The organism is Collimonas arenae (assembly GCF_000786695.1).
GTDB classification, from domain to species: Bacteria; Pseudomonadota; Gammaproteobacteria; order Burkholderiales; family Burkholderiaceae_D; genus Collimonas; species Collimonas arenae_A.
In genome coordinates this window covers 4,547,675-4,663,017 of record NZ_CP009962.1, presented here as the reverse complement: position 1 = coordinate 4,663,017, position 115,343 = coordinate 4,547,675, and the positions used below count along the sequence as shown (strand labels likewise).

Below are 115,343 nucleotides of genomic sequence, written 5' to 3'. Positions count from 1 at the left end.
CGTCGGCGGCTATGCGCGGTCGATGCCGGCCGACTGGATGCGGCGTCAGGCTGAGCTGGTGCACGAGCGCGCCAAGCAGGCCGACATCATTATCACCACCGCCCTGATACCTGGCCGTAAGGCGCCGGTGCTGATCAGCGAAGATACGGTCAAGGCCATGAAGCCAGGCTCGGTGATCCTGGATATGGCGGTCGACCAGGGCGGTAACTGTCCTTTGTCGGAAAGCGGCAAGACGGTCATCAAGCACGGCGTCCACATTATCGGCGAAGGCAATCTGGCGGCGCTGGTGGCGGCCGACGCCTCGGCGTTGTATGCACGCAACCTGCTGGATTTCCTCAAGCTGATCATCAATGCCGAAGGCGGGCTTGTCATAAATCGTGAAGACGATATAGTGGCGGCCACTTTATTGTGCAGTGCGGGTGAAGTACTGCGCAAATAGGTGAAGCAAGCAGGTTACACGCGCAGGCTGCCCCTACTGGGCCGCTTGCATCAGTACCGTTTTAATTTTTAATTAATAGCTGTAAAAGGCTCCGGCTGCGGCCGGAAGCTTTGTAAATTGGAGAAACAAGATATGCAACGCATCATGCTGCGCGCGAAAATTCATCGCGCAACCGTTACCCAGGCCGACCTCCATTACGAAGGTTCTTGCGGAATCGATGAAGACCTGCTGGAAGCCGCCGACATCCGCGAATTTGAAAAAATCGAGTTGTACAACGTCAACAACGGCCAGCGCTTTTCGACTTACGCCATCCGCGGCAAACGCGGCAGCGGCGAAATCTCGCTGAACGGCGCCGCCGCGCGCTGCGCCCATCTGGGCGATCTGCTGATCATTTGCACCTATGCGCCGCTGTCGGATGAAGAAGCAGCCGGCTATGTGCCGAAAGTGGTGTTTGTCGATGACAACAACCGGATTACCGGTCTCAAGAAAATCTAAGCCGGATTGGATCGGATCCACGCCTAGTTACCCAAACCAGCAGCGCAGTCCTTCTATCAAGGGGAAACCATGGAAGTCACGCACACCATCACTAACCTGATTATTTTCGTACTGGCGATCTACGTCGGCTACCACGTGGTCTGGACCGTTACGCCGGCATTGCATACGCCGTTGATGGCGGTTACCAACGCCATCTCCGCCATCATCATCATTGGCGCCATGCTGGCGGCCGGTCTGACCGAGGGCGTCGTCGGCCAGGTCGCCGGTACGCTGGCGGTGGCGCTGGCGGCAGTCAATGTGTTCGGCGGCTTCCTGGTGACCCAGCGCATGCTGGAAATGTTCAAGAAAAAAGAGCCGAAGGCAAAGCCGGCAGCTAAAGAAGGAGCCCAGCAATGAGCATGAACCTGGTGACCTTGTTATACCTGATCGCCTCGGTCTGTTTCATTCAGGCGCTCAAGGGCTTGTCGCATCCGTCTTCGGCGCGGCGTGGCAACGCATTCGGCATGGCGGGGATGGCGATTGCGGTCGTGACCACAATCGCGCTGATCGTCAAGCTGAAAGAGGAATCGCACGGATCCGGTCTCGGTTTCTGGCTGGTGACTGGTGGCGTGGTAGTCGGCGGTAGCATCGGCGCCATGCTGGCCAAACGTGTCGAGATGACCAAGATGCCGGAACTGGTCGCGGCGATGCACTCGCTGATCGGTCTGGCGGCGGTGTGTATTGCTGTGGCGGCGGTGTCTGAGCCCTGGGCTTTCGGGATTGCCGCCCATGGCGAGGCGCTGCCTATCGGCAACCGTATCGAACTGTTCGTCGGCACCTTCGTCGGCGCGATTACCTTCTCCGGTTCGGTGATCGCTTTCGGCAAGCTGTCGGGAAAATATAAATTCCGTCTGTTCCAGGGTGCGCCGGTGAGTTTCCGTGGACAGCATTTCATCAACCTGCTGCTGGCGGTGGCGATGATCGGTCTGGGCATTATTTTCGTGCTGACCAACACCTGGCTGCCATTCATCCTGATGGCGCTGATCGCTTTCATCCTCGGCGTGCTGATCATCATCCCGATCGGCGGCGCCGATATGCCGGTGGTGGTGTCGATGCTGAACAGCTACTCTGGCTGGGCGGCTGCGGGCATCGGCTTTTCGCTGAATAATTCGATGCTGATCATCGCCGGATCGCTGGTTGGTTCCAGCGGTGCGATCTTGTCTTACATCATGTGCAAAGCCATGAACCGCTCGTTCTTCAACGTCATCCTGGGCGGCTTCGGCGGCGATGCGGCTGCTGCGGTGACCAACGGCGGAGACAAGCAGCGGCCGGTCAAATCCGGCTCTGCCGACGATGCGGCTTTCTTGATGGGTAATGCCGAAACCGTCATCATCGTGCCTGGTTATGGCCTGGCTGTGGCGCGGGCTCAGCATGCGTTGAAGGAACTGACTGAGATGCTGACCCAAAAGGGCGTCATCGTCAAATACGCAATCCACCCGGTGGCGGGACGCATGCCTGGCCACATGAACGTCTTGTTGGCGGAAGCCGAAGTGCCTTACGATCAAGTGTTCGAGATGGAGGATATCAACGGTGAATTCGCCCAGGCCGACGTGGTGCTGGTGCTGGGCGCCAACGATGTCGTCAATCCGGCCGCCAAGGATCCGAAATCATCAATCGCCGGCATGCCTATTCTGGAAGTCTATAAAGCCAAGACCGTGATCGTTAATAAGCGTTCTATGGCCTCTGGCTATGCCGGACTCGACAACGAGTTGTTCTACATGGACAAGACCATGATGGTGTTTGGCGACGCCAAGAAGGTGATTGAAGATATGGTGAAGGCGGTTGATTAAATAGTGACCGCTCTTGTCAAAAAGCCGCGCCAGGTAACTGAACTGACCCCAATTAGTTGGGCACCAACTTTTGGGGTCCAGTTCATAACACCGGCGCGGCTTTTTTATTGAGATGAAGGGTCTTAGAGGCTGTTGCGAACACATCTGGCGTTGCTGCCCTTGCAGGGGGCACCCTGGCTTGCAAGCCAGGGTCGTTCCGCAGGCAGACGACAATGTCGTCTGAAACCCCTGCTACACCCTCCTGGCCGTACTGCTCGTACTGTCTTCGTCGGCGCGCCTAGCCATCTGTGTTCGCAACAGCCTCTTAGTCAGCGTCTGCCAAACATCATTTGCTGCGCCAGCAGACGGCGAGCCGGTTTGACCACGTCCACCAGCCCCAGCGACAGGCCCAGCAGGGTTTGCGACAAGGCGCCGTCCGGCGCGCTGGCGAAAATTCGCGCCATGATGTCGGTCAACTGTATTGTGATGCTGCGGTCGGATTGCCTGGCGGCGGCAAACTGCAGCAATGTCTTTGACGACAGGTCAGCGGCCAACATGCGCGCCAATACGGTCGCATCGCGCAGGCCCAGGTTCAGGCCCTGGCCTGCGACAGGATGCAGGGTTTGTGCGGCATTGCCGATTGCCACGGTTCTGGCCGATGTCGCGGGACGCGCATTGAGTCCGAGCGGAAAACTGTTGCGCGGCGAAGTCTTCATAAACCGTCCAAGCCGGCCGCCGAACGCTTGCATCAGCGCGTTCAAGAATTCGGCGTCGTCCAGCGCCAGCAAGGCGCTGGCAGTATCGGGACGGACGCACCAGACCAGAGCATAGTTGTTGCCATGTCCGTCATCCTGCGGCAGCAGCGCTAATGGCCCCTGGTCGGTGAAACGTTCAAAGGCGCGATGGGCAATTGGCGCGCTGGCCTGGACATGTGCCACGATGCCGACTTGCTGGTAATCGCGTTGCAACGATTTGCCGCCTTGCGCACCGAAAACGCCGCCTTCGGCCTGCACCAGCAATTTGCTGCGCAGGGATCTGCCATCCGATAGCTGCAGTTCGACGCTTTCTTCATGTTCGACGCTGGCGTTAACCTGCAGCGGCCGCAGCAAGCGGACATCAGCTAAAGCCGGCAACGCAGCCAAAGCGGTGATCAGCGTGCCGTAGCGGGTGACGTAACCAAGCGCTGGCAGATGGAATTCGTCGCGTTGAATCAGCGTGCGGCCGAAATGGCCGCGGCGCGAGACGTGGATCTGATGAATTGCCGTCGCTGCAATCGGCCAAGCGGTAATCTCTTGCAGGATCTGGCTGCTGCCATAGGACAGCGCCAGCGAGCGCGGATCCTGGCGCGCCTGTTCAATCGTCTTGGCGTCGATCAGGGCGATGCGCGCCGCCGCAACGCCGCGTTTGATCAGCAACGCTGCCAGGCTCAGGCCAATCGGACCGGCGCCGCAGATGGCGATGTCGACATCGGTGCCATTGTGCAGATGCGTGTTCTGGTTCATACCGGCAGCCCCCAATCACGCAACTGTGCGGCAGTTGCCGCCGGATCAGTGTGATGAATGGCGCGCCAGCCGAGCGCACGCGCGGCGAGCGCATTGCGCTCGACGTCGTCGATAAAGATCAGGTGCGCTGGCTGGGCCTGCGGATAATGCGCACGTATGCGTTCCAGCATGCGTTGATAGATGCGCGGATCCGGTTTGATCAGTTGTTCTTCGCCCGACACCAGGATGTCCTTGAAGCGCTGCAGGACCGGCTTGAATGGGGCATTGCTGCGGGCGTAAGGGAAAGTTTCTGCGGACCAGTTGGTCAAGGCGAACAAGGGCACGCCGCCTGCTTCCAGTGCATCGAAAATCGCCATGCCCGGTGCCAGCGTGCCGCCAAGCATTTCGGTCCAGCGTGCATAGAAGGCCGTGATGAGTGGAGCGTATTCCGGATGGCGAGCGCTAAGGCTGGCGGTTGCGTCAGCCAGCGAGCGGCCGCCGTCCTGCTGAATATTCCATTCGCCGTTGCAGATGTTGGCGAGGAACCACTTACGCTCCGTTTCATCGGCGATCAGCTTGCGAAACAGGTAATCCGGATTCCAGTCGAACAGGACGCCGCCTAGATCGAACACAACGATAGTGGGAGTAGCAATTGTCATAGTCGTCATAGTCCTGATGATAGCAGTGCATGCACGGCATTGCCGTCTGTTCGCAAGCCTGGGCTCACTTGCGCATCAAGGCTTCGATTTCGGCCACCGAGGTCGGTACGTCGCTGGTCAGGTTGAGGTTGCCGTCGGCGGTCACCAGGATATCGTCTTCGATACGGATACCGATGTTCCAGAATTGCTCGGGCACGCCTTCTCCCGGCCGCACATAGATGCCGGGTTCAACCGTAGTGACCATGCCCGGCTGCAGCTTGCGCCATGGTTTTTGCTGGCCTTGCAGCGCGGCTTCGCCCGGTTCACGGTAGGCGCCGACGTCATGCACGTCAAGACCGATCCAGTGACCGGTGCTATGCATGTAGAACTGGCGGTAGTCGCCATTGGCGATGACGTCGTCAAGCGTGCCGACCTTGTCCTTGGCGAGCAGGCCGGTATCCAGCATGCCTTGCGCCAGCACGCGCAAGGCTGCGTTATGGCCGTCGATAAACCGTTGTCCGGGACGGGTTGCCGCGATCGCTGCGTGTTGCGCCGCCAGCACGATTTCGTACAGGTTTTTTTGCGGACCGGAGAAGACGCCGTTGGCGGGGAAAGTACGGGTAATGTCGGAAGCGTAGCTTTCGAATTCGCAGCCGGCATCGATCAATACCAGGTCGCCGTTTTTCAGCTCGGTGTTGCCGGCGCGGTAGTGCAGCACGCAGGCGTTGGAGCCGGTGGCGACGATCGAGGTGTAGGCCGGCGATTCTGCGCCGTGGGTGCGGAATTCATGCAGCAGTTCGGCTTCCAGATGATATTCGCGCAGGCCGGGACGCGCCATGCGCATCGCACGGCTGTGGGCGCCGGCAGCGATCTTGCCGGAGCGTTGCATGATCGCGTGTTCGCCTGCATCTTTGAAGAGGCGCATTTCCGCCAGTAACGGGTCGAGGCCGTGGATGGTTGCCGGCGCGCTGACGCCGATGCGGGCCTGGCCGCCGAGTTTGTCGATCCAGCCTTGCAGTTGCGCATCGCGCTTGGCTTGCTTGCCGAGCGAGTAAAAAATCGACGGCGCGTCGGCCAGCAGTTTCGGCATTTCAGCGTCGATATCGCCGATCGCAAAGGCGGCGTCGAAACCGAGCTGCTCGCGCGCAGCGTCGGGGCCGAAGCGGAAGCCGTCCCAGATTTCCCGTTCCAGGTTCTTTTCGCGGCAAAACAAGATAGCCTTGGGATCTTTGCCGGCAACCAGCACGATGACCGCGTCAGGTTCAGTGAAACCAGACAGGTAATAAAAGCTGCTGTCATGCCGATAGGGGAAGTCGGAATCGGCGTTGCGCATCGCTTCCGGCGCGGTGGAGATGATGGCGACGCCGCCACCCATGGCCTGCATTTGTGCAATCAGTTTGCTGCGGCGTGTACTGTAAGGAGTCATGCTGGCATCTTTCGGTAAAAGATTAGCGCGGTACGAGCGGCGCATTCAATTGATTCAGGCGTTCGATGGTGCCGACGTCGGTCCATTCGCCGCGATAGACGTCGCCGCCGATCTGGCCGCGTGCTGCGTATTCGCGCAGCAGCGTCACCAGCTTTTCCTGCTGGCCGGGGCTGACGGAGTCAAACATTTCGGGGCGATACACGCCGATGCCGGAAAACGTATGGCGTGGCTCGCCTTCATTGCTGAGCGAAAAGCTGTGCAGCGCGAAATCGCCTTGGAGATGGTGGGCCGGGTTTTTTACCAGGAACAGCCAGGCCACATCGCGCTTGTCGAGCGGGTAGGGCTGGCCCCAGAGGTCGTTGTCTTCCAGCGTATTCTTGACCTGTTCGAAGTCGAAGTGCGGGCAGTAGATATCGCCGGCGATCGCCACGAACGGTTGTTCGCCGAGCAGGTGGCGGGCGTTGGCGATGCCGCCTGCCGTCTCCAGCGCCACGGTTTCCGGCGAGTAGCTGATGGTGGCGCCGTACTTGCTGCCGTCACCGAGCGTGTCTTCAATCATTTGTCCGAGGTGGGCATGGTTGATGACGATCTCGGTGATGCCGGCACGCACCAGGTTGACGATGTGCCAGACGATCAGCGGCCGGCCACGGACCTTGAGCAGGGGTTTGGGGGTGGTGTCGGTCAGCGGGCGCATGCGCTCGCCGCGGCCGGCGGCAAAAATCATTGCTTTCATGGAGGCTTTATTCGAATTGCTGTTAGAAGGTATAGCCGACTTGCACTGTTTTGTCTTCCAGCTTGTCCAGCAAGCGCACTAGCGGGATCAATTCACGGTAGCGCAAGGCCGTTTTGCGAACATAGTCCATCACCAGGGGGATGTCTTTCAGATAGGCTTCCTTGCCGTCGCGGTGATGCAGGCGCGCGAACAGGCCGAGGATTTTCAGGTGCCGCTGCAAGCCCATGTATTCGAAATCGCGGTAGAAGGTGTCGATATCCGGCGCCACCGGCAGGCCGGCGCGCTTGGCGCGTTCCCAATAGCGGATCAGCCAGTCAAGCACCTGGGCTTCGCTCCATTGAATATAGACGTCGCGCAGCAATGAAACGATATCGTAGGTAATGGGGCCATACAGCGCGCCCTGGAAATCCAGCACGCCGGGATTGCCGTTTGGCAGCACCATCAAATTGCGCGAATGATAGTCGCGGTGGATGAATACCTGCGGCTGCGCCAGGGTGTTAGCGAGGATGGCGTCGAACACCTTGTCGAGATCGGCGTTTTGCTGGTCGCTGAGGGGCGCGTTCAGATGCTTGCCTAGATACCATTCAGGGAATATTTGCAATTCTCGCAACAAGAAGGCGCGGTCATATTCCGGCAGCACATCCGGTTGGCTCTTGGTTTGCAGTAATACCAAGGCATCTATCGCGTCCATGTATAGCTTGTGCGCATTATCTATGCTGTCATCGCTATTGAGTTGCTGCAGATAGGTGACGGAGCCGAGATCGGACAGCAGCAGGAAGCCGCGTTCGACATCTTGCGCGAGGATATCGGGCACCGACAGGCCGATGCCGGTGAACAGTGCATCAATCTCGATGAAGGGTTTGACATCTTCTTGCGGCGGCGGCGCATCCATCACGATCAGGGTGCGGCCATCGACTGCGTCGATGCGGAAATAACGCCTGAAACTGGCGTCGGCAGAAGCGGGTCGCAGCGTCGCAGGCAAGGTGGGAATGCTCGTGAGTGCAGTTAGCCATTCGACAATTTGAGTCTGGCGCAAATCGGGTAAAACGGGGGCAGACTGTGATAAAGACATTAAGCAATCCAGTAAAACGGCTGTTGGTGGTGAGTTCCCATATAATAAGGGATTAATTTCAAAAAATCGCCTGCTATGGTGTTTGCCAAATTCATTTCATGACCCGGTCCTCCTCAGCGCTTTCCAAGTCTTCCCAGTCATGCTCAGGCCGCAGCCGGCTTGGCCAGGCCACATTCCAATTGCCTGCCTTGCGGCGCATGACTGTATTGGTGGCTTCGGTCATTGCTACGGTATCAATGCCGATGTGGGCTTGGGCTCAGGCTGTCGAGGTGACCACGCCAGTCATCCCGGATGCACAAGCCAATCAGCCGAAACCCAAGCAGCCGCGCGTCAACGACACCGACGCGCCGACTACGGTAGAGGCGGAACAGATGACCGGGCGTCCGGATCGTTTGCTCAATCTGGATAACGACGTGGACATGACGCGTGGCGGAACCAATGTCAAATCCAACAAAGGCGTCTACCACATTGTCGAGAACGAGGCGGAAGCCCATGGCTGCGTACGCATGAATCGCTATGGCGACAGGTACACCGGCGACGATCTGCAGTTGAATATGGATTCCGGGCAAGGATTCCTGACCAATCCGACTTACTGGTTCCAGGCCAATGACGGCCACGGCAAAGCCGATCGTATCAATTTTCTTGATGAAGACCGGTCGGAAATCATCAAGGGCACCTATACCACCTGTCCCGGCACCAAACCAGACTGGTACGTCAAGTCGAGTACGCTGGATATTGACAGTGGCTTGGGAGAAGGGATTGCGCACAATGGCATTGTCTATTTCAAGAGTGTGCCTATACTCGGTTCGCCGATCATGTCTTTTCCGCTGACGGGCGACCGCCAGTCTGGCGTATTGCCTCCGATTATCGGTTCCACCAATAATGGCGGGCTGGAATTCAATCTTCCTTATTACTTCAATATCGCTCCGAATCGCGACTTGACGGTCTATCCCAACATCATCACCCAGCGTGGTCTGCAAATGGGAGCGGATGCGCGTTACGTGGGCGTGGGATATAGCGGTCAGACCAAAGTGGAATATTTGCCAGATGACAAGCTGACCAAGACTAATCGTTATGCCGTGCAGTCGATCCATTCGCAGACGCTGATGCCTGGTTTGACGATGGGCTGGAACGTCAATTTTGCTTCGGATAATAATTATCCCGACGATTTTACGCGTTCGATTACTCAAAGTTCGCTGCGGACTTTGAACCGGGAATTCGATTTGAACTACAGTGGATCTTTCTGGAGTGTAGCGGCGCTGGCGTCACGCTATCAGATATTGCAGGATTTTAATTCTGCTGGGCAACCTACACTTAGCCGTCCGTATGACCGTATGCCGCAAGTCACTCTTACCGCCGGCAAGCAGGATATTTACGGTTTTGACTGGGCAGTCAACGCGCAATATGCGCGTTTCAGAAATACCCAGTATGACTTCCCGTCAGCCAGTAGTTTTCCGGTGGGTAGCACCTCGTTGACCAGCAGCACTTTGTTGCCGTTGGAAGGAGAGCGGATCTACATTAATCCGCAACTGTCTTATCCTATCATTCGACCAGGATATTTCATCACACCGAAGATCCAGTTGGACGCAACGGCCTATAGCATCACGCCGAATAAATTTGGCCTGCCGAATACACCGACTGCCGTACCGGGTGTACTTAATCCTGTGTCTTTGGGCAACGATTTCAGCCGGGTTTTGCCGACGTTCTCGTTGGATACTGGTTTGATTTTCGAGCGTGACGCCAAGTTCTTCGGTAACAAGATGACGCAGACGCTGGAGCCGCGTCTGTTCTATGTGCGTACGCCGTATCATGACCAAAGCCAGTTTCCGTTGTTCGACAGCGGCGCTGCGGACTTCAATTTCGCGCAGATTTTTACTGAAAACCGCTATAGCGGCCATGATCGCATCAGCGATGCCAATCAATTGACTGCTGCCGTGACTTCTCGCTTTATCGAGGAATCTGGTTTGGAGCGCTTGCGTCTGGGTATTGGTCAGCGCATATATTTCACCCAGCCGCGTGTGGCGTTGAACCCGACCGACACCATTACCACCAGTCGTTCGGATCTGTTGCTGATGGCGGGTGGCCAGGTCACGCCGACGCTTGGCGTTGACAACACCATTCAATACAGCCAAAGCAATAATCAATGGGTGCGCGCCGGCTCCACCATCAAATGGCAGCCGGGCCCGAAACAAGTCATCAATTTCTCCTATCAGCTGGATCACACCAACGTCGATCCGCTCGATCTGCAGAATAGATACCTGAAGCAGTTCGACCTGTCCGCCCAATGGCCTTTGACAAAGCGCTGGTATGGCGTCGGCCGCGTCAGTTATTCCTTGCAAGAAAAAACCGTCGGACAAAGCTTGATCGGGCTTGAATATAAGGCGGATTGCTGGGTTTTCCGCCTGGTCGGCCAGCGCACGCCGACTTCCTCGACACGTACTACCACCGGATTATTCATACAACTTGAATTGAATGGTTTGTCAAAAATCGGATCAGATCCGATGAGCGCACTGCGTAGCAGTGTTCCCGGTTATCAGAATGTTAACCAGCCAGATTCTTTCATTAGCCGTTGAACCTGTTATTCTCCGTCATTCTTTTGATTATCCTCACCCATGAACGTTTTTCCAATTATGCGTAAAACCAATCAAACCCAACTTGCGGCAATTGCCATCTTGCTGTTGACTGCAACTGCCGGCAGCGCCTGGGCGCAAGCTGCGTCGAGTCAAATCACGCCGCCTTTGGTTACGCCGGCAGCAGCAACTGCGCCAGCGCCTGCCGTCGCCGCATCTGCCGCAAAAGTCGCGCCGCAAACCGTTGACGCCATTGTCGCGGTGGTCAACACCGATGTGATTACCCAGCAGGAACTGACCAAGCGTCTGAACGATGTGATGCAACGGATGAAGGCACAGAACGTGGAGTTACCTCCTGTTGCGGAACTGCAAAAGCAAATGTTGGAGCGCATGATTCTTGAGCGCGCCGAGGTGCAACTGGCGAAAGAGAATGGCTTGTCGGTGGATGACGTCATGCTGGATCGTGCTATCGGCCGGATTGCCGAGCAAAACAAAATGTCGATGGCGGATTTCCAGAGGCAATTGGCCCAGGACAAGATCCCTTACCCTGCATTCCGTGAAGAAATCCGCCAGGAAATGCTGTTGCAACGACTGCGTGAACGCGAAGTCGACAACAAGATCCAGATTTCGGAATCGGAAGTCGACAATTACATCACAGCAGACAGCAGCAGCAAGCAAAATGCACAGGAACTGGATCTAGCCCAGATTCTGGTACGCGTGCCGGAAAATGCGACGGCCGACCAGATTGCCCAGCGCGCCAAGCGTGCTGAGGAAGCGATGCAGCAAATCCGCTCTGGCGGTAATTTCGCTTCCATCGCTGCCGCTTATTCCGATTCCAACGACGCCTTGACCGGCGGCGACATGGGATGGCGTGCACAAGACCGTCTGCCATCGTTGTATGTTGATGCTGTCGCCAATCTGTCCCCAGGCCAGGTATCGGGAATATTGAAGAGCGCCAACGGTTTTCATATCGTCAAGCTGATCAACAAACGTGCTGCTGCCAATGCGCCGAAAGATACTGCCGCAGCACCTGTGCAGCAGACTCATGTCCGTCATATCCTGATCAAGGTCACGCCAACAGTGACAGCCGCTGACGCCCGTCGCCGTCTGCTCGACTTGAAAGAGCGCCTGGATAACAACGCCGCCAAATTCGAAGACTTGGCCAAGCAGTACTCCAACGATTTGTCGGCTTCCAAAGGCGGCGATCTCGGCTGGGTGTATCCCGGCGATACGGTGCCTGAGTTCGAACGGGCGATGGATGCCTTGAAACCGGGACAGGTTAGCGATCCTATCGAGTCGCCATTCGGCTATCACCTGATCCAGGTGATCGAACGCAAGACCAACGATGTATCGAAAGAGCGTCAGCGTCTGGCCGCCCGGATGGCAATTCGCGAACGCAAAACCGAAGAAGCCACCAACGACTGGCTGCGTCAATTGCGCGACCGTACTTACGTCGAATACCGTAACGACGATCACTGAACCGTTCAACCTGGAAAGTACGCATGCCTGATCCATTAGCGGCCACTCCGGTCGATCTGCAGCGGCGGCCTGTACTGGCCGTTACCTGTGGCGAGCCGGCCGGTATCGGCCCTGAAGTATCGATCAGAGCTGCCTGGCAATTGCGTACGCAAATCAAGAGCGTACTGATTGGCGATGCCGCTTTCCTGGCCATGATTGCGGCCGACATCGATCCGCAAATCCGTCTGGTTGCCTTGTCACAGCAGGCCTTCCTCAATGACGGCTTGCCGGATTTCGCGGTCGATCAGATCGCGGTGATCGATTGCCAGCTTGATGCCCATGTGCAGCCGGGTGTGCTGGATGCACGCAATGGCAGAGCGGTGCTGCGTACGCTGGATATCGCCATCGGCGGCGCGTTGCAGGGGAATTTCGACGGCATGGTCACCGCGCCTTTGCAAAAGAGCACGATCAATGACGCCGGTGTAGCCTTTACCGGGCACACCGAATATCTGGCGGAAAAAAGCGTCACGGCGCAAGTGGTCATGATGCTGGCGACCGACAGAACCACGCCGCCGCTACGCGTGGCACTGGCAACCACCCATCTGGCGTTGAAAGATGTGGCAGCGGCGATCACTTTCGATAGCCTGAGCCGTACCATCGCTATCCTGCATGCTGATCTGAAGAGCAAGTTCGGCCTGGCGCAGCCGCGTATCCTGGTAACCGGACTGAACCCGCATGCGGGCGAGGGCGGCTATCTGGGCCGTGAGGAAATCGATATCATCAGCCCTGTGCTGGAAGCGGCCAAAGCCAACGGTATCGCGGTGAGCGGTCCTTATCCTGCCGATACGCTGTTCCAGCAAAAGTATCTGGATGAAGCCGATTGCATCCTGGCGATGTATCACGACCAGGGTTTGCCAGTATTGAAATACGCCAGCTTCGGACATGGCATCAACATCACCTTGGGTTTGCCGTTTATTCGCACTTCCGTGGACCACGGCACAGCGCTGGATTTGGCAGCCGCCGGCCTGGGCCGCGCCGATCATGGCAGCATGCTGGCGGCAATGAATACCGCGGCGCAGATGGTGCGGGCTGGCCGGTCGAGCTAACCCAATCTGCGGGTTTGCGAAGGCGCAAGGCGCCAAGGCACTTGGCATCCCTGCCTGTACTCAATAGACAAGAGAATTTATGAAACATATTCCCCGCAAACGTTTCGGCCAGAATTTTTTGACGGACGATACCGTGCTGTACAACATCATCGGCGCGATCGATCCGCAAGCCGACGATAATATGGTCGAAATCGGCCCGGGCCTGGCAGCCATGACGCGCTTACTGCTGGAGTCGCTGAAAAACCTGCACGTGGTTGAACTGGACCGCGATCTGGTCGCACGTCTCGAAAAGAATTTCGATCCGGCCCGTTTGCATGTGCATTCCGCCGATGCCTTGAAATTCGATTTCGCCAGCATCCCCCTGATCGGCGATAAAAAACTACGCGTGGTGGGCAATCTTCCCTACAACATCTCCAGTCCGTTGTTGTTCCACCTGGCCGAGATTGCGCCGCTGGTGGAAGACCAGCATTTCATGCTGCAAAAGGAAGTAGTGGAGCGGATGGTGGCGGAACCGGGCAGCAAAGCCTTTGGCCGCCTTTCTGTGATGCTGCAATGGCGCTACCAGATGTCGTTGTTGTTCATCGTGCCGCCAACCGCCTTCGATCCGCCACCGCGGGTCGAATCAGCCATTGTGCGCATGGTTCCGATTGCCCAACCCTTGGCCTGCGACCAGAAGAAACTCGAAGCCGTGGTGCTCAAGGCATTTACCCAACGCCGCAAGGTGATACGCAACTGCTTGGCCGGCATGTTCAGTGAAAATCAACTGATCGACGCCGGCGTCGACCCGCAAGCGCGGCCAGAAGCTATTTCGATGGAGTTATTCGTAGCGCTGGCTAATCGCCTGCCGGACGGCGCCGCTTAAGAGCGCCAGCCAGCGCCTGCAACTCAGAGTTTGATGTCAGGTGCATTGCCAGCTTTGCGTTCAATCAGTTCCACCTTGTAGCCGTCAGGGTCCTGGACAAAAGCGATGACAGTGCTGCCGCCCTTTACCGGACCAGCTTCGCGAGTCACATTCCCGCCCTGAGTCCGGACATCCTCACAGGCTTTATAAGCATCTTCAACGGCGACCGCCAGGTGGCCGAAAGCCGTGCCCTGCTCATAAGTTTCGACGCCGTAGTTGTAGGTCAATTCGAGTTCCGCATGATCGGGATTGCTGCCATAGCCGACGAACGCCAGGGTATATTTATATTCCGGATTATCGTTGGTGCGCAGCAGTTTCATGCCAAGCACCTTGGTGTAGAAATCGATGGAGCGTTGCAGATTGCCGACGCGCAGCATGGTGTGGAGGATTCGCATTTTTTTCTCGATGGTTGGGAAGGGAGCCGGTGTTTGGATGTTGAAGCCAAAAGTACGCTGATAGTTTACATCGGCGTAACAGAGAGTGCAGCGGCTTCAGAAAACCGGCAATGTTTCTTGCGCACTGTCGCGCAAAGTTTTCCGGGCGGTTTCAAAGTCCGGGAAGATGGATTGCACCGTCGCCCAGAAGCGCGGGCTGTGGTTCATCTCGCGCAAGTGCGAGAGTTCATGCGCGATCACATAATCGATTAGCGGCAGGGCGAAATGCATCAGGCGCCAGTTCAGGCGGATCTTGCCTTCCGAGGTGCATGAACCCCATTGGGTGGTCGCCGACGACAGCGCAAACGACTGGTAGGTGACGCCCAGCTTCTTGGCATAGATCGGCAACCGTTCGCCGAACACGCGTTTGGCCTCAAGTTGCAGCCAGCCCAGCACACGGTCTTTCAGTTGTTGTTCGCCGGCGTCGGCGGGCAGGCAGACGATCAACTGGTCGTTGACGTCGTCGAAATGAATTCCAGCTTTTTGCGTAGCGTGAATCCGCAGGGTAATGCTACGCCCCATATAGGGCAGCGTTTCGCCATCGCGCCATGCCATTTGCGGCTGCATGCGGCGGGTGGAACGGTCACGGTATTCGCTTAGCTTGGTAAAGATCCAACGTTTCTTTTCCCGGATGGCAAGCTCGACGTCGCCCAGCGTGACCCATTTGGGCGCCGTGACGCGCAAGCCGTCATCGCTGATCAGGAAGCCGATGGAGCGCCGTTTAGAGCGTAGCAGGGTGTAATCGAGGACATGTTCACCAAAATGCAGGCGCCGCTTGCCAGGAGCCAGCTCAGGGGCTGAACCGACCGGCGGCTTGGGCGACGTTGATCTTGGATTAACAGTCTGCGGAGGAGGAGCGCTGGCGATAGGATCTTCGGAAAATAGATCCAGTTGCAGCGCCTGTTGCTGCTGTGCCTTGCCCTGGGGAGTTGCATGCGGCCCCAGACGTGGCTTAGTTGGTTTTTGATGCAATAGTTTCAATGTTGGCTAGAGAGTATTATTTTTGCCTGGAATAGACATGAGGTGAAATCACCCGCATTTCAGATTCTATCCAATTTTCGACTTTCACCATCAGTTCGCTGCTATCCAGGTTTTCCGGGTAGATCGGCTTGCCGATCGAGACGGTGATCAAGCCCGGTTTCTTGATGAAAGAATTCTTTGGCCAGCACTCGCCGGCATTGTGGGCGATCGGTACGACCAGGGTATTGGTTTCAACCGCCAGGCGTGTGCCGCCGTTCTTGTACTTGCCAGTCTGGCCGACCGGAATCCGCGTACCTTCGGGGAACATGATGATCCACTGTCCGTCTGCCAGCCGCTTGCGGCCTTGCTCCACGACCTGAGCGAAAGCATCGCGGCCCTTGCTGCGGTCGATTGGAATCATGCGCAACAGTGCAATGCCCCAACCGAAAAAAGGGATGTAGGTCAGCGACTTCTTGAAGACGAATACCAGCGGGCGTGGCGTCATTTGCAGCAGGAAAATGGTCTCCCAGGCCGACTGGTGTTTGCTCAGCACTACCGCTGGCGCATCCGGAAAATTCTCCATGCCTTTTACTTCGTAACGAATGCCGCAGATGACCTTGGCCATCCATACCACGATGACATTCCAGCGCGCGGTCAGGTAGTAGCGGCGCGCATACGGAAATGGTGCAAACAGGATGCAGGCGAAAGACCAGATCACAGTCAGGATGGCCATCAGCACGGTGAACAGCAGCGAACGCAAGAACAGGGAAAAACGCAACATGCAAACTCCAGGTATTTTTAACAAGCTTTATTTGTACGAGATGGACAACGCACTCGCCAATCAGACAGCCAACTCGACCGGCTTCTTCAGCAGAAATTCGACCACCGCGGCCAGGTCCGGGAAAATCAATGTGCCAGGTGGCAGGCCACCTTTTTCACGGGTCTTTTCACCTTTTCCGGTCAGCACCAGATACGGCGCGCAACCGGCAATAAAGCCGGCCTGTAAATCGCGCAGCGAGTCGCCTACCGTCGGTACGCCGCCGCGCAGGCTGACTTCGAAGCGTTTGCCGATGTCGTGGAACATGCCGGCTTTCGGTTTGCGGCAATCGCAGTTGTCGTCGGCCGCATGCGGACAAAAGAATATCGCATCGATTTCGGCGCCGACCAGCTGCGCCGCCTCGTGCATCTTCTGATGAATCGCCATCAGCGTTTGCATGTCGAACAAGCCGCGTGCGATGCCCGACTGGTTGGTCGCCACCACCACGCGGTAACCCGCCTGGTTGAGCCGTGCGATGGCTTCCAGCGATCCCTTGATCGGCACCCATTCGTCGGGCGATTTAATGAAAGCGTCCGAGTCGTGGTTAATGACGCCGTCGCGGTCGAGGATGATAAGTTTCATATGCCTGATCGAAGAGTTAAGCTGCCAGTTTGGAAATGTCGGCAACCTGGTTCAGCATCACATGCAGCTTGGCCAGCAGCGCCAGGCGGTTATTGCGCAACTGCTCGTCTTCCGCCATCACCATCACATCGTTGAAGAAGGCGTCGACCTGTTGGCGCAACTGCGCCAGCGCTTTCAATGCAGTGCTGAAATCACCCTTGGCAAATGCCGCGTCGACTTCCGGCTTGAGCGCATCCATCGCCACGAACAATTGCAGTTCAGCCTCGTCGCGCAACAGTTCCTTGTTGACCGTATTGCCGACGCTCTCGGTCTTTTTCAAGATGTTGGTAATGCGTTTGTTGGCCGCTGCCAGCGCTTCTGCTTCCGGCAGGGCGGCAAATGCCTGCACTGCATCCAGTCGTTCGATAATGTTGGCCAGCTGCTCCGGTTGCTGGGCCACCACCGCTTCGATTTCATTCTGGGCATAGCCGCGTTCGCGCAGCAGGCCGCGCAGACGGTCATACAGGAAAGGCAGCACGTCGCTGCCTGGATCCTTGAAATTGGCGTTGCCGGCGAACTGCTGGGCGGCGTTGGCCAGCAATTGCGTCAGCGATATCGGCAAGCGCTTTTCCAGCAGCATACGCAAGATGCCCAGCGCATGGCGGCGCAAGGCGAACGGATCCTTGTCGCCGGTTGGCTGTAAACCGATGCCCCAGATGCCGATCAGGGTTTCCAGTTTGTCGGCCAGTGCAACGGCGGTGCTGGTGTCGGTAGTCGGCAGCGCATCGCCGGCGAAGCGCGGCTGGTAATGTTCTGAAATTGCCAGAGCAACGTGTTCCGCTTCGCCGTCATGGCGCGCGTAGTAGTTGCCCATGATGCCTTGCAGCTCTGGGAATTCGCCGACCATGTCGGTCAGTAGGTCGGCCTTGGCCAGGAACGCGGCGCGCTCGGCAAGTGCGGCATCGCCGCCGAGCAGGGTGGCGATCGCCACCGCCAGCGCCTTGACGCGTTCGGTGCGTTGCAACTGGTTGCCGAGTTTGTTGTGATAGACCACATTGGCCAGCAGCGGCACGCGCTCGGCCAGCTTCTTTTTCTGGTCTTGCTCGAAAAAGAATTTGGCATCGGACAAGCGCGGACGCACTACGCGCTCGTTGCCTTCGATAATGAAGTGCGGGTCATCGGTCTGCAGATTCGACACGATCAGGAAGCGCGAACGCAGCTTGCCGGCGTTGTCGGTCAGGGCAAAATACTTTTGATTGGTTTGCATCGTCAGAATCAGGCATTCCTGCGGCACACTGAGGAATTCATCTTCAAACTTGCAGGCATAGACCACCGGCCATTCAACCAGCGCCGCTACTTCATCGAGCAGCGATTCCGGCATCAGCACCTTGTCTTCGCCAGCCGTGGCCAGCAAGGCTTGGCGAATCTTTTCCTTACGGTGCTCGAAACTGGCGATAACTTTGCCTTGTTCCGCCAATGTGTTGGCGTAGCTGTCAGCATCGGCCAGCGAGATACGGCCCCGCGACAGGAAACGATGGCCTTCGGTCTGGCGGCCGGCGTCCAGGCCCAGCAAAGTCAGCGGCAACACTTGGTCGCCATGCAGTGCGACCAGGCTGTGCGCCGGCCGGACAAAGCGCACCGTGTGACCGGCAGCGTGGCCGTGCTGGCGCTGGTAGCTCATGACCTTGGGAATCGGCAGCTTGGCGACGCTGTCCTCCAGCACCGTTTGCAAACCTTCTTGCAGCGCCACGCCTTTAGCGGTGTAGCTATAGAAGAAACTCTCAGCCTTGCCATCGGGGGCGCGTTCCAGTTCGGCCGGGGTGATTACCACCTTGCCGCATTGCGCTGCAATGGCGGCCAGCTTCTTGACCAGCGGTGCAGAAGGCTTGCCTTCGGCATCCAGCGCCACCGATACCGGCAGCACTTTTTCGCGCATGGTCTTGTCAAGGGAAGTGGCGCGCACATTGCTGATGGCGACAGCCAGACGGCGTGGCGTGGCGAACGCAGTCGCGAGTGCGCCATCTTCCAGGAAGTCGCGTGCTTTCAAGCCGTTGAAGATGCCCATGGCGAAGGCGTCGCCCAGTTTGGCCAATGCTTTCGGCGGCAGTTCTTCGGTAAAAATTTCGATCAACAGGGTGCTGCTCATGCTGTTTCCCCTGCGCGCTGAGCGACAGCCGCCATGTATTCATCTCCAAATTCTTGCAATAACAGATCGGCGTTTTCCTTGGTGATCTCCCACATCGGGAAGCCCAGTTTTGCCCGTGAATCGTAATACGCCTGCGCTACCGCACGCGACAGGTTGCGGATCCGGCCCATATAAGCCGCGCGCTCGGTGACCGAGATAGCGCCGCGTGCGTCCAGCAGATTGAACGTGTGCGCCGCCTTCAACACCATTTCGTAGGCCGGCAACGCGAGAGGCACTTCCAGCAGGCGCTTGGCCTGGGTTTCGTAGTTGCCGAACAGCGGAAACAGGAACTCGGTATCGGCGTACTCAAAATTGTAGGTCGACTGCTCGACCTCGTTTTGATGGAACACATCGCCATAGCTGAGGGTCTTCTTGACGCCGTTTTCAACCCACTCCGTCCATACCAGGTCGTAGACGTTTTCGACGCCCTGCAAATACATGGCCAGCCGTTCGATGCCGTAGGTGATTTCACCCAGCACCGGTTTGCAATCGAGGCCGCCGACTTGCTGGAAATACGTGAATTGAGTGACTTCCATGCCGTTCAGCCAGACTTCCCAGCCCAGGCCCCAGGCACCCAGGGTCGGATTTTCCCAGTCGTCTTCGACAAAACGCACATCGTTGCGTTGCAGATCGAGGCCGAGCGCCGCCAGCGAACCCAGGTACAGCTCAAGAATGTTTTCCGGCGCAGGTTTCAGTACTACCTGGTATTGATAGTAATGTTGCAAGCGATTCGGGTTTTCGCCGTAACGGCCGTCTTTAGGGCGGCGCGACGGTTGCACATAGGCGGCGCGCCAAGGCTCCGGGCCGATGGCGCGCAGGAAGGTCGCCGTATGCGAGGTGCCGGCGCCGACCTCCATGTCATAGGGTTGCAGCAAGGCGCAGCCTTGGGCATCCCAGTAATCTTGTAATTTGAGAATGATTTGTTGAAATGTAAGCATCGTTTTTGTTGCTTTTCCGTACGGCAAGTGCCGATTAATAGTGGAGACCGAAAGAGGCGACCAGGAGCGCGATGTATAAAGCTTCTGACATTAGCGCTAAAAGCAGCGATTTTAGCGGTTTTTACAGCCTTAGTCCCGTTTCTGCTCAGGCTTGCCGCGCTGCGTGCGGCAGCGCCACCAGCTCAAGGCCAGCATCAGCAGCGCAGCCGCCAGCAGTGTACGGTTGCCGAGCAGGATATAAGGCGTCATGCCGCTATAGCCCTGCACCGATACAGCCAGCGTATTACGACTGTATGGCGCCAGCTGAGCGCTGACTACGCCGTGCGGATCGATCACGGCGGTAGCGCCGGTATTGGTCGCGCGTAGCATGGGGCGGCCGCTTTCCAGGCTGCGCATTTGCGAGATCTGCAAATGCTGCGGCAACGCTATCGTATTGCCGAACCAGGCGATGTTCGACATGTTTAGCAACAGCGTCGCAGTTGGCTGTCCGGCTGTATGGGTCGCGGCCAGTTGGGCCGCAATCTCATCGCCGAACAAGTCTTCGTAGCAAATATTCGGCAACACCCATTGATCCTTCACCGCGAACGGCGCTTGTACCGCCGCGCCGCGCTGGAAGTCGCCGAGCGGGATGTGCATCATATCGACGAACCAGCGGAAGCCGAACGGAACGAACTCCCCGAACGGCACCAGATGCTGCTTGTCATAGCGGAATGCCGGAACCGCCTTGTCTTGCGGCGCAAGGCCGATCACGCTGTTGGAGTAGCGATAGGGGCCGTCGATATAAGGAATGCCAAGCGCGATATTGCTACCGGTCTGCCGGGAAAAATCAGACAGCGCAGGCAGGAAATCCGGCGGTAATTCGGTTTGCAAAATCGGCACCGCAGTCTCAGGCGTTGCAATCAGGTCAGCCGGTACGGCGCGGATCATGTCGACATACAGGCGGAGGGAATTGATGATCTGCGCGGTGTTGAATTTTTCTTCCTGCGGCACGTTGCCTTGCAGCAGGCGCACTGAAATCGGCTTGCCATGTGGCGAAGTCCAGTTTATCTGGTGTAAACCAAGGCCGGCGATTAACGCCAATACTGCGGCGATAACAGGTGCCTTACGTTGCGGCAGCAGCGCCAGGCAGCCGGCGATGACGGCCGAGATGCAGCCCAAACCATACACGCCGACCAGCGGCGCATAGCCGCTCAGCGGACCAGAGGTATGGGCGTAGCCGGAAATGAGCCAAGGAAAGCCGGTGAACAGCCAGCCGCGCAGCCATTCCGTCAGTCCCCACAATGCCGGGAAAATCGCCAGTGCAAACAGCAGCGGCGAAGCCGACCAGCGTTGCCGCAGCCAGACGCTGAGGCCGGCGCAGAGTGCCGTATACACGCCCATGGCGAGCGCCAGAACGGCCACCGCCAGTACCGCCAGCCAGCCAGGCAAGCCGCCGAAGTCATGCAACGAAATATAAATCCAGTAAACCCCGTGGGCGACCCAGCCGAAACCGTAGGCCCAGCCGAGCAGGGCGCTGCGTTTGATGTGACCGACGCCGGTTCTGTCTATACGCAGCAGACAGAAAATCAGCAGCGCCAAGGTGAGCAGCTGGATCGGCCATAGTCCGTAAGGCGCGAAGGCGAAGACGTTGATGGCGCCGGCAATGGCGGCCAGCGCGAGCAGGAAAGGAAATTTAATCGAGGTAAGGCTAAAACGCATAGGCTGATGTTGCTGTTGGTTGAGGTAGGTCGGATAAGCCTCCCGACCTACGCTCTCTCTGTCAGGATTCTTCCTTGGCAGATTCTGACAGCTTTTCGACTAGCAGGACATGCACCTGGCGTGCATCGGCGCGCAATACTTCAAAGTGCACGTTGTCGATGGTGAATTCATCGCCTTTGCGCGGCACGCGGCCGAGGTGATTGGCGACCAGGCCGCCGATGGTGTCGACGTCTTCATCCACCAGCGCCGTTTCCAGCGTCTCATTGAATTGTTCGATCTCGGTCAGTGCCTTGATGCGCCAACGGCCGCCGTGATCGCCGTCGCGGATGGCCAGGATATTGTCTTCTTCTTCATCGAAATCGTATTCGTCCTCGATGTCGCCGACGATCTGTTCCAGCACGTCTTCAATCGTGATCAGGCCGGCGACGCCGCCGTACTCATCGACCACGATCGCCATGTGATTGCGGTTGGCGCGGAAGTCGCGCAACAGCACATTGAGGCGCTTGGATTCGGGGATGAACACTGCCGGGCGCAACATGTCGCGGACGTCGAACGAATCCTCAGCGTAATAGCGCAGCAGGTCTTTCGCCAGCAGGATGCCGATCACCTTGTCGCGTTCGCCGTCGACGGCAGGGAAGCGCGAGTGGGCGGTCGACAGGACTTCGGGCATCCAGTCTTCGATGGGCTTGGTGACGTCGATCATGTCCATTTGCGAACGCGGGATCATGATGTCACGGGCGGAGAGGTCGGAAACCTGGAACACGCCTTCGATCATCGACAGCGCATCGGCGTCGATCAGGTTGCGTTCGTGTGCGTCTTGCAGCACGTCGAGCAGTTCGGCGCGGTTTTCAGGTTCGGGAGAAATCAGTGCGGTCAGGCGTTCAAATAATGACCGGTGGGGTTTAGCGTCAAATGATTTGACGCTACTAGGGTGCTCTGGCATATGGCGTTAGCCTTGGTTTCACATTGTTTCGGAAGCAATAGCATACAACAAATATGTGACAGGACGACGAAACGCGTGTGTCACGATGGTCATATTGTGATCCTGTCTGGCGATTTCGCCACATAAAAAATGGATAGTGCCAAAAAAGCACTATCCTTCGGAATTATCAGTATGATAATTATTTTTTCATTTCATCCTTGGCCATGCCGTCCTTGCTCATGTCGTCCTTCGACATCGCATCCTTGGACATGGCGTCTTTCTTGTGCATCATCTTCTTATGCGGCTTGGCCATCGCGTCCTTCGACATGCTGTCCTTGCTCATTGCATCTTTAGACATGGCGTCCTTGGCCATAGGCGCAGCGTCTTTCGACATTGCATCCTTGGCCATAGGCGCAGCATCTTTCGACATTGCATCTTGTGCATAAACGCCGCCAGCACTCATCATCAGGCCGGTAACCAACAGGATTGTCAGGCTTTTTTTCATTTCAGATCTCCAGGTAAAAGTGGCAAAAGCGCCAAAAAAACAGTTAAACAAAAAAGACAATTCGGCTGGTTCTGCAACCGTAGCGAGCGATTCAAGATCGGGGGCGAGAAGCGCAGCCGCCGTACGCAAGTACGGTGAGCATCGCAACCCCCGAGATTGAGTCGCGCAGTAGGTTGCAGAGCCAGCAATTACGATCCGCCGAACCAGTTGTATCCCTGGTCTTCCCAATAACCGCCGGGGTATTTGTTTGTTACTTCCATCGACACGATGTGCTTCGGATTCTTGTAGCCGAGTTTGGTCGGCATCCGCAATTTCATCGGGAAGCCGTATTTCGGCGGCAGGATCTGGCCGTCGTAAGTCAGCGTCAGCTGGGTTTGCGGATGCAGTGCGGTCGCCATATCGATGCTGGTGTGGTAATCGTCGCCGCACTGGAAATCGATATATTTGGCGTTCAGGTCGGCGCCGATCATCTTGAGGAAGTAAGAGAACGGGATGCCGCCCCAGCGGCCGATGGCGCTCCAGCCTTCAACGCAGATATGCCGGGTGATCTGCTCGTTCTGCGGCATCTTGTGCAATTGCTCCAGCGTCCACGGACGCTTGTTGGTCACCAGTCCGAGAATTTCCAGCTGATAATCGCTGCCATCGATATCCGGGACGTCCTCAATACCGTAATACGCGTTGAACGGGAAGGGCCGGGTCATCTCGGCCTGTGTGTAAGTGGGTGCAAGGCGCTTCGGATCGAACAGCCAGCCTTGCACGCCGTCGTTCATGCGCGAGATGCGTTCCAGCATGCGGTTGACGGAAGCTTCATCGGTAATGTTGCAGCCGGTCAGCAGCGACAGGCCGCCAAGGGTCAGCGCCCGTTTAGCAAACAGGCGGCGCGACGGCAAGGCCAGTTCACGCTGCGCATCCTTCAATATGGATTCGGTGTCGAGCAGCGAGGCCGGTCCAAGTTTTTTCTTGATCATCATGTTCTCCTCAACGACCGCGCAGCATGGCCAGCAGCGTGCGTGGAACCAGCGCCACCATGATGATGTGCACCACGATAAAAGCGACTAAAAATGCCATCGCGCAAAAATGGACGATCCTGGCGTTGTCGAAGCCGCCCATCAGTTCGCGCAATATTGGGAACTGCACCGATTTCCAGATCGCCAGCCCGGAAACCACCAGCAGTATCAAGTCCAGGATGACCGAGACGTATGCCAGCTTTTGTACCGCGTTGTAGTGGTCAAGCGCGTCGTGCTGCAGCTTGCCGCGCAGCGCTTTGAGCATGTCCTGCACGACTTCGCGCGGACGCAGGGGCAGGAATTTCTTCCACAATCTGCCGCTGCCGGTGTTCAGCAACAGGTAAATCAAACCATTCAAGGCTAGCAGCCACATCGCCGCGAAGTGCCATTGCAAGGCGCCGCCCAGCCAGCCGCCTAAGGTCCATTCGCTGGGAATGCGGAACGGGAAGATCGGAGATGCGTTATAGATGCGCCATCCGCTCAGGATCATGACGATCACCGCCAGTGCATTAAGCCAATGTGTGATGCGTAGCCAGAGCGGATGTACGACAGGCTTTTTGAGTATGGATGTTGACATTTAGGCTACCTGCAAGGAAAGAGGCGTGGTCAATAGGGGAGGTGTGACAGGGTTCAAGATTGTCTCCGGCAGCGGGGCTATGATCGTTTTCATGTGGCTTAGTCGCAGGCCAAATCGATTCATTACACTAATTCATCATATTCTTATTAATAAAAAAGATAAGAGGTTTAAGTAGATTCTGCGCCAAAAAATATTATCCAAGTGATAAATATTGCGTTTATTACATTCATTAAAATGATGGAAGAAATTTTCCTAAGTGACTGATTTTTAATAATAAAATGGACGGTGACGAAGTGTGCCGCCAATAAAAAACGCCGCGATTGCGGCGTTTTTTTGTGATGTGTGGCAACTATTAGCTGACGGCGTAAGGGTTAGGCCAGCCCAAGGCCTGCAATATTTCAATTTCCAGGTTTTCCATTTCGGCGGCTTCGTCGTCGTCTTCATGGTCATATCCCTGCGCATGCAAGACGCCATGCACCACCAGATGCGCGGCATGTTCCACGACAGTCTTGTTTTGTTCCTTGGCTTCACGCTCCAGGACATCGGTGCAAAGAATGATGTCGGCCTGGGTGACACCGTTGTCTTCTTCCTCTTGATCTTCGGAGTAGGCGAAGGTCAGCACATTGGTGGCGTAATCCTTGCCGCGGTAATCGCGGTTCAGGCTGCGGCCTTCCTCGGCATCGACAAAGCGGATTGTCAGCTCGGCCGGCGCCAGCAGGGCGGCCTGCACCCAGCGCCGCAATTGCGGGCGCGGTACGCTGTCTTTCAGACGCGGGTCGGGATACTGTACAGACAAGGAAAGTTTATTTTTTGACGGCATGGCGGCTGCGAGCTGTTTTGGTAATGCCGGTCTGCACCGGCTTGGCAGGTTTGACGGGCGCTGGCGCAGCGGCTTCGATGACGCCGTGGGTAGACGCCACCGGCGTCGCCTGCGCCGCGCTCTCGTAGGCATCGACTATGCGCGCTACCAAAGGATGGCGCACTACGTCGCTGCTGTTGAAGCGGGTAAAGGCAATGCCGCGCACGTCTTTCAGGATGTTCATGGCGTCGATCAGGCCGCTCTTCTGGCCGCGCTGCAAATCGATCTGGGTAACGTCGCCGGTCACCACGGCCTTGCTGCCGAAGCCGATCCGGGTCAGGAACATCTTCATCTGTTCCGGCGTGGTGTTTTGCGCTTCGTCCAGGATGATGAAAGCGTGGTTCAGGGTGCGGCCACGCATATAAGCGAGCGGAGCGATTTCAATCGCCTGCTTTTCAAACATTTTCTGGGTGCGGTCAAAGCCGAGTAAATCGTAGAGTGCGTCATACAGCGGGCGCAGGTAAGGATCGACCTTTTGGGCCAGATCACCCGGCAGGAAGCCCAGGCGTTCGCCAGCCTCGACCGCCGGCCGCGTCAGCACGATGCGCTTGACGGCATCGCGTTCCAGCGCGTCGACGGCGCAGGCCACCGCCAGATAGGTCTTGCCGGTGCCGGCCGGACCGATACCGAGTGTGACGTCATGTTCCAGGATCGAACGGATGTATTGGCTTTGATGCGGAGTGCGGCCGCGCAGATCGCTGCGGCGAGTCTTCAGGACCGGACTTTCGATATCGGTTTCGGTCAGCTCGGCATCTGCCGGATCGGCATTCGCCTCTTCATCCGTATCCGCGCCAGCCTTGCCGTTGCTCTTGGCGGATTTGATTTTCTTCCCTATACCCAGCTTGGCGCGTTGCTCAACCAGCGCCAACTGGATCTCGTCAACTGAAACCACTTTGTTGGCGACGGCGTAGAACTGGTCGAGGATTTCCACGGCGCGCTCGGCGTTGCTGCCAGCTGCGATGAACTTGTCGCCACGGCGGAAAATCGAGACATCCAGCGCAGCGGAAATCTGACGCAGGTTTTCATCCAGCGGTCCGCACAGGTGCGCCAGCCGCGTATTGTCGAGCGGCTGCGGGATGAAATAATGCGGCTGGGTAGGAGTTTTAGTTTTCAAACCGGGGCGTGTTTATCTTGTCTGGTTGGTCGGTGGACGCAATGTCGTACGCTACGCACGCTATTCTGCCACGACGATTTCGCCGCGCAAGGTATAGACCAGGCTTTCTGTAATCGTGACGTCGGCTAGCTGGCCGATCAGGCGCGCGCCGTTTGGCCCTGCATTGAAATTGACCACCCGGTTATTCTCGGTGCGGCCTTGCAGCTCATCCGGATTTTTCTTGGAAGGGCCTTCGACCAGGATGCGCTGTACAGTGCCGACCATTGCTGCACTGATCTTGCTCATGTTCTGTTCAACAACCGATTGCAAGTGCTGCAAGCGTTTCAGCTTGACCTCATGTGGCGTATCGTCTTGCAGATTGGCCGCAGGCGTGCCAGGACGCGGGCTGAAAATGAAGCTGAAACTGTTGTCGTAGCCGATATCGGTAATCAGCTTCATCAATGCCTCGAAATCGGCATCGGTCTCGCCTGGGAAGCCAATGATGAAATCGCTCGAAATCGTGATGTTCGGGCGCACCTGGCGCAAGCGCCGGATCACCGATTTGTATTCCAGCACGGTATAGCCGCGCTTCATGGCCGACAGGATACGGTCGGAACCGTGTTGCGCCGGCAGGTACAAATGATCTACCAGCTTCGGCACCTTAGCGTAGGTATCGATCAGACGCTGTGTGAATTCCTTCGGATGGCTGGTGACAAAGCGGATCCGTTCGATGCCTGGAATCTCGGCGATGTATTCGATCAACAAGGCAAAGTCGGCAATCTCGCCGTCCGCCATCTCGCCGCGGAAGGCATTGACGTTCTGGCCCAGCAGCGTGATTTCTTTGACGCCTTGCTCGGCCAACCCGGCCACTTCAGTCAGCACATCCTCAAAACGGCGCGAGACTTCTTCGCCGCGGGTGTAAGGCACCACGCAATAACTGCAATATTTGCTGCAACCCTCCATGATCGACACGAACGCGGTCGCGCCGTCGACCTTGGCCGGCGGCATGTGATCGAATTTTTCGATTTCAGGGAAGCTGATGTCAACCTGTGCGTTGCCGGTAGTGCGGCGCTGGCTGATCATCTCCGGCAGCCGGTGCAGGGTCTGCGGGCCGAACACCATATCGACGTACGGTGCGCGCTTGACGATCGCCGCACCCTCTTGCGACGCCACGCAGCCACCGACGCCGATCAGCAGATCGGGATTGAGACGCTTCAGCTCGCGCAGGCGGCCGAGGTCGGAAAACACTTTCTCTTGCGCTTTTTCGCGCACCGAACAGGTATTGAGCAAGATCACGTCGGCATCCTCCGGGCGATCTGTCTTGACCAGTCCGTCGGAAGCGTTCAGCACATCGGCCATCTTGTCCGAGTCGTACTCGTTCATCTGACAGCCGAAGGTCTTGATGAATACTTTCTTTTGCATCGTTTTTTCCATGACTACTTCTAATTACCGTTTCTGGCTATTGCGTTGCGCTTCAATTTTCTGGCTGGCCTCGTCAGGACTCAGGATCCAGACGCGGTCGATATCGCCTTGCATGTCCACGGTGTAGTTCACCCGGTAAGTATCGCTGCCCAGCGAGCTGGGAATCTGCGTCAACTGCTGGGTATTCCAGATCCGTGAACCGGGCGACAACCGCAGGACGTTGCCATTCATCGTGACGTTGGGGTAGTCGGTGATGGTCATGTTGCCACGCAGGGTAGTGGCGGGGAAATCACGCTCGATCGCCATGGCAGAAAACGCCAGCGTCGCCAGCAGGAAAAGAATAAGCAGGCGGATAGGCCGCATTGTTGCCGACATAGCAAACTCCGTTAGATGAAAGCCATGCCGCATCTGCGCATGGCGTTGGACAAGGATGACCGTATACAGCGGCAAAGATCGTTGGGCGGTGAGTATCGCTCACCTGCAACGGCAGTGCAGCACCGCACATCAGGCGTCTATCGGCCCATTTGCGGGAAGCGCGGATTATAGCATTTGGCGGCTGCGCTTATGAGGAGGAGCGCAATTGAAAACAGTCTTTCAGATCGCTGAAAAAATAAAATCACAGATAAATAAAAAATTCTTGTTTATTACAATTTGAAACAAAAAATATTGTTTAATTACAATTTGTAACAGATGAGCGGTAGCGAAGCAACGATAGGCGGAGTCCCAAATGGTTTCTATGTGGCAATGCAAAATTTATAATAGATGCTCGTTAAATCAGCATTTTCCCGGGGGGGATCTAACGTGCAAAGAAGTAAATTTGGCATTTTATTGCATTTTAATCAGTGTTGTAAAAGCACTATTTTTCGTTCAGGCAAGGGTTTTACATTAATAGAGTTATTGGTCACCATTTCTGTCGTGGCAATACTTGCAACAGTGGCATTGCCATCGATGGGCAAGTTCATCAACCAGACGCGTCTGTCCGGCAATGTGAATGAATTCATTGCCGCAACCATGCTGGCGCGCTCCGAAGCGATTCAGCGCGCCGGTGCAGTCACCATTTGCCGTAGCAGCGGTGCCGAAAGCGGATCGAACGCTTGCGATAAGAGTAATAGCAACTGGTCCAGCGGCTGGCTGATCTATGTGGGCACAGCTGCGGACTCTCCGGATTCGGATGCATCTTCCGCACATCGCATTCTGGCGCGCCAGGGCGCATTCAATGCCGGGACCAGCATTACGCCGGCATCAACGGCGACAGCGATTACCTATAACGCGAGCGGCGCACCCTGGCCGGCTCCACCTGGTGATTTTACGTTTACTTTCAAAAACGACTTTTCACACAAGGTCTGCTTTTCGCCAAGCGGACGGATTAGTGCGCTTCCGGCAGGTGCAGACACATGCCCGGCATGACATTTTTTAAGCAATTGAAGGGAGCGGGAAATATGGTCTTTCTCAAGAATAGCTCGCCACTCGCCACACAGCGGCAACGTGGCGTTGGCATGATCGAAGTACTGATCGCCATCACCATATCTGCCTTTGCGCTGCTCGGTCTCGCGGGTTTGCAGATGGCTGCATTGAAATATCAGAAAGTGGCGCATTTCCGCTCACTGGCCAGCCAGCTGGGTGCGGATATGGCGGATCGGATACGCGCCAACGCCTCACCCGTTACCAAGACGGCCGCCAGTGGGGCGAGCAACGCCGTGACTTATTCGTTGAAGAATGACCAGTATTCCGCTGCGCCGCCATCGACCGTACCGGCATGCGCCAGTTCTGCCCAGGCCGATCCACCACCTTGCGCGAATGCACAAGAAATTGCGAACCGGGATATCTACGAGTGGCGTGTCACCCTCAACCGGGCGCTGGCCGGGGGCTGGGGCAACGTATCGGCCTACGACCCGAAGCAGGGCATGACTGTCACGGTGTATTACAGCGAACCCGACAAGTTGTTGGCCAATGCGTCCGACGCCAATTGCGACGCTTCGGTATTTCCTTCAGGCGTCGAACAGAAGGAAATGCGCTGCTTTCAGACCACGGTGATGCCATGATGACTCCACACTCGGCGACAGCCGCCCGCCGCACCGGCATGCACGGGTTTACACTGGTCGAACTGATGGTTTCGCTGGTCATAGGCCTGCTTTTATTATTGTTCCTGAGCAGTCTCTACTTCAACAGCCGTTCCAGCTCGCGTCTGAACGACGACAATGCGCGCATACAGGAAGATGGCCGTTATGCGCTAGCGTTGATTGGCCGTAATCTGATGCAGGCGGGTTTCGGCAACATGCAAAGCGGAACCACCACGGACTTTCCGCCAGCGTCGGATCCCGATCTGAAAGGACTGACCGGATGTAATTACGGCTTCGTCACGCCGGTGGCCGTACGCCCGGTTTGTGCCGCCGCACCGGTTCCGGCGCCTTCCGACATCTCCGGGCCTTCCGCGTTCACCGTCAGTTACACCACCGAACCCTATTACGATGCAACCAACATTAGCGGCGCAGGGACGGATTGCAGCGGGACCCAGGCCGTCAACGCCAGCAGCACGCAGGGCGGTATCGTCATCAACAATTTTTATGTCGACACTAAGACCAGCACCTTGTATTGCAGAGGGAATGCAGGGACCAGGGCCCCACAGCCGGTACTAAGCAACGTCGACAATTTGCTGATTACGTACGACCTCGACACCGGCAACCAGTATGCACCGGTGCAATCGACGACCGACGCGACTGTCGCTGGCACCGCCGACGCCATCAACGGCAACAACAAGGTTGGCTGGGATCGTGTGGTCACGGTGACTGTGTGCCTGGAGATGCATGGCACGAATCGTGTGGTGAGCGGAGCCACCGGGCAAAGCTACTACAAATGCAACGCGACCAAGCCAACCGTCGCAAGCGATCGTTTTCTGCATACCACCATGACGCGCGTATTCACTTTGCGCAATAACGCCACGGCCAGTTTGCTCAACTGACCGAAGCCGATCATTTATCGAACACATTTATGGCAAATACAAAATTTTCACAAACCGGCATCGCACTGCCGATGGTGCTGATCTTCCTGGTGCTGATGATGCTGATTGGGGCCGTCGCCATGCGCAATGTGACGCTGGATGAAAAAATGGCGGCCAATTCACGTAATCAGCAGTTGGCGTTCCAGGCTGCGGAAAGCGGCTTGCGTTATTGCGAAACAGGCGCGCAAAAAAATTCCATCATTCCCAAAGCCGGTGCGGCGGCCCAGCCGCTGGACCGCATGATCACCACACCGGTTGCCGGCGCCAACGTCTGGGACACCTGGCCTGCAACGGCGCCGACCACGGCGACCTTGGGTCTGCCAGCGGCAAGCGGTGCTGCGCAATGCGTTATCGAAGACGTGACCACAACGATCGCGATGGGGGGCACTCAGGTAACGCGAGATGTAAGCGCCAAAGTCTATCGGGTTACCGCTTTCGGGGTCGATACGACCTTCGCAAGCGCTAACGCAAAAGTCATGTTGCAAAGTTATTTGAAATTCTGAGAGTAGGAAAATTCCATGTTAAGAATAAGTGTAGCGCGCGTTTTTTCGTATGGTCGCTTGCTCAAGCTGGCGGCGCATTGCGTTTGCCTGGGCATGGCCGCGGTATCGGGCGTGGCCCTTGCAGAAATAGCACAGTCGCCACTGTTCCTGCCGGTGCCGCCGCCGCCGAACATTATGTATATGCTGGACAATTCGGGAAGTATGGTGTGGGGGACTGTGACGGGTACGGATGCAACGGTGGAATTCAATGCCGGGAAAACCCAGCTCTCTTATTATTCCAGCGCCTGGAACCAGATTTACTACAACCCGGCAACGACTTATACGCCTGGAGTGAAGGCTAACGGCACATCGATGGGTAACGCCAGCACTACGGCAACCATCATCGATCCGTATCTGAATCCGGGTACAAAGTTGACGAACATCGGCGCCAAATGCTATTACAACAAGTCATTCACTCTACCGTTTTATAACACGAATTTTTCTAGCATAAACTGTGGCGCATCAGGGGCAAACTCAGTAGCGCAGTATGCGTTCTACTATAACTGGATAGGGCGCGGGACACCGACTGGCGCTATAGGGGAGGATACCGATAAATATTACACACGGATAGACATTGTCAGCGGAAATGTCTATCCGCGCGTTGCCAGTCGTACCGACTGTGCAGGCGCCACCTGTACCTATGCCGAGGAAATTCAGAATTTCGCCAATTGGTTTTCGTATTACCGGACGCGCATTCTGTTGACGAAAACTTCGCTGGGAACCGTATTTTCCGGTATCAACGACCGCTTCCGGGTGGGCTTTGGGACGATCAACGACAATGCAAGCAATTTCGTTCCGATATCGACTTTCAATGCAGCGCAAAAATCCGCATGGTATGCCAAGCTGTATGCGATCAAGCCTAACGGCGCTACGCCGCTGATCGATGCTTTGAATCAGGTCGGGCAATACTACATGGGCAAGCCAATGAATGGTGCACCATCTTCAACCCCAGACCCTATTCAATTGAAATGCCAGGCAAATTATACGATTCTTGCCACCGACGGATATTGGAATGGCACTGTGCCAAGCTCAATCGGCAATCAGGACAAGCTGGTGCCGGCTTTGCCCGCACCGGTTTCGTATGATCCTGTCTCCGGCGGAGCGTTGAAAGCAGGAGATCCGTTTCCGGCCCCGTTCCATGAGGGAAGCACTGGAATTTCCAATTCACTGGCGGATGCGGCGATGAAGTACTGGATCACCGACATCGGGGTGCGCGGCAGTAATGGCGGCACTGCCGGAAAAATTACGGCGACCTCGACCGATCCGGCAACCTGGCAGCACATGACAACGCACACCATTGGTTTGGGCGCCAATGGAAATTTGATTTATCAAGCGGATTATAAGACGGCAACCAGTGGCCACTATGCAGAAATTAAGCAAGGAAAACGAAGCTGGGGTATACCAAAGGAGAATACTGATACCGCGATCGATGACTTATGGCACGCGGCAGTCAATGGCCACGGCAGCTATTTCAGCGCAAAGAATCCCAAGAATCTGCAAGACGGCCTGAACAGCATCCTGGCCGAAATCGGCAGGGCCTCAGGTTCCGGCGGCAATGCTTCGGTACCTGGTGGGGCGGTGCCGGGAGGCAAAGATGCCGTCGCTTATGTGCCGAGCTTCGACTCCGGCAGCTGGACCGGGCATTTGAAAGCACATCCGGTCGACGCCAAGGGAAAGCTCGATCCTACGCCGAAATGGGATGCCGCAACGCTGTTGCCGGATTACGAAAAACGTAACATCGTGACCTGGAATCCAACGACCAAGAGTGCCAAGAAGTTTGTTTGGGAAAATCTGACCGTCGGCACCGACAGTCAGCAAGCGGCCCTGGTATCGGCTAATGTGCTGGACTATCTCAAAGGCAGTTCGGCGATGGAGAAAGCGCCGGACGGCAGCGGTGCGGGCGTATACCGTTATCGCCAGAACAAACTCGGCGACATCGTCAATTCGACGCCGCTTTATATCAAGAGCAACGATTTCGGTTACACGGCGCTACCGGCAAGCATCCCTGGAGGCAGTACTTATAACGCTTTCCTGACAACCAAGGCGGCGCGCAGCGGCATGCTCTACGTCGGCGCCAACGACGGCATGCTGCATGGATTTGATACCAGCGGAACCGAGAAATTCGCCTTCATACCGAATAGCGTCTACCCTAATCTGAAGACCCTGAGCGATCTTAACTACGGCCATCATTATTTTGTCGATGGTCCGTTGGCGGAAGGCGACGCTTATGTCGGCGGCGCGTGGAAGAATATTCTATTAGGAAGCACCGGCGCCGGTGCGCAGAGCGTGTTTTCAATCGATGTTACCAAGACCGACGGATTGGCGGAAAGCAGTGTCTTGTGGGAGTACAACGCTACTGCAAGCGATGCCGACATGGGTAATGTGCTGGGTGCGCCGGCCGTCGTGTTATTGGCCAACAATAAATGGGCAGCCATTTTCGGCAACGGTTACAACAGCGCCAACGGTCATGCGGTGCTGTATCTGGTCGATATCCAGACCGGCGCCCTGATCAAGAAAATCGACACCGGCGTCGGTAGCGCCACAGCGCAGAACGGCTTGTCCGCACCGGCATTGCTGTTCAATGCGTCGCGCCAGCTGATTGCCGCCTATGCTGGCGATCTGCAAGGCAATCTTTGGAAGTTCGACCTAAGCAATGCCAGCGATGCGCAATGGAATCGCAGCACCTTGTTTACAGCCAAAGATCAGAGCAGCGTGCCGAAGGTGCAGCCGATAGTGCAGGCGCCGGTCATCGCACCACATCCCCTGGGAGGTTTCATGGTGCTGTTCGGCACTGGGAAATACTTTGAAACTGAAGACCTGGCCGATACCAATGTCCAGAGTCTGTATGGCATATGGGACAAGCCTGGTGCAAACGCGGTCACCGGCCGCAGCCAGCTACAGGTGCAAACGCTGACAGATGTATCTTCGAAAACCGGCGAACTGCTCGGCCGTACCTTGTCGACCAATACCGTTGCCTGGAGCAGCAAGCGCGGCTGGTATATCGACTATCCGTCTGCCAGCGGCGAGCGCACCGTCGGCGCTTTGCGGATCATCAAGGACGTTATCGTACTGACGACCTCGCTGACGCCGAATACTGCAGACCCGTGCGCCGGGGGCGGCTCCTCCCAAATCTTGGGGGCGAATTTCCTGAGCGGGGCTTATACCGACAAATTCCATCTGATCGTCGCCGACACGCCACCCAACGTCAATTTGAGTTCGGCCAAGGTGCCCGGTACCGTGGGTACTGCTTTGCCCGTACCCAATCCCGACGTCACCCAACCCGGCTGCATCAATACGATTGGTTCTGACGGCAAGCCGCATTGTCAGGAATACCTGACGACGGGAGTGGCGGTGCGGCGCTGGCGGCAGTTGTCGATCAAGCCAAATTAAACGATTGAAAGGGTATATATGAGGGATCGGAATATGTTCTCCTGGCAGCGCGGTTTTACGCTGATTGAGGTAATGATCACGGTAGCGGTAGTCGCCATCCTGGCGGCGGTTGCAGTACCGAATTACACGCAGTACGTCCAGCGCGGCAACCGCGCCCAGGCAACGGCGACGCTGCTGAAGTACGCTAACTGGATGCAGCAGCAATATACGATTAACAACAGCTACCTGTCAGGCGGCAAGCCGCTCAGTTTGCCGACATGGGGTGATATCGGCTCAAAATATACGTTTTCTGTCAGCGATTCGAACGCCAGTTCATTTACGTTGCAAGCGGTACCGGTGACAAACGATAAATGCGGGACTTTCTTATTGGACAGCACCGGTAAGAGGAGTACCGATAAAGCCAAGGCGCCGGCTGCAACTGCTGCGGATTGCTGGGCGTCACGATAGCTAATCTTCAGCAAGATAAGAGATCAGGGGTTTGCCTAAGAAAATTTGCCGAATGAATAGAGGCGACCTTTTCCCCGGCCTGTCCCTGACATTCCCAAGCATGGCAGCCAAATTCAGCGTACAAGTCCGGCACAGCTTGGAGCTGTGGTTACGTCCTGCTCCAGGCAATATTGTCTGCGCTTTCGAGATGTAATTCGTCAGATATGTGTCACTGCTCGGTGAACCAGGGATCTGCGTTTGTTCCTATGTATTCAAAACAAAATCTGCGACCCTGGTGATGGTCGTAATATGTACCAACTCATTGTCGCGTTTTGATCCTCGGCGATTGTCCAGCATGTTTAAGTGCGAAAATCGCGCTTCTCAGTTGTGCGGATAACGTTAACGTCGCTAGGCAGAACATGAATAGCAAGCCAAACTCGTCGACCGCATAACCGCTCACGTAACCACCTTCATTTGCGATAAATATTTGGCCACACAGCGTGCGGCCTTGAAAAGTATCGTGTCAAAAATCGACTGAGCCAAGTCGGAATTGTAATAACCAAACGTTGTAAAAGTAGCGACCGTTCGTCGCGTACCGCGGGAGCACACGACGCGATACCCGAAAACACGGTTTGTTGCATCTGCCATTCACCTATCCTGCTGCACTCAATATGTGCCGATTGTTGTCAAAGGAGTATGAAGTATCTAAATGCCGGTTGTTAAATTAAAAACAAAACTGGATAAGCGGTACTGAGATTGCGACGGACGGAGGGGGGAAATGGTTACCTTGAGGAAACGGCGAACCTATAATACTGCAACACTTGCATGGCGGAAATTTCGACCGTTAAGATTTGAGATGCTTCGAACAAGATCAACGCAGGAAACAGGGGGAAATATGGGACTCAGCAAACAGTCGAACCGACGTTCGGCCGGTTTTACCTTGATTGAATTATTAGTCACAGTTGCCATTATCGGCATATTGGCAGCGGTTGCTTTGCCCAATTACGCAGATTACGTCACCCGCGGGAAAATTCCCGATGCCACTTCCAATTTATCGACGCTGCGCGTGCAGATGGAGCAGTTTTTTCAGGACAACCACACTTACGCAGGTGCTCCCCCGTGCGCCGCTGTCGATAGCACTACCAGCAAGTATTTCAATTTCAGCTGTGTCAGTAATGCTACGACCTTCTTGCTGACCGCGACTGGCACGAACTCGATGACCGGTTTTACTTATACCGTCGATCAGACTAATGCCAAAGCAACGACAGCTGTGCCTGCAAACTGGACCACCAACGCTACTTGCTGGGTGACCAAAAAGGGGGGAGTGTGCTAACACTACCCACCAAACAGCAAGGTGTCACTTTGATCGAGCTCATGATCGGCATAGTGATTTTCGCCATACTGCTTGCCATTGCCTTGCCCAATTTCAGCGCATTCATTGCGAATAGCAACATTCGCAATGCCGCTGAAGCAATGCAAAATGGACTCGGCCTTGCTCGCGTAGAAGCGCTTCGGCGGAATACTCAGGTCAATTTTTCTTCCGGAGTGGATTCTTCGACGGATTCTTCTTGGGCAGTAGGATGTACCGCGGCTTCTGCCAGTTGTCCTGCCGTCATTATGAAGCGCGTCGCGGCCGAAGGCTCTACCCAGGCACAGGTGGCGACTTCAGAGGTAGTAGCTTCCACCGGCGCAGCGGCCGGTACGACGGTTTTTACGAACACCCTTACATTCAATGGCCTGGGCCGCGTGATTGCAAGCACTCTGGCGACTGCGGATAACGCGGTCTACGACATCAGCAATTCTGGCGGTGGGACTTGCGCGGTCGCCGGCGGCAAGATGCGTTGCCTGCGGGTCATCGTCACGCCCGCCGGACAGATTCGCATGTGCGATCCGGCGCTTACCGTTTCCAAACCCACCGACCCGCAAGCATGCTGACATGACCATGCCTACAAACTCTCAACCTTTGGACAAGCAAGCAGGGATGATGCTGATAGAAGGGCTCATCGCGATTTTTATTTTCTCGATGGGTATCCTCGCCATCGTCGGCCTGCAAAGTGTGAGCGTCAAACAGGTCAGCGACGCTTCATACCGTTCGCAAGCTGCCGTGTTATCAAATACTTTGATCGGAACAATGTGGGTAAGCGACCACACTACGGCGACTATGCAATCCAACTTCAACAGTCCTAATGGAGCAGGCTATATCGCGTGGCTGGCCAACGTGTCCGCAGCCTTGCCGCAGAGCTCTGCAACGGTCAACGTCGATAGCCAAAACATCGTGACGGTCACCGTCAAATGGCTGGCGCCAAGCGAGGTGGCTAATACTACTAAGCACCAGTACGTCACCGTTGCGCAAATCAGGTAAGGAGAGCAAATTGTTGCCGATGCCAAAATTATTCAATCGCCCAACTGCTGGCTTCGGTTTGGTTGAGGTCATGGTCAGCCTAGCGATCGGCATGATCGCAGTCATTATCATGTTGCAGGTGTTCGCTCTCTCGGAGCAGCGCAAGCGCACCACTACTGGCGGTGGCGATGCGCAAAGTACTGCGGCGATTGCTTTAAATCAGTTGCAGAGTGATGTTGGTCAAGCTGGCTACGGAATCAGTGCGGTTGGTTTGTTTAACTGCAATCTGACGTGGAAGCTGCCTTCTGGCACAAGTATAGCTACTGCCATTCCATTGGCTCCAGTGACTGTTAACCCTGCCACGAGCATCATTCCTGCCGGCGATGCAAATACTGACACACTGCTAGTCGTTTATGGCAACACCAATGGTCAGCCTCAAGGTAATCCCATCAATGCGCAGGCCAGCACCGTAGACACGGTGCAGATGCCTAGTGCGTTCGCTGTAGGCGATCGTGTCATAGCGGCACCTGCCGTATGCTCCGCCAATTTGGTTCTTGACAGAATTACGGCGACTGCAGCGACCACCGTTACTGTTGGAACGGGCGCTGCCGGTAGCACGCTTTATAACCTCGGCCCTACGCCAAGTATGCTGGCCTATGCGATACGCGGCGGCAATCTGACGGTATGCGACTACCAGGCCAACGATTGTGGCTTGTCCGCAAATACCAGCGATCCGTCGATATGGGCGCCGATTGCAAATAACGTTGTCAGCATGCGAGCCGTGTATTGGCGCGATACGAGTGCGCCAATGGACGGTATTCCAGATGCCAATGGGCACGATCAGAGTACGCCGACCACTGCTTGCGGCTGGGCCAGGCTTTCCGCTGTGGGGCTGGTACTGGTGGCACGCAGTGCGCAATTTGAAAAAGGAATTGTTACGGCGACCGCATTGAATTCTCCTATCCCTGTCAATGCTCCCACCTGGTCGGAAAACGCTACCGCTTCAATTATCGCTGCCACCGGCACCCTAGGGCCAAATACGGCGGCAGACGAACCCTGGAAACACTATCGCTATAAGGTGTTTGAAACTGTAATACCGATACGCAATGTCGGTTGGATGGGAGTGACGCAAGGATGTTAACCGCAAACCACATACCGTCGCATCCGTTAAAACTCCGCACCAAGCAATCTGGCGTGGTGTTGTTCGTCGCTCTGATTGTATTGATAGCGATGACTTTGGCTGCGCTTGCATTGATGCGGTCAGTCGATAGCGCCAATATCATCGCTGGCAATCTGGCGTTTCAGGAAGCTGCCACCCATTCGGCCGATACAGGAGTCGAGGCCGCGACAGCTTGGCTGCAGACTAACAATACCGGCAGTACGCTCGATGCCGACGATTCTACAAATGGCTACGCTGCCAATGGCAGCGCTGCGACGAATAGTCCCGGGGCCGGCCAGTCATGGGATAACTTTTGGTCTAGTTCTCTGGCGACCACGAGAGCGCGTCAAGCTGTAGCTCTCGATTCGGCCGGGAATAACGTCAGCTATGTCATCGACCGCTTGTGCAACAACGCCGGTTCCAAAACAGGTGGAGCCTCATGCGTCGCGTCCCCCGTAGTTCAGGCCGCCACAGGAAATGCCGAAGAAGCCGGGCAGATTCCGCTTAACGCACCTTCGGTCGTGTATTACCGGATCACTGTACGGGTTAGCGGCCCAAGAAATACAGTCAGCTATGTGCAGGCAGTCGTTTCGATGTAAACGGAACGCCGTTGAACTGATTAAAAAACAACATTGCGTGTGCAGCAACATGTGCTTCAATATTCAGGAGAATGCCTTGACCAACAACCGATCGTTCAGAACATTCAGCAGCTTGCTGATTACTCTGGCATTCAGCGCATCTGCTCACGCGGGGCAGACCGACATTTCAACTGATCCGTTGAACACTTACTCAGCACCTTCAAGCACCGATGTAAAGCCAAACGTATTTATGGTGCTGGATGATTCGGGCAGTATGAACTGGGACTTCATGCCAGACTGGGCATGCTCTCCTACATACTCGACACGCAGCGGGGGAGATTGTTCATCAGCTGGACAAACTGCAAGCTCGGCAGATCAGGAGTATTTATTCAGGAATGCCGGTTATAACGGTATTTATTACAATCCGGCCGTTGTCTACAAGCCACCTGTTGCCGTCGATAGCACTGGTGCTGTCAACTCTACGACTTTTCCCAGCATGACGGGAGCGGATTCCACTACTGGAGCAAATTCCGGTACCAAGCCAAATTGGAAGGCTGTTGGAGACGATGCATATGGCGTCCAGAGCAGTTTGTCGTCAACATCGGACCTTCAGTCTACCCCACAGTATTTTTATACTACTGTAGCCGGAGAATATTGCACTTCGGCGAGCTTGAGAAAATGTATTACAGCTAGTGCCGCTACCACCGTCAGTGGAGTGGCTTACAATTTTCCCGCCGTTTTGCGATGGTGCGACAGCAGTGCATTGACCAATTGTCAAGCGGCTTTTAGTTCAAACTTCTCCTATGCTCGCGCACCGTCGCCGCGAACGACGAGTTTTTCGGTCAGCAGCATCTTGACCGGCGCGACTGTGAGCAGCATCAAGGTAAATGGACTACAAATTTTATCCGGTGCTGTCACTGCCGCATCTACTTCTTCGTCAAATATGGCAGCTGCTATCGCCGCAAGCATCAATGCTTGTAACGGATCGATTTCAGGGATTTGCGGAGTGGCTGGCTATGGAGCGACCGCCTCAGGCAGTGTTGTGACAATCACTGCGGGAATCAACACAGTTGCCACACCGGTGCTGAGCAAAACCGGTACGATTACTCTTTCTTCTCCTGCTGCCTTTAGCACTAGTCCAGTACCTGGATATAGTTTGCTAGCTGTCATTACCGCTGGCACCGTTGCAGTTTTTCCTTTTCCCGGACAGACAGGCAAGGCCGTCACTCGAACAGATTGCGCTGGGACACTTTGTACAGGCAATGAGGAAATGACCAACTACGCGAACTGGTGGACCTATTACAAATCGCGCATGCAGATGATGAAAACCTCTGCGAGCAACGCATTTGCCGCGATAGACAAGGCAACCGATATCGCGAATGGTGTCTCGCGTTTTCGCGTTGGGTATATGAGTATTAACAATAATACCGGTGGTGATTTTGTTAATCTTGCTGAATTCACAGGCGCGCAGAAATATAACTGGTACAACGCGTTTACCAGCGCAATACCTGGCAACTCGACTCCTTTGCGTGCAGCCTTGTCAAAGGCCGGCCGGCTTTATGCCGGCAAGCTTAATGGACAGACACTTAACGGTTCTACTGTCGTTGATCCGCTGCAGTATTCATGCCAGCAAAACTACACCATTCTTTCTACAGACGGCTTCTGGAATGAAAATTCGGGATTCTACAAAATGAATGGCTCGACGTCGGTTGGCAATCAGGATGCAGGTTTACCTCGTCCCTATTACGACGGGGGCAGTGCCCAAATACAAAGCAGTACCAGTAATTTGCAGTCGCAGACGGTTACGCCTCAGCCGCAGACTAGTACCAGCACATTGCAGTCGCAGACGATCAGTCCTCAATGGCAAACCAGCACTAATCAGTTACAGAGTGATACACAGCAATTACAGAAGAGAACTTCAAGTAATTCAGGTTCTAAATGGACATCTTGGGCTAACGCAACGTCATGTATACCGGTAACCAGTGGTAAAAATCAAACGCAATGTCAGACTCTTGATTCTGGTTGGGTTGCTGTTACCAGTTGCACTGCGTCCAGCACTTCGTCAACCACAATCAGTTGTCAATATGCAGGTTGGTCTGCCTATAGCAACAGTAGCCCAAATTCGTGTACGGCTGTAGCACCGTCGACCGGGCCCACTTCTTATTCAGTAGGTACGGCAGTTCAGTGCCAGACTTCGGGTGTAGTCCTCGGGACATGGCAAACTGCATCGTCGTGCACAGCATCAAGTGCTAGTAATTGTAGGTATACCGCTTGGACCGCATATAACAATACAGCTTCGTGTACGCCTACGGCACAGTCTGTCGGGCCTGCTTATACAGTGGGCACCGCATATCAATGTCAGAGCGGCCCAACACCAATACTCGGAACATGGGTAAATGCATCTTCATGTACGGCCTCAAGCACGAGTAACTGTCAGTATACGGCTTGGAGTACACCTGCGAACGCAAGCTCTTGCACCGCCCTGGCGCAATCCACAGCTCCCAACTATACGGTAGGCACCGCAATGCAGTGCTCTACCGTGAACTCAGGTGGAACCTCGAATACTCTGGCTGACGTGGCAGCTTATTACTACAACACCGATTTGCGTAGCTCCGATACAACTCAAGGTACTGGAACTTGCACCGGTCCAACCATCTCGCCGTCAACGACCCCGAATGACTTGTGTGCGGACAACGTGCCGTCAAATGGTCGTGATGTTGCCACCACTCAGCACATGACGACATTTACGCTTGGCTTGGGCTCGCAAGGTCAGATGATTTATGCGCCTACAGACGGCAAGGATTATTGGAATGACACCAGCGGCGATTTTTATGACGTATATAAGGGAACGACTGCAAATACAAGCGCGGGTATCTGTTCTTGGCAGACTAGCGGAGTATGTAACTGGCCCACTCCAGCGTCCAATTCCAATACTAATATCGATGACCTATGGCATGCAGCGGTTAATGGACATGGTACGTATTTCAGTGCAGCTAACCCTTCGGCGCTCGCCAACGGTCTTACATCGGCTCTCGCAACGATCATCAATACGCCACGGCCAGGTACCGCCGCTGCCGCTGCCAGCAGTAATCCCAACGTGAGCGCTGCTGATAATTACGTATTTAGTTCTTCCTACAAGTCTGTCGATTGGTATGGAGAGCTGATTCGTCAGCAACTGAGTACTACAGGTACTTTGGGCGCCCAAAACTGGTCGGCGATGACGCTGCTTGATTGCGCAACCACACCATGGAGGGCATCGACAAGCTACATCATTGGCAATGTATTCCGCCAAGGAACAAACTGCTATACGGTCGTCAACGGTTACTCTTCAGGCACTACGTTCAATGGTGCTGCCACTGGTGTCGACGGGATGAATACCAAGGTGGTTAATGTCGATGGTGCCGCCACTACGCCGGTTGCCGTGACAGCGCCGACCAGCCGAACCATCTATACCAAAGGGACAATTGGTTCAACTACCGGACTCATAACATTTGACTGGGCTACCCTGCAGTCCGCCGGACTGGATTCAAATTTCACTGCGCCTCATATTAGCTATGTTTCAGGAGCAGCGCCAACGGGGTTGACGCAGTTCTGCACCTCTGGTGGCAATTGCCTGAGCAGCGCCGCACAAAGCAATAACACGATTGCGACTGGCGGCGCGTCCGGCGAGGCGCTGGTCAACTTCCTGCGTGGCGACCGCAGCAATGAAGGTACATACTTCCGCACACGGGCACATGTCCTGGGCGACATTGTTTCTTCAGAAGCCAGATATGTACAAACGCCGCTGTTCAGTTACGCTGATACTAATTACGCTGCATTCAAAACCTCAAGCGCGATTACATCGCGCGTTGGAGCTGTCTATGTCGGCGCGAATGACGGCATGGTGCATGCCTTTGACGCTTCGTCCGGCAAAGAATTGTGGGCCTACATACCGAGCATGGTTTTGCCGAACATGTACAACTTGGCAGACAAGAATTACGCCACATTGCATCAATTCTTCGTCGATAACTCGCCGGAAACCGGCGATATCTGCCCGAATGCTCCGGCGTCAACCTGTACCAGCGCACAGTGGAAGAGTATTCTGGTAGGCGGTCTGAACCGCGGAGGAAAAGGCTACTATGCATTGGACGTTACGGATCCGACGACGCCAAAATTGTTGTGGGAGTTTACCAATACCAACTTGGGCTATTCCTATGGCAATCCGAAAATCACCAAACTTAGCGATGGTACGTGGGTGGTATTGCTGAGTTCCGGTTATAACAATGCAGATGGCCTCGGTCACCTCTACGTGTTGAACGCTAATACCGGTGCTACCATCCGGGACATTGTCACGAGCGCCGGTAGTACAGCGACCCCCAGCGGGATGGCGCGGATCAGCGCCCATTCGGTGCAAGCACTGACTGACAATACGTCCATCGCAGCGTACGGCGGCGATACATTGGGTAATCTGTGGCGCTTCGACATCAACGGTAATATCGGCGCCAGCGGCTACGATGCTCAGTTGCTAGTCAGTTTTAAAGATGCGGCAGGCAATCCGCAACCGATTACCGCTGCACCGCTGGAAGCGACAGTCAATGGCAATCCGGTGGTCTACGTAGGAACCGGCCGTTATTTGGGCACCACTGACGTCGCCGATACTAGCATCGAGTCGTTCTATGCTGTCCTCGATAAATCGGACGCGAATACTTATACCAATCCGCGAGTACCAACCAGCACCAGCAAGTTTGTTCAGCAAACCTTGACTGCTAAAACGTGCCCGGCAAACTCGCCGGTCTCGCTTTGCACTCCGGGTCAAGTGGTGCGGACAAGTAGCAACAATCCAGTCGATTGGACAACCAATACCGGGTGGTACATTGATTTTCTGACGGGGGGGGAGCGTGCCAGTACTGATCCATCGCTTGCTCTCGGTACTTTGGTGTTCACGACGATTACGCCACAAGTTTCGACTGTCAGCGCTTGCGGAGCGACCGATCCAAATGTTTCGGGCAGCTTCCTTTACGCGCTGAATTACCTGACCGGCGCTGCAGTAGATGGCGCTTCCGGAGTGAGTGGTTTCAATTTAGGTGCAAGTCTGGTGACGCGACCTGTAATGATCGAGCAGGCCGACGGCACTGTCCGGGTGCTGATTCGTTCGGCGAATGGCACCTCGACGGGCACCGATCTAGGCGGTACGATTATCACGACGCCTCCTATCAAGCCGTCTGCAACCAGCAACACTCGACGGGTTTCATGGCGAGTATTGACGACGCAGTAGGCGCGGTAACAACGCAGTAATGGGATGCAGCGATGCATCCCATCATTTTCATAGAATCAGAAGCTCGTGCGAAATCAGTATTATCTTTTGGCGCTTTTGCTGTCAGTCGCCGGACATGTTGGCCTGATCTTTGTACTCGATAGTGGCAAGCTGGCGACAGCAAGCTATGGATCCCCCCAAAGTGCGGCAACAACAGTAGAAGTGCAGCTAGGGGCATCAGGAAGCATCGAGTTGCCGGTCCGACCGATATTACCTGGTTTGAATGCGCTCGCCTCTCCTGAAAGTGATTCAAAATCCCAGCCGGTCGATGCGGAACCGCCTCATGCGGCAGCATCCGCAGCTGGGGCCAGAATTCCAAGCGGACCGGAAATCACAGGCGATCAGCTAGCGTCGCTTCAATCGCCAATGCCTCAACCGAGCGAGGGTGTAGCATCTCTTCCGCTTGCCAACCCGGCCTTGCCGCATTATTTTCGCGCGGACGAACTGACGGAGAATCCGATCCTTTTGCAAGATATTGATCCAGATACATTCATGGCGTTGCCTGATAACATTCCACCGCACGTAGCTCGGGCGTACATACTAATTAATGAGCAGGGAGAGGTAGATCAGGTCGTGATTGACGAGGAAGACCTTTCAGAGGAAGCCAAACGCTTTGTCAGCGACGCCTTTGCGAAGGTGAAATTCAGTCCCGGAAAACTTAACGGCCTCGCAGTTAAAAGTCAATTAAGCATCGAAATTTCTCTGGAACGAGCCAAAGTAGCGCCTATACCCGTCATTATGCGTTGAAGTTATTGAACGCATGGATCTAGCAATTCCCTCCATTCGAACAAGGATTTAGTATTCGCTGTTCGTGATCGCGTAGTGCTCAGCGTGCGGTAGCGGATGATTTTTTGATTTCCCCACCTGTGTGGCACGGTAAGGACGAGAGTGGTGGATTACACAAGAGTTCCATCATCATTGCCAATGTCATTACTGGCGGTGCTGTCTGGGTTATCCGAGCTATCGCCCGACGATGCATCATCGCCGTAGTAATTGTTGATAGTCGTATTTTCTACCGGAGCCGCCGCAGCCTGCTGGCCAAACAGCCCCGCGCCATGATTGCTGCTGTTCCCCATCAAGTGCTCTATCCCTTGAAACAGAAACGCCCCGCCGGCAACACCCGCAGCAGTGGTGGCGACACTCCCCAGCACATTTCCAATCCCACCACCAAAAAATCCCGATGCCGCAGCCGGCGCCTGCATTGGCGGCTGGTAGGCAGCGGCAGTTTGCATCGATGCTTGCTGATATGGCGCTGCGATGGCTGTCGGCCGCGATGCAGGCGCAGCACTGTTCCCCCAAGCATTTGCCGGATCCAGAAAACCGCGCGCTGGCGCTTGTGCCGACTGCACCTGGCTTTGCAATGTCGCGATTTGCGCTTTTGCTGCGTTGAGCGCCTGGTCCATCAATAACGCACGCTGCACCAGCAAGTAAGCGGCGTCGGGTTGCTGAGCCACAGCGCTGGCAATCAATGCATCGGCTTGCGGATCCTTGGCGATGCCTCTTGCCTGCGTCAGTTGATTCAGGAAATCTTGCAAAACTTGCGTTTCTTGCGGACTCATGCGGGTTGCTCCTTCATAATAGGGACGGTCACAGGAAGCATATGGAGTCGTTTGTCGGCCTGTTCAAGAGCTGTTCAATGGCGCGTTGAGATATCGCCAGACTTCGTGTTCCTTCATCAGCATTGCCGTGAAACCTTATTGCCAGCGTTACAATCACAAAAGTAGTGATAAACACCTTCCCACGCCCCTTTCAGGGGATATGAAAATCAACGCAAAAGAAAAAAGAATAGTGCATGAACATGCTTTCCCTTGATTCATTGGCCGTCTATTGGTCGGCCCCTGTGGTTACCGCAAATATCCTCATATTTTTCAACTTGTCGGGTGCCTTGTTGCTGGGGATGGTGGTCGGCTATGAACGCGCATTCCATGGGCGCGCTGCCGGGATGCGTACTTACGGCTTGGTGTGCATGGCCTCAGCGGCGCTTACAGTGTTTGTTGGTTATCCCGGTCTCTGGTATGGGGGGCATGTCGGATTGTCCATCACTCCTGACCCGACCCGGGTAGTGCAGGGCGTGGTCACCGGCATCGGCTTCCTGGGCGCTGGCGTGATCATGAAAGAGGGCTTGAATATCCGGGGGCTCACGACGGCGGCATCGATCTGGGCGGCATCGGCCATCGGTATCCTGGTCGGCATCGGCTTCTACATTGCGGCGATATCGCTGACGCTGCTGTGCACCCTGTGCATGATCTGGGTGGTCAAGCTGGAGCGCTGGCTGCCGTCGCGGGCAGGCGTTGCCGTCTCGGTCGAATTTGAAAAGGATTTTACGCCGCGCGAGGACGCGCTGCGCAAGGTCGCGTTCGAGCACGGTTATGAGATCGACGGCGATTCGCTGACGATCAGTTCCAGGGAAAAGCATGCGAAATGGCATTTCATCGCAGTAGCGATCGACAGCAAGAAAGGCACGTCGGTCTCCGAGCTGGCGCGCATGATGCATGCCTACGAAGGCGTGCAGAGCTTTGAATTGACCCATTGCCGCAATTGAGCAATGCGCTCCATCTATGCAAAAGATGTGGTCGTGAATAAAAGTTATTAACTTCAAAAACAGCGTACGCATTGCAAGGATTGCAATCGAAGCAGGTAAGCAAATGGTGTTGTTGCCGATGAAAGCAGGATAAGCAGGCAGCACGACCCACCAAAAATTTACAACATCTTTACATCGAGACTGCTACCGTAATGCCATGAACCGCTCATCATTCATGGAGACGTTATGATCAGCCTATCTCTCGGTTTGGGTACTATGCCAAGCGGCCGCGCGGCACAGAAGCAGGACTTTTCAAGACCTGTAACAGAAAATCGGAGCGCGCCCGACAGCAAATCTCTAAAGAAACTGCTGGTAGCCATCAACGGCTCAGAACACGGACTGCACGCGGTCCGGCACGTCATCAGACTGTATCGCCAGCATGACGCAAGCGAAATACACTTGCTCAACGTTCAAGACACCTGCGAATCCCCTAGAGTACACGCCTACTATTCACGCAAGAAGCTGCTTGCATTTGAGGAGGCTGCCGGCGACAAAGCACTGCTGGCGGCCCAGCATTTGCTTGCCGAAGCCGGGGTGAATTACGTGAGCCGGGTAGAAACCGGCCCCATTGCACAGACCATCACCAGCTATGCCGAAGCGCAGGGTTGCGACGCAATTGTGATGGGCACCAGCGGGCATGGTGCGATTACCTCCCTGATCGTTGGCAATGTGTCGATCAAGGTAATCCATTTGACCGACATTCCGGTGACGCTCGTCAAATGAAACAGGTGGACCTGAATTATGTTTTCCTCTCCCTTGGTTGTGAGCAAGCGCTAATGACTGTCTGAATCGGCTTTCTGAATCTTTGTTGGCTTGGATAACGTGACGATCCCAGATCCGGCGTGTAGAAAGTGTTGTCGCAAACCCGGCCCGCCCCCGCAGATTCAGCGTGATCCAGCCAACGCCACAGCATCGGCGCCGGCAGCAATGCGAACCGGAGACGACAGGTCGGTTGCCGCACGCCACACCGCTTCCGCCACGTCCTGCGCCCGGGTGACCTCCGACGATTGCCCCCATGCTTCGAACACACGCCGTGCAAGGTCGGCGTACGCCTCGGGAATGCTGCCTTGCATCCGGGGCTGGGCATTCTCGCCAAAGCGGGTATCTGGCGCCCGTCCCGGCAGCACCAGGCTTACTCTTATGCCGAAGGGTTGGAGTTCCAGCGCAAGCGATTCGGTGAACGCATTGATCGCCGCCTTGCTCGCGGTGTAGACGGCCAGCAGGGGAAGCGGCTTCAACGTCACGCTCGAGGTGACGTTGACGATGACGCCTGCCTTGCGTTGCCTGAACTGCGGCAGCACCGCCTGCGTGACGGCTATCGTACCGAGAGTGTTGGTCTCAAAAACCTCGCGAGCAGTTTCCATCGAGATGCCCTCCAGGGCGTCTAGCAAGCCGATCCCCGCGTTGTTGACCAGTACGTCGATCGGCCCGGTAGCCTCCACAGCCTGACGAATGCTGTGCGGATCGGTGACATCGAGCGCAAGTACGCGCAAATGCTCGGAACGGGGCAGCAAGTCTTCGCGCGGCGTGCGCATGGTGGCGACGACTTTCCAATCGCGATCAAGGAAGTACTTGGCGGTCTCAAGGCCGAAGCCGGACGAGCATCCGGTGATCAGGATGGTTTTCATGGAGAGTCCTCTAGGCTGTTTGCGGTACCAAAACTATAAGTGACCGAAGCCGGACCTGCTACAATTCAAAGTCCAGGTTTCGTTTGCGGGAGTCCGGTAATGGTCAATATGGTCGATCCGCTTGCAGAGGTAGTCACACTGCTCCAGCCGGGCGCACCGTTCTCGAAAATCGTCAGCGGCGCAGGTCGCTGGAACGTTCGCCGCATGGGGTCCGGGCAACCCTTCTACTGCGTGATCCTCGACGGGGCCAGCCGCCTTGCGGTCGACGGACACGAGCCGTTCACTCTCCAGGAGGGCGACTTTGTCCTGATCCCGTCGGCGCATGGTTTCACGATGTCAAGCATCGAGCCGACGACAGCCGAAGACGCCGATCTCCCTGCCGTCTTGTTGCCCAATGGCGAATTGCGACTCGGTATCCAAAGCGGCCCGCCTGACGTTCGCTTACTCGTAGGACACTGCGTCTTCGGTTCGCCGGACGCCGCCTTGCTGATTTCGCTCCTCCCGCAACTGGTGTTCGTGCGCGGCGAGCAGCGGCTAGCCACTCTCGTACAGCTAGTGGGCGATGAATCCCGCGCGTTGCGACCCGCACGCGACGTGATCCTGGCGCGCCTGCTGGAAGTCCTGCTCATCGAAGCCTTGCGCTCCACGGCGGGAACGGCAGCGTCGCCAGGCCTCTTGCGCGGGCTTGCCGACCCCCGCCTCGCGCTCGCCATACGACGGATGCACGAAAGGCCGACCGAACCATGGACGGTGGCGCAGCTGGCAAAGGAGGCTGCACTCTCCCGCTCGGCATTCTTCGAACGATTCAGGCGCGCAGTAGGCGTCCCCCCGATAGAATACCTGCTCACTTGGCGAATGGCTTTGGCGAAGAACCTGTTGCGACGCAGAGAAACAGGTATCGCCGAAGTGGTGGAACGCGTGGGCTACAGTTCCGCAAGCACGTTCAGCGTCGCGTTCACACGCCATGTCGGACTGCCGCCAACGCGGTATGCGCGCGAGCAGATCATGGAACCAGCCGATGAGAGCAGCGCTATTTGAGTCTCGCGGGGAGGGGGCAGAGTTAGGATCTCAGATCTGGCGTTTGGAATGTGTTATCGCAAGACCTAAACCTGCGTTCCATATGGAGGGATCTCCACGATTGAGTTTGTTTAGCGCTAGGAATCTTTCCCCAATTCAGTCAGTAGCGCCAAAACTATCTTGCGCCTACTGGCTGACAATGATCGCCAGCGCTGCAACAGAATTATCTCCTCTGCGTTGTTCGCTTCGTTGGGATGCTCACCTTTCTTGTTTTTTGGAGCATCTCCGTGCCGCAGCCAATGTTTAGGCACTTTAAGCCACGCGGCTAAAACATCAAGTTTGTCTTCGGCAGGGATTACTTCGCCATTCCACCATTTACGTACCGCTCCTGGCGTAATCGAGCCCTCTTTGTAGCGCAACGAAAACTGTCTTGCCAGTTCGCTGGATGTCGTCACCGAAGGCGATGCTTGGGCAAGCGCACCACGTAGTCGCTCGGAAAACCCTCTTTTTTCTGTTGGTGTATGCATAAGGCAATTGTCAAGACTCGCATCCTCAATATGGAGTACCAAACAGTTGTTTTATTTAATACCAATTGGTATTGTTTGGATTGCAAGAATTGCTGTTTGCTGGGGATGCTCCTGCAGCATAAGTGCGTCGGGAGCATATAACTTGAGAAACCTCCATACGCGACTTGAGCTAACAACTACGATCATCTTAGTTCTTTGAAGCAAAAAATGTCGCTTACAAGGGAGTGAAAAGGACTTGATTGGAAACTTGTATGCATCAGGAGTGGGGGAGGCACTTTAAATACCATGCCGCCATGAACCAACTCAACGCCTACTTCTCCCTCAAAAACAAAGTCGCCCTGGTCACCGGCGCCGCGCGCGGTATCGCACTCCACATCGCCTGCGCGCTCTCCACCGCCGGCGCCAGGCTGGCAATCCTGGACGTGCGCGAGCAGGAGGGTCAGGTCGTTGCCTGGCTGCTTGGCAGCGCCCAGGGCCGGGCCAGGTTCTGGTCGCTCGATGTCAGCGACCGCAAAGCAGTGCAACAAGTGATGGCGGCGGTGGAGGGCCATTTCGGCCGTATCGATATCCTGGTCAACAGCGCCGGCATCGATGCCGACAATCCGTCGGCGCAGGGACTCTCGCTGGCGCAGTGGGAGAAGGCCATGTCGGCCAACGTCAACGGCAGCATCCTCTGCACCAAGCACGTCATCGCGGCGATGGAGCGGGCCGGTGGCGGCTCTATCGTCAATGTGCTGTCTTTGTGTGCGCTAGAGGATGAGCGGCATGAAGCGGCCGACCATGCGGCGAAGGCGGCGCTGCGGATGGCCAATATGAATGCGATGCGCTATGCGGCGCGCAATATCCGTGTCAATACGATTCATCCGGGTTTTTCGCGGCCACCAGCGCTGGTGGAGGCTTTGCGCAAGCAAGGGGACCTGACGCAGAGGCTGGTTGATCTGGCGGAGGTGCAGATGCTGACGGGGCGGGGTTCGGCGACGGATGTGGCCGCGGGGATTCTGTATCTGGCGTCCGATGCGAGCCGGTTTGTCAGCGGGACAGAGTTGGTGATTGAGGCCGGGTACCGGTAATGATTCCAGCCGCGATTTGCCACCAAGCCTGGAAGCCGTCGCCGGTGCAGTCCACTCATCTGTCAATCTTGCTAATTACCCTACTCGGTGGATGTGGGAGATAGGGAGGGGCAATACTGCATCGATAAAAACAATGCTATTCTTGCAATTTATTCGTGACTAAAGACACAATTGTTTGCAATGCCATATGCCTGCATGGGTGTAGGATTATTGCTCTACGAAAACTGGTTTTTGTCACGATTTGCCAACAATGCGCAAATGCGGGCTTGCAAATTAATCAGTATTGTTTGTTAAAATCACACCTCATTTCCGCTGGGTAATATTGCATCTCAATAAAGGGTTCCCATGTCTGACGCCGTAAAATCACTGCAAAGCCTGACGCAGGGTCGTCAACACAACAGAATTTTGCTTCTGTCGTTCATTAATAAGGACGGCCCGAAGGCTGAGTTATTGATCAATCGGCTGGATGCCAGCGAAGCGTTAAGCCGGGATTTTTCTTACACGCTTGAGTTGTTAAGCGATGACGCAAACATCCCGCTCAAAACCATGATGGGCAAGCTGCTCTGTGCAGAGCTCGTTCGCGGAGATGGAACCTCCCGCTACTTCACTGGTTACGTCGAGAGCTTCCGGTTTAAGCGTACCGACGGCAGCGTTGCATTTTATGAAGCGCGGCTTGTGCCATGGCTGGCTTACCTCAAGTCAAGGAAGGACAACTATATTTTCCATCAGTTGTCCTTGCAGGATTTAAGCGCCAACGTGTTTGCCGATTACGGTGCGCATGCAGTCTGGGATTGCAATCTGCGCCACACTGATCCGGTGACCACCGAAATATTTCAATTCGCAGAAAGCGATGCCAACCTGTTGCATCGCCGCTGGGAAAATTTGGGCTGGCATTATCACTATGAGCATGATGCCAAGGGACATACCCTGAAATTGTCGGATGATTCGACCTATGCCCAGCCCATAGACGGCAAGCATGATGTTCCGTTTCAGCGCCATGCCGGCGCGATAGAAGAAGACGCCATTGCCGACTGGTCCCCGGTTCGCCAGTTTTCGATATCGACCGTCGCACTCACCAGCTTTGATTTCAAAAATTCTCGCCCGCAAGAAGTGAGCGTCCCCACGATCAATAAACAAGGGGCCGTGCCGGTGGTGGAATCATATAAATACGTGGGTGCATATGGCTTCTCCAACATGCAAGACGGCGATCGTCTAAGCCGTGTGAGGATGGGGGAGCCTGAGGCCGTTGCAAAAACTTTCGATGGCGGCGGTAACTGCCGGTTCTTGCAACCCGGGCGCACGTTCCGTCTGACAGGGCATTTTTCTGAAGACTGGTCCTCACGTAGCGATAAGCGGAGCGAAGAGCAGGATCACGAATTCCTCGTCATCAGCGTCGAACACAGCGCCACCAATAATTACCTGCAAAACGTCGATGCGGCACCGGCCTATACCAACACTGTGGTGTGCATCCGCAAGAAAATCCCCTGGCATCCTGGGCGCGGCTACAACAGCGAAGAAACACGCATCTACGGCTTGCAGACGGCAACAGTCGTTGGCCCTGCCGGCGAGAATCTTCACGTCGATAATTATGGCCGCGTAAAGGTGCAATTTCACTGGGACCGTGTCGGAAAAAACGATCAGGACAGTTCAGCGTGGATAAGAGTGTCCAGCGGTTGGGCAGGGGCTGACCAGGGATTCGTCGCCATTCCGCGCATCGGCCAACTGGTGATCGTGCAATGGCTGGATGGCAATTGCGACCGCCCCATTATTACCGGATCGGTCACCAGCCAAAACAACATGCCGCCCTGGGCCTTGCCGGCCCAAAGCGCGTTGTCCGGCATGCGCAGCCGGGAACTGGTGCCAAAGGGTGGCAACACCCCTGGCGGCCGTTCCGGCCACGTCCTGTTCGATGATAGCAATGGTGCCATACAGACGCAGGTACGCAGCGACGCATTTGATAGCCAGCTTTCGCTAGGCAGCATTACGCGCATTGAAAACAATGCAGGCCGCCAGGATGCTCGCGGAAATGGGTTTGAGCTGAGGTCAGATGGTCATGGCGTAGTGAGATCGAAGGGCATGCTTATAAGCACCGAGGCCAGGCCCAAGGCCGCGTCTCATATCACCGATATGGGCGAGACAGTCTCGCGCTTGACGCAATCTAGAGACCTGCATGAGCAGTTGGCTGGACTGGCGAAAGGACATCAGGCTCAAGGCAACGAAGCCGACCAGACCGACGTCACCAAGGCGATCAAAACGCAAAACGACGAAATCAAAGGCAGCGGCGGCGGTGACGGGAAATTTCCCGAACTGGCGAAGCCCCATCTGGTGGTGGCGAGTCCTAGCGGGATAGAGACCACGACCGCAGCGTCCACTCATATCGCCAGCACTGAACATACTGCATTGACGACAGGTGGCCACGTGTCTATCGCCACCGGAAAATCGTTTTTCGCGGCAGTACAAGACATGTGGTCAGTCTTTGTGCACAAGCTTGGTATTAAGCTGATTGCTGCTAGTGGCAAGGTACAGATTCAGGCGCAAAGCGACGACATGGAACTGCTGGCGCAGAAGGTGGTCGATATCATCAGCACCACGGACTGGATTAATCTTAAAGCCAAAGTCGGCATACGCCTCAACGGTGGCGGCAGTGAGATTGTCATCAGTAAAGACGGCATCAAGGAATATACCCCTGGCGGTCATGAAGTCCACGCAGCAAACCACCAGACCATGGGGCCGCAAGCCAAGCCATTACAATTCGCCGGCCAGTTGCCGGATCATGACATTTGCATCCCTTGCCTGTTGAAAGCAGCAAAGAGAAATGACCCATTCGCCAATCCGTCATGACAGAAACCATTCCTAAAATTTCCTCATTTCTGCTAATCGATAGCGCTATGCTAGGTGGCACAGAAGCTTTTCTGTCGATGATGTCAGACGCGCGTCCCGCGTGGCTGATCCCAATCTACAGAGAAGACGCAGCCACTGTTAGTCCGCTGGTGATCGATATCGAAGCCGCTGAACGAGCTGGACAGCTTGAGTTGATGATGGCATTGGTAAATGCCAGGCAACCGCAGTTGCATGTCTCCATTATAGAAACAGTACTGACGCACCAGCAGTTGGCGCAGCATCTGCGTCACTTTATTTGCGTCAGACTAGATACGGGTAAAGAACCTACATTGCGCTTTGCAGATTGCTGCATCTTGCCGGCGCTGGCGCACGTATTAACACCGGCGCAATGGACAACCTTCGTTGGTCCTGTTGTACGTTGGTGCGTTCATGAGCGAGATGGGACACTGACCACATTGCCACAGGCTGATCAAGAGCAAGCACCCGTAGCTACGCCATTTATTCTGACCGCTCAACAGGTTGAAAGCCTGAAGGAATCGGCAGCAGCAGATCAGTTGATTGGAAACGTGCAGCGTATGCGCTATGGTCAAACCTTATCGGGCAATCCAGTAGAGCAGCACCAATGGGCAAGTGAGGCCAGGCGTATTTGGCATGCTGCGGGTCACTACGATAATGGAGTGTTGTTTTCACTTGCCAGCGCAATTTTTGATACCCGCGGAGGACTGTTAATGCATCCCGAGTTGCCCGATATACTTGCGCAAAAAAATACTGCTTCTATTTGTCGTGATTTACAGCAAGCGGCAATTCGCCTTTGATATTCAACGTAATGAAAGCAGCTAGTGCGATTTCACAACTGGTCAAAATTTTTCCCAATACTCCTACTGACGCTATCATCACTGTCAAGCATGGCTGTGACAACAGACGACAGTGTGCCGTCTGAGAGCTTTTGTAAAAAACTCGTCTATAGGGTTCCGAATGAGGTTTTGATACAAGAAACCAAAAAAATTGCTATCGAAAAAAATCTTGAGTTGTCGGATCAAGACATCCGAAGTTACGCAGAAACATATCGCTTTATAAATTCTGCCAAAGAGGATGGAGCCCAACCTGATTTTGAAAAGGAGTTTCATAAACAGCATCCGGATTTGAGCTGGCAAGCAGCGCTCGTAATATCGGGTGCTCTTTTTGAAAACACGTTAGCGATAGAAGAAAAAGAAGTCTTGGGAAATCCAACTCAGAAACTAGATCAATTAAATGTGGAGTACAAAGCGCTACTTTTGAAAGTAACTCAGGAAATTATCGACGACGCCAATCGTAAGGGCATGGGGGGAGATTTACAATTTCCAGATATTAATAAAAGCGCCAAAAATATGTCGATGCTGGAATACAGCAAGATGGCGTTCGTAATTGGCAAGGCATTTAATCGCACCTTGCCTTATGAGGAAAGAAAAAAATATGCGATCTCAGAACAAGCCATAGAAAGCAGGCGCGCCGAAATTATTAAAGAAATGAAAAATGCGCGGCAATGTTCCAGCATCTCCACCAGTCTCATTGTTGCCTACGGTGAAAGTCTGGAAGCGAATGCTTTTTATCGCCCTATATTGCGTCTTAAAGAAGATGGGCATGTTGAAGAGATACTGTGATTATCAGAAGCTTATCGTTAGGAATAAATTAATGAAGCCATTTCAAAAAAAAGGGCGACTTAGCTGGTTCCATACAGTCGCTATGTCCTTATTAGCATTTATTTTTACCGGATGCGCCAGTTTTCAGGCTGGAGCAGGTGAGGACAATTTCACACCTGTTGGCTTAACTGGCGTTCAGCACATTGGCAGGGATTTCAATATTTCTGATTTTTATGTTAACGGCGCAGGTGGTGGCAATGTTGGGCGAGGCGGCGGCGGCGGCGGCACCGTCTGCTGCGTGGCGTTGCCGAATCAATGGCGGCCTGATCTGACCGTCGAGGTACGTTGGGCCGTGGGTGATTGGAGCAAAGAAAATCTCACAGAGACGGATCACGGAAACTATAAGAGTATTACTTTCGAACGTTACAAAGCTAGAGTTCCGGTCGAAAAATACGACGCGCCTGAGCAAGTGTATGTCCATTTTTTCGCCGGGGGGAAGGTACGCGTAGTTTCTAGTTCCCCCGGTTCTCTTAGCAAACTCCACCCAATTCAACGCAATGACTCGCATGCGGCAGATATCGCGACTGTCGGCACGCCTATTGATGCTCTATTTACACCGGAAGAATTGGATGAAATAGGGCGGAAACGAGAAGCAAATCTTAAAAAATATGGGGATTGGAGATGATAGAAGAACTCACTTTTGCCGTTGCGCCAACTCGCCAAGCCCCAGCCCAAGGGATTACGATGGTTGTCCCTAAGCATCATCTTGATTTTGGAAAATGTGAAGAAAATTTGCATGTCGGCTTATTTTTCGACGGCACAAATAATAACCGTGACGAAGATAAGCCGAAGCTGGGGCATAGCAATATTGTGAGGTTGTCCGACGCTTATCCGCAAGAACCGGCAGATGGTCTTTATCGGATTTATGTCCCGGGTGTAGGCACCCCTTTTATCGAAATTGGAGAAATGGGACATAGCACTTTCGGCAATGGCTTTGGTTTGGGTTGTGAGAGCCGCATAATATTTGGCTTATTGGCAATTTTTAATTCAATACATCAACGGGCTTACGACGATCAGAAACTATTCAATGCCGCACAGGTTAAAGCTCTATGTCGCAACGGCCCAGGTGAACCACTTGAATCAGACCAAAAGCCGTTAGAAGCTCTAGGGATAAAATATGGTTTGTTAATGCCAGATGCAGCTGAAGGTTATCGTCGGCAAGATTTTCTAGAAAAACAGTCAAAACTGTTAGAGAAAAAACTTGCAGCGCATGGCAAACCTGACATCAAAGAATGCTTCGTGGATGTATTCGGTTTTTCACGCGGAGCGGCACAAGCTCGTGTGTTTTGCCAGTGGCTAGATCAACTGCTGTCAGACGGTAAACTGGCGGGCATCACCGTCCGTTTACGCTTTGTCGGTCTGATGGATACGGTGGCTTCAGCGGGGATATTGTCTGGCATATTTGGGGCCATTACGAATAGCACCGATGGACATAAAGGCTGGGCTGTACCAAAGAATTTGCTCATTCCTGCTTCAGTGGAAAATTGTGTGCACATGGTGGCAATGCACGAGCTACGCAAGAATTTCCCTCTCGATGAACTTGGAGTGAACGGTATATTGCCGCCGCATTGCCAGGAGTTTGCGTATCCTGGTGCGCACAGCGATGTCGGCGGCGGCTACCTACCGGAAGAACTAGGTATTTCGGTCGGCAAGACTCCAGCCGAGAGCGACGCGCTCAAACTGGCACAAATCCCCCTTAATCACATGCTGGAATGCGCGCTTGCGGCCGGCGTTCCTCTGAATAAAAAATTAGCAATCTCCGATTCAGGCCATGATCCGTTCATCATAGATCCACGTGTGGAACAAGCCTTCAATAATTTTTTAACAGCCTCCACAATGGTCCCGCGCCAGATGCACAATTGGTTGCAACCTTATCTGACTTGGCGTTGGCAAGTATGTAAAAGCTACGAGCAGCTTCATCAAGTTCAAAAAGCAAATGCAGAAGATCGTAAACTGTTGATCGATGCGAACAAGAAATTAGTGAGGGATGCCGAGTTGATAGCATTCAAAGGCGATGCGAGTCGATCTCGGCGGTTTCTCGATTATGTCAAAGGCACTCCCGGTGCGAGTCTTAAAGAGCACGAATATCGGCAGTCCGAATTAAGTTCGCTAGATCAGGAAGCACCTGCGGTAGTGGACATCGCGCAGAAAGCGCCACCGACGCCTGAGCCGCTGGCAGTCCTTTTCGACGACTATATTCACGATTCCTATGCTGGTTTTACCAAAAGCCTTGTCGAGCCAACAGGATATTGGCGTTACCGCAAAGGATTCCGTGGTAATGGCGAAGTAACGATCGTACGCAACGAGGTAAAAGATCCAAACCGCACTGAACAGGTTGCAAGCAATGATGCTATCGATCAAAACACTGCAAGGGGTTAATGCCGTTCCTACCCCTTGACAGGCCATATATGCTGAGCTCGATGAAAGAAGTTGATGGATGAACGCGCAATTCCGAATCAAAATGGCAAACCAATTCCAGCATGGGATTTACAGCATCGTTTACCAATTGACGTGCCGGTAGGGTCAGATTGCTGGGACGGTGGGACGATTTTCCGTATTAATTCGACTTATATGGATGTAACCGAGCAGCCATATTTGCAACGCCAATGGACAGCTGCGGCTACATTTATAGCACTATTTGTGATAGTAGGACTTTTAAGATTCGTTGGAATAATATTCAAGAACCCTCCTGACAATATTAGTTTTACTTTTCTTCTGGCTTGCACTCCTATTGTCGTTGGTGTCTTAGGTTTTGGCTATTTGGCCTTTAAATCAGGTCGCGACGAATTTTTTGGTTTGAAGCGTCGCCCTATCCGCTTCAATCGAGAGCAGCAAAAAATATACACAGTGCGGCGCAGGCGTTTTTTTTGTCAAGCCAGATGAGGGTGACATCACCTGGGAAGCAAATTGGGATAAAAATTCCATCTTTTGCATCCACAAGGAAAGAACCAATTACGGACTCTATTATCACATTCGGCACTACACGGTCGATGACAATGGCAATGTGGTTCGTGCATTCTCGATTGGCCGTGCCTGGTTCGGTAATTTAACTATCCTGCTGGCGCAATGGAATTATTGGTGCTGGTACATGAACCGCGGTCCGGCAGAATTGCCGAAGCCGATGCTGTTTCATACTGAACATGAAAGTTTGCGTGAGTCATTTTTGTTCGCGATGTATGGTTTTGGTATGACCGGAAGTCCAGCATACCGAATAGTTATGATGCCATTGACCTTGGTATGGGCATGTTTCCGTATCGTGGCGATTGCAACTTGTCGCAGTCTGATTTGGCCAAAATCGGTAGAGCAAGTTAGCGCCATACCGGCAGATGATGCTTACAATCAACCGCGTGGCGATACTCCCGTAGGCTGGGCTGAAACAGCGTTGGCGCAAGAACGGCATGACTATCCCTATAGCTCTAAAAAAGAAATGGATAACTGGCGCGGCGAAAAAGATGGCGAAGCCAATGCTTCGCTGTGGGCAGAAGACGTTTCGCCGAAGACGTAAATGCCGTAGCTTACGTCCCACAGGAAGACAGTCAATATTGTCTATTCTCCGTAGGGCTTTTCCCATGAATAAACGCGTTGTATGCGAAGTGATTTACCTGAACGCAGATTAAAGGAATGTGAAATGAAAGACGAAAACGGACGCGGCGTAATTCGCTTGGGAGACAAAACATCGCATGGCGGCGAGGTGATCACCGCCAGCGATAGTTTTACAGCGATGGGAAAAGCCGTCGCGCTGGAAGGTGACATGACGACCTGTCCTCAATGCAAAGGCAAGTTCGCCATCCACCCGGTAAACAGCACCCGCAAACACCATGGCAAGGCGGTCGCCTATCATGGCGATCCTACCGCCTGTGGTGCGACGCTGATTTCGTCGTTGTAACGGAAAGAATTGTGCTTTGAAACCGAGGGGAACAAAGTATCGAGTTAAAGATGGCGCAAGCCTGGCGCGACATGATTATTGACAAGAATGCGCCGATGCCACTGGCAAGCTATTGTGCGGTACTGTGCTCCCACAACACGTCGGGTAAGAATGAATAAAGTAAGAATTTTGTTGCTCTGCCTGCTCTGCGTTACTGCGCGCGTTTCCTACGCAGGCGAGGCGCTTGTCATGCCGCCAAATTTGCAGTGCAGCGCTACGGCGGCCGGTACTTTCGAAGGCAACATCAACGCCATTGCGCACGAACTGGACACGCGTTTGATTAGTGCGTTTGGCGAGAACTGGGCGGCTAAGGAAGCATCGAAAAACAAGAAGCAGATCGACCAGAAAACGATGTCGGAAATCGCGAAAATCGCCAGTTGTGCGGCGGTGCCGGATAAGGAATTGGGTTGCTCGATATTTTTCGATCCGGAATTCAGCAGCACCCTGGGTGCATTCACGATGCTGCCGGGAAGTGCGCCGTTACGGCAGCAGTTTGATGCCGCTCTCAATACCTTGCCCGAAGGAAAAGAGACGGCAGCGGCTGAATACTGCATGAAAAGTGTAGCGAGGAAGTAAGTCGCCCTGATCTTGAGACAAACCTGCATGCGTTCGAATGTAAGTGATTTCCATGATCCGGACTCGGTTCGACTCGCCAGCAGCAAACTGCGTTTGTAGATGATTTGCTGTGGAGACAGGACCGCTTCGCGCACACGGCCATAGCACCGGCGAACAAGACAAGGAATTAGGCGTCATTTGACAAATCCAAATAGAATCCGTATTCTATTTGGATGGTCAGACTCGCAAAATTTACCGAAGACAGCATTATCGATGCCTCCATCGAAATGGTCGCGCACTGCGGCGTGGCTGCCGTTTCCATCTCGGCCATTGCCGGCAAGGCCGGCGCGCCGACGGGATCGGTATACCACCGCTTTGAATCGCGCGGCGCCATCCTGGCGCGTGCCTGGCTGCGCGTGAAGTCGGATTTCCGCAACGCCGTGGCCTGCCACTGGTCCGAAGGCGATACCTGGGCCGCCGTTGCCGGTTTTCTGCAATGGTGCCGCGACAAACCCTTGTACGCCAAATTTCTGCTGCAATGCGAAGACTATCCCGTATTCAGCGAGCCGCTTTCGGCCGAGCTGAATGCTGCGCTGGAAGCCGAGCAGGAAGCGCTGGATTTGTGCTTCAGGCAGTGCCTGGCCCATATGCCGCAAGGCAGCGCGGACACCGGCGCTGAAGCGGAAGCTGTGTTGCGCTTTACGTTGTTCTCTTCACCGATCGCCATGATCAAACCCTACCTGCTGCAAGACCTGAACATTCCCGCGTGCATTGACGATGTCTTGCGCGCATCGCACGACGCCGTGGTTGCGGCGTATGCGGGCGACCCATCATTACATTGAGATAAAACAGATGCGATATTCGACCCAGAAAGAACACGGAAAACAGATACGCCTGCACGATGCAGAGCATTTTGAACACATGCGGATTGCAGGGCGGATTGCCGCCGACACGTTGGACTACATTGCGCCGCACGTGCAGGCTGGCGTTTCCACGGCCGAGTTGGACCGGCTATGCGAAGAGTTCATGCGCGCCGCAGGCAGCATACCGGCCACCATCGATTACCACGGCTACAAGCATGCCAGCTGCATTTCGGTCAACCATGTGGTCACACACGGCGTTCCTTCCGCTACCAAGATTCTGAAAACAGGCGACATCGTCAATGTCGACGTTACACCGAAGATTGAAGGCAACTGGCACGGCGACACCAGCCGTACTTTCAAAGTGGGCGAGGTGTCCATCCTCGCCGGCCGGCTGGTGGACGTTGCGTATCGCTCCATGATGGCAGGCGTGGCGCTGGTCAAGCCAGGCAACACGCTGGGCGACATAGGCGCCGAAATAGATGGCATCATCCGCGCCGCGGGATTTTCTTCGGTACGGGATTTCTGCGGGCACGGCGTGGGACAGATATTCCATGACACGCCGCAGGTAACGCACCAGGGCACGCGTGGTGCCGGCATCGTGTTGGAGCCAGGGATGTTTTTTACGATAGAGCCGATGGTTAATGCGGGCGGCTATCAGGTCAAGGTGTTGGGTGATAAGTGGACCACCGTCACTAAGGACCATTCGCTGTCCGCGCAGTTTGAACACACGGTGGCGGTCACCGAAAACGGCGTGGAGATATTCACGCTGTCGGCCAGGGAGAGGGAAGAACGGCAAATCGCCTGATGGGATAGTTGCTGCGCGAGCAAGCCGCAGCTACGGCATTTTATCCGCAGGGTTAACCAGTGAATTTAATACGTGGTCCTGCCACTTTCCTGCGATCCTTAAGTACGACTTGGCGTAGCCTTCCTTTTCAAATCCAAGGCCATGCAGTAGTTTTTCACTGCGAAGGTTGCCAGGCAAATGATTCGCCATGATCCGATGCAAGCCGACGCTTTCAAAGACATGCCGAATCGCCATATGCAGAGCTTCTTGCATATATCCCTTCCCCTGTGCGTCGTGCGCCAAAGAATATCCAAGATTGCATGCCATAAATGGCCCTTTGACGATATTGGTGAAATTGCATGCGCCAATCATCCGGTCTGAACCAATCTCACTGACTATGAAATGCAGCGCTGTACCGAGTTCGTGATTGGCATGCGCATTCTTGATCCGTTCCGAACACTGTTGCACATCAAAATAATCATCGTCGCGCAGCGGCTCCCACGGGGCCAGATGCTCTCTGTTTTTGATGTGGTATTCGGCAACTGCATCGACTCTATCTAAAGACAAGAGCTGCAATTCAAGTCTGTCTGTTCTCAGTTTGAAATTCTTCATGCATTGTCTCCAGCAATACACATCTTCCTGCGCCTGACCTACCACATCAAGTCGTCAGGAATCTGGAAGGCTGCATACGGATCATCCTCATCAATCTCGACGCCGGTCTTGTTCACCCGCACTACGAGCGACGGATCTCGCTCAGAGATTTTGTCAGCGATAATCCTGGGGACCAGCTCAGTCGCGCTGCCCAGGCAAACGATCACCAGGCGTCCGGCGATTAAATGCGCCTGGACCGCAGCCGACACATACAGCCGTTCGATTTTATTGTTGTGAGTGAAATTGTAGGCGATGTCGCCGGCGCCGGCGCTCTGGCGATTTTTCTGCACCATCTGGGCAATTTGCGCCATGATCGCCTTTTGGTTGGCGGCTGCATCCCGCTGGGCGTTGAGTTCGCGGGCGCGCTCGGCATTCTTGCGTTGCGCTTCGAGTGCGGCCACGCGCACCTCATCGACGCTTTGCACGCCGGTACGGCGTTCGATCTTTTTTTGCTTGGTTTTTTCCTGGTTGGCCACTTTGACCTTGTTTTTATCGACCAGGCCAGCTTTCAAAAGTTGTTCTTGCAACGAAACCATATGTACTACTCCGTAAATTGGGCCAGCCAGGGCAATGCTGCTGGCTGGTGGAAAGACGCTAGCATAGCAAAAATGTCGATTCCACAGACCCGCAATTGTGGCCTTGCTGCGCCAAACGCGTATTCAGTCAATGGGCGCAGTAAAGCGTTCAGAAACAAAAAACCCGCATCAGCACTGGGCTAGAAGCGGGTTTTTGTACGCCAAAGAACTTCCTTGGACGTGTATCTGGTGGTGATAGGTGGATTTGAACCACCGACCCCAGCATTATGAGTGCTGTGCTCTAACCAACTGAGCTATATCACCAATGAAGCCCTAAATTATGACGCATTTCTTCAAATGCTGTCAAGAAAAACAGGCTTCAGGTGCTGCAAAATGGCAACTGAAGCGTGTTATGGGCGTTTCAGGGCGTTTGTGACCGTCGCCAGTACGGTATCGGCGACATGATCGCCGATGCAGTCGATCACGATCCGGTCTGGTATGGCGCGTAGCCAGGTTAGCTGGCGTTTGGCTAGCTGGCGAGTGGCGGCGATGCCTTTTTCACGTAAATCCTGGTAGCCGTACTGGCCATCCAGATATTCCCAGGTTTGCCGGTAGCCGACGCAGCGCATCGATGGCAGGCCGAGGTGCAGGTCGCCGCGGGCGCGCAGGGTTTCGACTTCCTGTATTAAGCCGCCGCTTTGGGGATCCAGCATCAGGTCGAAGCGCTGGGCGATGCGGCCGTGCAATACGCTGCGGTCGGATGGCTCGAGGGCGATTGGCAATGTGTCGAAGGGCAATTCCGGTGCGGGCTGGTTGGTCAGCAACGAGGACATGGTCTGGCCGCTCAGTTCGATGATTTCCAGGGCGCGCTGGATGCGTTGGCTGTCGTTGGGTTTGAGGCGTGCTGCGGTCACCGGGTCGAGCAGCGCCAGTTTGGCGTGCATGCCGGGTACGCCGATCACGGCGGCTTCGACGTCTAGCCTGGCGCGTAGCGCCGGATCGGCTTGCGGCAGGGCGTCGAGGCCGTCGCGCAGGGCTTTGAAATACAGCATGGTGCCGCCAACCATGAGCACTTGCTTGCCGCGCGCATGGATGTCTGCGAACAGGCGCAGGGTGTCGTCGCGGAATTGCATGGCCGAATAGGACTGTGTCGGCTCCATGATGTCGATCAGGTGGTGCGGCACGGCGTCGAGTTCTGCGCGGCTGGGCTTGGCGGTGCCGATGTCCATGCCGCGGTATACCAGCGCCGAATCGACCGAGATGATTTCGGACGGGATGTGACGGGCGATTTCCAGCGCGGATGCGGTTTTTCCGGACGCGGTGGGGCCCATGATGGCGACTACCAGCGGTTTTTGTCCGGGACTTGCTGAGGGTGATGGCATGCTGCTTTTTTCTGCGATTTTTCGCGTTTTCCCGGCGACTATTGGCCGCGCAGGAAGAGTTTATCCAGGTCGGAGAGCGCCAACTGGCTCCAGGTGGGGCGGCCGTGGTTGCATTGGTCTGCGCGTTCGGTGGCTTCCATCTGGCGTAGCAGGGCGTTCATTTCCGGCGCCGTCAGGATGCGGTTGGCGCGCACTGCGGTGTGGCAGGCCAGCGTGCCGAGCAGTTCATTGCGACGCTCCACCAGTACCCGCGAGCCGCCGAATTCGCGCACGTCGCGCAATACGTCACGCGCCAGTGTTTGCGCATCGGCGTTTTTCAGCAAGGCTGGTACTGAGCGCACCGCTAGCGTGGTGGGGGAAATGGCGGCGATGTCGAAGCCCAGCGCGTGCAGGGTTTCCTGGTTTTCTTCGGCGGTGCCAACTTCCACCGCATCGGCGAAGAACGTCACCGGGATCAACAGCGGCTGTACTTGCATGGCGTCTTCATCCAGTGCGCCTTTGAGTTGTTCGTAAAGGATGCGCTCGTGAGCGGCGTGCATGTCGACCAGCACCAGGCCTTTGGTGTTTTGCGCCAGGATGTAAATACCATGCAGCTGCGCCAGGGCAAAGCCGAGCGGGAAATCATCGCTGGGCAAGGTCTGGCTGGCTGCTTGCGGTATCGCTTGGTAGCTTGACGTACTTCCGTCCATCGAGCGTGGGTTGTCTGTGAACAAGGCGCCATAATTGGCGGTGGTTTGCGCGATGCCGTTTGCGCTCGGGCCGAACGAGGTTTGCTGCTGCGGCACTTGAGGCGGCATTTGAGCGCCAGGTTGCAGGATCGCTTGCAGATGTTCTTGCGAACCGCGAATCCAGGGCATGGCGCTGCTAGGCGACGCCAGTGGCGCCGGCGTGGCGCCGAAAGAGGTCGCGGAAGTTTGCGCCAGCGCACGGCTGACAGCATGAAACACGAACTGGTGCACCGCGCGGCTATCGCGGAAGCGCACTTCGATTTTCGAGGGATGCACATTGACGTCGACCAGCGCGGGATCCAGGTCCAGGCCCAACACATAGGAAGGGTAGCGGTCGCCGTGCAGCACGTCTTGATAAGCGGCGCGCACGGCATGCACCAGCAATTTGTCGCGCACGAAGCGACCGTTGACGTAGAAATATTGCGCATCGGCGCGCGCCTTGGAGGCGGTCGGCAGGCCGACAAAGCCATGCAGGCGCAGTGGGCCTGCGGCTTCGTCCAGCGCCAGGCGGGCGTTGGCGAATTCGTTGCCGAGGATGCCGGCGCTGCGTTTGGCCATTTCCGTGACGATCCAGTGATCGACGGTCTTGCCATTGTGGGTCAGCGAAAATGATACATCCGGCCGAGCCAGCGCAATGCGCCTGACGACTTCTGCGCAATGGCCGAACTCGGTCTGGTCGGACTTGAGGAATTTGCGTCTGGCCGGCGTATTGAAATACAAATCCTGGACGTCGACGGTGGTGCCTTGCGCGCCTGACGATGGGGTCACCGCCAGCGTGCTGCCATCGATTTCCGAGGCGTGTGCGGCATCCGCGGTACGCGAGGTCAAGGTCAGTTGCGACACAGATGCGATCGAGGCCAGGGCTTCGCCGCGAAAACCTAGCGTGGCGACGTTTTCCAGATCGTGCAATGAAGCGATTTTTGAGGTGGCGTGACGCGCTAGCGCCAGCGGCAATTGTTCCGGCGTGATGCCGCGGCCGTTGTCGGTGATGGCGATGCGCTTGACGCCGCCTTGTTCGAGCCGGACTGTGATCTGGCTGGCGCCGGCGTCGAGGGCGTTTTCCAGCAATTCCTTGACTACGGCGGACGGGCGTTCGACCACTTCACCCGCCGCAATTTGCGAAATCAGGTTGTCGGGCAGCTGCTGGATGGAGCGGATAGGGGAGAGCGGTGCATTCATGCAGCGATTATACCGAAGCCGGACTGCCAGCTCCCGGCTGCTGTATAAAGAGACAATGTGATAAAGGGACAAAGCAACAAAGAGACAAAGCGCCTAAGCACATGCTCGCTGTCATCATGGCGTTTGCCGGGACAAACAATTGCCGAATCTGTCATTTTGCCGTCTTCGGTAGTGTATTATTCCGGCGCTACCTGAGGAATAATCGGCCTGGATTCCTCGGTGAGACGGGTGTGAAACGATCAACGCGCCGACAGCATTTTCACCCGGTTTGGTGAACTTTATTCAACAAAAGAAAGTCAGTGTGCATAAGACTTTCCATTATAAATAGCGGTCAACTGAGGAATCTAGGTTTATGGACTTTATGCAATTCGTCGACATCATCCTGCATGTCGATAAATCCCTGGGGTTCCTGATTCGGGAATACGGCACGTTGGTGTACATGGTGCTATTCCTGATCGTGTTTTGCGAAACAGGCCTGGTGGTATTCCCGTTCCTGCCCGGCGATACCTTGCTGTTCATCGGCGGTGCGTTTTGTGCGACCGGCGAGATGAATATCTGGCTGCTGATGGCATTGCTGCTCATTGCGGCGACTACCGGCAACACGCTGAATTACTGGATCGGCAGCCTGATCGGGCATAAGGTCTATACCCACGACTATCGCTGGCTGGACAAGAACGCCTTGCAAAAGACCCATGCGTTCTATGAGCACCACGGCGGCAAGACCATTATCCTGTCGCGTTTCGTGCCGATCGTGCGCACTTTCGCGCCGTTTGTGGCGGGGGTGTCGGAAATGACGTTTTCCAAATTCCAGTTTTTTAATATTATCGGCGCGCTAGCCTGGGTGGTTGGCCTGGTGTCCGCCGGCTATTTCTTTGGCAATATTCCTGTCATCCGTGATCACCTCAACACGATCGTGCTGATAGGGGTTGGCGCGGCAGTCGTGCCGGTGGCGCTGGGCGGTCTGTGGAAGTTCTACAAGAAGATGCGCGGCGCCTGAGTCGATCGGCGTAATTCTAAAGCGGAATAAAAGAAGGGCTGGCTGCATATCTTGCAGCCAGCCCTTCTTGTTTTAATGCTACGTTTTCTTGAGTTTTTGGTTTGCACCTCAGGTGAGGACATTCCTCGCCAGCGGCGGATTGTGGGCAAAGTACTTCTTGATGCCCTTCAGGATCGCATCCGCCATCTGGTCCTGATAGGCATTGTCGGTCAGCTTGGCTTCTTCTTCCGGATTGGAAATGAAGGCTGTCTCGATCAGGATGCTCGGAATATCAGGCGCCTTCAGCACCGCAAAGCCGGCTTGTTCCACTGAACCCTTGTGCAATTTGTTGATGCCGCCGATTTCGCCCAATACCGCGCCGCCCAGTTTCATGCTGTCGCTGATCTGCGCCGTGGTCGATAAATCGAGCAAGACGCTGGCCAGCTGGCGGTCATGGCTCTTGATGTTGATGCCGCCGATCATGTCGGCCGAATTCTCCTTGTTGGCGAGCCAGCGCGCTGCGGTTGAGCTGGCGCCTTTCTCTGACAGGGCAAACACCGACGAGCCGCGTGCAGACGGCGTCACAAACGCATCTGCGTGGATGGAGACGAACAGGTCGGCTTGTACCTTGCGGGCTTTTTGCACACGCACGCCGAGCGGCACGAAGAAATCGGCATCGCGCGTCAGCATGACCCGCATGTTGGGCTGTTGTTCAATGCGCGCCTTGAGGCGTTTGGCGATCGACAGCACCACGTGTTTTTCATGATTGCCGCCGCTGCCGGTCGCGCCCGGATCTTCGCCGCCATGGCCGGGATCCAGCGCGATGGTGATCATGCGGGTCAGGTTCGAGCTGCGTTCAGGCTTGGGATCGTTGCGGGCGATTTGTGATTGATCCGGCTGCGGTTGCGGCTGTGGTTGCAGCGTCGGCGCAGGCTTGGGATCGGGTTTGGTTTGCGCAACCGGTGGCGTAACTTCCCCCGGAGTGGAAGAGGGCCATTCGCCTTTTTCGATCATCATTGCGATTGGGTCGGGCGGGTTGACCGGATACAAGTCAAACACCAAGCGGTGCTGGTAGCCGGCTACCGGCGGCAGGGTGAATACCTGGGGTTTGACTTCTTCCTTGAGGTCAAACACCAGCCGCACCACACCCGGGCGGTTCTGGCCGACGCGGACTTGCTTGATATAGGGATCGTTAGGCTGGATCTTGGCGACCAGCTCTTTCAGGGTTGAGTTGAGTTCGATGCCTTCGATGTCGACGACCATGCGATCCGGGTTTTGCACCACGAAATGGCTGGTTTTCAGATCCGAGTCGTTTTCCAGGGTGACGCGGGTGTAGTCATCCGCCGGCCAGACCCGTACTGCGACAATTTGTGCGGCCCGAGCCACGCTTGGCACCAGCACCGAAATGAGCAGGGTCCCCCCCGCTTTTAGCACAGTGCGGCGGGTCTTCGATTTTAGAGGTTTGGAGCAAATTTCAGTCGAGCGAGACATTGACTACCCTTATCAGATAACGCCTGCAATTCTACATCACGTCCCTTGTCGGAAACACTGGAAACGCTGAGTAATACGTTGATGTCGGGTGGCGGCAACGCTGCGGCGGCTTTTTCCGGCCATTCGACGATACAGATGGTGCTTTGGTTGAAATATTCGCGAAAACCGGCTTCCAGGAATTCATCCGGACTGGCCATCCGATACAGGTCGAAGTGCATTACTTCGACGCTGTGTTTGTCTATCTGGATGGAATAAGGTTCCACCAAGGTGTAAGTCGGGCTTTTTACATGGCCCTGGTAACCGGCGGCATGCAACAAAGCCCGCGTCAGCGCGGTCTTGCCGGCGCCGAGATCACCATGTAAATGGATCGCCATGCCGGGCAGCAAGGCGCGGGCCAAGGCAGCACCCAATGCATTGGTGCCGGCTTCATCATGCAGGTGGGTTGTAAAATGCGACATCTCGTTACATAGTCCTCTATAGTAAATTCGTTCGTGTCTTTTTGAATCGCACCGGCCATGGCAGTCTCACAGCAGCACCTTATGCAGCAAAATTCGCAACAAAACGCGCCGGATCCCGATCTGGCGGCGCTCGCCACCACTATCAAGGCCTGGGGGCGTGAGCTCGGTTTTGCCGATATCCGTATCAGCGACGTCGACCTGACCGAGCAAGAGGCTGGATTCCAGGCGTGGCTGGCGCTCGGCTATCACGGTGAGATGGATTATATGGCAGCGCACGGAATGAAGCGCGCCCGGCCTGCCGAATTGGTGCCGGGGACGATCCGGGCGATTGCAGTACGGATGGATTATCTGCCGCGCGCCTTCCAGGATGCGCCGGGTGAATGGCGTCCGCTTGAGCAAGCGCGGCTCGATCCTGCGGCTGCGGGCATGGCGACGGTGTCGCTATACGCCCGTGGCCGCGACTATCACAAGGTCATCCGTTCGCGGCTGCAGCAACTGGCGGACCGCATCAAGGCCGAAATCGGCGAATTCGGCTATCGGGTGTTTACCGATTCGGCGCCGGTGATGGAGGTGGCGCTGGCGCAGAAAGCCGGCCTCGGCTGGCGCGGCAAGCATACCTTGCTGCTGAATCGCGAAGCCGGCTCATTCTTCTTTCTCGGCGAAATCCTGACCGACTTGCCGTTGCCGGTCGACCAGGCCACCAGTTCCCATTGCGGGCAATGCAGCGCGTGCATCGATGTCTGCCCGACCGAGGCGATAGTCGGGCCTTACAAGCTTGATGCGCGCCGTTGCATCTCTTATCTGACGATCGAACTCAAAGGCAGCATTCCGCTCGAACTGCGGCCCCTTATCGGCAACCGCGTTTACGGCTGCGACGATTGCCAGCTGTTTTGTCCTTGGAACAAATTTGCGCAGCCATCTGCGCTGGGCGATTTCGATGTGCGTAACGGTCTTGACCAGGCCACGCTGGTGGAGTTGTTCAGTTGGACCGAAGAGCAATTCAACAGCCGCATGGAAGGTAGCCCGATCCGCCGCATCGGCCATCAGCGCTGGTTGCGCAATATAGCGGTTGGTCTCGGCAACACTGCCGCTGCGGGCGTTAGCTCGCCGGACATCATCGCCGCGCTACAGTCGCGCAGCGACGATCCGTCAGAGCTGGTGCGAGAGCACGTGGCTTGGGCCTTGCAGCAGCATGGCGTCGGTCCGGCCTAGTGCTGAAGCCGCTTAGTGCTGCAGCATCCACAGCCAGAACGGCAAGGTCAAGGCTGACAACATGGTGCCGACTGAAATCAAGACTGCTACCAAAGGACCGTTGCCACCCATGCGGGCTGCCAGGATATAGGCGCTGGAGGCGGTAGGCAGGGCGCAAAACAGCACGACGATCTGCAACTGCGCTGGCGCCAGGCCTGCCCATTGTCCCAGCAGCCAGGCCATGGCGGGTACCGCCATCAGTTTGATCATCAGGAAATACGCCGATAGTCCCTTGGCTTGATGGATGCCGCTCAGGCGCAAACCCGCGCCAACCAGCAGCAAGCCCAGCGCCAGTGCAGCGTTGCCCAGCCGCGACAGCACAGCGCCGGCGACTTCCGGCATGGGCAAGCCGCATAAACTGTACAGTAAGCCACAGGCGGTGGCGATGAGCAGCGGATTGCGCGCCAGCTCCTTGAACAGGCCGCCGCTCTTGTGCGCCAGCGCATGCACCGCCGCCAGGTTACACAAGGGCACGCCAAAGCCGATCAGCATGGCCATCATGCCGGTGGCCTGCTCGCCGCCCAGCCGCGCCGCCAAAGCCAGCGCCATATAGGAATTGAAGCGGTAGCTGGTTTGCATGCCGGATTCATAATCCATCGGCGCGGCCTTGATCCATGGCTTGCCCAGCCAGGTCAGGATGATGGCGCCGGACAGTGCGCACATGCCTACCGCTAGCATCTTGCCGCTGGTGTCGAAGCTGAGCGGGGTGCGGGCAGTGGAATAAAAAAGCAAAGCGGGGAAGAGCAGGAAATACACCAGCTTTTCCGCCCCGGTCCAGAATGCGCTTTCCCAGTTGCTAATACGGTACAAAACCGTTCCCAGCAATATCAAAGAAAAATCGGGAAGTAACAGGTTGACGATATACATAGCGTGGCGGATATTGGAAGAAAAACGCTCCGGTTCAGGAGCGGGACAGGTGAATGTCCAATGGTTGCGCTGTCATTAATTTCCATGTGGAAATTAACTTGAATAATTTGATAAGGCTTTAGTGTAAACCTATGTTGTTTAGCCAAAATGATTCATATAAATTATTTGTTAAATCCGGGTAACACCTGTTACAGTGCGACCACAATTTGACATTGCAGAATAAAAAACCAGCGGTTGTGTCCGCTTGATCTGGTTTCAGGTTTTTTGTCGTGCGGTAGTTTTATGTGGCACAGGATTCGGATTTTTTAAGCAGCAGAAAAAGCGGCAACGCGCTTGAATTACAGAGTTACAGGTGGTGGTGCATAAGAACGGTATTGATACCGGGGATACTGAGGAGACAGTGCGATCCAAATGAAGCTGTATAAACAGCCGGGATTGCACACGGAGTAATTTGAGGCGCATCGACAGATGCGCCTTTTTTATTTTATGCTAGCGGTATGAATATAATCTCTGATAGTCCGCTTAAGCGCGTAGCCGGCGGTCAGTTGCCTGCCCAGCATTTCACTGCCGTGGTCGCCGCGCCATTCGGTGCGGTCGGCATCCGTACCGACGCCGGCCTGTTGCGCGAACTGGTCTATCTGCCTCCCTCATTCCACGAAAAAGATGCCAGCGACGCCTTGTCTGCACGGGTGGCCGAGCAGGTTTGTCGTTATTTCGCACAACCTGATTTTCGCTTCGACCTGCCGTTAGCGCCTCTTGGCACCGCTTTTCAGCACAGAGTGTGGAAAGCGATTTCTGCCATACCGCGCGGCGAAATTCTCACTTATGGCCAGGTCGCCAAGCTGATCGAATCGGCGCCGCGCGCGGTCGGCCAGGCTTGCGGCGCCAACTGGTTTCCGCTGGTGATTCCCTGCCATCGCGTGACCGCATCCGGCGGCATAGGCGGCTTTTCCCATCACGATGATGCCGACGGCTTTCATCTGCGGGTCAAGCGCTGGCTGCTGCAGCACGAAGGCGTGACCGGCTTGTGAGAAGATCCAAGGCCGAACTCCAGGCCAGACCAGTGCTCAACGCCGAACATCAAACCGCCATCGACGAGTTTTGCGATAGCTTGTGGCTGGAAGACGGCCTGGCCAAGAATTCGCTGGAAGCCTATCGGCGCGACATGACCTTGTTTGCCCTGTGGCTGCAGGAGCAGCCGGACTACAAGCCATTGTTTGCGGTCCAGGCCGGCGATCTGAACGCCTATTTCCTGGCCAAGCACGACAGCAGCAAGGCGACTTCGTCGAATCGCCGCCTGGCGGTGCTGAAGCGATTCTATCTGCTGGCGCTGCGGCAAAATCGCATCAGTACCGATCCCTGCCTGCATCTGCGTTCGGCCAAGCAGGCGCCGCGCTTTCCCAAGGTATTGTCGGAAGCGCAGGTAGAGGCGCTGCTGGCGGCGCCTGACGTCAGTACGCCGCTCGGCCTGCGTGACCGCACCATGCTGGAGCTGATGTACGCCAGCGGTTTGCGCGTATCCGAGCTGGTGCTGTTGAAATCGCTGGAAGTCGGCATGAACGAAGGCGTCTTGCGAATTACCGGCAAGGGCAATAAAACCCGTTTGCTTCCATTTGGCGAAGAAGCGCGCAACTGGATCGTGCGTTATCTGAAAGACGCGCGTGGCCAGATCCTGGATGGGCAGATGGATGACGCCCTGTTTGTGACGGCGCGCGGAGGCGCCATGACGCGGCAGATGTTCTGGACCCTGATCAAGAAATACGCTGCCAAGGCGGTGATCAACGCCCCGTTGTCGCCGCATACCCTGCGCCACGCATTCGCCACCCATCTGTTGAATCACGGCGCGGACTTGCGCGTTGTGCAGCTATTGCTGGGACATGCCGATATATCGACCACGCAGATTTATACGCATGTGGCGCGGGAGCGTCTGAAAGCCTTGCATGCGGCACATCATCCGCGCGGCTAGAATGTACTCAAAAAATTGCTTTTAAGTAATGAAAAATGAGCGATTTGTTAATGTGCCGAGCCATTGAATTCTGCGTCTTTCCAATTATTCTCCTGTATCCTGTACTACATCATTCAAGATGTCTATTAAGGGGGCGCAATTGGCAAAAACGAATTTTCAGTACGAAAAACGGCAAAAGGAATTAGAAAAGAAAAAAAAGAAGGAAGAAAAGCTGAAGCGCAAGCTGGAGAAAGGTTCTTCTTCCGAAACTGAAGCCGAAGCTGAAGAAGGCGCGGACGAAAGTGTAGAGCCTGTGCCGGGCGAACCTGCGGCAGGGGAACCTGCGAGCGACGAACCGAAGCAGCCTTAAGCGAGACGATGGCGGCTTGACCCTCGGGATAGCGGATCAGAACCAAGTCACTGCCGCGATCCGTGATGCCGCTGTATCAGCTTTACGAAAGACCATTTGCAAGCAGACGCCTCTATATAAAAGGCGCTGCATTCAAATCTCCTGTATGACAAAACATATTTCAGAGACTCCGGCCACGCAATTCCTGCGCAAGCACGGTGCGCTCTTTTCCGAACATCCCTACCCCTATGAGGAACACGGCGGCACCACGGTATCGGCGCGTGCGCTGGGGGTGGATGAGCATCATGTGGTGAAGACGCTGGTCATGCAGGATGAGGCGGCCAAGCCGCTGATCATCCTGATGCACGGCGACCGCAAAGTGTCGACCAAGAATCTGGCGCGGCAAACCGGCCATAAATCTGTCGAGCCGTGCAAACCGGAGGTGGCGAACCGTCATTCCGGCTACCTGATCGGCGGGACTTCGCCTTTTGCCACGCGCAAGCAGTTGCCCGTCTATATAGAAGAGAGCATCCTGAGCTTGCCGAAGATATATATTAACGGTGGCCGGCGTGGTTACCTGATCGGGGTGGCGCCGCACATCGTGGTCGATCTGCTGCAGGCAAAAGCAGTCCAATGTGCGCTGGAAGAATAAGCATCAACTTTAAATCGATTAAGACAAAAAGAAAGAGACACGCATGTACACACTGTTATTCGTGATTGCCGCCTACCTGCTGGGTTCGATTTCGTTCGGCATCGTCACCAGCAAGCTGTTCGGATTGGGAGACCCGCGCACTTATGGCTCCAATAATCCTGGCGCCACCAACGTACTGCGCAGCGGTAATAAATCGGCGGCTGCACTGACCTTGCTGGGCGATGGCTTCAAGGGCTGGCTGGCGGTGTGGCTGACGCAAAAATACGGACCGCAATTCGGCCTTGGCGACGGTGCTGTGGCGCTGATCGCAGTAGCCGTTTTTTTGGGACATCTGTGGCCGATATTTTTTCGTTTCGCCGGCGGCAAAGGCGTGGCGACCTTGCTGGGTATTTTGATAGGCATCAATCCATTGCTGGGCCTGGCCACTATCGGCACTTGGCTGATCGTGGCTTACGCTTTCCGTTATTCCTCGCTGGCGGCGTTGATTGCAAGTGTGTTCGCACCTTTCTTCTACACTTTGATGGAAGGGCCTGACATGATCTTGCTGGCGATTGTAGTGATGAGCGCCTTGCTGATATATCGCCATGCCAAAAACATCGGCAACCTGCTGGCTGGCAAAGAAAGCCGTATCGGTTCCAAGAAAAATGGCGGCAAGGCGGCATAGCCGTTGCGGGGAAGGGAATTTCTAACGTTAACTATTAAACACAAGGGGAAAAATGAAAAATCTGATGCTGATGATGGCCGTCGCTGCAGGAATCCTGCTGAGCGCCGTGCCTGCACAAGCCGCCGACAGAGTCGTGATGTTGCCGTTGGCTGCAGCGATGGCAGATAATGATGCGCAAAGCCGCCTGGGCGATAGCGTGCATTTTTATTTCGGCAATCAGCCAACACCGGCAGTGCAGGAAAAACTGGGTAGCAACAAAACCAGCCAGAAGACCAATGCCTTTGGCAAGTCTGACGAAAAAGCCTGTAACTGGGCGTTCCTGTCTGCAATGCTGAGTTTGCAAAAGCATGCACAGAGCCTGGGCGCTAACGCGGTCACCAATATTGTGAGCAACTACAATAATGTCGAGCATGCAAGCGCAACGGAATTCGAATGCCATGCGGGAGCCATTATGGCTGGCGTCGCCTTGAAGGGCGATTTTGTCAAAGTTGCCAAGTAACGCATAAGTACCTGACGGACCTGCTCATCTGGCACAAGACAGTTGCTGCAAACCATGGAATACGGCATTGCATCAGGCGAAAGTCGTTTGTCCAAAAATAAAAAAGCGCTGACCATCTCTGGTCCAGCGCTTTTTTATTTGGATTTATCGCTGTTGTTATATTGAATCAGCTATAAGTCGCAATTTCATGATGTCTATGTGTAACTATTGTTGCGTCGCGCCATAAAAATGGCGATGTATATTTTGCTTTTGAGTCAATGACATTACTTTTGAGATGATGTTTTTTACAGCCATTTGCCTTGCTATGCAGCATATTTTCATAATATGAAACGTCATATCGCTATTTGGAAATGGAAAAAACTCCTGTTAGAATTTGGCGTCCGTCTACAAAGTGACGTAGATGCTTGCGACCCAACCCGCTAATCCGATACACAAAATTGGACAGGCGCACAAATTCAGGAGACTCAGCATGTCAGCCCAGCTCGACCAGGTTTTGGCCCAAGCCGCCAACGATCCAGATGTCATAGAAACCCAAGAGTGGCTTGACGCGCTCGAAGCTGTTATTGAAACCGAAGGCCCTGAACGCGCGCATTATCTGATGGAAAGAATGGTTGACCTGGCGCGTCGTCGCGGCGCCCAGATCCCGTTTTCCAGCAATACCGCTTACGTCAACACTATTCCGGCCCACATGGGCGAGCCTTGTCCTGGCAACCTGGAAATCGAAGAGCGCCTGCGCTCGTGGATGCGCTGGAATGCTATGGCGATGGTGGTCAAGGCCAACCGCCTCGATGGCGACCTCGGTGGCCACCTGTCCAGCTTTGCATCGCTGGCCAACATGCTGGGCATCGGCTTCAACCATTTCTGGCACGCGCCTTCCGAAAACCACGGTGGCGATCTGCTGTACATCCAAGGCCACTCGTCGCCAGGCATCTACGCCCGCGCTTTCCTCGAAGGCCGCCTGACTGAAGACCAACTGCTGCATTTCCGCCGCGAAGTCGACGGCAAAGGCCTGTCGTCTTACCCGCATCCGAAGCTGATGCCTGACTTCTGGCAATTCCCGACTGTGTCGATGGGCCTGGGCCCGCTGATGGCGATCTACCAGGCGCGTTTCCTCAAATACCTGCACGCACGCAGCATCGCCGATACCGCCAACCGCAAGGTCTGGGCTTTCTGCGGCGATGGTGAAATGGATGAGCCGGAATCGATGGGCGCCATCGGCATGGCCGGTCGCGAGCGTCTCGACAACCTGGTCATCGTGGTCAACTGTAACCTGCAGCGCCTGGACGGTCCGGTGCGCGGCAACGGTAAGATCATCCAGGAACTGGAGAGCGATTTCCGCGGTGCCGGCTGGAATGTGGTCAAAGTCATCTGGGGTGCAGGCTGGGACGATCTGCTGGCGCGCGACAAGGAAGGTATCCTGCAACGCGTGATGATGGAAACCGTCGACGGCGAATACCAGAACTACAAGGCCAAGGACGGCGCTTTCGTGCGCAAGCATTTCTTCGGCAAGCATCCGAAATTGCTGGAACTGGTCAGCAAGATGTCCGACGACGACATCTGGCATCTGACCCGCGGCGGCCATGATCCGCACAAGATTTACGCTGCCTTCAAAGTGGCGCAAGAACACAAGGGCCAGCCGACCGTATTGCTGGTCAAGAGTATCAAGGGTTATGGCTTCGGCAAATCGGGCGAAGCGCGCAACACCGCACACAACACCAAGAAGCTGGACGACGAGGCGATCAAGGCCATGCGTGACCGCTTCCAGTTGCCGATCCCGGACGACAAGCTGGCTGAAGTGCCATTCTTCAAGCCATCCGACGACACGCCGGAAATGCAATATCTGCATGCCCGCCGCAAAGAGCTGGGCGGCTACCTGCCGCAACGTCGCCAGAAGGCCGACGAAGAGCTGATCGTGCCGGAACTGTCTGCATTCAAGGGCGCGTTGGAAGCGACCGCCGAAGGCCGTGAAATTTCCACTACCCAGGCTTACGTCCGTATCCTGAATACATTGCTGCGCGACCCGAGCCTGGGCCAGCGCGTGGTGCCGATCATGGTCGACGAATCGCGTACCTTCGGTATGGAAGGTCTGTTCCGCCAGATCGGTATTTTCAGCCAGGTCGGTCAGCTGTATGAGCCAGTCGATAAAGACCAGGTGATGTACTACCGTGAAGACAAGGCCGGCCAGATTCTGCAGGAAGGCATCAATGAAGCCGGCGGCATGAGTTCGTGGATTGCTGCGGCAACGTCGTACTCGACCAACAACCGGGTCATGATTCCGTTCTACACCTATTACTCGATGTTCGGCCTGCAACGTATCGGCGATCTGGCCTGGGCTGCCGGCGACATGCGCGCCCGCGGCTTCCTGCTGGGCGGTACTGCCGGCCGTACGACATTGAATGGCGAAGGCTTGCAGCATGAAGACGGCCACAGCCATGTACTGGCGTCGACCATCCCTAACTGCGTACCTTACGATCCGACCTTCTCGCACGAAGTCGCGGTCATCATGCACGACGGTCTGCGCCGCATGGTCACCAACCAGGAAGACGTGTTCTACTACCTGACGCTGATGAACGAGAACTACAGCCACCCTGGTCTGAAGGAAGGCCAGGAAGAGGGCATCATCAAGGGTCTGTACCTGTTGCAGGAAAGTGGCAAGAAGAACAAGCTGCGCGTGCAACTGATGGGCTCTGGCACCATTCTGCGCGAAGTCATCGAAGGCGCAGCCCTGCTCGCCAACGACTGGGGTGTGGATGCCGATGTCTGGTCGGCGCCATCGTTCACCCTGCTGGCCCGCGACGGCCAGGACGTGGAGCGCTGGAACATGCTGCACCCGACGGACACTCCACGCGTGGCGCACATCACCCAATGCGTGAAGGATACCCAGGGCCCGATCATCGTCTCGACCGATTACATGCGCACGTTTGCCGAACAGACCCGGGCATTCATTCCGGCCGGCCGCACGTTCAAGGTCTTGGGCACCGATGGTTTCGGTCGTTCGGATACCCGCGCCAAGCTGCGTGAATTCTTCGAAGTCGACCGCCATTATGTTGCCGTTGCGGCATTGAAGGCGTTGGCCGACGAAGGCAAGATCGAAGCCTCGGTTGTCGCCGCCGCAATTACCAAGTATGGTATCAATCCGGACAAGCCGAACCCGGTCACGCAATAAGTCGTAGTAACTGGATAGGGAGAGTCGAAAAACCGTAGCGAGCGGTGTAATCTCGGCAGGAGAAGCGCAGCCGTACGGAGGTACGGTGAGCATCGCAGTGCCGAGATAACGCCGCGCAGTAGGTTTTTCGGGCTTCCGTAACAAGCAGTACTTAAATTTCCACGGTTGGGACGCGCTGGCTTGATGTTTCTAGAGGGAAACTCAAGCCAGCGCTTCGCAGCGGGCAGAATGAATGGAGCTAAGCGATGAGTATGGTGGAAGTCAAAGTCCCGGACATCGGCGACGTCAGTGAAGTTGAAGTCATTGAATTGATGGTGAAAGTCGGTGACACGGTAAAAGTCGATCAGTCGCTGATCACTGTCGAATCCGACAAGGCCAGTATGGAAATCCCGTCCAGCCACGCGGGCGTGATCAAAGAATTGAAAATCAAGCTGGGCGACAAGGTCAAGGAAGGCACACTAGTGCTGGTACTGGAAGCCGATGCGGCCGCGGCGGCGCCAGCCAGCGCCCCGGCAGCTGCTGCAGCACCGGCGCCGGCAGCCGCCGCTGCGGCCCCCGCACCTGCGCCCGTCGCAGAAAACAAACCGGCGCCTGCTCCTGCTCCGGTAGCAGCAGCGGCTCCGGCCGCCGCTAGCGGCAGCATCCCGCATGCGTCGCCATCGGTGCGCAAATTCGCGCGTGAACTGGGCGTTGACCTGAGCCGCGTCGCCGGCACCGGCATCAAGGCTCGCATTACGCACGAAGATGTGCAGAACTATGTCAAGAGCGTGATTGCAGGTACTGCCAGCACCAATGGCACTGCGGCAAGCAAGGGTGGCAGCGGCGTCGGTCTTGATCTGCTGGCATGGCCATCGCTGGATTTCAGCAAGCAAGGTCCGACCGAGTTGCTGCCATTGTCGCGCATCAAAAAGCTCAGCGGTCCGAACCTGCACCGCAACTGGGTCATGATCCCGCACGTTACGCAATTCGACGAAGCCGATATCACCGAGCTGGAAGAATTCCGCAAACAAGCCAATGATGCTTTCGCCAAGGCCAAATCGCCGGTCAAGTTGACCATGCTGGCGTTCGTGATCAAGGCCAGCGTTGCGGCGCTGAAGAAATTCCCGGCGTTCAACGCCTCGCTGGACGGCAAGGGTGAAAACCTGATCCTCAAGCAGTACTACAACATCGGCTTTGCCGCCGATACGCCGAATGGCCTGGTCGTGCCGGTGATCAAAGATGCCGACAAAAAGGGCATCAGCCAGATCGCGCAGGAAATGGGCGAATTGTCTGCCCAGGCTCGCGACGGCAAACTGAAGCCGGCCGACATGCAGGGTGCGACCTTCACGATTTCGTCCCTGGGTGGTATCGGTGGTACAGCATTCACGCCGATCATCAACGCACCTGAAGTGGCGATCCTGGGCTTGTCGAAAGCATCGATGAAACCGGTCTGGGACGGCAAACAGTTCGTGCCGCGCCTGATGATGCCGACGTCGCTGTCCTACGACCACCGCGTGGTCGACGGCGCCATGGGGGCGCGTTTCAGCGTCTATCTGGCTGACGTATTGGCCGACATGCGGAAGACATTGTTGTAATACTGGCGTGGTGCTTCGTTTTTGTCAGAACATAAAAGCTCGTCTTTTTGCCCCATACGTCGTTGCGCATCCTCGTGATAGTTCACTATCACTCCGGTACGCGCCTAGTCTGGGACAAAAATCCTTCGCTTTTCTTGTTCTGCCAAAGAACGAATCATCACACTAGCTGGCGGAAAAGCATCGCAGATCGATCTTGTACGTCACTTGCGGTCATTTGGCATACCGATGGAGAGCAACTATGACTACCTGTGTTGTCGTCAAAAAAAATGGACAGATCGCGATAGCATCTGATTCGCTGGTGACATTCGGCGATACCCGTTTGTCGCACGCCTACGAGGTCAACAACAAGATATTCCAGATTGGCGAGTCGTATATTACGCTGGCCGGCACCGCCGCTCATTTTCCGGTGATGCGCAAGCTGCTGACCGGCATGGGTGAGGACTGCAAGCTGACTAATCGCGAAGATGTGTTCGAGACTTTTTCCAAGGTGCACAGCATTCTCAAGGATCAGTATTTCCTGAACACCAAAGAGGACGAGGACGACCCTTACGAGTCATCGCAGATCACCGCGCTGATCGCCAATCCCTACGGTATTTTCGGCGTGTATTCGTATCGCGAAGTATTCAGCTTCGATCGTTTCTGGGGTATCGGCAGCGGTCGCAATTTTGCACTGGGCGCGATGTATGCGGTCTACGACCAGGATCTCAGCGCTCAGCGGATTGCCGAGATAGGCATACATGCCGGTGTCGAATTCGACAAAAGCTCAGCCACGCCGTTGCGCATTCACAGTTTTGAAATGAAATCCCAGGCGGAGCTTTAAGCAACGTCACATCATAAATAATTTCTTCTTCCGGCAGGAAGAGCAAGCATGGAGCAAACGCTATGAGCATGGTTGAAGTCAAGGTCCCGGATATCGGCGACGTCAAAGAAGTGGAAGTCATTGAGCTGATGGTCAAAGTGGGCGATACCGTCAAGGTCGACCAGTCGCTGATCACCGTTGAATCCGACAAAGCCAGCATGGAGATTCCATCGAACCAGGCCGGCGTCATCAAGGAAATCAAGGTCAAGGTCGGCGATAAAGTCAGCGAGGGTTCATTGGTTCTGGTGCTGGAAGCAGCAACGGCAGCCGCAGTAGCTGCAGCGCCTGCTGCTGCGGCCGCTCCGGCACCTGCCGCAGCAGCTGCGGCTTTGGCTGTGCCGGCGCCTGTTGCTGCCGGTGTTGCAAGCACTATCGAAATCAAGGTGCCGGATATCGGCGACGTCAAGGAAGTCGATGTCATCGAGGTGATGGTCAAGGTGGGCGATGTGGTCAAGGTCGAGCAATCGCTGATCACTGTCGAATCCGACAAGGCAAGCATGGAAATTCCATCGAGCCAGGCCGGCGTCATCAAGGAAATCAAAGTCAAGGTCGGCGACAAGGTCGGCGAAGGTTCCGTGGTTGTGCTGCTTGAAACCACCAGTGGCGCAGCGCCTGCTCCAGCTACGGCAGCCGCCGTCGCGCCGGTTGCGGCGCCTGTAGTTGCAGCTCCTGCCGCTTCCAGTTTCGCTGGCAAAGTCGATATTGAATGCGATACCGTGGTGCTGGGCGCAGGTCCTGGCGGCTATACAGCGGCTTTCCGCGCTGCCGACCTCGGCCAGAGCGTGGTCATGATCGAGCGCTATCCCAGCCTCGGCGGGGTTTGCCTGAACGTTGGCTGTATTCCGTCAAAAGCGCTGCTGCATGCCGCCAAGGTTATCACTGAAGCAGAAGAAATGGCGCATTTCGGCGTCAAGATGTCGGCTCCTGAAATCGATATCGATGCACTGCGCGGTTGGAAAGAAAGCGTCATCAAGAAGCTGACGGGCGGCTTGTCGGGCCTGGCCAAGGCACGCAAGGTGCAAGTCGTGACTGGCAAGGGCGCATTCAGCTCGGCCAACACGATTACCGTGGAAACTGCGGATGGTCCGAAGGTCGTCGGCTTCAAGAACGCGATTATCGCCGCTGGTTCTTCGGTTGCCCGGATTCCAGGCTTCCCCTACGACGATCCACGTCTGATCGATTCCACCGGGGCACTCGAACTGCGCCAGATTCCAAAGAAACTGCTGGTCATCGGCGGTGGCATCATTGGCCTTGAAATGGCTTGCGTGTATGACGCTCTCGGTTCCAAGGTTACCGTGGTCGAGTTTGCCGACGGCCTTATCCCGGCGGCTGACCGAGATGTCGTCAAGCCATTGCAAAAACGTATCGAAAAGCGCTACGAAGCGATTTACCTGAAGACCAAGGTCACCAAGCTGGAAGCCTTGAAAGAAGGTCTGCGCGCAACCTTTGAGGGTGCCGACAGCAGCTCGCCGGCAGCACCGGAACCGCAACTGTACGACATGGTGCTGGTGGCCGTCGGCCGCCGTCCTAACGGCAAGGAAATCGCTGCGGAAAAGGCTGGCGTCATCGTCAATGAACGTGGCTTCATCCCTGCCAACAAACAGCAACGCACTAACGTCAGCCACATCTTTGCCATCGGCGATATCTGCGGCGATCCGATGCTGGCGCATAAAGCGACTAACGAAGCCAAGGTTGCCGCTGAAGTCATCGCCGGCCACAAGGTCGAGTTCGACGCCATGACGATTCCTTCGGTGGCTTACACCGATCCCGAAATCGCGTGGATGGGTTTGACCGAAACCGAAGCCAAGGCCAAGGGCATTCCTTTCGAAAAAGCCAATTTCCCGTGGGCGGCCAGCGGCCGAGCGCTGGCAATGGGGCGCGACGACGGCATGACCAAGCTGCTGTGGGACCCAAGCACCAAGCGTATTATCGGTGCGGGAATTGTTGGCGTGAATGCCGGCGAGCTGCTGGCGGAAACCGTGCTGGCGATGGAAATGGGCGCCGACCTGGAAGACCTGGCGCTGACTATTCATGCCCATCCGACCCTGTCGGAAACGCCGATGTTTGCGGCCGAAATGGGTTTGGGGACGATTACCGACCTGTTCATTCCAAAGAAGAAATAAGAGCCGGCGCTGCACTTTCCCGGAAGTGCAGCGTCAACAGGCAAGGCATAAAAACGCCGTTCCGGTATAAGCCGGAACGGCGTTTTTTATTTCAAACTATTTAGGAACTGGATACTAGCGGCAATCAATCGAAGTATCTGCGCACGGCTTCAAATCGCGCTGCATAATAATTGTTGTCGAGACGGTCTATGCGCACCTTGCCGTTGGTCGACGGTGCGTTGATAAAGCGGCCGTCGCCGATATAGATGCCGACATGTGAAAACGCGCGATGCATGGTATTGAAGAACACCAGGTCGCCAGGCCGCAATTCGGCTTTGGTGATGGGGCGGCCCTGGCGCGCGATATCTGCCGCGCTGCCGGTCACCTTGAGGCCCGCCGCCTGCCGGTAGACATAACTGACCATGCCGCTGCAGTCGAGTCCGGCTTCTGGGTTTTTGCCGCCGAAGCGGTAGTTGGTGTCGATCAGGCCCAGCGAGTAGATGACGATATCGTTACCCTTATCGCTGATCGGTGTGTTGTCGGCGGAGCCGGGACGGACCGAGCCGGTGCCGCCGCAAGCTGCCAATAACAATACCAGGCAACAAACAAGGAAATTTTTTATCGTCATCTATAGCCCATTTTTTGAGAGTTTTACTTCTTGATCTGGCCGATTACATCCGACAGCATGGTGATCATCTGATCAATCTCGGCAACTGTTACGTTCAGCGAAGGCATGAAACGCAACAGATTCGGGCGCGGCGAATTCAACAACAGGCCGACCGGATTCAGGTCACGCGCGATATCGACGATTTGCGGGCCAATGTCGCTGCCTAGCTTCAGCGCCCGCAACAAGCCTTCGCCGCGTTCGCCTTCGAGTCCGTGTTTCTCGGTCAGTTTCAACAACTCGCCGCGAAGGTAAGCGCCTTTGTCTTTTACCGATTGCATGAAGCCCGGCGCCAGCAGGGTCTTGATCACCGCCACGCCAACTGCCGTCATCAGCGGATTGCCGTTATAAGTGCCGCCCTGGTCGCCGGCTTCGAAGCAGGCGATTTCTTCACGCGCCAGCAAGGCTGCCAGCGGCACGCCGCCGCCGATGCCTTTACCCAACGTCATGATATCCGGTTCGACTCCCGATAACTGATAGGCAAACAATTCGCCGGTGCGGCCCATGCCGGATTGTACTTCGTCGACGATCAGCAAGATGCCGCGCTTCTTGGTCAGTTCGCGCAAGCCTTGCATGAATTCGCGCGTCGCCGGAATCACGCCACTTTCGCCTTGCACCGGCTCCAGCATCACCGCGACCGTCTTATCGTTGATGAGCTGTTCGACGCTGGCCAGGTCATTCAGTTCCGCTTTCGGGAAACCAGGCACCTGCGGCGCGAAAATGGTATCCCAGCCGGGTTTGCCGCTGGCCGACATGGTTGCCAGCGTGCGGCCGTGGAAGCTGTGGTTGAAAGTGATGATTTCAAAGCGATTCTGGCCGGCCTGGTTCGGGTTCTTCTTGCCCCACTTGCGCGCCAGCTTGATCGCGCCTTCGTTGGCTTCCGCGCCGCTGTTGGTGAAAAACACGCGGTCGAAGCAGGAATTGGCGGTCAACAGGTTGGCCAGTTCGATCGATGGCGCATTGTAGAAAGCCGGCGAAGGGTTCAGGATTTTCTTCGATTGGACAAGCAAGGCGTCCTGAATGCATTGCGGCGAGTGGCCCAGCGCATTGACCGCCCAGCCCTGCAAATAATCCAGGTAGCGCTTGCCGGTATGATCCGTCATCCACATGCCGTCGCCCTCGGTAAACACCAGGGGCGGGCGGTTAGTGATATACATCAGGTCGTTGACGGGGTACTGATTGAATTCCATTGCAAGCTCCTAGAAAAAGGGCAAAAAAAAACCACAGGCATCGCCTGTGGCTTCGTGATCAGGCAGCGGTCACGCGCACGGCTTACCTGGCAAAGGTAATGAGTTATGGCGTCGCAACAAGGTCTTGATCATGTTCATGACGCAAATATTAGGACGTTTTGTGTGGTGCGTCAAAAAATATTTGCGCCGCTGTTGTCGACAGTCCTCAGTGCACGTTCAGTACAGGTTCAGCGTTTAGTGCGCCAGATCCGCTTCCGAAGTAAACGAATCCGCATAAAACTCTTCCGCCGGCAGTTTGCACAAGGCGACAAAGTCGCGCTGCGCCGATTCGACCACGATCGGCGCGCCGCAGGCATACACCTGATAGGCTGACAAGTCGGGCAAATCGTCGATCACGGCCTGGTGCACGAAACCGCTGCGGCCAGTCCATTGATCTTCCGACTGCGCATTCGAGATCACCGGCACGAACTTGAAGTTGGGCAGTGTGGCCGCCCATTCCTCGCACAGCGCCATCATGTACAAGTCTTGCGGACGGCGGCCGCCCCAGTACAAGATGATCGGTCGTTGCGAGCCTGTATGAACACATTGTTCGATCAAGGCTTTGATCGGCGCAAAACCGGTGCCCGAGGCCAGCAGCACCATCGGCTTGTCCGAATCCTCGCGCAGGAAGAAGGTACCCATCGGCCCTTCCAGGCGCAGGATGTCGCGTTCTTTCATCGTGGTGAATACCTGGTCGGTAAATACGCCGCCGGGCATATGGCGAATATGCAGCGTCAGGTGTTCGTCCTTGTAAGGTGCGTTGGCCATGCTGTAACTACGGCGCTTGCCGTCGCGCAGAATGAATTCGATGTACTGGCCGGCCAGATATTGCAGGCGTTCGTTGGCCGGTAGCTGGAGCGACAATATCACCACGTCATCCGCCACCTTGTCGATCTTGGCGATGCGGGTCGGCATTTTGCGCACCGGGAATTCGCCGATGCCGGCGACCTCGCGTGCTTCGATGGTGACGTCGGAATGCGGCGTGGCGCAGCAGAACAGGGAAAATCCCAGTTGTTCTTCCTTCACCGGCAGTGCTTTTTCCTGATGCGGGCCGTGCGTGATCTCACCGTCCAGTAATTTACCCTTGCAAGAACTGCAAGCCCCGTTCTTGCAGCCGTAAGGCAGGCCGACGCCGGCGCGTATTGCGGCGTTGAGAATGGTCTCGCCTTCGTCGCAAGTAAATTGTCGGCCGCTAGGCTGAACGGTTATCTGAAAACTCATACAATCCTGTAATGAAAAATATAAAACAACACCATGGCGATAAGCTTGGAAAGCCGCGCCTTCTAATCCTCGGTTGCGGCGACGTGGGACTGCGTTTGTTAGAACTATTGCAACACCGGTTTCGCGTGTTGGCGGTGACCAGCCAGCCAAGCCGTTGCGCTGAACTGCGTGCTGCCGGGGCGATTCCGCTGGTAGCCGATCTTGATCAACCGGCAACATTGGCGCGCCTTGCGCGTCTGGCGCAGATCGTTGTGCATCTGGCGCCGCCGCATTCGGCGGGAGAAAAGGACCAGCGTACCCGCAATCTGGCCGCCATTTTACCCGAGCGCGCCACTCTTGTTTACATCAGTACCACTGGCGTCTATGGCGATTGCGACGGAGCGTTGATTACCGAAACCCAGACCCTGCAGCCGCACAATGGTCGTGCCAGGCGCCGCGTCGATGCCGAGCAGGTTTTGCGCGGATGGGCGCGACGCCGTTCAGGGCGCCTGGCGATCCTGCGGGTGCCGGGCATTTATGCGGCAAACCGCTTGCCGCTGGAGCGCTTGCGCAAGGGGACGCCGGCCCTGGTTGCCGAGGATGATGTGTATACCAACCACATTCATGCCGACGACCTGGCGCGGGTTATCGCTGCAGCGCTGTTCAAGGCAGCGCCTTTGCGGGTCTACCATGCCAGCGACGATTCTCAACTGAAGATGGCGGAGTACTTCGACCTGGTGGCCAAGGCTTTCGACTTCCCGCCGCCGCCCCGGCTTCCGCGGGCCGAACTGGAAAAAGTAGTGTCGCCGATGCTGCTGTCGTTCATGTCGGAATCGCGCCGTTTGCAAAACCAGCGGATCAAGCAAGAGTTGGGCGTTCGTTTGCATTATCCCGATGTGCAAACGGCATTGCGGGCCATGATCGCGACGGGGGAAAATGTGGAGCAGCGAGAGTGAGAGTTATTTCTATGGAATGATTTCTATATTTGTTTTTCGCATAAGCATAGAAGTTATAAGTTGTTGTAAGGCGGAAAGTTGACCGATAAAGTGAAAAGCAAATAAAAAATCCACTTTATATGCGCTTGCCAACTAAGAAGCGGCGCTGCAATTCGACGCGAAAGCCGCCATTTCCCCATGAAGTTATCTTTCAAGCACGTCAACAAGCAATTTTCCGGCTTGCCGGTCATCGACGATTTCAGCCGTGAAATCGAAGAAGGCGAACTGGTCGCGCTGGTCGGTCCGTCCGGCTGCGGCAAATCGACGCTCTTGCATCTGGCGGCGGGCCTTGGCGTTCCAAGCAGAGGCGCAGTACTGGCCGATGGCAAGGACATCAAGGGTCCGCATCCCGAGCGCATGCTGATGTTTCAAGAGAATGCACTTTATCCGTGGCTGACCCTGGAAGCCAATGTGGCCTTGGCGCTGGAGCTGCAAAAAGTGAGCAAAGCTAGTGCCCGCCAGCAAGCGCGCGACTGGCTTGCCAAAGTCAGTCTGCAGGGTTTTGAAGCCTACTATCCGCATCAGGTTTCCGGCGGCATGCGGCAACGCGCGGCGTTGGCGCGCGCTTTCATCACCAAGCCAAAAGTGCTGCTGCTGGATGAGCCGTTCGGCGCGCTGGATGCCTTGACGCGCATGACTTTGCAGGATTCTTTGCGCCAGCTGATCCGGGAAGAGCGTCCGACGGTGTTGCTGGTGACGCACGATGTCGACGAAGCCTTGTTCCTGGCTGACCGCATTCTGGTATTCAGTCCGCGTCCGGCTAAGGTGCTGCGCGAGTTCCAGTTGAACCGACACGAGAAAACCCACGATCTTTCCGAATTTTCCGCCACCCGGCGGGAAATTCTTTGCCTGCTCGGGATACACGCAGAGCAAGACGCATTCGCCAAAAAACTTGAGGATATTGCAGCATGAAATTCAATATGAGATTTAAGCCGTTCTTGCTGCTTCCTGCACTTTTGCTAGCGCTGGCGGGCCAGGTTTCGGCTGCAGAAAAATTCAAGATCGGTTATCTGCGCGTAATGGACGATGCGCAAGCGATTGCCGCATTCGAGGGCGGCTTTTATAAGAAACATGGCTTGGATGTCGAACTGATCGAATTCAAATCTGGTACTGACCTGATCAAGGCCATCGTCGGCGGCCAGCTCGATAGCGGCGTGCTGGGATTTACCAACGCTGCGGCCTGGGCCTCCAAAGGCGCCGACCTGAAAGTGGTGGCCGGCGCGCAGCATGGCTATCACGCCATCGTGGTGCGCGAAGATAGCGGCATCAAGGATGTCGCCGGACTCAAAGGACATACGCTGGCGTCACAGGCCGAAGGCAGCACCGCCGATACGGTGCTCAAAGGTGTGACGCTCAAGAACGCCGGCCTGAAAGCCGACGATGTGAATATTCTCGGCGTCAGCCCGCAGGTGGCAGTGCAGTCGCTGGTCGGCAAGCGCGTCGATGCCGCCTTCCTGTTTGAGCCGCAAGCCAGCATTGCAAAGCTGGTGGCGCCAGTTAAGCAGATATATGAAGTCGGCGAAGTCTGGCCTTTCCCTTGCATGGTCGTAATCACTTCCGGCGAGACGTTGGCGAAACGGCGCGAAGCTGTCTGGAAATCGCTGGACGCGCAGCGCGAAGCCATTAATCTGCTGCAAAAAGATCCCGCTGCGGCATCGAAACTGATCGCCGGTTATTTCATCGCCGATCCCACCCTGAAAACCCTGAAACACGGCGACCTGCCGCGTGAAACGGTGATCAGCGACGCCATCAAGAGCCAGACGTTCAGCGCCGTGCTGACAGCCAAGGAACTGGCGCGTATGCAGGAGCTGGCGAATATCCTGCAGGAACAGGGGTCTTTGAAAACGCGTGACGGCAAGCCGTTCAACGTCAACGCCATCATCGATCTCGATTGGCAAAAAGACCGCAAGCTCTGATCCGGCCTTGCCTGCAGCTATTTTTCAACAACGACGTATTGTTCTGGTTCATCTATGAGTACTCAAAGCCGGTTGGTCGGTTACCGCAAGAAACTAGCCATGTTGCTGGCCATCCTGTTTATCTTCCTGCTATGGCAGATTGCCGCGTGGTCATTGCCGGATTTCCTGATGCCGGGCGTGCTGCCGGTGCTGGGACGTTTGTGGCAGGAAGCGCTGACGCCGGAGTTCCGTACCGCCCTATGGGGCAGCCTGACCAGGCTGGGCGGCGGTTATGCGGCGGCGATGCTGTTCGGCGTTGGTTTCGGCCTGATCGGCGCAGTGCTGTTTTTCTTCCGCGAAGTATTGAAATCGGCCATCATCATCTTGCAGTCGATTCCCTCGATTGCCTGGGTGCCACTGTTCCTGATACTGATGGGCTTCGGCAACCTGCCGATCATGGTGGTCGTGGCGCTGGCGGCTTTTTTCCCGGCGGCATTGAGCGTCATGAACGCGACCGAAAGCGTGCAGCAAGTGCATGTCTCGGCGGCGCGGGTGATGGGCGCTACGCGCTGGGATATGTTGAAGCGGGTATATCTGCCGGCAGTCATGCCGGAACTGATCACCGGCGCCCAGCTGGCGTTCGGCAATGCCTGGCGTGCGCTGATATCGGCGGAGATGCTGATCGGTTTCGGTAAAGGGCTGGGCCGTACTTTGGCCTACGCCGGTGAAACCGCCGACATGACCGGCGTGATGACCAACATCCTGGCGATCGCGATCCTGGCGGCGTTGATCGACCAGTTCATTCTGGAAAACCTGAAGCATCGGGTATTGCGCTATCAGTACGTCTGATTGATTTCCATGAGTGCGCCTTCGCAATTTTTCCATCATGCAGTTACGCTCCTGCTGCTGGCCTGTACTTTGCAAATTAGCGCTTCGGCCGCGACCGTGCAGAAAATCATGCAGCGTGGAAAACTGGTGGTTGGCGTCAGTTATGTCGTTCCGCAGTACGTCGCAGGGGCCAAGTACCGGACGCCCGAGAGTTTCGATCACACGGTAGCCGAGGATCTGGCCAAGCAATTGGGCGTGCATCTGGTGACGGTGAAAGTGACGGCGCAAAATCGTCTGCAAATGCTGGCGCAAGGAAAGGTTGATTTGCTTTTGCTGGATCTGACCGAAGCCGATGCAGATATCTTGCGCGTCAATGCCAGCCTGCTTCCTACTGCCTATCAAGCCAGCCCCAAGCTGATCATGCGTAACGACACCGATATCAAGCGTCTGGCGCAGCTCAAGGGCCGCAGCATCTGCATGGCGCAAGGCAGTCGCTATATCGGCGCCATGGGGAAAAATTACGCCGCCGTAGAAAAAATATACAAGGCCCCGGCCGACGCTTTACTGGCGCTCAGGACGGGAGGTTGCGACGCCGCCATGCATGACGATGCAGTGCTGAACGGCATGCTCGCTTTACCCGAGTGGAAAAAATTCTCAGCCAGCCTGCCGCTCAGCGCCAGTGCTGCCAGGCTGACTTTCGTCTTGCGGCCGAAAGACGGCGAGCTAGCTAGCTATCTGCAGCGATTGAACCAGGAGTGGAGTCGCGGCAGCTATTGGGCCGACAATCAAAAAACATGGATCAACGATGTCGCGTTTGAAGTCTATCTGGATCAGAACGTGCCCGACTGCCACTGAATATTATTCTCTCCACCGGCCTCTGCGCTCGGACGTTTTGTTTCCCAATCTGACGGATAGCAACTAAAATCCGGGTTAAATCACGCTTTTTTTCCATCGAATCTACGGAGAAGCCGCCGCATAAAAGAATTTAATGTGGCGGTGTCCCTGCTAGGATTCGATCTGCAAGAGCCGTCCCCCGGACTCCCACGCCTAACGATGGGTGCCGTTATTAAAAAAACATTATATTAAAGACAGACGAAAGGAAAAGCCATGTACGCACGGACCAAATTGATGATGGTTATGTTGGCAGCATTCCCAGCGCTCGCAATGGCGCAGGAGACACAAGTTGTAAAGATCGGCTTTAGCAGCCCGCTGACCGGCCCACAGGCATCGGCAGGCCGCGACAACCAAGGCGGTCTGGCCATGGCGATCGACAAGCTGAATAGCCAGGGATTGGTTATCGGCGGCAAGAAAATCAAGTTTGAAGCGATGATGGAAGATGACCAGGCCGATCCGCGCGCTGGCGTCAGCGTTGCGCAAAAGCTGGTTGACCAGGGCGTCAAGGCGGTGGTAGGTCCTTACAACTCGGGCGTGACGATTCCTGCTTCGCGCGTGTATAACGATGCCGGCATCGTCATGGGCACCGTGGCTTCCAATCCGAAGGTTACGTTGCAAGGCTTCCACTCGGTATTCCGGGTAGCGGCCAGCGACAGCCAGCTGGGCGGCAAGATGGCGCTGTATGCAGCCAAGGAACTGAAGGTCAAGACCGTATCGATCATCGACGACCGTACCGCTTACGGCCAGGGCCTGGCGGAAGAATTTTCCAAAGTCGCCAAAGCCAACGGCATCAAAGTGCTCGGCAATGACTTCACCAACGACAAGGCAACCGATTTCACCGCTATCCTGACCTCCATCAAGTCCAAGAAACCGGACGCGATTTTCTACGGCGGCTACTCGCCACAGGGCGGTCCTATGATGCGCCAGATGAAACAGCTGGGCGTGAGCGCCAAGTTCCTGGGCGGCGATGGTATCTGCGCACCGGAAATGGGCCGTCTGGGCGGCGATGCGATTACCGACCAGGTGTATTGCACTCAGGGTGGCGCCATGCTGGACAAACTGGCTTCCGGCAAGACCTTCGCAGCTGATTACCAGAAGCGTTACAGCCGTCCTGCAGAGACTTATGCAGCTTCGTTCTACGACGGCATGATGGTGATCGCCCAGGCGATGAAAGAAGCCAACTCGGTCGATCCTAAGCAATACGTGTCGGCACTCGAAAAGATCCACTACAAGGGCGTCGCCGGCGAGTATGAATTCGACACCAACCACGACCTGAAGCAGTCGCCAGTGACGGTGTACAACTTCAAGGGTGGCGCACCAGTACCGCTGACCAGCTACTAAGCACCATCGAGGCCGGGCTGCGCTACGCGTACCCGGCCTGTTTTTTTGCTGCCTTCGCTCCACCTTGCAGTGGTTCATGCAATTCTTTTCCGTTTTCTCAAGAAAATCCCATGCTGAGTTACACACGCACCATCCACACGGTCGATGCACACACCGGCGGTGAACCGCTGCGCATCGTGATTTCCGGCTTGCCGCCAGTCCCAGGCAAGACCATTCTTGAACGCCGCAGCTGGCTCAAGGCGCAACGCGACGACTTGCGCCAGTTCCTGATGAACGAGCCGCGCGGCCATGCCGACATGTACGGCGCCTACTTGCTGCCGCCGGTCACGCCGGCCGCCGATTTCGGCGTGATCTTCATCCATAACGAAGGTTATAGCGACATGTGCGGCCATGGCATCATCGCGCTGGGCAAGGTGCTGGTCGAGCTGAACCATGTCGAACGCACTGTGCCGCTGACGCGGATAGGGTTTGACACGCCAGCCGGATTTATCGAAGCCCAGGTCGAGTGGGACGGCCAGCGTGCAGGCGCGGTGACGTTTCGCAACGTACCAGCATTTATCTATCGGCGCGATGTTGAAGTCGAGACGCCGAGCTTTGGCAAGGTGACTGGCGATATCGTGTTCGGCGGCGCGTTTTATTACTACATGAACGGCGACCAGGCTGGAGTCCGGATCAAGCCGGAGCAGGTGCGGCAACTGATCCAGCTGGGCGCCGAAACCAAGCAGGCCGTCAAGGACCAGGTAAAGATCCAGCATCCGCTGGAACCGGGGCTGGATAGCCTGTACGGCACCATCATCGACGGCGCCCCGAACAATCCAGCTGCGGACCAGGCCAATGTCTGCATCTTTGCGGACCGCGAAGTGGACCGTTCACCGACTGGCACCGGCACCTCGGGCCGCGCCGCGCAATTATTCTTGCGCCAGAAGCTGGCATTGAACCAGACCTTGGTTAATGAAAGCATTGTAGGCAGCTGTTTCCGGGTGCGCGTCACCGAGACCGCCAAGGTCGGCGAATTCGACGCCGCCATCACTGAGGTGACCGGCAACGCGCATATCATGGGCTTTAATCAATGGGTGCTGGAAGACAGCGACCCTTTCCCGCAAGGTTTCTTCTTGCGCTAATGTGATTTAGAGGCTGTTGCAAACACATCTGGCGTTGTTGCCCCTCCTAGCCGTACTACTCGTACTGTCTTCGTCGGCGCGCCTAGCCAGCTGTGTTTGCAACAGCCTCTTAGGAATGGTTCGCAGACAAATGCAAATTCTCGACGCTCAACAGACCGCCGCCGCGCTACCGTATTCTGCGCTGGTGCCTGCGCTGGTAAAAGTTGCGCAGCAACTGCGCGAAGGCAAGATCAACGCCCCCGAACGCATGGTGGTGGAGATCGACAAGGCTAGCGTGCTGCTATGCATGCCGGCGGTCGCCGCCGATATCGGCATGACCAAGCTGATCACGGTGCACGCCAATAATGCGCAGCATCAGTTACCGGCGATCCAGGGCGAAGTGGTGGTATTCGATGCCGCCAGCGGCCACCGCCTGGCGCTGTTGCACGGACCAACCGTTACCGCGCGCCGCACCGCTGCGGTCAGCTTGCTCGGCATCGAGGCTTTGCTGCCGTTCAAGCCGAAATCGGCCTTGCTGATCGGTACCGGCGTCCAGGCCATCGCGCATGCCGATGGCCTGGTTGATTATTTCGGCGTCAGCGAATTCTGGATCTCCGCCCGTGATTTGCCGAAGACGAAAGCCTTTTGCGATGCATTGCAGTTGCGTCATCCGCACATCACGGTCAAGCCCGTGGCTGCGGATAAATTAGCTACTGAATTACCGCATACCGACTTGGTGATAGCCTTGACCACCTCGCGTACTGCGGTGATACCGGTTAATATCGCGGCCGACACGCTGGCGATCGGCGTCGGCGCGTTCAAGCCCGACATGGTGGAATTTCCGGCCGAGCTTTTGCATAGCCGTACTGTGGTGGTGGACTGCCTGGCAGGCGCCAAACACGAAGCGGGGGACTTGTTGCAAGCGCAGATCGACTGGAGCAAGGTGCGTGAATTGCCCGATGTGCTGGCCCACGGTTTTGTGCAGCAAGCGGCGCTGCCGGTATACAAAACCGTTGGCCAGGCAGCCTGGGACCTGGCCGCCGCGCGGGTGGCGATTGCCTCGCTTGCCAGCTGAAATCCATTATTAAGATTAAGCAAGGAGTGGAATTTGATCCGCGACGCAGTAGCAGCCGATTGCATGAACCTGACCGCTTTGTCGATACAGGTCTGGCTACATACTTACGCCACCGAAGGCGTCAGCGATGACCTTGCACGCGAAGTCCTCACCATCTTCACGCCTGCATATTTTCAAGAGGTAATTGCCGATACTGATTACCGCCTGTTAGTGGAAGTGGATGGCGCCAACCTGCTTGGCTATATCCTGCTGGATCTCGACTCGCCATGCGAGGAACAAAACTACGGCGGCGTCGAAGTCGACACCTTGTACGTGCAGGAACATTTTCATGGCCGCGGCATCGGCCGCGCACTGTTGGACCATGCAATGAAACACGCCGGCAAGCTGCTCTGGCTTAAGGCTTGGGCCGGCAACACTCGTGCGCTCGCCTTTTACAAGGCCTACGGGTTCACCGACATCGGGATGGCCTGGCACGTGATTGACGACCAGAAATACGAGAACCGTATCCTGGCCTATCAGAAGTCATAAAAATCCAGAACTGAGAAGTTCTAGGCGCCCATCCAAGGCAAGCCCGCTTTGCACCAGCCGTTGACGTTCTTGCGGTGGCCGTTATTGTCCTTGTCGCCCTCGAAACCTTCCAGAATATTGAAGCAGTTGACATAGCCATGTTCGGTCGCCAGTTTGGCTGCGTGCTGCGAACGGACGCCGGAACGGCAAAGGAACAATAGGGGCGTGCCTTTTTCCGCGATCTGCGCCAATTGCGCCAGGAAATCCGGGTTCTGCACGCCACCCGGATATTGCGACCATTGCGCCGCCGCGTGCTGCGCTCCGGCAATCGAAACCCGGCCAACCCAGTCGCGCTCGGCATTGGTGCGGACATCGACAAGAATAGTGGCGGCGTCCGCTTCCAGCAGGGCGAATGCCTCGCCGGGGGTAACGGCGCCGGCATACGGAAGCTGATCGTTTTGACCGCGTTGTTTCGCTATGGTGAAGAGTTCGCTGCTGGTCATGCTATTTCTCCTGGAGGAGTTGCTGGTTTATCAAATAATGGTCTTAAATGGTCTTAATTTATTGTCTTGTGCACCAAAATTGCGCAAAACATCATTTTATCCAATCGATTGCACGAAAACGGTGCCATCGAAAGTGCTTGCACCGATGTGGTGACTTATGATTTTCCCAATACCTAGGCTGATCGAAAGGAAAAGCCCAAATTCAGCCTGAATTGAGCCTTTTAAACTAGCTAATTACAATACCGACTATGAACAGTTACACGGACGGATGGTGGCATGGATTCTGCTATCATCCTGCCTGAGTTCTGGTCGTACTGAAAGTTGCTGTTCGGTCTGGGAGGTTCTCGGATTTAAGCAATCGGCTGCATTTTCGCCTCGATTCCCTAAATCCGAGAGTCTCCATCTTCTCACTTCCTGTCCACGATGTTACTGCGATGCTGAATTTTGCGCGCAACAGATCCTGGACTGGTGCGCACAATTCACTAGCAGTATTTTCATATTCCTTAGGAGATTCACATGGCAATGACAGCCGCAGAAGTCTTGAAAATGGCAAAAGACAACGAAGTCAAATTCGTTGATTTTCGCTTCGCTGACACCAAGGGCAAGGAACAGCACGTAACTGTCCCTGTCTCTCATTTCGATATCGACAAATTCGAATCGGGTCATGCATTCGACGGCTCTTCTATTGCTGGCTGGAAGGGTATTGAAGCTTCCGACATGTTGCTGATGCCGGATCCAAGTACTGCAAACATCGACCCGTTCATGGAAGAAACCACATTGTTCATGCAATGTGACGTGATCGAACCATCTGACGGCAAGGGCTATGACCGCGACCCGCGTTCGATCGCCAAGCGCGCAGAAGCCTACCTGAAATCATCCGGCCTGGGCGACACCGCCTATTTCGGTCCAGAACCAGAATTCTTCATTTTCGACGACGTCCGCTGGGGTGCCGACATGTCGGGCTGCTTCGTCAAGATCGGTTCCGAAGAAGCATCGTGGAGCACCGGCGCCAAGCTCGAAGGCGGTAACACCGGCCACCGTCCTACCGTCAAGGGCGGCTATTTCCCAGTTCCGCCAGTCGACAGCTTCCAGGACATGCGTTCGGAAATGTGCCTGATCCTGGAATCGCTGGGCATCCCGGTTGAAGTGCATCACCACGAAGTGGCTGGCGCCGGCCAGAATGAAATCGGCACCAAGTTCTCGACCCTGGTTGAGCGCGCCGACTGGACCCAGAACATGAAATACGTGATCTGGAACGTTGCACACACCTATGGCAAGACAGCGACTTTCATGCCAAAGCCTATCGTTGGCGACAACGGTTCCGGCATGCACGTGCACCAATCGGTTTGGAAAGACGGCAAGAACCTGTTCGCTGGCGACGGCTATGCAGGCCTGTCCGAATTCGCGCTGTTCTACATCGGCGGCATCATCAAGCACGCCAAGGCGCTGAACGCGATCACGAATCCAGGCACCAACTCGTACAAGCGTCTGGTTCCAGGTTACGAAGCACCGGTCAAGCTGGCGTACTCGGCGCGTAACCGTTCGGCTTCGATCCGTATTCCTCACGTGGCGAATCCAAAAGGCCGCCGTATCGAAACCCGCTTCCCAGATCCGCTGGCTAACCCGTACCTGTGCTTTGCAGCATTGCTGATGGCAGGTCTGGATGGCGTGCAAAACAAGATCCATCCGGGCGAAGCAGCATCGAAGGACCTGTACCATTTGCCGCCAGAAGAAGACAAACTGATTCCTACCGTTTGCGCTTCGCTGGAAGAAGCACTGGAAGCGCTGGACAAGGATCGCGAGTTCCTGACCCGTGGTGGCGTCTTCAGCGACAGCATGATCGATGCTTACCTTGACTTGAAGATGCAGGAAGTGCAACGCTTCCGCATGACGACGCACCCGATCGAATTCGATATGTACTATTCGGTGTAAGTTATTGCGCAAGTTTTGACGGCCGTTCTTGCACAGCGCAAGATTGGCCGGCAAGATAAAAAGGACAGGGAATTTTTCCTGTCCTTTTGTTTTTTTGGCACGCTTGTTTTCTCTGTGCGGCTGTCATAAATTATATTGTGCGGGATGGTTTGTCATTGGAAGTTTCTTGACATAAACTAGCGACTCCATTGAATTGCGAAGAAAATCTATGAAGCGTCTCATGTTGCGTTTTTCCCCGGGATTTCTGCTGTTGGCGGCAGTCAGCATGCTTGCCAACGTTGCCCATGCCGAAAGCGAAGTTTTTCTTTGCGTTGACCAGAATGGCGTCAAGGAATACAAGAATACCGGTGACACCAAAGGCTGCAAGCGCGTCAGCCTGCCGCCGTTGACCGTGACTTCGTCGAGCAAGCCGGTGCGCGAAGGCGGTTCTGTCAGCAAACCGGCGGCGTCGACCCCGAGCGATTTCCCGAAAGTCGATAACGGCACGCAAAAAACCCGCGACAACGATCGTCGCCAGATCCTGCAAGATGAATTGAGCAAGGAGCAACAGCGCCTCGCCGACCTCAAGAAAGACTACAACGACGGTACGCCGGAACGGCAAGGCAATGAGAAAAACTACGCCAAGTACCAGGACCGCGTGGCATCGATGAAAGAAGATATCTCGCGCAGCGAGAAAAATATCGACGCGCTCAACCGGGAACTGTCGAATCTGAAGTAATCCTGCAGCATGGTATCAACCTTGCTTAATGCATAAGGCCGCAATCGCGGCCTTTATTTTTGCCTATCCGGTATTGGGAGTCAGTCGGACTTAGGATGATCGGCTGCAAAAATACCTGAGCGCTCCATATTTCACCAGCTTCTTGGTCAATAGCTTGCTATTGACACTTCGAATCCGGCAAAATCTGTCCTCGCTCAGTTATTTTTTCGCTTCGATCTCCTAAGTCCGACTGACTCCCGGATAAGGAAGTACCGGATGCACCAATTTGTTGCAATCCGGCGTTTTACCCACCGACATCGCTTACAAAGCTTGTTATGCTCGGAAAATGCACCATTTCAATCACCAAGATACTTCCCATGACAGCGGCGCATCGTGCCTTGCCGCGTGCAACCTCATCCGTTGCAGGCGGTGCCAGTCGGAATCAGGTCTTTTCATGAGGATGCCCGGATGCCAATAAAACCCACCGAACGAAATGCGCTTGCCAGCCTTGATCTGCTGGCGTCTTCAGTGCTGGTGCTTGATCAGCATGCGCGCCTGGTGTTTGCCAATGCCGCCGCAGAAAACATGCTGGAGAGTTCCTGCCGTTTGCTGAAGCAGCAAACGCTGTCCGACCTGTTCCTCAATCCAGAACAGCTGCTGGCGATTTTCCAGCAGGCGCTGGAGCACCAGTTCGATGACTCCCGCCAGGACCTGATCCTGGAGCGCGTTGGGCGCGAGCCTTTGTGGGTCGATACGATCGTTACGGCGCTCGACAATCCCGAGATGCCAGTGCTGATTGAGTTGCGTGAAAACGTGCAGCAGCTGAAGCTGGAGCGGGAAGAGCGCCTGATCGACCAGAGTCAGGTCAACAAGGAACTGGTGCGCAACCTGGCGCATGAAATCAAGAATCCCCTGGGCGGCATTCGCGGCGCGGCACAGCTGCTGGAGCTTGAGTTGCCGGAGCGTCACGTCAAGGAATTGCGCGAATACACGCAAGTTATCATCAAGGAAGCGGACCGCTTGCAGACGCTGGTGGACCGCTTGCTGGCGCCGCACAGGCTAGCGCAGATCGTCGGCGATGTCGATATCCACGAAGTCTGCGAACGGGTGCGCAGCCTGATTGTCGCCGAGTTCCCCAGCGGTCTTTCGATCAAGCGCGATTACGACTTGTCGATACCGGAATTCCGTGGCGACAAGGAACAACTGATACAGGCGATTCTCAATATCGCCCACAACGCGGCGCAAGCCTTGAGCGAGCGTATCAAGGCCGGCGACGCCGAACTGGTTTTCCAGACCCGGGTAGTACGCCAGGTGACGCTGGCCAAGGTACGCTACCGGCTGGCACTAGACTTGCATATCATCGACAATGGACCCGGCATTCCGGTCGAGATCCAGGAACGCATTTTCTATCCGCTGGTATCGGGACGCGATGGCGGCAGCGGTTTGGGTTTAACGCTGGCGCAAACCTTTGTGCAGCAGCACATGGGTGTCATCGAATGCGAAAGCCGGCCGGGATGTACGGATTTCAGAATTCTTATACCACTGCCTTGAAGCCTGTCTTGTTATCGCATTGATTACGAGAACCAGTTGCTTGTTCGGTAAGTGCTTAGCGTTGCTTGAACCTGGAAACGGCAGCAGACCACTTGCCTGAATCTGGAAAGCCATGTGGACATTGAGAATATGAGAAATCTAGTCGTTCCTCTAAAGAGTAAAAGCGTTACGCACCCGATTGCACTTTTATCGAGGCGCCTGGCCGCGTTGCTTCTCCTTGCAGGGAATACCCTGCAGCGTCGTCGCGCCTTGCCATGCACCCCGATAAAAGCACACTCGGGCGCGTTCTACTACCGTTCCTAGGTTAGAGAAAACATATGAAACCAATCTGGATTGTTGACGACGACGAATCGATACGATGGGTGCTTGAAAAAGCATTGGCTCGCGAGAACCTGACCACAAAAAGTTTTTCCAATGCGCGCGATGCAATCGAGGCGCTGCAAACCAATACCCCCCAAGTACTGGTATCCGATATTCGTATGCCGGGCGCCTCCGGCCTGGAGTTGCTGCAAACAGTCAAGGCCAAGTTTCCCGGCGTGCCGGTGATTATCATCACCGCATTTTCCGATCTTGATTCGGCCGTTGCGGCGTTCCAGGGCGGCGCCTTTGAGTATCTTGCCAAGCCGTTCGACGTCGACAAGGCGGTCGAACTGATCCGCCGCGCACTGGAAGAAAGCCTGCGCGAAGCGAATGTCGAACAAGCGTCCAGCGAGACGCCTGAAATCCTGGGGCAGGCGCCGGCGATGCAAGACGTGTTTCGCGCCATCGGCCGTCTGTCGCAATCGAACGTGACGGTGCTTATTACCGGTGAGTCCGGTACCGGGAAGGAATTAGTGGCGCGGGCGCTGCACAAGCATAGTCCGCGCGCTGCGCAGCCATTTATCGCGCTTAACACCGCTGCGATTCCGAAGGATTTGCTGGAGTCCGAATTGTTCGGCCACGAGCGCGGAGCGTTTACCGGCGCACAGGCCTCACGCCGCGGGCGCTTTGAGCAAGCCGAAGGCGGCACCTTGTTCCTCGACGAAATCGGCGACATGCCTTTCGATTTGCAGACGCGCTTGCTGCGGGTCTTGTCCGACGGCCATTTTTACCGGGTCGGTGGACATCAATCCCTGAAAGCCAATGTCCGGGTAATCGCCGCCACCCACCAGAATCTGGAGACCCGGGTGCGCGAAGGCCTGTTTCGCGAAGATTTGTATCACCGCTTGAACGTGATCCGGCTGCGCTTGCCGAGCTTGCGCGAGCGACGCGAAGACATCCCGATCCTGACACGTTATTTCCTCAGCCAGAGCGCCAAACAGCTGGGAGTGGAAAGCAAGCGCGTATCGGATAACGCCATGCGCTTCATGAGCGGCCTCGAATTGCCCGGTAACGTGCGGCAATTGGAAAACCTGTGCAACTGGATCACCGTGATGGCGCCCGGCCAGACTGTGGAGATCAAGGATTTGCCGCAGGACCTGGTGAGCGGACGCGATCAAAGCACACAGCTGGAAAGCCCGGCGCACCGGCCGGTAGCGTTTGATCCGCATCTTTCCGTAGCGTCTTCCGGCGTCGGCATGGCTGTGCAATATGCAGAGCCTGCCGTTGCTGCCGCACCCGCTGCAGCCAGCGTTGACAGGCAAAGCTGGGTCACGCTGCTGGAAACCGAAGCGGCGAGCATGCTCAGCAACGGCGACGCGGATGTGATGGATGTGCTGGGCCGTCAATTTGAATCGGCCCTGATCAAGATCGCCTTGCGGCATACGCATGGCCGCAAGAACGATGCTGCGGTACGGCTTGGCATCGGCCGCAACACCATTACACGCAAGATCCAGGAATTGGGGATCGATGGCGCCAAAGACGATTGATACGATAGGCGTTGCCAGCGTGCAATGACGTTGTTATTACACGATGCGCAGCGCCTGCTTCAGATCGTGCAGCATAGCCAGAGGATGCCGCCGCGAGGTGTCGAGGATCGACGAGGCGCTGATTTTGCCTTGCTTACGATAATTACGATCGCAGCGAAAAGCCGCTATCGATACGCCCATGTATTCGACCGCTTCATCCGCGGTGAATTCGCTAGCACTGCAAGTGCCCGAGCCGTCCGGTATGGCTGAAGTTGTCGCCATTGACGCATCGATAACAATATTATTCGTCCATTGGCGAATTATGCAGGCCTAGAAGATTTAAAATTTGTCCCGATTGGCAAACGCAAATAGTGCTTGTATGCAAAATGGCAATACAGGCATATGCATGAGCCGAGAGAAGGCCGTGTCGCTTTTTATGCGATGCTGTCTATCCGAATGCTTACTTACTGCCTAAGGGCCGGGACTACATGATCGCTCGTAACTACCTCCATATCGCTTCTGCGTTGACGCTCACCGCCTTGCTGGCCGCCTGCGGCTCCAGCGTTCCATTGGTCGACACCAAGCCGGAACCAACCTTGCCGAACCTGCTGAAACTTGAACCGACGCCTGCAGCGAATTTGCTGACTGGTAATTTTTTCTGCGAGCTGGGCAACAAGGTCAGCCTCGCCAGTGGCACGGACGGCGCTGTCAGCCTAAGCTGGAAGGGCCGCAGCTACCCAATGACGGCGGTCAGCACTACGACCGGTGCTGTGCGCCTGGAAGACAAGGCTAGCGGACTGGTATGGATTCAAATTCCTGCCAAGTCGATGCTGCTCAACTCGAAACTGGGGCAGCAGCTGGCTAACGAATGCAAGTTGCGCTGATGTTTTGCTGATATCTTGATTGGGACGACGTTGGTGATGTTCGCGATGGCATGATGAATGTTGCTTTAATTTTTTCGCTTTGGTTTTGATATTTCGCTTTCATTTTCACCTTCAAGGGAAATAATGTCTGCTCACATCTCCAACGTCCGCCCAAAATACGACAAGGTGCTGGTCGATATCGTCGACTATGTGACCAAATACAAGATCACATCCAAGGTTGCCTACGACACGGCGCGCAACTGCCTGATCGATACCTTGGGTTGTGGTCTGGAAGCGCTGGAATATCCAGCCTGCAAGAAACTGATGGGGCCGATTGTCCCCGGTACTGTCGTACCCAACGGCGCCAAAGTACCAGGCACGCAATTCCAGCTTGATCCGATCCAGGCAGCCTTTAATATCGGCGCCATGATCCGCTGGCTGGATTTCAACGACACCTGGCTGGCGGCGGAATGGGGCCATCCGTCCGACAACCTGGGCGGCATCCTGGCGACCGCCGACTGGCTCGCGCGCAATGCGATCGCCGCTGGCAAGAAGCCGCTGAAGATGAAAGACGTGCTGACCGCCATGATCAAGGCGCACGAAATCCAAGGCTGTATCGCTCTCGAAAACTCTTTCAATAAAGTCGGCCTGGATCATGTGGTGTTGGTCAAGGTTGCGTCGACCGCCGTCGTGGCGGAAATGATGGGCCTGGCGCGTGAAGAAATCCTGAATGCGGTATCGCTGGCATGGGTTGATGGCCAGTCGCTGCGCACTTATCGCCATGCACCGAATACCGGTTCGCGTAAATCCTGGGCTGCGGGCGACGCGACTTCGCGCGCAGTGCGCCTGGCGCTGATCGCCAAGAGCGGTGAAATGGGCTATCCGTCCGTGCTGACCGCCAAGACCTGGGGTTTCTACGATGTATTGTTCAAAGGCCAGCCATTCAAGTTCCAGCGTAAATACGCATCGTATGTGATGGAAAACGTGCTGTTCAAGATTTCCTTCCCTGCCGAATTCCACGCGCAAACCGCGGTGGAAGCCGCCATGACCACGCACGGCCAGTTGGCCAAGGCAGGCAAGTCGGTCGAGGACATCAAGAAGATCACCATCCGCACCCACGAAGCCTGCATCCGTATCATCGACAAAAAAGGGCCGCTGAATAATCCAGCCGACCGCGATCACTGCATCCAGTACATGGTGGCGGTGCCGCTGATTTTCGGCCGCCTGACTGCCGGCGACTATGAAGACAAGGTCGCTGCGGACAAACGTATTGACGTCCTGCGCGACAAGATCGTTTGCATCGAAGACCCGGTTTTCACCAAGGATTACCATGATCCTGAGAAGCGTTCGATTGCCAATGCAATGACAATCGAATTCAAAGACGGCAAGAAGCTCAAGGAAATCGTGGTCGAATACCCGATCGGCCATGCGCGGCGGCGCAAGGATGGCATTCCGCTGCTGGAAGCCAAGTTCAAGATCAACCTGGCGCGCCAGCTGTCGGTCAAACAGCAACAGAAGATCCTGGAAGTCTCGCTGGATCAGAAAAAGCTGGAAGACATGGCAGTCAACGAGTATGTTGACCTCTATGTGATCTAAGAGGTTGTTGCAAACACACCTGGCGTTGTTGCCCTTGCAGGGCGCGCCCGGACTTGCAAGCCCGGGTCGTTCCGCAGGCAGACGACAGTGTCGTCTGAAACCCCTGCTGCACCCTCCTAGCCGTACTGTTCGTACTGTCTTCGTCGGAGCGCCTGGCGATCTGTGTTTGCAACAGCCTCTAAATGACTTGCGTCTCGCTTTGACGGGGCGCTTTGTTATTGGCGTTGATGTAGTCGCGGAAAACATGCCGCAGAAGCATGCATGGTCGGAATGCTCGCCCTGTGCTGGGAGTCTTCCAACCCTACGATTCTTTTCAGGAAACAAGGAGACAGCATGAGTTTCGCCAGCTTTTATCAACGATCGATCGATGAACCGTCCACATTTTGGGCTGAGCAGGCGCGCAGGATCGACTGGCATCACCCGTTTTCGCAAGTGCTCGACGATAGCCGGCCGCCGTTTGCCCGCTGGTTTGTCGATGGCACCACCAATCTCTGCCACAACGCGGTAGACCGCTGGGTAGCGACGCGCGGCGACCAGCCTGCGCTGATCGCGATTTCGACCGAAACCGATACCGAGAAGACCTATACCTTCCGTGAACTGCATGCGGAGGTTAATCGTACTGCCGCCATCATGCAGTCGCTCGGCGTTGGCCGCGGCGACCGCGTGCTGATCTATATGCCGATGATCGCCGAGGCAACCTTCGCCATGCTGGCTTGCGCGCGTATCGGCGCTATTCATTCGGTGGTGTTCGGCGGCTTTGCTTCCAACAGTCTCGCAAGCCGGATCGACGACGCCACGCCCAAGCTGATTGTCTCGGCCGATGCCGGTTCACGCGGTGGAAAAGTGGTGGCTTACAAAGGTTTGCTGGACGATGCGATCAAGCTTGCGCAGCATAAGCCGGCACATGTGCTGATGGTCAACCGCGGTCTGGCGGCGATGGAAACGATGGCTGGCCGCGATGTCGATTACACCGAGCAGCGTCGCTTGCACATCGACGCCAAGGTGCCTGTAGTCTGGCTCGAATCGAATGAGGTGTCGTATATCCTGTACACCTCAGGCACCACTGGCAAGCCCAAGGGCGTGCAGCGCGATGTCGGCGGTTATGCGGTGGCATTGGCCACGTCGATGGATACTATCTTTTGCAGCAAGGGCGGCGGTACTTTCTTCTGTACGTCTGATATCGGCTGGGTAGTCGGCCATTCCTACATCGTCTACGGCCCGCTGATAGCGGGCATGGCTACCATCCTGTATGAAGGGTTGCCGATCCGTCCCGATGGCGGTGTCTGGTGGAGCATCGTCGAGAAATACAAGGTCACGCGGATGTTCTCCGCGCCGACAGCAATCCGCGTACTGAAAAAGCAGCCGCCCGAGCTCATGCAGAAGTACAACCTGTCTTCCTTGCAGGCGTTGTACCTGGCCGGCGAACCGCTGGACGAAACTACTTCCAGATGGATTTCCGAAGCGCTTGGCGTACCCATCATCGATAATTATTGGCAGACTGAATCCGGCTGGCCGATCATGACGATTGCCAAGAATATTGAGAACAAGCCGAGCAAACTGGGTAGCCCGGGCGTGCCAATGTATGGCTATAAGGTGCAGCTCCTGAATGAAGCCACCGGCGAGCTGTGTGGCGCCAATGAAAAGGGCGTGGTAGTGATCGAATGGCCGTTACCGCCCGGTTGCATGCAAACCATCTATGGCGACGATCAGCGCTGCGTCGACACCTATTGGGCCACGCCTATCCCGCAGACAGGCCGGCCGGCATATTCCACTTTCGACTGGGGCATCCGCGATGAAGATGGCTACTATTTCATACTCGGCCGCACTGATGATGTGATCAATGTCGCCGGCCACCGGCTTGGCACGCGTGAAATCGAAGAGAGCATTTCCAGCCATCCGAACGTGTCCGAGGTAGCGGTGGTCGGCGTGGAAGACAAGTTGAAAGGCCAGGTGGCGGTGGCTTTCGTGATTCCTAAAGTTGCAGAAAGCACGGCAGAAGGGCGGGCCGCGCTGGAGGAGGAAATCATGCGCGTCGTCGATAAACAGATCGGCAGCGTCGGCCGGCCTGCGCACGTCTATGTCGTTAATCTGTTGCCGAAAACCCGTTCCGGCAAGCTGTTGCGCCGTTCCATACAGGCGATCTGTGAAGGACGCGATCCGGGCGATCTGACGACGATTGAAGATCCGGCTTCGCTGCAACAGATCAAGGATGCGTTACGCGGCTGAGCCCGCTATATCAAAGTCATGGCGAAGGGAATGGGGGTATGATTGTGTATTCGTTTGTGCAACCTGCTTCCCTGATCCATTTCCGCCATGACCCACATCATTCGCCCGGCCGATATCGCCGATGCAGCAGCCATTTGCCATATCTACAATCCCTACATACTCGACACAGTCATCAGTTTTGAAACCGAGCCGGTGACGCCCGAGCAGATGGGGCAGCGCATCCTTGATATCACGGCGAACCTGCCGTGGCTGGTATGCGTCGACGGAGAACAGATTCTAGGCTATGCCTATGCCACCAAATGGCGCGCGCGCGCCGCCTATCAGCATGCGGTGGAAAGCTCTGTGTATATGTCGCCGCTGGCAGCGGGCAAGGGTTTGGGGACCGCGTTGTATAACGCCTTGATTGCTGAACTGGAAAAATTGCCGGTACATACCGTGATCGGCGGCATCGCCTTGCCGAACGCGGCCAGCGTCGGCTTGCATGAAAAAATGGGTTATGTAAAAGTCGCGCATTTTGCCCAGGTCGGCAAGAAATTTGATCGCTGGATCGACGTCGGTTATTGGCAACGGGTGTTGTGATGACGCAGGTGCCCGCACCGCCGCTACCGATTGTAGATGGCGTTGCGCCTAGCTATCTGTGGCTGCCCGCTGGTAGCTGGCCCAACCTGCTGGTATTCCTGGAGCAGCGTTTTCGTGCGATTGATCGTGCAACCTGGATAGCGCGGATGGCGCGTGGCGAAGTGGTCGATGGCGATGGCGTCCGGCTGACGCCGGACAGTCCGTATCGGCGCGGCATGTGCATTTTTTATTACCGTGAACTGGACGCCGAGACGCCGATCCCATTCGAAGAAATCATTCTTTATCAGGACGAGCGCATACTGGTGGCCGACAAGCCGCACTTTCTGCCGGTGATCCCTACCGGCCGTTTCCTGCACGAGACCTTGCTGGTGCGTCTGAAAAAAAGGACCGGACTGGCGCATCTGACGCCGATCCACCGGCTCGACCGCGAAACCGCCGGCGTGGTGATTTTCTCCCATGACGTCGCCAGCCGCGGCGCTTACCAGTCCTTGTTCCAGCAACGGCTGGTCGATAAGACCTATGAAGCGCTGGCGCCGACCAGGCCGGAACTTGCCTTGCCGCTGGTGCATCGTAGCCGCATGGTGGATGGCGTTCCGTTTTTCCGGATGCAGGAAGTTGCCGGGGAGCCGAACTCGGAGACCCGGATTGAGCTGATAGAACAGCGGGAAACATGTAGCCTGTACCATATGCACCCGCTGACCGGCAAGAAGCACCAACTGCGTGTACATTTGGCGGCATTGGGGATACCGATCATCAACGATACCTTTTATCCGGAAGTGTATCCCTGTAAAGGCGACGACTGGTCGGCGCCGCTGAAACTGCTGGCGAGGGAGATTTCTTTCACCGATCCCCTGGATGGCCGGCGACGGCATTTTGCCAGTCAGCGCGAACTTTGAAATCAAACTACAGTGTTGGAAGCAAATGAAACATATCAGGAGAGCGTCATGAGATCAACCCGAGCGACAGCTGCGGTCGAACGTCTCAATGCCCGTAGCACCGAAGTGCGCTATTCGATGGTGCGAACTGCGGGAGAGTTGTTTTACCTGACGCAGAACGCCGGTTTTGACGCACCGGTCAAACTCAGCGAAGCCCTGGAGCTGGATGATTTCGTCCGCTTTGTCAACGCCTACGGTCCGCAAAAACCCAAGCGCGTCAGCAAGCTCGACGTCGCTTTCGAAAAGCAGCTGAAGAAAAAATACTAGTGCGCCATGGGCGATCATTCATCCGCCGATATCAAGATGCATGCTGTTCTGGTGCACGGCATGGGGCGCACCCCGGCCTCTATGCTGTTGCTGGCCAGACGCCTGCGAAGAGCAGGCATCACCACCCATCTGTTTGCCTATTCGGCGGCGTTCGAGCGCTGGCAGCCTTGTCTTGAGCGCCTGTGCAAATTCATCGCGGTCCGTGTCGGCGATGAGCGTTTCATCATGGTCGGTCATTCGCTGGGCTGCGTGCTGACCCGTGGCGTGCAACCGTTGTTAAGCCACAAGCCAGAGATGGCTTTCCTATTGGCGCCGCCGACCCGCGCATCCAGCTATGCCATCAAATTATCGCGGTGGCGCCTGTTCCGTTTGCTGACTGGCGAAATGGGACAGTTGCTGGGGCGCCAGGAATTCATGGATAGCTTGCCTGCGCCGGAGATTCCGTTGCACATCTATGCCGGCATCAAAGGCCCGCGCGGCAACTGGATGCCGTTTGGAGACGAGCCTAACGACGGCATCCTGTCGGTCGGCGAAGTGCAGCTGGGATCGCTGCCTCTGCACTTGCTGCCGACCATCCACACTATCATCATGAACTCGCGCCAGGTGGCCCGCGATATCGTGGCCACCGTCAAGTCTTCGTAAATTGATTATCGCGCCGGCACGGGAACCGCTGGAATCAAATCGCCGCCCGCATGATGGCCTTTGATCCGCAGCACCAGCACAGAAGCGACGATGCAAGCCGCACCCATCAATATTGACGACAAGGTGTAGCTACCCAGGCTGTTACGCAGCGAACCAGCCAACAGGGTGGCGCTGGCAGCGCCCAGCTGATGGCCTGCGACGATCCAGCCGAACACGATAGGCGCGGCCAGCCGGCCAAATACGTCGTTGGCCAGGCGCACGGTCGGCGGTACGGTGGCGATCCAGTCCAGTCCATAAAACAAGGCGAACACCGGCAGGCCGAAATAACTCAGGCCGAAAGCGTGCGGCAAGAAAATCAGCGCGATTCCACGCAGCCCGTAATACCAGAATAGCAGCACGCGCGGATTGAAGCGGTCCGACAGCCAGCCCGACATCGTGGTGCCGACAAGATCCAGCATACCCATGGTCGCCAGGATGCTGGCGCCGCCAACCGCAGTAATGCCGTAGTCGCCGCACATGGCGATGAAATGCGAGCCGATGTAGCCATTGGTGCTCATGCCGCAGATGAAGAAGCTGAAAAACAGCAGCCAGAAATCGCGGATCTTGACAGCCTTGCCCAAGGCGCCGAACGCAATGGACAGTGGGTTTTTACCCTTGCCGAGCGCTTCCGGGGGCAATTCATCGTGTTGGCCATAGCGCTTCAAGCCGATATCCTGTGGGCGTTCAGGCAAGAAGATCGCCACCAGAGGAATTGCTAGCGCCGCCACGCTGGCGACCAGGATCGCCACCGAACGCCAGCCGAAATGCTCGACCATGTAAGCCATCAGCGGCAGGAATACCATCTGGCCGGTGGCAGAACTGGCTGTCAGCAAGCCCATCGCCAAGCCGCGGCGCGTCTCGAACCAGCGGCTGACGATCGTCGCAGCCAGCGTGTTGGCGGCGACGCCGCTGCCGGCTCCCACCAGGATGCCCCAGGCCAGCACCATGTGCCATGGCAGCGTCATGAAGGTGCTGGCGAAAGTCCCTATCGCGAGCAATACCAGCGCGCCAAGGACGATGGGGCGGATGCCATAGCGCTGCATAGCCGCCGCTGAAAACGGTCCGATCAGCCCATAGAGCGCAATATTGACTGAAATGACGAATGAAATGGTGGTGACGGTCCAGCCGAATTCGTGTTCCAGCGGCAGTATCATCACCGATGGCGTAGCGCGGATACCGGCCGCGGAAAGCAAGACCAGGAAGATAATGCCGACGACTATCCAAACGTAATTGAAACGCAGGCGCGCCATGATGGCTTGTATGGTGTGGTTCATGGGAGAGTGTGCTCGTATTGTTCGAACTTCAGGTTGGCGTTATCGACCAGGGTCTTCAGGGCATAATGGGTTTCTTCGCCCAGTATTGCGTCGATTTCGTTTTGCGCCTTGCGCCAGTTGGGCATGGATTCTTTCCACTTGTGCTGGCCAGCGCTGGTCAGGCTGACGCCGAATGAACGTTTATCGGTCAGCATTTCCAGCGGCATGTCGACAGTCTGGATCCAGCCCAGCGCGATCAAAGGCTTGAGAGTACGGCTCATGGTGCTACGGTCCATGCCCATATTGGCCGCCAGCGGGATAACGCCGATCGGACCGTATTTGCCGATCCTGGCCAACAGGGAGTACTGGCTGATGGTCAGTTCATCGGCCGCCAGATAGTGATCGTAGATATTGGTCATTTTGCGGGTGAGTTGCCGCAGGGTTGAACAACTGCATTGGCTTTGCATGCTTTACCTTAATATGTATATGCATCGATGTATATACATATTATGGGTGGGGACATGACTTGTCAACATACTTGTTGTAATTTGACCGAAGGATATTTGGTGTAAAGTGCAGGCGTGGCAGATCCCAAGGCTATTTAGCAATGGACTGTGTCTTTTAAAATATTGAAGAATTCGAATTTGATGAAAATAGCAACCTGGAACGTTAACTCCCTCAAGGTGCGCCTGCCGCAGGTGCTGCAATGGCTGACCGATAACCCGGTAGACATTTTGGCGCTGCAGGAAACCAAACTGACCGACGATAAATTTCCCGCGGCTGAAATCGAGGCCGCCGGTTACCACGTGGTGTTCAGCGGCCAGAAAACCTATAACGGCGTGGCGATTTTGTCGCGCCATCCGATCACCGATGTGGTCAAGAACAATCCGCTCTATGAAGATCTGCAGCAACGGATCATCGCCGCGACCATCGAAGGGATACGGGTGGTCTGCGCCTATATTCCCAACGGCCAGTCGCTCGATTCGGACAAATACCAGTACAAACTGAAGTGGCTGGATGCTTTGCATGACTGGCTGCAGAGCGAGCGGCAGCAACACGAGAAGCTGGTGCTGCTGGGCGACTACAACATTGCGCCGGAAGACCGCGATGTCCATGATCCGGCGGCGTGGGTAGGGCAGAACCTGGTGTCGCCGGCGGAACGGGCGGCGTTCGTGCGCTTGCAGGGGTTGCAGCTGACCGATGCTTTCCGTATGTTCGAGCAGCCGGAAAAATTGTTCAGCTGGTGGGATTACCGGCAGATGGGTTTCCGCCTGAACCGCGGCATGCGGATCGACCACATCCTGTTGTCGCCGCCGCTGGCAGCACAATGCACCGCCTGCGTAATCGACCGCGTTCCGCGTAAATGGGAGCAGCCGTCGGACCACGCGCCGGTGGTCGCCACACTTGCTTAATTAGCTAAATAATTACGGATACGGAAATAAAAACGGGGTGTTGGCGACAAAGCCAACACCCCGTTTCACATCCAATGACCGATTAAACCGATTACTTGGCTGCAGCAGCGCGATTCATCAGGAAAGTGGTCAGCAACGCCACTGGCCGTCCGGTGGCGCCTTTGGCTGCGCCGCTCTTCCATGCCGTACCAGCGATATCCAGGTGGGCCCAGGTATATTTCTTGGTATAGCGTTCTAGGAAGCAGGCTGCGGTAATGCTGCCGCCGGCCGGGCCGCCGATGTTGGCCATGTCGGCAAAGTTCGACTTCAGCTGTTCCTGGTAGCTATCTTCGATCGGCATGCGCCATGCGGTGTCGCCAGTCGCCTTGCCGGCGCTGAGCAATTCGTTGGCCAACGCATCATGCGCGCTGTCGTGACGGGTGAACAAGCCGGAATTGTGATGGCCGAGCGATGTCACGCAAGCGCCGGTCAGCGTTGCAATATCCACCACGGCTGCTGGCTTGAAGCGTTCCACATAGGTCAGCGCATCGCATAGCACCAGGCGGCCTTCCGCATCGGTGTTCAGGATTTCGATGGTTTGGCCAGACATCGAGGTAACGATATCGCCAGGTTTGGTAGCGGTGCCGGAAGGCATGTTTTCTGTAGCTGGGATCACGCCGATGACGTTCAGCTTCAGCTTCAGTTCGGCGATGGCGCGCATGGTGCCCAGCACCGAGCCGGCACCGCACATGTCGTACTTCATTTCATCCATGCCGGCGCCGCCCTTGAGCGAGATGCCGCCGGTGTCAAAGGTGATGCCCTTGCCAACCAGTACAGTCGGTGCATCCTTGGCTTTGCCGCCGAGGTGCTTGATGATGATGAATTTCGGTGCTTCGCCGCCGCCGCGCGCAACAGACAGGAAGCTGCCCATTTTCAGCGCTTCCAGCTGTTTGCGGTCCAGCACTTCTACCGACAGCTTGTATTCCTTGGCCAGCTTCTTGGCGGTGTTGGCCAGGTAAGTCGGGGTGCAGACGTTGCCAGGCAGGTTACCCAGTTCCTTGGTCAGGTCGATGCCGTTGGCGAGCGCCAGGCCTTGCGTCAGGGCGTCCTTGGCATCGGCAGCTTTGGCGGCAGGGACCAGAAAAGCGATCTTCTTGACGCCGGATGTTGTTTCTTTTTTACTTTTCAGGGTGTCGGAGCGATAGTTGTTATCGCGCAGTACCATGATGGAGGAACGAATGGCCCATGCCAGGTCGCGTTCCGGGGTTTGTTTGGCGATGCCGTCGAATGGCAGGGCCAGCAGAGCGTCATTGCCGCCCAAAGTGGCCAAAACACGAGCTATGCACAGCGCAGCCATCGACATGACCTTGTCGCTCAGTTCGCCGTCAGGGCCGAGGCCGATCAGGAGGACGCGCTCGGCGGCGACGCCGGCGACTTTGCGCAACAACAAGGTGGAACCTGGTTTACCGGAAATATCTCCGGACTTTAGTGCGGCAGTGATTTCACCAGTTTTGTCAAGAGCTAACGCTTGTGGCGACAGTTTCTTGTTTTCATAGATCCCGACTGCGATACAGCCGGCTTTCAGAGAGGCAATTGAGGTTTTTGCGTCGTTGGTTTTTATGCTAAAGTCCATCACTTACTCCTTTTTTGATCCGCAATTATATTCCCCAATGATCTTTCAGCGCGCACTACGTCGCGAATTAATTAGCACCGCCGGTGCCGTATTTACTACGCTCTTCACAATTATCGTCACGGTAATGCTGATCAAGATTCTGGGACAGGCCGCCGGAGGACAGATCGCGTCGCAGGACGTGGTCGCCCTGATCGGCTTCCAGTCCCTCAACTACATGCCGATTCTGCTGATCCTGACGGGTTACATATCGGTGCTGCTGGTGGTCACGCGCAGTTATCAGGACTCCGAAATGGTAGTCTGGTTTGCCTCAGGCCAGAGCCTGGTGCGCTGGATCCGGCCGGTGCTTGAGTTCGGCTTGCCGATCATTATCCTGACCGCCCTACTCAGTTTCGTGGCGACGCCCTGGGCCAACAACCAGAGTGCGCAGTACCGCGAACGCTTTGAAAAGCGCGAAGATATTTCCCGGGTTTCACCCGGCAAGTTCCAGGAATCGGCGGCGGCTAACCGGATTTTTTTCGTTGAAGGTATTTCCGGCGACAGCACCAAGGTCAAGAATGTTTTTGTGAATACCCAGCAGGATGGCAAGAACAGCATCGTGGTGGCGAAGGAAGGCAATGTTGAAATCGACAAGAACGGCGATAAATTTCTAGTGTTGTCGAAGGGGCGGCGCTATGACGTCCTGGCTGCACAGAACGAATTCCGCCAGATGGAATTTGAGCGTTATGGCGTGCTGGTAGCCAGCAGTTCGCAAGCCGAAAATGGCGACCGGTCCGCGCAGGCCTTGCCGACAGTGGATTTGCTGAAGAATCGCAACGGCTTCAATATGGGCGAGCTGCTATGGCGCCTGTCGTTGCCGCTGATGGCGTTGTGCCTGATGCTGCTGGCGATACCGCTCAGTTTCGTCAATCCGCGGGTAGGGCGTTCGGCCAGCTTGCTGATTGCTCTTTTACTGTATGTTTCCTATAGCAATATCACCAGTATTTTCCAGGCTGCGGTGGTTCAGGCGCGTCTGTCTTTTGGTATCGCCTGGTGGCCCATGCATTTGGTCGTATTGATCATTGTCGGCTTGCTGTTCCTATGGCGGCTCAATGTGAATAGTCGCTTCCATCCCTTGGTGATGTGGTCTGCCGTGAAGCATGCGCGTCTGATAAAAACTAAAAAACCGGCGGCGACATGAAGGTACTGCAACGTTATTTTACTTCCGAGATTGTGCGCTCGGTCTTGTTTACCCTGGCGGCGTTCCTGGCGCTGTTTGCATTCTTTGACCTGACCACCGAACTGAAATCGGTCGGCCATGCCGGCTACAAGTTGCAGCATGCGTTCCTGTTCGTGATGCTTGGTTTGCCGAGCTACGCCTATGAGCTGATGCCGATTGCGGCGCTGATTGGCACGATCTACACCTTGTCGCAAATGGCCGCGCGCTCAGAATTCACCATCATGCGAGTCTCCAGCATGTCGACCATGATGACAGCCAAGATCCTGATCAAGATCGGCTTGCTGTTTGTGGTGGCGACAGTATTGATCGGCGAGTTCGTTGCGCCGAAAAGCGCCGAATTTGCCGAGAAAATCAAGCTGCAGGCCAAGGGCTCTTCGATTTCGCAGAGATTCAAGACTGGCTTGTGGAGCAAGGACGTGATCCGTGCCGACGGCGCCAGCGGCGACATCATCGGTTCGCGCTTTATCAATATCAACGAGATCCGTCCGGATGGCCAACTGGTTGGCGTCAAACTCTATGAGTTCGACCGCAACCTGCATATGACCGGGCTGATCCAGGCCAGTCACGCCGATTATCAGGGCAGCCATGTCTGGCGCCTGGACGATGTGGTGCAGACCGATTTCGTCAACGGCAACTCGACGGAAGACATCACCACCGCGATCGCCACCAAGAAATTTCCGAGCAAGGACCTAGTGTCCGAAATCACGCCGGAGATCTTGTCGGTCCTGTTCGCCGACCCGGACCATATGTCGGCCTACAACCTGTGGGCCTATTCCAAGCATCTGGCAGAAAACAACCAGCATAGCGAGCGTTATGACATCGCATTCTGGAAGAAACTGGTCTATCCGCTGTCGGT

At 55.7% G+C, this 115,343-nt stretch carries 109 protein-coding genes and 1 tRNA gene (2 of these 110 running past the window's edge); 71 read left to right on the top strand and 39 right to left on the bottom strand.

The window, feature by feature from the left end; genetic code table 11:
• The 4 genes from LT85_RS20565 to LT85_RS20550 all read left to right on the top strand — a co-directional run.
• Nucleotides 1-439 carry the 3' portion of a Re/Si-specific NAD(P)(+) transhydrogenase subunit alpha gene (locus tag LT85_RS20565; RefSeq protein ID WP_038492684.1) on the top strand. The gene continues 677 nt to the left of window position 1, outside the view, so 439 of the gene's 1,116 nt are visible here — the last part of the coding sequence; its start codon lies beyond the left edge, outside the window; the stop codon is at nt 437-439.
• A 132-nt stretch (nt 440-571) separates the two neighbouring features.
• Nucleotides 572-934 (top strand): aspartate 1-decarboxylase, encoded by a 363-nt coding sequence (panD, locus tag LT85_RS20560; RefSeq protein WP_038492681.1) that lies wholly within the window; start codon nt 572-574, stop codon nt 932-934.
• A 69-nt stretch (nt 935-1,003) separates the two neighbouring features.
• On the top strand, nt 1,004-1,330 hold the full coding sequence (locus LT85_RS20555; RefSeq protein WP_038492679.1) for an NAD(P) transhydrogenase subunit alpha: 327 nt from the start codon (nt 1,004-1,006) through the stop codon (nt 1,328-1,330).
• Entirely contained in the window at nt 1,327-2,763 is a 1,437-nt protein-coding gene (locus LT85_RS20550) for an NAD(P)(+) transhydrogenase (Re/Si-specific) subunit beta (protein ID WP_038492676.1), read from the top strand. The genes LT85_RS20555 and LT85_RS20550 overlap by 4 nt, the downstream gene beginning before the upstream one ends.
• A 308-nt stretch (nt 2,764-3,071) precedes the next feature.
• On the opposite strand, the gene LT85_RS20545 is transcribed toward LT85_RS20550, so the two are convergent.
• From LT85_RS20545 to LT85_RS20525, 5 genes are all read right to left on the bottom strand, one after another.
• Complete coding sequence (locus LT85_RS20545) at nt 3,072-4,244, bottom strand: FAD-dependent monooxygenase (RefSeq protein WP_038492673.1); 1,173 nt, start codon at nt 4,242-4,244, stop codon at nt 3,072-3,074.
• Nucleotides 4,241-4,882 (bottom strand): HAD family hydrolase, encoded by a 642-nt coding sequence (locus tag LT85_RS20540; RefSeq protein ID WP_038497003.1) that lies wholly within the window; start codon nt 4,880-4,882, stop codon nt 4,241-4,243. Before LT85_RS20540 ends, LT85_RS20545 begins: the two co-directional genes overlap by 4 nt.
• 64 nt (nt 4,883-4,946) lie before the next feature.
• On the bottom strand, nt 4,947-6,287 hold the full coding sequence (locus tag LT85_RS20535) for an aminopeptidase P N-terminal domain-containing protein (RefSeq protein ID WP_038497001.1): 1,341 nt from the start codon (nt 6,285-6,287) through the stop codon (nt 4,947-4,949).
• Nucleotides 6,288-6,309: 22 nt separating this feature from the next.
• The gene (murU, locus tag LT85_RS20530) at nt 6,310-7,020 is read right to left on the bottom strand and encodes an N-acetylmuramate alpha-1-phosphate uridylyltransferase MurU (RefSeq protein ID WP_038492671.1); all 711 of its coding nucleotides are present in this window, start codon (nt 7,018-7,020) and stop codon (nt 6,310-6,312) included.
• 22 nt (nt 7,021-7,042) lie between these two features.
• Entirely contained in the window at nt 7,043-8,092 is a 1,050-nt protein-coding gene (locus LT85_RS20525; RefSeq protein WP_038492668.1) for an aminoglycoside phosphotransferase family protein, read from the bottom strand.
• A gap of 98 nt (nt 8,093-8,190) precedes the next feature.
• Between LT85_RS20525 and LT85_RS20520 the strand changes: the two genes are divergently transcribed.
• From LT85_RS20520 to rsmA, 4 genes are all read left to right on the top strand, one after another.
• The gene (locus tag LT85_RS20520; protein WP_038492665.1) at nt 8,191-10,665 is read left to right on the top strand and encodes an LPS-assembly protein LptD; all 2,475 of its coding nucleotides are present in this window, start codon (nt 8,191-8,193) and stop codon (nt 10,663-10,665) included.
• A 57-nt stretch (nt 10,666-10,722) separates the two neighbouring features.
• Nucleotides 10,723-12,141: a peptidylprolyl isomerase gene (locus tag LT85_RS20515; RefSeq protein ID WP_253273587.1), complete on the top strand. Its 1,419-nt coding sequence runs from the start codon at nt 10,723-10,725 to the stop codon at nt 12,139-12,141.
• 23 nt (nt 12,142-12,164) lie between these two features.
• Nucleotides 12,165-13,226, top strand: coding sequence for a 4-hydroxythreonine-4-phosphate dehydrogenase PdxA (gene pdxA / locus LT85_RS20510; RefSeq protein ID WP_052135358.1), 1,062 nt, complete (start codon nt 12,165-12,167; stop codon nt 13,224-13,226).
• 79 nt (nt 13,227-13,305) lie between these two features.
• The gene (gene rsmA, locus LT85_RS20505) at nt 13,306-14,088 is read left to right on the top strand and encodes a 16S rRNA (adenine(1518)-N(6)/adenine(1519)-N(6))-dimethyltransferase RsmA (RefSeq protein ID WP_038492659.1); all 783 of its coding nucleotides are present in this window, start codon (nt 13,306-13,308) and stop codon (nt 14,086-14,088) included.
• A gap of 23 nt (nt 14,089-14,111) precedes the next feature.
• Here rsmA and gloA read toward each other — a convergent pair whose 3' ends face one another.
• From gloA to LT85_RS20430, 15 genes are all read right to left on the bottom strand, one after another.
• On the bottom strand, nt 14,112-14,522 hold the full coding sequence (gloA, locus tag LT85_RS20500; RefSeq protein WP_038492656.1) for a lactoylglutathione lyase: 411 nt from the start codon (nt 14,520-14,522) through the stop codon (nt 14,112-14,114).
• A gap of 96 nt (nt 14,523-14,618) precedes the next feature.
• Nucleotides 14,619-15,542, bottom strand: a complete 924-nt coding sequence (locus tag LT85_RS20495; RefSeq protein ID WP_038492653.1) for a M48 family metallopeptidase — start codon at nt 15,540-15,542, stop codon at nt 14,619-14,621.
• 16 nt (nt 15,543-15,558) lie between these two features.
• The gene (locus LT85_RS20490) at nt 15,559-16,302 is read right to left on the bottom strand and encodes a lysophospholipid acyltransferase family protein (protein WP_038492650.1); all 744 of its coding nucleotides are present in this window, start codon (nt 16,300-16,302) and stop codon (nt 15,559-15,561) included.
• Between the two features lie 60 nt (nt 16,303-16,362).
• Complete coding sequence (gene gmhB / locus LT85_RS20485) at nt 16,363-16,920, bottom strand: D-glycero-beta-D-manno-heptose 1,7-bisphosphate 7-phosphatase (RefSeq protein ID WP_038492647.1); 558 nt, start codon at nt 16,918-16,920, stop codon at nt 16,363-16,365.
• Nucleotides 16,921-16,936: 16 nt separating this feature from the next.
• A complete protein-coding gene (gene glyS / locus LT85_RS20480; protein ID WP_038492644.1) occupies nt 16,937-19,045 on the bottom strand; it encodes a glycine--tRNA ligase subunit beta in 2,109 nt (702 codons plus the stop codon).
• Nucleotides 19,042-20,022 carry a glycine--tRNA ligase subunit alpha gene (gene glyQ / locus LT85_RS20475; RefSeq protein WP_038492641.1) on the bottom strand — a complete coding sequence of 327 codons (981 nt, stop codon included), beginning with the start codon at nt 20,020-20,022 and terminating at the stop codon, nt 19,042-19,044. The genes glyS and glyQ overlap by 4 nt, the downstream gene beginning before the upstream one ends.
• Nucleotides 20,023-20,151: 129 nt before the next feature.
• Nucleotides 20,152-21,720: an apolipoprotein N-acyltransferase gene (gene lnt / locus LT85_RS20470; protein WP_052135357.1), complete on the bottom strand. Its 1,569-nt coding sequence runs from the start codon at nt 21,718-21,720 to the stop codon at nt 20,152-20,154.
• A 61-nt stretch (nt 21,721-21,781) separates the two neighbouring features.
• The gene (locus LT85_RS20465; RefSeq protein ID WP_038492636.1) at nt 21,782-22,663 is read right to left on the bottom strand and encodes an HlyC/CorC family transporter; all 882 of its coding nucleotides are present in this window, start codon (nt 22,661-22,663) and stop codon (nt 21,782-21,784) included.
• Between the two features lie 178 nt (nt 22,664-22,841).
• Nucleotides 22,842-23,147: a pentapeptide MXKDX repeat protein gene (locus tag LT85_RS20460; RefSeq protein ID WP_038492634.1), complete on the bottom strand. Its 306-nt coding sequence runs from the start codon at nt 23,145-23,147 to the stop codon at nt 22,842-22,844.
• 188 nt (nt 23,148-23,335) lie between these two features.
• The gene (locus tag LT85_RS20455) at nt 23,336-24,115 is read right to left on the bottom strand and encodes a molybdopterin-dependent oxidoreductase (RefSeq protein ID WP_038492631.1); all 780 of its coding nucleotides are present in this window, start codon (nt 24,113-24,115) and stop codon (nt 23,336-23,338) included.
• Between the two features lie 10 nt (nt 24,116-24,125).
• Entirely contained in the window at nt 24,126-24,731 is a 606-nt protein-coding gene (locus LT85_RS20450; RefSeq protein ID WP_038492628.1) for a cytochrome b/b6 domain-containing protein, read from the bottom strand.
• A 352-nt stretch (nt 24,732-25,083) separates the two neighbouring features.
• Nucleotides 25,084-25,551, bottom strand: a complete 468-nt coding sequence (gene ybeY / locus LT85_RS20445) for an rRNA maturation RNase YbeY (RefSeq protein ID WP_038492625.1) — start codon at nt 25,549-25,551, stop codon at nt 25,084-25,086.
• On the bottom strand, nt 25,535-26,704 hold the full coding sequence (locus tag LT85_RS20440; protein ID WP_038492623.1) for a PhoH family protein: 1,170 nt from the start codon (nt 26,702-26,704) through the stop codon (nt 25,535-25,537). The genes ybeY and LT85_RS20440 overlap by 17 nt, the downstream gene beginning before the upstream one ends.
• 60 nt (nt 26,705-26,764) lie before the next feature.
• Entirely contained in the window at nt 26,765-28,105 is a 1,341-nt protein-coding gene (miaB, locus tag LT85_RS20435; RefSeq protein ID WP_038492620.1) for a tRNA (N6-isopentenyl adenosine(37)-C2)-methylthiotransferase MiaB, read from the bottom strand.
• A gap of 24 nt (nt 28,106-28,129) precedes the next feature.
• Entirely contained in the window at nt 28,130-28,480 is a 351-nt protein-coding gene (locus LT85_RS20430; RefSeq protein ID WP_052135356.1) for a hypothetical protein, read from the bottom strand.
• 387 nt (nt 28,481-28,867) lie between these two features.
• Here LT85_RS20430 and LT85_RS25635 point away from each other — a divergent pair, with 387 nt between their 5' ends.
• The 13 genes from LT85_RS25635 to LT85_RS26755 all read left to right on the top strand — a co-directional run bounded on the left by LT85_RS25635 (nt 28,868) and on the right by LT85_RS26755 (nt 45,579).
• Entirely contained in the window at nt 28,868-29,512 is a 645-nt protein-coding gene (locus LT85_RS25635; protein ID WP_081992596.1) for a GspH/FimT family pseudopilin, read from the top strand.
• Between the two features lie 32 nt (nt 29,513-29,544).
• Entirely contained in the window at nt 29,545-30,147 is a 603-nt protein-coding gene (gene pilV, locus LT85_RS25630) for a type IV pilus modification protein PilV (protein WP_081992824.1), read from the top strand.
• On the top strand, nt 30,144-31,064 hold the full coding sequence (locus tag LT85_RS20415) for a PilW family protein (RefSeq protein ID WP_038492615.1): 921 nt from the start codon (nt 30,144-30,146) through the stop codon (nt 31,062-31,064). The genes pilV and LT85_RS20415 overlap by 4 nt, the downstream gene beginning before the upstream one ends.
• Nucleotides 31,065-31,093: 29 nt before the next feature.
• On the top strand, nt 31,094-31,606 hold the full coding sequence (locus tag LT85_RS25625; protein ID WP_052135353.1) for a pilus assembly PilX family protein: 513 nt from the start codon (nt 31,094-31,096) through the stop codon (nt 31,604-31,606).
• A 15-nt stretch (nt 31,607-31,621) separates the two neighbouring features.
• Nucleotides 31,622-35,035, top strand: coding sequence for a pilus assembly protein (locus LT85_RS20405; RefSeq protein ID WP_038492614.1), 3,414 nt, complete (start codon nt 31,622-31,624; stop codon nt 35,033-35,035).
• Nucleotides 35,036-35,068: 33 nt separating this feature from the next.
• Complete coding sequence (locus LT85_RS20400) at nt 35,069-35,482, top strand: type IV pilin protein (protein WP_038492612.1); 414 nt, start codon at nt 35,069-35,071, stop codon at nt 35,480-35,482.
• A gap of 874 nt (nt 35,483-36,356) precedes the next feature.
• Nucleotides 36,357-36,794, top strand: a complete 438-nt coding sequence (locus tag LT85_RS20395; RefSeq protein WP_038492610.1) for a type IV pilin protein — start codon at nt 36,357-36,359, stop codon at nt 36,792-36,794.
• Complete coding sequence (locus LT85_RS20390; RefSeq protein WP_156117596.1) at nt 36,788-37,396, top strand: GspH/FimT family pseudopilin; 609 nt, start codon at nt 36,788-36,790, stop codon at nt 37,394-37,396. The genes LT85_RS20395 and LT85_RS20390 overlap by 7 nt, the downstream gene beginning before the upstream one ends.
• A 1-nt stretch (nt 37,397) precedes the next feature.
• Nucleotides 37,398-37,823 carry a type IV pilus modification PilV family protein gene (locus LT85_RS20385; protein WP_156117595.1) on the top strand — a complete coding sequence of 142 codons (426 nt, stop codon included), beginning with the start codon at nt 37,398-37,400 and terminating at the stop codon, nt 37,821-37,823.
• Nucleotides 37,824-37,842: 19 nt separating this feature from the next.
• Entirely contained in the window at nt 37,843-38,943 is a 1,101-nt protein-coding gene (locus LT85_RS20380; protein WP_253273769.1) for a PilW family protein, read from the top strand.
• A complete protein-coding gene (locus LT85_RS26920; protein WP_052135350.1) occupies nt 38,937-39,560 on the top strand; it encodes a pilus assembly PilX family protein in 624 nt (207 codons plus the stop codon). The genes LT85_RS20380 and LT85_RS26920 overlap by 7 nt, the downstream gene beginning before the upstream one ends.
• A 76-nt stretch (nt 39,561-39,636) precedes the next feature.
• Nucleotides 39,637-44,793 carry a pilus assembly protein gene (locus LT85_RS26195; RefSeq protein ID WP_172657011.1) on the top strand — a complete coding sequence of 1,719 codons (5,157 nt, stop codon included), beginning with the start codon at nt 39,637-39,639 and terminating at the stop codon, nt 44,791-44,793.
• Nucleotides 44,794-44,859: 66 nt separating this feature from the next.
• Nucleotides 44,860-45,579, top strand: coding sequence for a hypothetical protein (locus tag LT85_RS26755; protein WP_156117594.1), 720 nt, complete (start codon nt 44,860-44,862; stop codon nt 45,577-45,579).
• 149 nt (nt 45,580-45,728) lie between these two features.
• Here LT85_RS26755 and LT85_RS20360 read toward each other — a convergent pair whose 3' ends face one another.
• On the bottom strand, nt 45,729-46,391 hold the full coding sequence (locus LT85_RS20360) for a DUF2076 domain-containing protein (RefSeq protein ID WP_038492605.1): 663 nt from the start codon (nt 46,389-46,391) through the stop codon (nt 45,729-45,731).
• Between the two features lie 233 nt (nt 46,392-46,624).
• Here LT85_RS20360 and LT85_RS20355 point away from each other — a divergent pair, with 233 nt between their 5' ends.
• Nucleotides 46,625-47,374 (top strand): MgtC/SapB family protein, encoded by a 750-nt coding sequence (locus LT85_RS20355; protein ID WP_367379784.1) that lies wholly within the window; start codon nt 46,625-46,627, stop codon nt 47,372-47,374.
• Between the two features lie 225 nt (nt 47,375-47,599).
• On the top strand, nt 47,600-48,136 hold the full coding sequence (locus tag LT85_RS20350; protein ID WP_052135348.1) for a universal stress protein: 537 nt from the start codon (nt 47,600-47,602) through the stop codon (nt 48,134-48,136).
• A 161-nt stretch (nt 48,137-48,297) separates the two neighbouring features.
• Here LT85_RS20350 and LT85_RS20345 read toward each other — a convergent pair whose 3' ends face one another.
• Nucleotides 48,298-49,041 carry an SDR family oxidoreductase gene (locus LT85_RS20345; RefSeq protein ID WP_038492602.1) on the bottom strand — a complete coding sequence of 248 codons (744 nt, stop codon included), beginning with the start codon at nt 49,039-49,041 and terminating at the stop codon, nt 48,298-48,300.
• Nucleotides 49,042-49,149: 108 nt separating this feature from the next.
• Here LT85_RS20345 and LT85_RS20340 point away from each other — a divergent pair, with 108 nt between their 5' ends.
• Nucleotides 49,150-50,079: an AraC family transcriptional regulator gene (locus tag LT85_RS20340; protein ID WP_038496964.1), complete on the top strand. Its 930-nt coding sequence runs from the start codon at nt 49,150-49,152 to the stop codon at nt 50,077-50,079.
• A 116-nt stretch (nt 50,080-50,195) separates the two neighbouring features.
• Here the strand turns inward: LT85_RS20340 and LT85_RS20335 are convergent, their stop codons facing one another.
• Nucleotides 50,196-50,585 carry a hypothetical protein gene (locus tag LT85_RS20335; RefSeq protein WP_038492599.1) on the bottom strand — a complete coding sequence of 130 codons (390 nt, stop codon included), beginning with the start codon at nt 50,583-50,585 and terminating at the stop codon, nt 50,196-50,198.
• Between the two features lie 293 nt (nt 50,586-50,878).
• On the opposite strand from LT85_RS20335, the gene LT85_RS20330 reads away from it, so the two are divergent.
• From LT85_RS20330 to map, 12 genes are all read left to right on the top strand, one after another.
• Nucleotides 50,879-51,655: an SDR family NAD(P)-dependent oxidoreductase gene (locus LT85_RS20330; protein WP_038492596.1), complete on the top strand. Its 777-nt coding sequence runs from the start codon at nt 50,879-50,881 to the stop codon at nt 51,653-51,655.
• Nucleotides 51,656-52,000: 345 nt separating this feature from the next.
• Nucleotides 52,001-54,496, top strand: coding sequence for a type VI secretion system Vgr family protein (locus LT85_RS20325; protein WP_038492593.1), 2,496 nt, complete (start codon nt 52,001-52,003; stop codon nt 54,494-54,496).
• On the top strand, nt 54,493-55,311 hold the full coding sequence (locus LT85_RS20320; protein WP_038492589.1) for a DUF4123 domain-containing protein: 819 nt from the start codon (nt 54,493-54,495) through the stop codon (nt 55,309-55,311). The genes LT85_RS20325 and LT85_RS20320 overlap by 4 nt, the downstream gene beginning before the upstream one ends.
• A gap of 96 nt (nt 55,312-55,407) precedes the next feature.
• A complete protein-coding gene (locus tag LT85_RS26915) occupies nt 55,408-56,136 on the top strand; it encodes a hypothetical protein (protein WP_172657010.1) in 729 nt (242 codons plus the stop codon).
• Nucleotides 56,117-56,800: a DUF3304 domain-containing protein gene (locus tag LT85_RS25615; protein ID WP_216595030.1), complete on the top strand. Its 684-nt coding sequence runs from the start codon at nt 56,117-56,119 to the stop codon at nt 56,798-56,800. Before LT85_RS26915 ends, LT85_RS25615 begins: the two co-directional genes overlap by 20 nt.
• Nucleotides 56,797-58,554 (top strand): T6SS phospholipase effector Tle1-like catalytic domain-containing protein, encoded by a 1,758-nt coding sequence (locus LT85_RS20305; RefSeq protein WP_038492578.1) that lies wholly within the window; start codon nt 56,797-56,799, stop codon nt 58,552-58,554. The genes LT85_RS25615 and LT85_RS20305 overlap by 4 nt, the downstream gene beginning before the upstream one ends.
• A 54-nt stretch (nt 58,555-58,608) precedes the next feature.
• Nucleotides 58,609-59,058: a DUF6708 domain-containing protein gene (locus LT85_RS27605; protein WP_367379783.1), complete on the top strand. Its 450-nt coding sequence runs from the start codon at nt 58,609-58,611 to the stop codon at nt 59,056-59,058.
• Nucleotides 58,997-59,680, top strand: a complete 684-nt coding sequence (locus LT85_RS27600; RefSeq protein ID WP_367379812.1) for a DUF6708 domain-containing protein — start codon at nt 58,997-58,999, stop codon at nt 59,678-59,680. The genes LT85_RS27605 and LT85_RS27600 overlap by 62 nt, the downstream gene beginning before the upstream one ends.
• Before the next feature lie 123 nt (nt 59,681-59,803).
• The gene (locus LT85_RS20295; RefSeq protein WP_038492575.1) at nt 59,804-60,061 is read left to right on the top strand and encodes a PAAR domain-containing protein; all 258 of its coding nucleotides are present in this window, start codon (nt 59,804-59,806) and stop codon (nt 60,059-60,061) included.
• Nucleotides 60,062-60,289: 228 nt separating this feature from the next.
• Nucleotides 60,290-60,676: a hypothetical protein gene (locus LT85_RS20290; protein WP_038492572.1), complete on the top strand. Its 387-nt coding sequence runs from the start codon at nt 60,290-60,292 to the stop codon at nt 60,674-60,676.
• 212 nt (nt 60,677-60,888) lie between these two features.
• Nucleotides 60,889-61,497 (top strand): TetR/AcrR family transcriptional regulator, encoded by a 609-nt coding sequence (locus tag LT85_RS20285; protein WP_038492569.1) that lies wholly within the window; start codon nt 60,889-60,891, stop codon nt 61,495-61,497.
• A gap of 10 nt (nt 61,498-61,507) precedes the next feature.
• Nucleotides 61,508-62,323, top strand: a complete 816-nt coding sequence (map, locus tag LT85_RS20280) for a type I methionyl aminopeptidase (RefSeq protein WP_038492566.1) — start codon at nt 61,508-61,510, stop codon at nt 62,321-62,323.
• Nucleotides 62,324-62,353: 30 nt separating this feature from the next.
• Here map and LT85_RS20275 read toward each other — a convergent pair whose 3' ends face one another.
• The 5 genes from LT85_RS20275 to mutL form a co-directional block, all read right to left on the bottom strand.
• Nucleotides 62,354-62,914: a GNAT family N-acetyltransferase gene (locus tag LT85_RS20275; protein WP_052135345.1), complete on the bottom strand. Its 561-nt coding sequence runs from the start codon at nt 62,912-62,914 to the stop codon at nt 62,354-62,356.
• Between the two features lie 38 nt (nt 62,915-62,952).
• Nucleotides 62,953-63,489 carry a DUF2058 domain-containing protein gene (locus LT85_RS20270; protein ID WP_038492563.1) on the bottom strand — a complete coding sequence of 179 codons (537 nt, stop codon included), beginning with the start codon at nt 63,487-63,489 and terminating at the stop codon, nt 62,953-62,955.
• Between the two features lie 226 nt (nt 63,490-63,715).
• Nucleotides 63,716-63,792 (bottom strand) — tRNA-Met (locus tag LT85_RS20265).
• An 86-nt stretch (nt 63,793-63,878) separates the two neighbouring features.
• A complete protein-coding gene (gene miaA / locus LT85_RS20260) occupies nt 63,879-64,850 on the bottom strand; it encodes a tRNA (adenosine(37)-N6)-dimethylallyltransferase MiaA (RefSeq protein ID WP_038492560.1) in 972 nt (323 codons plus the stop codon).
• A gap of 38 nt (nt 64,851-64,888) precedes the next feature.
• On the bottom strand, nt 64,889-66,757 hold the full coding sequence (mutL, locus tag LT85_RS20255) for a DNA mismatch repair endonuclease MutL (RefSeq protein WP_038492557.1): 1,869 nt from the start codon (nt 66,755-66,757) through the stop codon (nt 64,889-64,891).
• Nucleotides 66,758-67,109: 352 nt separating this feature from the next.
• Between mutL and LT85_RS20250 the strand changes: the two genes are divergently transcribed.
• Nucleotides 67,110-67,754 carry a VTT domain-containing protein gene (locus tag LT85_RS20250; protein WP_038492554.1) on the top strand — a complete coding sequence of 215 codons (645 nt, stop codon included), beginning with the start codon at nt 67,110-67,112 and terminating at the stop codon, nt 67,752-67,754.
• Nucleotides 67,755-67,862: 108 nt separating this feature from the next.
• On the opposite strand, the gene LT85_RS20245 is transcribed toward LT85_RS20250, so the two are convergent.
• Nucleotides 67,863-69,224, bottom strand: coding sequence for an N-acetylmuramoyl-L-alanine amidase (locus LT85_RS20245; protein WP_038492552.1), 1,362 nt, complete (start codon nt 69,222-69,224; stop codon nt 67,863-67,865).
• Nucleotides 69,188-69,682 carry a tRNA (adenosine(37)-N6)-threonylcarbamoyltransferase complex ATPase subunit type 1 TsaE gene (tsaE, locus tag LT85_RS20240; protein ID WP_038492549.1) on the bottom strand — a complete coding sequence of 165 codons (495 nt, stop codon included), beginning with the start codon at nt 69,680-69,682 and terminating at the stop codon, nt 69,188-69,190. The genes LT85_RS20245 and tsaE overlap by 37 nt, the downstream gene beginning before the upstream one ends.
• An 81-nt stretch (nt 69,683-69,763) precedes the next feature.
• On the opposite strand from tsaE, the gene queG reads away from it, so the two are divergent.
• The gene (queG, locus tag LT85_RS20235) at nt 69,764-70,894 is read left to right on the top strand and encodes a tRNA epoxyqueuosine(34) reductase QueG (protein WP_038492546.1); all 1,131 of its coding nucleotides are present in this window, start codon (nt 69,764-69,766) and stop codon (nt 70,892-70,894) included.
• A 12-nt stretch (nt 70,895-70,906) separates the two neighbouring features.
• Here queG and LT85_RS20230 read toward each other — a convergent pair whose 3' ends face one another.
• Nucleotides 70,907-71,800 (bottom strand): AEC family transporter, encoded by an 894-nt coding sequence (locus LT85_RS20230; RefSeq protein WP_038492544.1) that lies wholly within the window; start codon nt 71,798-71,800, stop codon nt 70,907-70,909.
• Between the two features lie 497 nt (nt 71,801-72,297).
• On the opposite strand from LT85_RS20230, the gene LT85_RS20225 reads away from it, so the two are divergent.
• From LT85_RS20225 to lpdA, 10 genes are all read left to right on the top strand, one after another.
• The gene (locus LT85_RS20225) at nt 72,298-72,831 is read left to right on the top strand and encodes a methylated-DNA--[protein]-cysteine S-methyltransferase (RefSeq protein ID WP_081992584.1); all 534 of its coding nucleotides are present in this window, start codon (nt 72,298-72,300) and stop codon (nt 72,829-72,831) included.
• The gene (gene xerD / locus LT85_RS20220; RefSeq protein WP_081992582.1) at nt 72,828-73,766 is read left to right on the top strand and encodes a site-specific tyrosine recombinase XerD; all 939 of its coding nucleotides are present in this window, start codon (nt 72,828-72,830) and stop codon (nt 73,764-73,766) included. Before LT85_RS20225 ends, xerD begins: the two co-directional genes overlap by 4 nt.
• Nucleotides 73,767-73,905: 139 nt before the next feature.
• Nucleotides 73,906-74,115 carry a hypothetical protein gene (locus LT85_RS20215; protein ID WP_038496951.1) on the top strand — a complete coding sequence of 70 codons (210 nt, stop codon included), beginning with the start codon at nt 73,906-73,908 and terminating at the stop codon, nt 74,113-74,115.
• A 145-nt stretch (nt 74,116-74,260) separates the two neighbouring features.
• Nucleotides 74,261-74,746: a Cys-tRNA(Pro) deacylase gene (ybaK, locus tag LT85_RS20210; protein ID WP_038492539.1), complete on the top strand. Its 486-nt coding sequence runs from the start codon at nt 74,261-74,263 to the stop codon at nt 74,744-74,746.
• Nucleotides 74,747-74,789: 43 nt separating this feature from the next.
• A complete protein-coding gene (gene plsY / locus LT85_RS20205) occupies nt 74,790-75,410 on the top strand; it encodes a glycerol-3-phosphate 1-O-acyltransferase PlsY (protein ID WP_038492536.1) in 621 nt (206 codons plus the stop codon).
• Nucleotides 75,411-75,462: 52 nt separating this feature from the next.
• Nucleotides 75,463-75,909, top strand: coding sequence for an excinuclease ATPase subunit (locus tag LT85_RS20200; protein WP_038492533.1), 447 nt, complete (start codon nt 75,463-75,465; stop codon nt 75,907-75,909).
• A gap of 469 nt (nt 75,910-76,378) precedes the next feature.
• Complete coding sequence (aceE, locus tag LT85_RS20195) at nt 76,379-79,075, top strand: pyruvate dehydrogenase (acetyl-transferring), homodimeric type (RefSeq protein ID WP_038492531.1); 2,697 nt, start codon at nt 76,379-76,381, stop codon at nt 79,073-79,075.
• 245 nt (nt 79,076-79,320) lie between these two features.
• Nucleotides 79,321-80,649 carry a dihydrolipoyllysine-residue acetyltransferase gene (gene aceF, locus LT85_RS20190; protein ID WP_038492528.1) on the top strand — a complete coding sequence of 443 codons (1,329 nt, stop codon included), beginning with the start codon at nt 79,321-79,323 and terminating at the stop codon, nt 80,647-80,649.
• Nucleotides 80,650-80,887: 238 nt separating this feature from the next.
• Nucleotides 80,888-81,469 (top strand): MFS transporter, encoded by a 582-nt coding sequence (locus LT85_RS20185; protein WP_038492524.1) that lies wholly within the window; start codon nt 80,888-80,890, stop codon nt 81,467-81,469.
• Nucleotides 81,470-81,531: 62 nt separating this feature from the next.
• A complete protein-coding gene (gene lpdA, locus LT85_RS20180) occupies nt 81,532-83,631 on the top strand; it encodes a dihydrolipoyl dehydrogenase (RefSeq protein ID WP_081992580.1) in 2,100 nt (699 codons plus the stop codon).
• Nucleotides 83,632-83,755: 124 nt separating this feature from the next.
• Here lpdA and LT85_RS20175 read toward each other — a convergent pair whose 3' ends face one another.
• The 3 genes from LT85_RS20175 to LT85_RS20165 form a co-directional block, all read right to left on the bottom strand.
• Nucleotides 83,756-84,238, bottom strand: coding sequence for a C40 family peptidase (locus LT85_RS20175; protein ID WP_038492521.1), 483 nt, complete (start codon nt 84,236-84,238; stop codon nt 83,756-83,758).
• A 23-nt stretch (nt 84,239-84,261) separates the two neighbouring features.
• Entirely contained in the window at nt 84,262-85,464 is a 1,203-nt protein-coding gene (locus LT85_RS20170) for an acetylornithine transaminase (protein ID WP_038492517.1), read from the bottom strand.
• 234 nt (nt 85,465-85,698) lie between these two features.
• The gene (locus LT85_RS20165; protein WP_038492514.1) at nt 85,699-86,724 is read right to left on the bottom strand and encodes a CDP-6-deoxy-delta-3,4-glucoseen reductase; all 1,026 of its coding nucleotides are present in this window, start codon (nt 86,722-86,724) and stop codon (nt 85,699-85,701) included.
• An 11-nt stretch (nt 86,725-86,735) separates the two neighbouring features.
• Here LT85_RS20165 and LT85_RS20160 point away from each other — a divergent pair, with 11 nt between their 5' ends.
• The 9 genes from LT85_RS20160 (at nt 86,736) to LT85_RS20120 (ending at nt 95,359) form a co-directional block, all read left to right on the top strand.
• A complete protein-coding gene (locus LT85_RS20160; protein ID WP_038492511.1) occupies nt 86,736-87,659 on the top strand; it encodes an SDR family oxidoreductase in 924 nt (307 codons plus the stop codon).
• 177 nt (nt 87,660-87,836) lie between these two features.
• The gene (locus LT85_RS20155) at nt 87,837-88,610 is read left to right on the top strand and encodes an ABC transporter ATP-binding protein (RefSeq protein WP_038492509.1); all 774 of its coding nucleotides are present in this window, start codon (nt 87,837-87,839) and stop codon (nt 88,608-88,610) included.
• Between the two features lie 8 nt (nt 88,611-88,618).
• Nucleotides 88,619-89,614 (top strand): ABC transporter substrate-binding protein, encoded by a 996-nt coding sequence (locus tag LT85_RS20150; protein ID WP_038496945.1) that lies wholly within the window; start codon nt 88,619-88,621, stop codon nt 89,612-89,614.
• Between the two features lie 54 nt (nt 89,615-89,668).
• On the top strand, nt 89,669-90,442 hold the full coding sequence (locus tag LT85_RS20145; protein WP_038492505.1) for an ABC transporter permease: 774 nt from the start codon (nt 89,669-89,671) through the stop codon (nt 90,440-90,442).
• A gap of 9 nt (nt 90,443-90,451) precedes the next feature.
• Nucleotides 90,452-91,276, top strand: a complete 825-nt coding sequence (locus tag LT85_RS20140) for a transporter substrate-binding domain-containing protein (RefSeq protein ID WP_038492502.1) — start codon at nt 90,452-90,454, stop codon at nt 91,274-91,276.
• A 252-nt stretch (nt 91,277-91,528) separates the two neighbouring features.
• Nucleotides 91,529-92,656, top strand: a complete 1,128-nt coding sequence (locus tag LT85_RS20135) for a branched-chain amino acid ABC transporter substrate-binding protein (RefSeq protein ID WP_038492500.1) — start codon at nt 91,529-91,531, stop codon at nt 92,654-92,656.
• A gap of 110 nt (nt 92,657-92,766) precedes the next feature.
• The gene (gene lhpH / locus LT85_RS20130; RefSeq protein WP_038492497.1) at nt 92,767-93,777 is read left to right on the top strand and encodes a trans-3-hydroxy-L-proline dehydratase; all 1,011 of its coding nucleotides are present in this window, start codon (nt 92,767-92,769) and stop codon (nt 93,775-93,777) included.
• 130 nt (nt 93,778-93,907) lie between these two features.
• Complete coding sequence (locus LT85_RS20125; RefSeq protein ID WP_038492494.1) at nt 93,908-94,831, top strand: delta(1)-pyrroline-2-carboxylate reductase family protein; 924 nt, start codon at nt 93,908-93,910, stop codon at nt 94,829-94,831.
• Nucleotides 94,832-94,894: 63 nt separating this feature from the next.
• Nucleotides 94,895-95,359 (top strand): GNAT family N-acetyltransferase, encoded by a 465-nt coding sequence (locus LT85_RS20120; protein WP_156117593.1) that lies wholly within the window; start codon nt 94,895-94,897, stop codon nt 95,357-95,359.
• Between the two features lie 20 nt (nt 95,360-95,379).
• Here the strand turns inward: LT85_RS20120 and LT85_RS20115 are convergent, their stop codons facing one another.
• Entirely contained in the window at nt 95,380-95,841 is a 462-nt protein-coding gene (locus LT85_RS20115) for a rhodanese-like domain-containing protein (RefSeq protein WP_038492488.1), read from the bottom strand.
• A gap of 516 nt (nt 95,842-96,357) precedes the next feature.
• Between LT85_RS20115 and glnA the strand changes: the two genes are divergently transcribed.
• The 4 genes from glnA to ntrC all read left to right on the top strand — a co-directional run bounded on the left by glnA (nt 96,358) and on the right by ntrC (nt 101,868).
• Nucleotides 96,358-97,773 carry a type I glutamate--ammonia ligase gene (gene glnA / locus LT85_RS20110; RefSeq protein ID WP_038492485.1) on the top strand — a complete coding sequence of 472 codons (1,416 nt, stop codon included), beginning with the start codon at nt 96,358-96,360 and terminating at the stop codon, nt 97,771-97,773.
• Nucleotides 97,774-97,981: 208 nt separating this feature from the next.
• Nucleotides 97,982-98,491, top strand: a complete 510-nt coding sequence (locus LT85_RS20105; RefSeq protein WP_038492482.1) for a hypothetical protein — start codon at nt 97,982-97,984, stop codon at nt 98,489-98,491.
• Nucleotides 98,492-98,938: 447 nt separating this feature from the next.
• Nucleotides 98,939-100,021 carry a nitrogen regulation protein NR(II) gene (gene glnL, locus LT85_RS20100; RefSeq protein WP_038492479.1) on the top strand — a complete coding sequence of 361 codons (1,083 nt, stop codon included), beginning with the start codon at nt 98,939-98,941 and terminating at the stop codon, nt 100,019-100,021.
• Between the two features lie 317 nt (nt 100,022-100,338).
• A complete protein-coding gene (gene ntrC / locus LT85_RS20095) occupies nt 100,339-101,868 on the top strand; it encodes a nitrogen regulation protein NR(I) (protein WP_038492476.1) in 1,530 nt (509 codons plus the stop codon).
• A gap of 36 nt (nt 101,869-101,904) precedes the next feature.
• Here ntrC and LT85_RS20090 read toward each other — a convergent pair whose 3' ends face one another.
• Entirely contained in the window at nt 101,905-102,129 is a 225-nt protein-coding gene (locus tag LT85_RS20090; protein WP_038492473.1) for a hypothetical protein, read from the bottom strand.
• Between the two features lie 206 nt (nt 102,130-102,335).
• On the opposite strand from LT85_RS20090, the gene LT85_RS20085 reads away from it, so the two are divergent.
• The 7 genes from LT85_RS20085 (at nt 102,336) to LT85_RS20055 (ending at nt 108,955) form a co-directional block, all read left to right on the top strand.
• Entirely contained in the window at nt 102,336-102,731 is a 396-nt protein-coding gene (locus LT85_RS20085) for a hypothetical protein (protein WP_038492470.1), read from the top strand.
• A gap of 123 nt (nt 102,732-102,854) precedes the next feature.
• A complete protein-coding gene (locus LT85_RS20080; protein WP_038492467.1) occupies nt 102,855-104,306 on the top strand; it encodes a bifunctional 2-methylcitrate dehydratase/aconitate hydratase in 1,452 nt (483 codons plus the stop codon).
• 333 nt (nt 104,307-104,639) lie between these two features.
• Nucleotides 104,640-106,532 (top strand): propionate--CoA ligase, encoded by a 1,893-nt coding sequence (locus LT85_RS20075; protein ID WP_038492465.1) that lies wholly within the window; start codon nt 104,640-104,642, stop codon nt 106,530-106,532.
• Between the two features lie 87 nt (nt 106,533-106,619).
• The gene (locus LT85_RS20070) at nt 106,620-107,111 is read left to right on the top strand and encodes an arsinothricin resistance N-acetyltransferase ArsN1 family B (RefSeq protein ID WP_172657009.1); all 492 of its coding nucleotides are present in this window, start codon (nt 106,620-106,622) and stop codon (nt 107,109-107,111) included.
• Entirely contained in the window at nt 107,111-108,007 is an 897-nt protein-coding gene (locus LT85_RS20065; protein WP_038492462.1) for a pseudouridine synthase, read from the top strand. Before LT85_RS20070 ends, LT85_RS20065 begins: the two co-directional genes overlap by 1 nt.
• A 48-nt stretch (nt 108,008-108,055) precedes the next feature.
• Nucleotides 108,056-108,313 (top strand): hypothetical protein, encoded by a 258-nt coding sequence (locus tag LT85_RS20060; RefSeq protein ID WP_038492459.1) that lies wholly within the window; start codon nt 108,056-108,058, stop codon nt 108,311-108,313.
• A gap of 6 nt (nt 108,314-108,319) precedes the next feature.
• The gene (locus LT85_RS20055) at nt 108,320-108,955 is read left to right on the top strand and encodes an esterase/lipase family protein (protein ID WP_052135343.1); all 636 of its coding nucleotides are present in this window, start codon (nt 108,320-108,322) and stop codon (nt 108,953-108,955) included.
• A 5-nt stretch (nt 108,956-108,960) separates the two neighbouring features.
• On the opposite strand, the gene LT85_RS20050 is transcribed toward LT85_RS20055, so the two are convergent.
• Together LT85_RS20050 and LT85_RS20045 are read right to left on the bottom strand one after the other, a co-directional pair.
• Nucleotides 108,961-110,268, bottom strand: coding sequence for an MFS transporter (locus LT85_RS20050; protein WP_038492456.1), 1,308 nt, complete (start codon nt 110,266-110,268; stop codon nt 108,961-108,963).
• Entirely contained in the window at nt 110,265-110,666 is a 402-nt protein-coding gene (locus LT85_RS20045; RefSeq protein WP_253273585.1) for a MarR family winged helix-turn-helix transcriptional regulator, read from the bottom strand. The genes LT85_RS20050 and LT85_RS20045 overlap by 4 nt, the downstream gene beginning before the upstream one ends.
• A gap of 228 nt (nt 110,667-110,894) precedes the next feature.
• Between LT85_RS20045 and xth the strand changes: the two genes are divergently transcribed.
• Nucleotides 110,895-111,659, top strand: coding sequence for an exodeoxyribonuclease III (gene xth, locus LT85_RS20040; RefSeq protein ID WP_038496936.1), 765 nt, complete (start codon nt 110,895-110,897; stop codon nt 111,657-111,659).
• A gap of 91 nt (nt 111,660-111,750) precedes the next feature.
• On the opposite strand, the gene LT85_RS20035 is transcribed toward xth, so the two are convergent.
• Entirely contained in the window at nt 111,751-113,271 is a 1,521-nt protein-coding gene (locus tag LT85_RS20035; protein ID WP_038492450.1) for a leucyl aminopeptidase, read from the bottom strand.
• 37 nt (nt 113,272-113,308) lie between these two features.
• Between LT85_RS20035 and lptF the strand changes: the two genes are divergently transcribed.
• Both lptF and lptG read left to right on the top strand, forming a co-directional pair.
• Complete coding sequence (gene lptF, locus LT85_RS20030; RefSeq protein WP_038496933.1) at nt 113,309-114,448, top strand: LPS export ABC transporter permease LptF; 1,140 nt, start codon at nt 113,309-113,311, stop codon at nt 114,446-114,448.
• A protein-coding gene (gene lptG / locus LT85_RS20025) for an LPS export ABC transporter permease LptG (RefSeq protein WP_038492446.1) crosses the window boundary here: on the top strand, nt 114,445-115,343 show its 5' portion. It continues 235 nt past the right edge of the window; 899 of the gene's 1,134 nt are visible here — the first part of the coding sequence; it begins with the start codon at nt 114,445-114,447; its stop codon lies off the right edge, out of view. Before lptF ends, lptG begins: the two co-directional genes overlap by 4 nt.

Excerpts from the sequence above, each read along its gene's own strand:
- LT85_RS20050 (WP_038492456.1), bottom strand. The coding sequence starts at position 110,268 with ATGAACCACACCATACAAGCCATCATGGCGCGCCTGCGTTTCAATTAC.
- LT85_RS20170 (WP_038492517.1), bottom strand. The coding sequence starts at position 85,464 with ATGGAATTCAATCAGTACCCCGTCAACGACCTGATGTATATCACTAAC.
- glnA (WP_038492485.1), top strand. The coding sequence starts at position 96,358 with ATGGCAATGACAGCCGCAGAAGTCTTGAAAATGGCAAAAGACAACGAA.
- map (WP_038492566.1), top strand. The coding sequence starts at position 61,508 with ATGCGATATTCGACCCAGAAAGAACACGGAAAACAGATACGCCTGCAC.
- LT85_RS20225 (WP_081992584.1), top strand. The coding sequence starts at position 72,298 with ATGAATATAATCTCTGATAGTCCGCTTAAGCGCGTAGCCGGCGGTCAG.
- LT85_RS20230 (WP_038492544.1), bottom strand. The coding sequence starts at position 71,800 with ATGTATATCGTCAACCTGTTACTTCCCGATTTTTCTTTGATATTGCTG.
- LT85_RS25635 (WP_081992596.1), top strand. The coding sequence starts at position 28,868 with ATGCTCGTTAAATCAGCATTTTCCCGGGGGGGATCTAACGTGCAAAGA.
- LT85_RS20250 (WP_038492554.1), top strand. The coding sequence starts at position 67,110 with ATGGACTTTATGCAATTCGTCGACATCATCCTGCATGTCGATAAATCC.
- LT85_RS20085 (WP_038492470.1), top strand. The coding sequence starts at position 102,336 with ATGATCGCTCGTAACTACCTCCATATCGCTTCTGCGTTGACGCTCACC.
- LT85_RS20555 (WP_038492679.1), top strand. The coding sequence starts at position 1,004 with ATGGAAGTCACGCACACCATCACTAACCTGATTATTTTCGTACTGGCG.
- LT85_RS20175 (WP_038492521.1), bottom strand. The coding sequence starts at position 84,238 with ATGACGATAAAAAATTTCCTTGTTTGTTGCCTGGTATTGTTATTGGCA.
- glyS (WP_038492644.1), bottom strand. The coding sequence starts at position 19,045 with ATGAGCAGCACCCTGTTGATCGAAATTTTTACCGAAGAACTGCCGCCG.
- LT85_RS20165 (WP_038492514.1), bottom strand. The coding sequence starts at position 86,724 with ATGAGTTTTCAGATAACCGTTCAGCCTAGCGGCCGACAATTTACTTGC.
- LT85_RS20535 (WP_038497001.1), bottom strand. The coding sequence starts at position 6,287 with ATGACTCCTTACAGTACACGCCGCAGCAAACTGATTGCACAAATGCAG.
- lnt (WP_052135357.1), bottom strand. The coding sequence starts at position 21,720 with ATGCGTTTTAGCCTTACCTCGATTAAATTTCCTTTCCTGCTCGCGCTG.
- LT85_RS20340 (WP_038496964.1), top strand. The coding sequence starts at position 49,150 with ATGGTCGATCCGCTTGCAGAGGTAGTCACACTGCTCCAGCCGGGCGCA.
- LT85_RS20120 (WP_156117593.1), top strand. The coding sequence starts at position 94,895 with ATGAACCTGACCGCTTTGTCGATACAGGTCTGGCTACATACTTACGCC.
- LT85_RS20065 (WP_038492462.1), top strand. The coding sequence starts at position 107,111 with ATGACGCAGGTGCCCGCACCGCCGCTACCGATTGTAGATGGCGTTGCG.
- LT85_RS20275 (WP_052135345.1), bottom strand. The coding sequence starts at position 62,914 with ATGAAGAATTTCAAACTGAGAACAGACAGACTTGAATTGCAGCTCTTG.
- LT85_RS20550 (WP_038492676.1), top strand. The coding sequence starts at position 1,327 with ATGAGCATGAACCTGGTGACCTTGTTATACCTGATCGCCTCGGTCTGT.
- LT85_RS20045 (WP_253273585.1), bottom strand. The coding sequence starts at position 110,666 with ATGACCAATATCTACGATCACTATCTGGCGGCCGATGAACTGACCATC.
- LT85_RS20145 (WP_038492505.1), top strand. The coding sequence starts at position 89,669 with ATGAGTACTCAAAGCCGGTTGGTCGGTTACCGCAAGAAACTAGCCATG.
- LT85_RS20540 (WP_038497003.1), bottom strand. The coding sequence starts at position 4,882 with ATGACAATTGCTACTCCCACTATCGTTGTGTTCGATCTAGGCGGCGTC.
- LT85_RS20320 (WP_038492589.1), top strand. The coding sequence starts at position 54,493 with ATGACAGAAACCATTCCTAAAATTTCCTCATTTCTGCTAATCGATAGC.
- glyQ (WP_038492641.1), bottom strand. The coding sequence starts at position 20,022 with ATGCTTACATTTCAACAAATCATTCTCAAATTACAAGATTACTGGGAT.
- ybeY (WP_038492625.1), bottom strand. The coding sequence starts at position 25,551 with ATGCCGTCAAAAAATAAACTTTCCTTGTCTGTACAGTATCCCGACCCG.
- LT85_RS20075 (WP_038492465.1), top strand. The coding sequence starts at position 104,640 with ATGAGTTTCGCCAGCTTTTATCAACGATCGATCGATGAACCGTCCACA.
- murU (WP_038492671.1), bottom strand. The coding sequence starts at position 7,020 with ATGAAAGCAATGATTTTTGCCGCCGGCCGCGGCGAGCGCATGCGCCCG.
- rsmA (WP_038492659.1), top strand. The coding sequence starts at position 13,306 with ATGAAACATATTCCCCGCAAACGTTTCGGCCAGAATTTTTTGACGGAC.
- LT85_RS20330 (WP_038492596.1), top strand. The coding sequence starts at position 50,879 with ATGAACCAACTCAACGCCTACTTCTCCCTCAAAAACAAAGTCGCCCTG.
- LT85_RS25625 (WP_052135353.1), top strand. The coding sequence starts at position 31,094 with ATGGCAAATACAAAATTTTCACAAACCGGCATCGCACTGCCGATGGTG.
- ntrC (WP_038492476.1), top strand. The coding sequence starts at position 100,339 with ATGAAACCAATCTGGATTGTTGACGACGACGAATCGATACGATGGGTG.
- LT85_RS20430 (WP_052135356.1), bottom strand. The coding sequence starts at position 28,480 with ATGTCGGCAACAATGCGGCCTATCCGCCTGCTTATTCTTTTCCTGCTG.
- LT85_RS20055 (WP_052135343.1), top strand. The coding sequence starts at position 108,320 with ATGGGCGATCATTCATCCGCCGATATCAAGATGCATGCTGTTCTGGTG.
- LT85_RS25615 (WP_216595030.1), top strand. The coding sequence starts at position 56,117 with ATGTTGAAGAGATACTGTGATTATCAGAAGCTTATCGTTAGGAATAAA.
- miaA (WP_038492560.1), bottom strand. The coding sequence starts at position 64,850 with ATGCCATCACCCTCAGCAAGTCCCGGACAAAAACCGCTGGTAGTCGCC.
- LT85_RS20405 (WP_038492614.1), top strand. The coding sequence starts at position 31,622 with ATGTTAAGAATAAGTGTAGCGCGCGTTTTTTCGTATGGTCGCTTGCTC.
- LT85_RS20545 (WP_038492673.1), bottom strand. The coding sequence starts at position 4,244 with ATGAACCAGAACACGCATCTGCACAATGGCACCGATGTCGACATCGCC.
- LT85_RS20350 (WP_052135348.1), top strand. The coding sequence starts at position 47,600 with ATGATCAGCCTATCTCTCGGTTTGGGTACTATGCCAAGCGGCCGCGCG.
- panD (WP_038492681.1), top strand. The coding sequence starts at position 572 with ATGCAACGCATCATGCTGCGCGCGAAAATTCATCGCGCAACCGTTACC.
- pilV (WP_081992824.1), top strand. The coding sequence starts at position 29,545 with ATGGTCTTTCTCAAGAATAGCTCGCCACTCGCCACACAGCGGCAACGT.
- LT85_RS20380 (WP_253273769.1), top strand. The coding sequence starts at position 37,843 with ATGCCAAAATTATTCAATCGCCCAACTGCTGGCTTCGGTTTGGTTGAG.
- miaB (WP_038492620.1), bottom strand. The coding sequence starts at position 28,105 with ATGCAAAAGAAAGTATTCATCAAGACCTTCGGCTGTCAGATGAACGAG.
- LT85_RS20070 (WP_172657009.1), top strand. The coding sequence starts at position 106,620 with ATGACCCACATCATTCGCCCGGCCGATATCGCCGATGCAGCAGCCATT.
- LT85_RS20455 (WP_038492631.1), bottom strand. The coding sequence starts at position 24,115 with ATGATCAAGAAAAAACTTGGACCGGCCTCGCTGCTCGACACCGAATCC.
- aceE (WP_038492531.1), top strand. The coding sequence starts at position 76,379 with ATGTCAGCCCAGCTCGACCAGGTTTTGGCCCAAGCCGCCAACGATCCA.
- LT85_RS20415 (WP_038492615.1), top strand. The coding sequence starts at position 30,144 with ATGATGACTCCACACTCGGCGACAGCCGCCCGCCGCACCGGCATGCAC.
- LT85_RS20060 (WP_038492459.1), top strand. The coding sequence starts at position 108,056 with ATGAGATCAACCCGAGCGACAGCTGCGGTCGAACGTCTCAATGCCCGT.
- LT85_RS20270 (WP_038492563.1), bottom strand. The coding sequence starts at position 63,489 with ATGGTTTCGTTGCAAGAACAACTTTTGAAAGCTGGCCTGGTCGATAAA.
- LT85_RS20150 (WP_038496945.1), top strand. The coding sequence starts at position 88,619 with ATGAGATTTAAGCCGTTCTTGCTGCTTCCTGCACTTTTGCTAGCGCTG.
- LT85_RS20135 (WP_038492500.1), top strand. The coding sequence starts at position 91,529 with ATGTACGCACGGACCAAATTGATGATGGTTATGTTGGCAGCATTCCCA.
- LT85_RS20140 (WP_038492502.1), top strand. The coding sequence starts at position 90,452 with ATGAGTGCGCCTTCGCAATTTTTCCATCATGCAGTTACGCTCCTGCTG.
- lptF (WP_038496933.1), top strand. The coding sequence starts at position 113,309 with ATGATCTTTCAGCGCGCACTACGTCGCGAATTAATTAGCACCGCCGGT.
- LT85_RS20400 (WP_038492612.1), top strand. The coding sequence starts at position 35,069 with ATGTTCTCCTGGCAGCGCGGTTTTACGCTGATTGAGGTAATGATCACG.
- gloA (WP_038492656.1), bottom strand. The coding sequence starts at position 14,522 with ATGCGAATCCTCCACACCATGCTGCGCGTCGGCAATCTGCAACGCTCC.
- LT85_RS20080 (WP_038492467.1), top strand. The coding sequence starts at position 102,855 with ATGTCTGCTCACATCTCCAACGTCCGCCCAAAATACGACAAGGTGCTG.
- LT85_RS20460 (WP_038492634.1), bottom strand. The coding sequence starts at position 23,147 with ATGAAAAAAAGCCTGACAATCCTGTTGGTTACCGGCCTGATGATGAGT.
- LT85_RS20305 (WP_038492578.1), top strand. The coding sequence starts at position 56,797 with ATGATAGAAGAACTCACTTTTGCCGTTGCGCCAACTCGCCAAGCCCCA.
- LT85_RS20385 (WP_156117595.1), top strand. The coding sequence starts at position 37,398 with ATGACCATGCCTACAAACTCTCAACCTTTGGACAAGCAAGCAGGGATG.
- LT85_RS20245 (WP_038492552.1), bottom strand. The coding sequence starts at position 69,224 with ATGTCTCGCTCGACTGAAATTTGCTCCAAACCTCTAAAATCGAAGACC.
- aceF (WP_038492528.1), top strand. The coding sequence starts at position 79,321 with ATGAGTATGGTGGAAGTCAAAGTCCCGGACATCGGCGACGTCAGTGAA.
- glnL (WP_038492479.1), top strand. The coding sequence starts at position 98,939 with ATGCCAATAAAACCCACCGAACGAAATGCGCTTGCCAGCCTTGATCTG.
- plsY (WP_038492536.1), top strand. The coding sequence starts at position 74,790 with ATGTACACACTGTTATTCGTGATTGCCGCCTACCTGCTGGGTTCGATT.
- gmhB (WP_038492647.1), bottom strand. The coding sequence starts at position 16,920 with ATGAAACTTATCATCCTCGACCGCGACGGCGTCATTAACCACGACTCG.
- LT85_RS20490 (WP_038492650.1), bottom strand. The coding sequence starts at position 16,302 with ATGTTGCGTTTTTCCCTGTTCTTGCGTTCGCTGCTGTTCACCGTGCTG.
- LT85_RS20325 (WP_038492593.1), top strand. The coding sequence starts at position 52,001 with ATGTCTGACGCCGTAAAATCACTGCAAAGCCTGACGCAGGGTCGTCAA.
- LT85_RS20345 (WP_038492602.1), bottom strand. The coding sequence starts at position 49,041 with ATGAAAACCATCCTGATCACCGGATGCTCGTCCGGCTTCGGCCTTGAG.
- LT85_RS20360 (WP_038492605.1), bottom strand. The coding sequence starts at position 46,391 with ATGAGTCCGCAAGAAACGCAAGTTTTGCAAGATTTCCTGAATCAACTG.
- LT85_RS20450 (WP_038492628.1), bottom strand. The coding sequence starts at position 24,731 with ATGTCAACATCCATACTCAAAAAGCCTGTCGTACATCCGCTCTGGCTA.
- LT85_RS20160 (WP_038492511.1), top strand. The coding sequence starts at position 86,736 with ATGAAAAATATAAAACAACACCATGGCGATAAGCTTGGAAAGCCGCGC.
- tsaE (WP_038492549.1), bottom strand. The coding sequence starts at position 69,682 with ATGTCGCATTTTACAACCCACCTGCATGATGAAGCCGGCACCAATGCA.
- LT85_RS20355 (WP_367379784.1), top strand. The coding sequence starts at position 46,625 with ATGAACATGCTTTCCCTTGATTCATTGGCCGTCTATTGGTCGGCCCCT.
- LT85_RS27605 (WP_367379783.1), top strand. The coding sequence starts at position 58,609 with ATGGATGAACGCGCAATTCCGAATCAAAATGGCAAACCAATTCCAGCA.
- LT85_RS20520 (WP_038492665.1), top strand. The coding sequence starts at position 8,191 with ATGACCCGGTCCTCCTCAGCGCTTTCCAAGTCTTCCCAGTCATGCTCA.
- LT85_RS20105 (WP_038492482.1), top strand. The coding sequence starts at position 97,982 with ATGAAGCGTCTCATGTTGCGTTTTTCCCCGGGATTTCTGCTGTTGGCG.
- ybaK (WP_038492539.1), top strand. The coding sequence starts at position 74,261 with ATGACAAAACATATTTCAGAGACTCCGGCCACGCAATTCCTGCGCAAG.
- LT85_RS20090 (WP_038492473.1), bottom strand. The coding sequence starts at position 102,129 with ATGGCGACAACTTCAGCCATACCGGACGGCTCGGGCACTTGCAGTGCT.
- LT85_RS20295 (WP_038492575.1), top strand. The coding sequence starts at position 59,804 with ATGAAAGACGAAAACGGACGCGGCGTAATTCGCTTGGGAGACAAAACA.
- LT85_RS26920 (WP_052135350.1), top strand. The coding sequence starts at position 38,937 with ATGTTAACCGCAAACCACATACCGTCGCATCCGTTAAAACTCCGCACC.
- LT85_RS20155 (WP_038492509.1), top strand. The coding sequence starts at position 87,837 with ATGAAGTTATCTTTCAAGCACGTCAACAAGCAATTTTCCGGCTTGCCG.
- LT85_RS20515 (WP_253273587.1), top strand. The coding sequence starts at position 10,723 with ATGCGTAAAACCAATCAAACCCAACTTGCGGCAATTGCCATCTTGCTG.
- lhpH (WP_038492497.1), top strand. The coding sequence starts at position 92,767 with ATGCTGAGTTACACACGCACCATCCACACGGTCGATGCACACACCGGC.
- LT85_RS20465 (WP_038492636.1), bottom strand. The coding sequence starts at position 22,663 with ATGCCAGAGCACCCTAGTAGCGTCAAATCATTTGACGCTAAACCCCAC.
- LT85_RS20290 (WP_038492572.1), top strand. The coding sequence starts at position 60,290 with ATGCCGCCAAATTTGCAGTGCAGCGCTACGGCGGCCGGTACTTTCGAA.
- LT85_RS20200 (WP_038492533.1), top strand. The coding sequence starts at position 75,463 with ATGAAAAATCTGATGCTGATGATGGCCGTCGCTGCAGGAATCCTGCTG.
- LT85_RS20115 (WP_038492488.1), bottom strand. The coding sequence starts at position 95,841 with ATGACCAGCAGCGAACTCTTCACCATAGCGAAACAACGCGGTCAAAAC.
- LT85_RS20125 (WP_038492494.1), top strand. The coding sequence starts at position 93,908 with ATGCAAATTCTCGACGCTCAACAGACCGCCGCCGCGCTACCGTATTCT.
- lpdA (WP_081992580.1), top strand. The coding sequence starts at position 81,532 with ATGAGCATGGTTGAAGTCAAGGTCCCGGATATCGGCGACGTCAAAGAA.
- LT85_RS20185 (WP_038492524.1), top strand. The coding sequence starts at position 80,888 with ATGACTACCTGTGTTGTCGTCAAAAAAAATGGACAGATCGCGATAGCA.
- mutL (WP_038492557.1), bottom strand. The coding sequence starts at position 66,757 with ATGAATGCACCGCTCTCCCCTATCCGCTCCATCCAGCAGCTGCCCGAC.
- LT85_RS20525 (WP_038492668.1), bottom strand. The coding sequence starts at position 8,092 with ATGTCTTTATCACAGTCTGCCCCCGTTTTACCCGATTTGCGCCAGACT.
- LT85_RS20395 (WP_038492610.1), top strand. The coding sequence starts at position 36,357 with ATGGGACTCAGCAAACAGTCGAACCGACGTTCGGCCGGTTTTACCTTG.
- pdxA (WP_052135358.1), top strand. The coding sequence starts at position 12,165 with ATGCCTGATCCATTAGCGGCCACTCCGGTCGATCTGCAGCGGCGGCCT.
- xth (WP_038496936.1), top strand. The coding sequence starts at position 110,895 with ATGAAAATAGCAACCTGGAACGTTAACTCCCTCAAGGTGCGCCTGCCG.
- LT85_RS20335 (WP_038492599.1), bottom strand. The coding sequence starts at position 50,585 with ATGCATACACCAACAGAAAAAAGAGGGTTTTCCGAGCGACTACGTGGT.
- LT85_RS20285 (WP_038492569.1), top strand. The coding sequence starts at position 60,889 with ATGGTCAGACTCGCAAAATTTACCGAAGACAGCATTATCGATGCCTCC.
- queG (WP_038492546.1), top strand. The coding sequence starts at position 69,764 with ATGCAGCAAAATTCGCAACAAAACGCGCCGGATCCCGATCTGGCGGCG.
- LT85_RS20035 (WP_038492450.1), bottom strand. The coding sequence starts at position 113,271 with ATGGACTTTAGCATAAAAACCAACGACGCAAAAACCTCAATTGCCTCT.